The sequence below is a fragment of the Photobacterium proteolyticum genome, assembly GCF_001939735.1.
Lineage (GTDB): Bacteria > Pseudomonadota > Gammaproteobacteria > Enterobacterales > Vibrionaceae > Photobacterium > Photobacterium proteolyticum.
Genome location: NZ_MJIL01000060.1, coordinates 1 through 115,343, shown reverse-complemented (window position 1 = coordinate 115,343; position 115,343 = coordinate 1). Strand labels below are relative to the sequence as shown.

The window sequence follows — 115,343 nt, the reverse complement described above, 5'->3', positions numbered from 1 at the left end:
ACGACGACCTAATGGAAGCTTACATGGAAGGTGAAGAGCCTTCTATCGAAGACCTTAAGCGTTGTATCCGTAAAGGTACTCGTGACCTAGCGTTCTTCCCAACTTTCTGTGGTTCTGCATTCAAAAACAAAGGTATGCAGCTAATTCTTGACGCAGTTGTTGATTACCTACCAGCTCCGACTGAAGTTGATCCTCAGCCGCTAACAGATCCAGAAACTGGTGAGCCAACGGGTGAAGTAGCACTAGTTGACGAAAAAGAGCCTCTACGTGCTCTTGCGTTCAAAATTATGGACGACCGTTTCGGTGCCCTAACATTCATCCGCATCTACTCAGGTGTGATGAACAAAGGTGACACAATCCTTAACAGCGCAACTGGTAAGACTGAGCGTATCGGCCGTATGGTTGAAATGCAGGCTGACGAGCGTAACGAACTAACTTCTGCACAAGCTGGTGACATCATCGCTGTTGTAGGTATGAAGAACGTTCAGACTGGTCACACTCTATGTGATGTTAAGCACGAGTGTACTCTTGAGCCAATGATCTTCCCTGAGCCAGTAATCTCAATCGCAGTTGCTCCTAAGGACAAAGGCGGTTCTGAGAAGATGGGTATCGCTATCGGTAAGATGGTTGCAGAAGATCCATCATTCCAGGTTGAGACTGACGAAGATTCAGGTGAAACTATCCTGAAAGGTATGGGTGAACTTCACCTAGACATCAAAGTTGACATCCTTAAGCGTACTTACGGCGTTGACCTAATCGTTGGTCAGCCACAGGTTGCTTACCGTGAAACTATCACTCAGCCTGTTGAAGATAGCTACACGCACAAGAAGCAGTCTGGTGGTTCTGGTCAGTTCGGTAAGATCGACTACCGTATCAAGCCAGGTGAGCCAAACTCAGGCTTCACGTTCTCTTCAACTGTTGTTGGTGGTAACGTACCTAAAGAATTCTGGCCTGCAATCGAGAAAGGTTTTGCTGGCATGATGGACACTGGTGTTCTAGCTGGTTTCCCTGTTCTTGACGTTGAAGTTGAACTATTCGACGGTGGCTTCCACGCAGTCGATTCATCTGCAGTAGCATTCGAAATCGCAGCGAAAGGTGCATTCCGTCAGTCTATGCCTAAAGCAGGTGCACAGCTTCTTGAGCCAGTGATGCACGTAGACGTGTTCACTCCAGAAGATCACGTTGGTGATGTTATCGGTGACCTTAACCGTCGTCGTGGTATGATCAAAGATCAGATGGCTGGTACTACCGGTGTTCGTATTAAAGCAGACGTTCCTCTATCAGAAATGTTCGGCTACATCGGTACTCTACGTACAATGACTTCTGGTCGTGGTCAGTTCTCTATGGAGTTCTCACACTACGCACCATGTCCTGCGAACGTTGCTGAAGCAGTAATCGCAGAGCAGAAAGAAAAAGACGCTAAGAAGTAATTTTTAAATTACTTTAAGCTATCGATAACCCCAGTTGCCTCGGTAACTGGGGTTATTTTTTATCTGTGCGTAAAGAAAAAACATAGAGGAAATGAACACAAGAACAATATCAATGATGTCTTTGGTGTGACGTCTTAATTACTCTCGCTGCACTCAGTGAGATAACGCATGATGCCGTATTGCTGCAGCCATCTAAGCTGCTCAGGACGCTTTACCAGAAACCTGCCGCTGTAATTGAGCGCATTAGCAAACACCCCTTCTATATTATTGATTATCCTCGGCAATATCAGCATCCAGCGCTCTGTCAGTAAGATATTGTAAGGGCTGCACTTCCCTTCATCATCAATCAGCGACAACACCTTCAATGCATCCAGATAATACTGATACAACTCTTCGGCACTCGGCCTTGTGAGTAGAAAAAGGCAATGCCTGAAAGGCAGAGAGCCTGACTCTATGAGCGGTTCGAGCGGTATATCGGCTTTTACCACCTGCATATGCCGATGCGGCTGGCTGGCCCCGGCAAGCGGGCCGCTATTATAAAAACCCAATACATCCCTAGCATCAAATCCCAGCAACCAGGCTTTAAAATCTGCCAGACATAGCTGAGATATTTGGGGAATAAATGTCTTGGAGCAAATTAGCAAATGAGGTGATAAGACAGGAAACTTATTGAGCAGACACACATGATGCTCTCCGGCTTCTCCGACATACATAGACGGCTCATAGGGCAGAAACGGGTTCGCTTGCGGTGCTTTCGCTATCGGCTTTTTACTGGCATTGGGCGTAACTACATAACCGAGGTAATCGACTCCCTGCTCCGTGATCACTTCAGCTTCTGTTGTTATTGGCATCAAGAGGCTATCAGCGAGTGCTTGCTGGGTCACTTGCTCAGCGACATTCCAAAACATTGACTCTCCTTATCTGAAAACGAAACAGATATAAAAGGCTACATCAAACTGCCTATTTTTCAACCGTATGTATTGCTTAGTTTACACTTCAAATCAGATGTCGGTAGCCCCGAATCCTGTGCTTCTATAGCAGCACGCAATAAAAGTTTGTATGATCAACTTGTTGAATGAGAACAGCTTCCCACCCTATTCCCAAGTTCTACTCCAAAGGGAAGCTGGATAAATCTTTGTTCGGTCACTCAAAGTTTATCAGCTCGGCGCATGTTCGTTCGGTCAAACAAGCATGCTCTCTTCATATTCAACAACTATCTCTGAAAATAAAAAGGCGTTTACCGTCAGGTAAACGCCCTTTTTCTGTACTCAAAAAATGCTAGTCAATGAAGAGCTTAGATTAGTTCAGCAGCCAACAAGAAACAGCCAAACAAAAAGCTCATCCCCAATGCAAGCTGACCACCGCCAGCCTGGTAATACTCGACTGCGTCTTCCTGAACACTTTGCAGCCTACGCACTTTGATAGTCATCGCCATCGGCACAAAAATCGCTAGGAAAACCAGAATAATGCCGGCATATCCCAGTACTGCCAGGAACTGGTCAGCAGCCCAGAGCGCCCCCATCAGAGGCAAGATGAATGTCAGCACATAAGTGACCGCCCTGTTCTGTTTAAAGGCATCAGCATTTTGATCAAATAGCGCCATAGCCACACCCAGAAACGACGTCAGTAGCGCAAGACCAGTAAAGACCGATAGCACCAGCTTGATCATGTTATGCTCAGCGCCCAGTGTCGCAATAAGCTCAGAAACATTTGCAAAAGACGTCATCTGTTCAGCTGACAAGTTACCCATCGCAGCGTACAGCCAGAACAGGTAACTAACCAGCGGTATGCAGGAGCCTCCGATAATCATGTTACGTAGCTGTTTGTGCGTGGCATCTTCGTTGTAAGTCACCAGAGACGGGATAACCACAACGAAACCAAAGCTGGTAAACAGCACCGAACTTGTTTTAATCAGATCAATCTTGCTATCACTGGAGGCTTCCAGAAGGTTTTCAACAGAAATAGTCGGTACCAGTGATACCAATGTCAAACCCAGCATTACCACCATAATGGCAAACAGCACCCGGTTAAGCTTATCTACCGCCGCAGTACCGGCTGCAACAACGATACCGGCAATTAGCGCAAAGGCGATTTGACACTGCATCATCGTCAGCTCAGCGCCCAGACTGCTCATCATTTTCTTAACCAGATCACCGGCACCAATGATGTAAGCCATCAACAGACAAACCAGCAAAGCATATAGAAGGCCGTTTGTAACTACCTGGCCACCCTTGCCCAGCGTTTTGCGGGCAATGGTATTCATTCCCAAACCACCACCGGCTTTAATACTGGCTTCTAAAAGCAGTAAGGCCGCATAAGTCGTTCCAGACCAGATGAAGAGCATCATCAAGGTGCCCCATAACAGTCCGAATTGTGCCAATACCATCGGAATTGCCAGCATTCCCGCACCCAGCGCCGTACCAGCTACGATCAGCGCACTACCCAATAACTTCAAGTTCACAACAATTATCTCTGAAAAATAGATCGACTCTGCCTGAGGATGTCCCTTAAGCAGTACTGATATGCTGTCTGTTTGACGATCTCACGGATGCTTTGCTGTGGTCAGCAGCTAAATAGCATCAAAACATAAACACTTTGGTCAAAGTCGTTATAAAACAGTCTATAAAGAAAGATCGCCCCTAAAGGACAGACAAGAATTATTAGCTAAAAAAGCTAAATCGCGAATAGGTAAAAAAACCGTCGTGCTGAGAGGCAAATGCAGAAGAGCGGACAGAATGGTGGCGAGATGATGCAGCGTTCGACGCTGACAATGAGCAGTTTATGGCTGAATGAGACAGCCCTGCTGTATTAAGTTTCATTTATCGTACTCCAAAAAACGATATTTCCCTGCTAATAAGGATAATAATCCATCAATTATCCTGTTTTTGTTCGGTCAATTAGCAAGTTAAAGTTCTGGCAGATAAATCACAACAACCATATATGAAATCTTTGATTTCATATATGGTTGCATGTTTTTCAATGAGTGAAGCAAGGATGAAATAAGAAATCCCTTCCGGACAAGTGTCACCCGAAAGGGATTTGAAAAAGGTATGTGTAATGGCGTTACTGGGTGCTCGCGTCAGTCGCGACAAGCATTAAGCGGTTGAACGGACCAGGACGGACACTGATATGGCTACCGTCATCAAACTGAATACCATCATAGTAATCAGCGCCCCACTTAACCCGGGTAAACCTTGCATAACGGGCTTTGGTGTACACCGCTTCCAGCGCATTGAGCGCCCCATCGGTTTTTGCCTGAAGCAAAATGGCAGGGCTTAGCAACTTTTCAGCGACAGATTTTACGGCAACAGTCATCATAACCTCCTGTACACCCTCGAACATATTGTTCTTTTACCAAATCCTTACGCAGTTGCAACCTTGCGCGATACCGAGCGGACAAAAAACACCCAAGATAAACCATAATTACTCCGCAGTGGGATCAATGTCTCCATGGATCAAGTCTTCATTAACATTTACGTCAACACCACCACTTGTCACAAAACTGGATACCGCCAGTTGCTGCATGTCCATCGACGCTTTAACTTCTGCCATATTAAACTGTTCATCACCAGGCATCGATGGCACACCCTCGTTGTTGTCTTTACCGTCATAGGACACTGCTCCTTCATAAGGGAACAAGTAAGTCCCATGACCGCCGTGCTTAACGCGAATAGCGCCTTTAATAATCTCCGTGCCATCTAATATTGGCTGCGAAATTGGGGCGAGCTCCAAGTGACGGATTAAAGGTTCGGTTCCTGCTAGTGGCAACCCTTCGGCACTGTTGGGAACAACAGTATCAGACAGGTATTCTACCCCTTCGATACAAGACTCACCCAAGAATTCACCACAGTTTCCTGCCGCTTCAATCAGCAGAATCGGCTGCTCGGCATTCGTAGCCTGTCTGGTCGTAAAGTTTGCTGGGTCCCCTGCGTCAACCGCCGCCTGAATCGCAGCCGTCATTTCCTCAATCACCATACCGTAGATCATCTCTTCAATATCAGCGGCTTTATCACGGTTCTCCTGACTCTCAAGTTTAAAGTCACGTAACGCGTTCAATCCCTCTTCCGGTGAATGCAACGACTCATCATAGACACCGAGAATCCCGGCAACGGCTAGCTGGACATCGGTTTATTTCTTAATCTCACCAATAACCTCCTCACCCAGCAGCATGGAATTCATGACCAGATCTGTTAGATGCATTCCCGGTACAACCAGAGTAACGGTAGAAAAGGCCAGTTCGTCGACGCCCTGCGACAACTCACTCACCATAGTGGAAATTATCCCACCCAGAGAATGACCGATAAGACTAATATCACTGTTATCGATATACGGTGTGCTATTTAGTGCTTTTCTGAGCGCAAGCTGATCAAGAACCGCCTGACGCTGATTATCACGCAAGGTCAGCGGGCTCAACAAGTTCAGGTAAACGGATTTATCCTCGTTCTCTTCAGAGCTAGTGGCTGTAATGTCCATTATGCCGTCTTGATTAATATCAATACCGCGTTCACCATGAAGGGGCTGATCAATTGCTACGACAAAGCGTCCACCGCCTTGAGTGACAATGCTTTTCACCATAGTACCTGCCGACTCTTTCCACCCTGTGATACCGTGGACAAAAATAGATGTCGACAATGACTTAGTCGTACCATTTAGCGTTATAGGATTCCAATCAACCGGTGAATAGATAACCACAGGAATTTCCTGTGTTGAACGAACACCCGGCTTGGGGTTTTGGCCATGGACAAAGTTACCATGACCATCAGGATCGTCAGTCCACCAGCTATAGAGAGGTGGACAGTAGCCAACCGGATCAGCATCAACCTGCTGGTATTTCTCACTACCGCGCTCATAAAGTGAAGATACCTCACAGTTAGACGATCCTGGCATGTCCAAATAATACGGAATAGAAATCGTGGCACTATACGTCCAGTAATCTCTCCCCTTGGCCTTCAATGCCAGATTTTGCAACATTTGGGTCGGGATATTTTCCCGGGCAGCTTCCATGACCGGATAAATGCTTTGGGTTGTAAACTCAGCGCTATAAACAATTTCCCCGGTAACTCCAGCCGCTTTTAACTGACTCTGATTGCGCTGAACCTGTGCCATAGCCTGATCGCTTAATGGGTCATCCAGGGATTCACCCTTGGCAAGCTTTTCATAACCCGGAGAAGGCTTAAGCTCATTGCCCTGAATGTCCCTGATACCATTTGTCAGTGCCAATACATAGGTCGTCGACTCCGGGAATATTGTCATCGGCTTAATCACAATTTCCTGGCTTTCCGACAGGCTTGCAATAAAGTCGTCACCTGCCACCAGCCTTTTTCCGCTGGCAACGTCAAAAAGAATCACATTCTCGGATAAGGTCTCTGGGTCTATCGCGACATTCGAACCGGATAACGGAAGCGTCATCGGGTACCCGGTCGACCAGCCATCCAGGGCACCATACACATTCTCGTAGTCGTGATAATCGACAACACTGCCATCTTGTTCAGCAGGTAGTTCAATCGTCCCGTCACTGTCACCAAGCAGCAAATCATTAGGGTAATACAACTTATCCAAGGTGTAAGGAACAAACTGACGGGAGTCAGTTTCCAGCTCACTATCATCCGAACATCCATTTAACAAGGCGACTATCGGGATTAGGCAAAAATAGCTTTTATTATTCTTCATTTTCATTCCATTCAATTCGTTAGTGTATTTCAGACGCGCCATCACCCTAAAAATACGCCCCAGCCGAAATGTCAAAAGAATGTAAAATTATGCATCTATGAGCATTAAAACACTTAGATATTTTGTTTTTTATTTATTTTTTATATAAAAAGCACTCACCGTAAAAATAACCCCAAAAGCAACTATTCCCCTGCTAAATACCTCATTTAAAAGCCGCCTTTGCCAACCTTTCTCAGAGCGTCTTTTTTTCGTATTTAAAGGGCCAAATCTAATCAGCCATTGCCTTTCATCCGAATTGAACTATTTGCATAATATTTCAAAACTATAACAACCATAAAGATGTAATATTCCTTCACAACATGCCTGTCAAAATCGACCATAACCGCGTAAGTTATTGATTTATAGCCATATACCTCTTTAGAGGTATTCAAGGTCGTAGTTGATTTACGTCATATTTATTCACAATCTGACTTATTACTATTGCCACAGAATTAACGCCTGTTGTTAAGAGGATCTTATGAGCAAAGTCAGATTGGCGATTATCGGTAACGGTATGGTCGGCCATCGCTATATCGAAGAACTAGTCGATAAAGCAGACATGGAAAACTATGACGTAACAGTTTTCTGTGAAGAACCACGAAAAGCCTATGACAGGGTTCACCTGTCTTCGTATTTCTCCCACCACACTGCCGAAGAGCTTTCATTGGTCAAGGAAGGCTTCTACGAGAAACATGGCATCAAGGTTCTTATCGGTGAACGTGCGATCACCATCAACCGCGCTCAAAAAATCATCCACTCCAGCACAGGCCGCGAAGTTCAATACGACAAGCTCATCATGGCCACCGGCTCCTACCCTTGGGTTCCACCAATCAAAGGTAATGAAAGCAAAGACTGCTTCGTATACCGCACCATCGAAGATCTCAAAACCATCGAAGCAACAGCAAAACGCAGCAAGAGCGGTGTCGTCGTCGGCGGAGGCTTGCTTGGCCTTGAAGCCGCAGGCGCTCTTAAAGCTCTCGGCGTAGAAACCCATGTTGTCGAGTTTGCGCCTGTACTAATGGCTGAGCAGCTCGACCCTCAGGGTGGTGAGCAGCTTCGCAAGAAAATTGAAAAGCTCGGCGTGAACGTTCACACCGGCAAAAATACCAAAGAGATTGTTGCGGAAGGCACCAATGGCCGTAACACCATGCACTTTGCAGACGGTACCTCGCTAGAAGTTGACTTCATTGTCTTCTCAACCGGTATTCGCCCTCAGGACAAGCTAGCCATGCAATGCGGGCTGGCAACCGGCCGTCGCGGTGGTATTGCTATCGACGATCAGTGCATCACCTCTGACGAAGATGTCTACGCCATTGGTGAGTGTGCTTCATGGAATGAAAAATTCTACGGCCTGGTCGCACCTGGTTACAAAATGGCCCAGGTTGCTGTCAGTCACCTGATTGGCGAAGAAAACTCATTCGAAGACGCTGACATGAGTGCCAAGCTCAAGCTGCTCGGCGTTAAAGTAGGCAGCATCGGCGATGCTAATGGCCGCACGCCTAACAGCAAGAGCTATGTCTACCTTGATGAAAACGAAGAAGTCTATAAACGCATCATCGTTTCTGAAGATGGCAAAAAACTGCTGGGTGCCGTACTGGTTGGCGATACCTCTGACTACGGCGACCTGCTTCAGCTAATGCTGAACGAAATCGACCTGCCAGAGCACCCTGACACGCTGATCCTGCCGGCCCATGCCGGTGCTGAAAAACCAGCCCTAGGCCCGGACGCACTGCCTGACAGTGCCGTTATCTGTTCTTGCTTTGATGTTACCAAAGGCAAGATTGCACAGGCTGTTGCCGACGGTCACCACACAATGGCCGACATCAAGGCTGTTACCGGTGCCGGTACGGGTTGTGGCGGTTGTATCCCTCTTGTTACCTCTGTGTTGAATGCAGAGCTGGCTAAAACCGGTATCGAAGTAAAAAACGATGTTTGTGAGAACTTCGCTTACTCGCGTCAGGAGCTCTTCCACCTGATCCGCGTTGAAGAAATTAAAACATTCGACGAATTGCTGGAGAAATACGGCAAGGGTTACGGCTGTGAAGTGTGTAAACCTCTGGTTGGCTCGATTCTGGCGTCTTGCTGGGGTGAACACATCCTCAAGCCACAACTAGTTAAACTGCACGACACCAACGACAACTTCCTGGGTAACATCCAGAAAGACGGTACCTACTCGGTCATTCCACGCATGGCTGGCGGTGAAGTTACACCACAGGCGCTGGCAGAACTGGCCAATGTGGCGGCAGAGTACAACCTGTACACCAAAGTAACAGGTGCCCAGCGTATCGGCTTGTTCGGTGCCCAGAAAGATGACTTGCCAGCGATCTGGCGCAAGCTCATCAACGCCGGTTTCGAAACTGGCCAGGCTTACGCAAAAGCACTACGCATGGCGAAAACCTGTGTCGGCTCGACCTGGTGTCGTTACGGCGTGCAAGATTCTGTCGGGCTGGGTTCATATATCGAGAACCGCTACAAAGGCATCCGAACTCCCCACAAGATGAAGTTTGGTGTATCTGGCTGTACCCGTGAATGTGCTGAAGCACAGGGTAAGGATCTGGGCATCATCGCTACAGATGCCGGATGGAACATGTATGTCTGTGGTAACGGTGGCATGAAGCCTCGCCATGCAGACCTTCTGGCTACCGACCTGGATCAGGAAACGCTAATTAAGTACATCGACCGCTTCATGATGTTCTACATCCGCACGGCAGCACCGCTACAGCGCACATCGGTATGGATGGATAACATGGAAGGCGGAGTGGACTACCTGCGTGAAGTGATCATCGACGACAAACTTGGCATCAATACCCAACTGGAAGCCGATGTTACCCGTCTGGTTAACGAGTTCAGCTGTGAGTGGAAAGACACTATCGAAGACGAATCACAACTGACTCGCTTTGCTCACTTCATCAACTCAGAGTTGCGTGACGATAACGTCGTGTTCGTTTCTGAGCGTGACCAGCACCGTCCGGCAACGTTCACCGAGAAACACCCTGAGGCCAAAGGCGACATCCTACACGTGGAACTGGAGAACTAATCATGGCTTTTGAACAAGTTTGCGATATCACCGACATCGCCCCGGGAACTGGTGTTTGTGCACTGATCAATGGACAGCAGGTAGCGGTATTTCGCCCAAGCGATGCAGAGCAGGTTTTTGCCATCAGCAACATGGACCCATTTGCCCGTTCCAATGTGCTATCACGCGGCCTTATCTGTGAACATCAGGGCGAGCTTTGGGTAGCCAGCCCGCTAAAGAAGCAGCGCTTCAACCTGGCCACTGGCGCGTGCATGGAAGATGAGCGCTTCAATATCAAAGCGTTTAAAGCGCGTGTTACCGGCTGCAAGGTAGAAATCGCAGCCTAAGGTAACCATCGCCGAGATTTAATAGCTAAAAGGCTTCTTGATCCGTTCTGGATTTTTTCGGAGAAGAAGGTGGGATGCAGGGAGCCTTTGTCTATTCAATCTTAACTTTTAATTTTTAAACTTTTGATAATAAGGAATATTATGTCTTATAACAAACCTGCTGAATTCGTTCAGACAATGATCGACACTGGCGAAGCAAAAGTTCGCACGTCTACTCGCGACCTTGTTTTACGCGGCACGATGGCTGGCATTATTCTTTCTCTGGCCGTTGTGGTTGCCATTACAACTATCGTGCAAACCGGTGTCGGTATTGTTGGCGCGCTGGTCTTCCCGGTTGGCTTTTGTATCCTCAGCCTGATGGGTTACGATCTGCTGACAGGTGTGTTTGGTCTGGCGCCACTGGCTAAATTTGAAAATCGCAAAGGTATCACCTGGAGCCGTATCCTGCGCTGTTGGGGTTATGTTGGCCTAGGTAACCTTATCGGTTCTCTGCTTGTAGCCTTCCTTGTTGCCCTGACGTTCACAATGAACTTCAGCGTAGAAGCAGGCGCAGTCGGTCAAAAATTCATTGCCGCCGCGACAGCACGTACTGTAGGTTACGCCGAACATGGAATGGATGGCTGGATCACCGTGTTCGTTAAAGGCATTCTTTGTAACTTAATGGTGTGTCTGGGTGTTATTGGTAATATGACAGCTCGCTCTGTCGCAGGCAAAATTGCCGCAATGTGGCTGCCAATCTTTATCTTCTTCGCACTAGTCTTTGAGCATGCAGTAGTAAACATGTTCCTGTTCCCACTAGGCATGATGCTAGGCGCTGATTTCGGTGTGGCAACCTGGTTGAACTGGAACCTTATCCCGACTGTGCTGGGTAACCTGGTTGGTGGTCTGCTATTTACCTGTGTGCCGCTATACCTGACTCACGCAAAAACAGCACCGGCCATTGACGTAGAAAACGATGCAGAGATTCACGCCGAACCTGCATTTGGCGCTAAATAAAAACCGAGTCTGGTCCTGCGCGAAATGTGCAGGACCGCCCTTAACTTTCATCATCTATTGTATTGTTTTGGCTATAAAAAGTAATAACTCCTTAGGATAGTTTGCCGGTTCCTTAGCCCTGAGTTCTACTCTTTATATCCAAATTTGAACTGATAGGCGTTGCTATGACCAATCACACATCGTTAAACAGCGGTTTTGTTTCTCTTGTTGGTGCTGGCCCGGGTGATCCAGACTTGCTCACCGTCAAAGGCCACCGCGTGATCCAGCAAGCTGATGTCGTGGTTTACGACCGCCTGGTATCAACGGAAATTTTGGCGCTAGCGAACGCTGATGCCGAAATGGTTTATGTCGGTAAGAAACTGGACTACCACTGCGTACCCCAAGACCAGATCAACCAGATCCTGGTCGACAAAGCGCAGGCTGGAAAGCGTGTCGTCCGGCTAAAAGGCGGTGACTCTTTTATCTTCGGCCGTGGTGGTGAGGAACTGGAAGAGCTGGCCAAGCACGGCATCAAATACGAAGTTGTACCGGGCATTACAGCAGCGGCAGGGGCAACTGCTTATGCGGGGATCCCTCTAACACATCGAGACCATGCCCAGAGTGTTCAGTTTATTACCGGTCACGTTCAAAAAGATGGCCGTGAAATCGAGTGGACATCACTGGCTCAGTCGAATAACACGCTGGTGTTCTATATGGGGCTCAAGCAAAGTGGTCATATTAGCGACAAGCTGATCACACACGGCTTATCCCCAGACACGCCATGTGCCATTATCGAAAACGGCACCCGCAAAGAACAACGCGTCCTCACCAGTAGTTTGACTAACCTGCCAGTAGTCGCAAAAAGCGCCCAAAGCCCGGCCTTGATTGTTATCGGCAGCGTGACTCAGCTTAGCCATGAGCTGTCTTGGTTTGAGCCAGAAACAACGAATACATAACGATGAACCTCGGCGCATGTATATTGTTGCTAAGCTGTTCATCAACCTATTACACGTTTTCTTAATCTACCTTGGCTCTGCCAGAAGCACTGTACCAGCAGTGCTTCCTTTACGAATAATCAGCTGCCTTTCATCAAATGGCCTGGTTTCTATAAGCCGTGGGACAACTCGATCGTCTTCAACCACCTTCACGTACTGAAGCTGTCCAATACGATAGGTACTTGATTGCGGGATGATCAGCGCTTCATATTCGTCTGTCTGGATGCTCACCCGGGCAAACATCCCTGGATACAGCTGTTGCTCGTTTGTTTGCAGCAACACCTCACGCTCAAACGCTAACTTCACGACCACACTTCTAGAACCCGCATCAGATGCCGGTGTAATCTCTGATATTTGCCCCTCCAGCTCCAGCTCTTGTTCTGGCAACGTAACAGGCCATTGCTGGCCGAGCTGCAACAGGTGGCGCTGACTCGCCGCGATATAGCTTTCCATCATCAAGGTCAGCGGATTATACAGACTCAGCATTGCCACACCCGGAGAGGCAATAGCCCCTTTATGAACTAACTTTTGTGTCACAACACCATCAAACGGAGCGGCAATAATACTGTAACCATAAGTGGCCTGTGCTTCTTCAAGAGATGCTTCCGCCTGTTTAAAGCCGGCTTCGGCACTCTGCAGGGTACTCAATGTTTCATCAAGTTTTGACTGGGCAACCAGATTCTTCCTGAGCAGCGATTTTGTCCGCTCATAGTCCTTCCGGGCTATGTTCAACCGCGCCTGGGCACTAGCCAGTGCTTGCTCAGTCTGACGAACTCGGGCATCAAGATCGAGGTTATCAAGACGGATCAAAATATCTCCCGCTTTAACCTTATCACCAACATCCACCAGCACATCAGCCACCTGTGCCGTCAGACGTGCCGATAATGTTGCCTGCTGATCAGCAACAATGCTACCGGTATAAGTCTGCCACACAGGGAGCTTCTTGGCTTTTACTGTCACAGTCTCGCGCCCGTCCAACGCTTCACCCGGCATAGTTGTGTTTTCAGTGTCCAATTTCGCAACAAAGCCACCAGAAATAGCGAAGAACAGTATCCCCAAGCCAGCAAATGCGACAATTACCAATGATAGTTTTTTTATGCTCATATCTGCGACTCCCTGTGTTGGACCGCTGATGCGGGCGGCCGTGGTTTGGGTGGGGGTTGATAAAGAGTGGCAGGCTCAGAAATATCAACACTGGGCGGTAGACCATGTCCTGGCCGGTTGGCATAGGCAAGATAGTAAACCACCGGGATAACCAGCAAGGTAAATAGCGTTGATGCAGAGATACCGAAAATAATCGCCCATGCCAGACCATTAAAAATAGGATCAAGGGTAATAACAATATTCCCGAGCAGGGTTGTCCCGGCCGTCAGCAAGATTGGCCGCATCCTGACCGCCCCGGCTTTTATCAGGGCCGACTTCAGCGCCGCCCCATCCCGTAAGGATTGGTGAATAAATTCAATCAGTACCAGTGAGTTACGTACTACAATCCCAGCCAGCGCTATCATCCCGATCATCGCTGTTGCGGTAAACAAAGATGGGTTGGGAATACCCTCAATCTCTGTAGTACCAAACTGATTCAGTAACCAGAATCCCGGCATAATCCCAATCACGGTCAGCGGTATCGCCAGCATAATAATACCGGAAACCGCCGGTAATCCGGTTTGCAGCACCATTACGATAAACACCCCGAGCAATGCCGCACCATAAGCGAGGCCAAGATCGCGAAACACATCAAGGGTAATTTTCCACTCCCCCTCACCACTCCATGTCACCGTTATCCCAGGAGGTAGCTGCCAGTAATCATCTCCACCATTATCAAGGTAAGTACGTTCACTCAGTGCCCTTACCTGGCTGCTTTCGGCCCGGCCTCGGAGTTTAGCTTCGCTACTTTGCAGATCTGACGACACATCGGCAACCACCTCAGCCGGTACCCGCCCCGCCGCCTCGGCAAAAACATAAACCACATGACGAAGATTCTTACGCATGATCGGCTGAGGTACTGTCATTTTCTCAAATCGCCCTAGCTCCGATAGCTGCACCAGCGGCTGCCCGGCATCGACAAGTCGTCCCTGTTCAACCTTTTTGGCTATCCCCGGCATGCCCCGAACATAGAGGCTTTCCAATGCCCCCAGCTCATCACGACGGTTTCGAGGCAAACGGATTTCGATCGGCAACGGGCTGATCTCAAACTCATCATGCAGATAACTCACGACCCGGCCACGATTGGCTGCCGCCAGAGTCTGATTAATATCCTGTACCGAGACTCCTGACAGGGCGGCTTTTTCCGTATCGACCACAAAGCGCCAACTTTCAATATTGTCCTGGATTGTTGTATCCGTCTCGACAACAAGCGGTTCACGCTGCAAACGTTCGGCAACGATTTTTGCTCCGGTCTGTAACTCATAGTAAGGCGTATGTGGCTGGCCATAGACTTCGGCCACGATAGTAGCAATCACGGGTGGCCCTGGCGGGGTTTCCACCAGCTGAATATCGGCGTTTAATTTATCGGCAATTGCTGTTAGATCTGCCCGAATCCGGGTAACCAGCTCATGGGACTGCTGCTGACGTAAATTCTTCCCGGCCAGCACAATACGCAGTTCACCCTGATGAGGCATCATCCGCATAAAGTAATGCCTGACCATACCGTTAAAATCCATTGGCGACGCAATACCGGCAAAACCTGATACCGATACCACTTCAGGCACACTCTTCAGGTAATCGGAAAAATCACTGAGGGCATTCGACGTTTGCTCTACGCTGCTGGTCTCGGGCATATTGAGCACGAGCTGAAACTCATTCTTATTGTCATAAGGCAACAACTTCAGCGGAACCACACGCAATGCCGGCAATATAGCCGCAGCAACAAATACAATACCGATCACAGTAAGAAAAAGAATGCTATTGCGTTTACGTGCCAGAATCGGCGTCAACCCCTTGTCATATATCTTGTAAAGTAACGTATTCTCAACCTGGTAATGGCCGGATTCATGGGCGGACGTCAGGATCTTTTTGGCCAGCCATGGGGTAATCAAGAAAGCCACTGCAGTACTGAAGATCACACTGATAGGAACATTGAATGCTAACGGCGCCATATAGGGCCCCATCATTCCGGTGATAAAGAACATCGGGGTGAAAACAATGACAATTGCCACAGTCGACATAAGCAATGCACTACGGATTTCAGCCATCGCCATTACGATAGCCGAAGACTTACTCAGGTCTTTGCGTTTAAGAAACCGCTCAATGTTGTCGATACTGGCAATCGGGTCGTCCACTATCAGGCCGAGGGCCAAAATTAATGCGAACAAAGTTACCCGGTTAATGGTATAACCGAACGCAAGATCCACCGCCAGCGCCGCCCCATAGCTAATTGGAATCGCAATAGCGACCACAAGTGCTGAACGCCAGTTAAGAAAAACACCGACAAACACCACGACTGTCAGAATCGACAGCCCCAGGCTAGAGACCAGGTTGCCCACTTTTTCATTGGCTGTATCACCATAGTTACGAATCACCGACAGGTTGACATGGGGTGGAAACTGGTTACGAACCATATTTTCAAGCATGTCGATTACATCATCGGCAACCCAGACAGCATTGCTGCCTTTCTGCTTGGCTATCGCAAGAAACACTGCGGGATAAGGTTCCGCCCCCTGCAACCCAAACTGACCGGCTGCCGGTCCCCAACTAAACCAGGTCTGATCACTGGCTTCTTCAGGACCATCGGTCACAACGGCAATATCCTGCAAATAAACAGGTTGGCCATTGACGACATTTACCACCGTCTGGGCAACTTCCTCGGCATTCCGAAAAAACTGGCCGCTCTCTAGCTGGTAAACATGCCCCTGTTGATGAATGTTACCCAACTGCTGATGCTGGTTGGTCAGTACAAAGGCCTGCTGGATATCATCAACGGTTGTCATCCGACTAGCCATTGCTGCAGTATCCAGTGAAATCTGGATCACCCTCGGGTTCCCCCCGACGACCGATACCTTATTGGTATTATTCAGCGCCTGAAGCTGATTAACCGCTTGATCGGCAATACGACGCAGCTCGGCATTACCCGTTTGTTCCGGCACCGTACTATATAACGCGGCAACCACAATGGGGACGTCATCGATTTCAATCGGCTTCACCGCCCACTGGGTCACCGATGGTGGAATCAGGTCCAGGTTTGAATATATTTTGTTGTAGAGTTTTATTAAGGCTTCTTCACGCTGCTCTCCGACATAAAAGCGCACAATCACCTGAGCAGCACCTTTCATCGATGTCGAATACACATCCTCGACACCGTCTATCTGAGTCAGCAGCTTTTCGAGAGGCTGGGTAACCTGGTGTTCAACTTGAGCAGGAGAAAGACCCGGTGCCTGAATTAACACATCCGCCATTGGCACGATAATCTGCGGGTCTTCTTCTCTAGGCGTAAGTAGCAGAGCCATCAACCCTGCTGTCAATGCCAGAAAAATCAATATAGGGGGAAAGAAACTATTGAGGAATTTGGCAACAAAGCCTTGATTGACGTTCTCTGTCATGGCGCTCCCCTTCTCTAATTTTTCTAACTCAGTATCTCTTACTCTTGTACTCTTTTATGATCTGCGGCCTGAGGTTACTGCAAGCCGTTTTTACTGTGTTGCCGTTTAGGTTAGTTCACACCGGCAGCATTAACTTTGAGCTCTTCGGCATTTTCTTTTGTATCTGTCCATTTACTGCCCAGCCAGATCCCGCCGACCATGCTAACAACAAAAACAATTACATCAGGATTGGTGCCTGATAACGATGTTACCGCTGGTCCCGGGCAAATACCGGCAATCCCCCAACCAAGACCAAACAGTACCGAACCACTAATCAACCTACCATCAATAGACTTCTTCTTACTCAGGTGAAAATCAGCGGCACAAACGGGAGTCTTCATTTTACGCACAATCAAAATATACGCTGGCATAAACACCATGATTGCTCCTCCCATAACAAACGCCAGACTCGGATCCCAGTTACCAGCAACATCAAGAAAGCCAATAACCTTTGCCGGATCAACCATGCCCGACATCATCATGCCCAGACCAAACAACAAACCAGAAAATAGAGCTACAACGCGAGTTAACATTTTTGCCTCTTAACCATGAAAACGGATAAATACGGTAATGACTGCGGTTACCATGAAAATACAGGTTGCTACGATCGAACGCTTCGACAATCGGCTCATACCGCAGATCCCATGGCCGCTGGTACAACCATTGGCGAGCTTGGTCCCCATCCCCACCAGCAACCCTGCGACAATCAGCCAGGCTGAAGAGGTCACCGGAAGTGATTCCGGTAATACAAACCCCAGCATAGGAGCCACAAAACCAGCTGAAATCATCCCGACAACAAACAGCAACCGCCACGAAAACCCGCCTTTAATCGGTTTTAGCAAACCGGCCACAATACCGCTGATACCGGCAACACGCCCATTAACAATCAGTAGAAGTGTTGCGGATAAGCCCAGCAACATCCCGCCAGCCAACGCACTCCATGGAATTTCGACCATTATTTCCTCTTCTCTATGTCTTTATTTTCAAAACAAATATCTTGCAGTGTCTCAAGTAACTGTTTTGCCTTTTTATCGGCAAGTGAATAAAACACCTGTTGCGACTGCTTACGAAAACTTACCAGCTTATGTGCTTTTAATACGGCAAGGTGCTGAGAAAGCGCAGATTGGCCTAGGCTCGAATGTTGCTGAAGCTCTTTTAGCGCAACTTCACCTTTTGTCAGCTGGCATAGCACCATTAACCTCTCGGGGTGAGCAACTGTCTTTAGCCAGTTGGCTACTTCATTGGCATGACAGTGCATTTTTTCTACATCAATCATCTCAACTCCTATCACCGCGATAACTATATTAGAGATTACTAAACAACTAGATTAAGTCAAGTCTAATTTAGATAAAAATTTATTAGACATCACTAAAATAAGTGCTTATAGTTTTGTCAGTGACATTGACGTTGGCTAAGCCGCTTAAGGAGAAAGGTTATGACATTAGAAAATGCAGTCCGAGTATTTGCCGGTACCATGATCCTCGTATCTGTCGCATTAACGCTTTGGGTTCACCCCTATTTCTATTGGTTTACCCTGTTTATTGGGGTTAACCTGATCCAAAGTGCATTTACCAATGTTTGCCCTGCAGCAAATATGTTGGGCAAACTAGGCTTTAAATGATGGCCGTATGTTGACCACCAAAGCCAAATAATGAAAAAGGGTTTATCGACATGCGTAAGCCCATTTATCTGTTTGATTAGAGTCTTGTGGAGATATCAATGACCAAAATCCTCATCGTCGGTGGCGTAGCTGGCGGCGCATCTGCTGCAGCCCGCGCTCGTCGTCTCAGTGAAGACGCTGAAATCATCATGTTTGAACGCGGTGAATTTGTTTCATTTGCTAACTGTGGCTTGCCATACCACATTGGTGGGGACATCAAAGATCGCAGTAAACTGCTCCTGCAAACGCCTGAAAGTTTCCTCGCCCGATTCAATGTTGATGTTAGGGTGATGAATGAAGTGGTTAGCATCAACCGTGCCGACAAGTCAGTTACTGTCCGCAACACGCTGGATAACAGTGAGTATGTCGAAAGCTACGACTTCCTGCTGCTGAGCCCAGGTGCCGCACCGGTTATTCCGCCTATTCCTGGCCTTGATAACCCGCTGACCCATTCTCTGCGTAATATTCCGGATATGGATAAGATCATTAAGACGATCGAAATGAATAAGCCGGAACACGCAACCGTTGTTGGTGGCGGGTTTATCGGCCTCGAAATGATGGAAGCGTTCCACCAGCTCGGCATCAAAACCACCTTGATCGAGATGGCCGATCAGATCATGACACCCGTTGACAGAGAGATGGCAGGCTTTGCCCACCAAGCAATCCGCGATAAAGGCATCGATCTTCGCTTGGGTGTTGCACTCGAATCAGTCGAGTACATCCCTGGCGGCTCTATAGCCAACGAAGATGCCGGAGAGAGTGCAGAACACCAGCACCTTTGCGGTGAGTTGATACTTAACCTGAATAATGGCGATACCCTAAATACTGATATCTTAATCATGGCTATCGGTGTGCGCCCGGAAACAACACTGGCTACCGAAGCCGGATTACAACTCGGCGAACTTGGCGGTATTTATACCAACGAGCATATGCAGACAAGCGATCCTGCAATTTACGCCGTCGGTGATGCCGTAGAAGAAGCCGATTTCGTGACAGGCAAACAGACTCTTGTGCCACTTGCGGGCCCGGCAAACCGCCAGGGGCGTATGGCTGCCGACAACATGCTTGGTCGCAACGAGTCTTATCACGGCACACAAGGTACCGCGATTTGTAAGATCTTCGATCTTGCCGTTGCTTCAACCGGTAAAAATGAAAAATCACTCAAACGTGAAGGCATCCGCTTTGAGAAAGTTTACGTACATACCGCAAGCCATGCCAGCTACTATCCCGGTGCGGAGATTGTCTCGTTTAAAATGCTGTTTGATCCTGAAACAGGCAAGATCCTCGGCGCCCAGGCAGTGGGCAAAGACGGCGTAGACAAGCGTATCGATGTGATGGCCGTGGCCCAGCGCGCCGGTATGACGGTTGAGCAGCTACAGCACCTGGAGCTTACCTATGCTCCACCTTATGGCAGTGCCAAAGATGTGATTAACCAAGCCGCTTTTGTTGCTAGCAATATCATCAAAGGCGATGCCAAACCGATTCATTTTGATGAAATAGAGACACTTTCTGATAATCAATTGCTGCTCGATGTCCGTAACCCCGGTGAACTGGAAAACGTTGGCTTTATTGAGGGCTCGATAAACATACCGGTCGACAGCCTGCGCCATCGTATGGATGAACTGCCTAAAGACAAGGAAATCATTGTGATTTGTCAGGTGGGACTGCGTGGTAACGTTGCCTATCGTCAGCTCGTCAACAACGGCTATCAGGCACGCAACTTAATTGGCGGCTATCGTACCTATAAGTTTGCGAAGGCGTAAATACAAAAGTATTTGTCTCAAACACCATTGCTGTGCTTCTGTCGTACAGCAATGGTGGCAGGAGCATTATTCATTAATGCAAAAACGTACCCTTTTCACTGGCACTGAATGCCGTCAAATCACCAGCCGGGTTAATAAGGTGAGGCAAGATTTTCGGTAAGTTGAGCTCGATATCTTGATTTTCCACCGGATTGATCATCGCGTGATACCAACCCAGCAAACCCAATACCGCATAGCCGATGGCATCGTCGCTATCTCGGTGCTCAAGAATGGTCTGCAAGAAACGTAAGATCGTTTTATCGTTAGATTTTGTCTGCTCAAGGGCTTCGTTATAGATAACCGATGCCTCGTCTACTAGCCCTTCAAACTCAGTTTCAATTGCAACCTTAAAGGAGCCACCATCAACAGAAATTCTCATATCAATATCACCAGAATAAATCGTGGGATGATAGTAGCTAAAAAGTGGGAAAATGTCGTTCTAGACGTAAGATATTAAATAGAATTCAGCACTTTCTTTGATTTATTCGATGCCCAAGGGCGTAATCTTATCCCTTGGGAATCATGTACAGCCGGTTAGATTCCAGCCAGCGCATAACCGCAAGATTAAAGGTGACTAATTTTTGCGGTGTAACTCGTCTTTGGGCATAGATCAGACTCAATTTCTGGGCTTTTACAGACCACTCAGGGAAAACATGAACTAACTCCCCTTTCTTGATAAGCGCTTCAACCTGGTAAAATGGCAGGCTTGCCACCCCCATTCCCTGCATCGCCAATTCTAAGATTGAGCAGTAAGTATTGGTGCGAAGGCTTCCAGTCACTTCAATATGATAGTTTTGATCGTCATTAATAAGCTGCAGTTGATTCCAGCGTTCATTTTGGCTGTTAAGAATAAAGCTACATTGATGAATCTCTTCGATAGCCTTCAGTGAATTACCCACTGCATAACTCTTACTGCAAACCAGTACATTCCGGATGTAGCCGAGATCTTTAGCAATGACATCATTAGGCAGCTCGTCATAAGCCCTGAAAGCGACATCAAAGTCACCAGACTCAATTTTCTTCTTTATAGGGCCAAAATCGAGAATTAGATTCACCTTTGGGTACTGTTGCCTGAATGATGGGATCACATGATGGCAAAGCGCGCGGCCGAACTCGATAGGGGCCGTCACTTTCAAATCACCCGCCACTTCCTGCGTCATATCAAGCACACGCATTTCAGCTTCGGTGGCCAGCAACTGAATCTGCTTCGCCTTGGCATATAGCTCTTCCCCCACTTCAGTAAGACTGATCGCCCGGGTAGTCCGATGGAACAGCCTGGAATTCAGTGTTTCCTCTAGTCGCTGTACATGACGAGATACCAAACCTTTTGATACATCCAGTACCTCTGCCGCTTTGGTGAAGCTACGTTCCTCGGCAACCGCAAGAAAAGTTTGCACATAGGTTAAGTTCATCAATTAACACCATTTAGTAAACAGTTAAGTCATTTTCTATTGTTTTTCTCCTAATCACAACCACCTAAGATTCAAAACATAAACAGAAAGGAGAAAAACGATGAAAGTTCTCGTAATTGGTGCATCGGGCACAATTGGCCGCGAAGTCGTTGAAGCGCTCGCTATAAAACATGAGATTGTTAAGGCAGGTAAAGGCAGCGGTGATGTGCAGATTGACATTACCTCGCCAGCCTCGATTCGCTCTGCACTCGATTCGATCGGCAAGGTAGATGCAATCATCTGTGCTACCGGTGATGTTGCATTCAATACGTTCGCCAACCTATCTCGCGAAGAATGGGATGTCGGCATTAACAGCCGCCTGATGGGGCAAGTGAATCTGACCCAGATTGGCACCGACTACCTAAACGATGGGGGCAGTATCACACTGACAAGCGGCATTATCGCCGACTACCCGATTGCTTATGGAGCCAGTGCAGCAACGCTTAACGGCGCGATACAGCATTTCGCGAAAGCCGTAGCGAACGAGTTACCTCGCGGTATACGCATTAATGTTGTTAGCCCATCAGTGGTTACCGAATCACTGGGTACCTACGGCGATTATTTCCCTGGATTTCACGCTATCGATGCAAGGGATGTCGCGAAATCCTACATCCGTTCAGCATTAGGCATCGAAACAGGACAAACGTTTAAGGCCTTTGCAGGCAACTAAGTTGTAAGAGGAAAGTAACATGAAAAAAGTACTGTTTATGGCTGCCCTAACGGCTATCTCCATGAATGCTTCAGCAGCTTCGGTCGTTGAAGGCAACCCTACTCTTATCGGTGATTCATTCGGTTTTGTTGAAGGCCCAACATGGGATGCGAAGCACCAGCGTTTCCTGTTTAGCGATATTCCGAACAACAAAACATACGCCTATGACTTGAAAGGCGCATTGAGCGTTTTTGATAATAATTCTGGCTATGCCAATGGCCTTGCCATCGATCCAAATGGGAACCTTTGGGCGGCACGTCATGACAGAAAACTGTCATACCGCCAGGAAAACGGTGAAAAGGTTATTGCTGCAGCAACCTACAGCGGCAGGCCATTAAATAGCCCCAATGACTTAACCATCAATAGTGACGGCAGTGTCTGGTTTACCGATCCACCATTTGGCATTCAAGGATACGGCCCACAAGAAGCAAAAGAAGAACAGCCAGTCAGAGGTGTTTACCGTTATTTAGATGGTGAATTTACGTTAATTTCAGGCGAGTTGAAGCTGCCGAATGGTATTGCCTTTTCTCCTGACGAGTCATTACTGTATGTTGCCGACACATCAGATGGTTGGGTCTATCGATTCGATGTCGACGGCCAGGCAGTAATAAATAAGACTCCGTTTGCCCAGGTTAAGGCGCCTAAGGGAGCAGAGCCGATGGCCGATGGTGTCGAGGTTGACCAAAAAGGTAATGTCTTTATTGCAGGACATGGCGGTGTGGGAGTTTTCGATGCTAACGGCAAACAAATTGACTTCATTGCCATCGATGCCGGCCATATCAGCAATCTCGAAATTGGCGGCAAGCATCAAGACCTGCTAATGGTAACTGCATACAATAAAGTTCTGTTATTCCAAATGAAATAACGAGCATTATTGAACAAGTTGATGGTCATTGACTAATAGTTAATGCCAATAGCCTGAGTGGGAGCCATAGCCTCTGTGGTAATCAGAGCGATCACCTTTTCCTTCGTCAGAGTCACCTGATGAATCTCTATCATCATAGTGTCGATGGCCGTGATGTCTCCAGTTGTAATCTCTGTTGTAGCGCTCTTTATACCAGTCATACCAATACGGACGTTTGAATTTTATCTTTTCCAAATTAAGGACAAATAGACAGTCAAAGAAGATTGGATCACCTACCCCACCACCAAAGTCGGTTAAGTTCACCATTCCGGACAAACGCACTGTTCCACGATACCAGGCAAAATCACCTGATGTTTTAATCACTGCATTTTCATCACTGGAGGCACCAGTAATATGCGTTATCTCTTCACCTTCCGGTGTCACGATTGGTTTGTTTACCGGTTGTACCGTGGTGTTACCGCGAGTCACGATGGTACCGTTAGGAAACTTAAAAAAGGTCGTTCCAACAAGCTGAATCCCTCCATTTGGCCCATCCTCGATGTTAGACAAGCAATCTGTCGCGGTGCCTACAAGATCACCCGTTGCAATTTCTTTCAAATCAACATCAAAGCAAAAGGCAGGATCTGGCTGTTCATCGCCGTCAATATCTGGCACGCTCATTTCGTACATATCCCCCTTTCCGACTAGGTTAAGGGCTAAGCGCTGTTTACTGTCTGCGTCATCATCACCAGAATGATCTTTGTGCTTGTAGTCAGAATGTTCATCCTTGCTGTCATACTCTGTATTATCATCGCCTGTATCGTCATATTCTTTATACGAATCATCTGAAGAATCATCAACATAATCGTCATAATAATTATCATCAGGTTCATCATACGAGTTATACTCATCACCACTATCAGTATCTGTGCTCGCATAGTTATCGCTTTCATACGACGAGTAATCATATGAATCGTATTCATCATAGGATGCGACGGCAAAACCGGAAATGCCTATACATACCGTAAGCACGGATAGTGCTACCTTATTCATTTTCATCACGATTCTCCAAGAACCTTTTTTAGTGATATCTTAGATATTTGCTATAGCCAACAAACAGAACAAAGCACTTCCATAATACTCCTTGCCATCTGCTATTTTCCAGAAACAACCAAGCCTCCTCCAAACATAATATTATGGGAGTAACCTGAACTGCTTTATTCTGGTTAATTGTAGATGGTATTGAATATTTTGATAATGATATCTATTTCCTTTAATTGTTCTCAACATCATGAATAAGTTGAAATTATGTAAACATTGGCAAAATCAACCTATCAAGATCTATTCCCAGTTCTCATAATTAAGAAAACCACACATAATCCGAACTTCGAGAAAACTCGCATAACAGGTTGTTTTATTTACCATCAAGATTGAAAGATGGTATAAACCGGTTAACTAATTATGTTCTACGCCTCTCTATAACATAGGCATACACTCAAATTCTCATTTACAAACTTAAACTAATTAAATGATAAACGATGCATCTAACGAATATAAAAAAAGGCTAATAAACCACAAGAGAGAACTAGCAAAAAGAAAATTCCATCGTAACATTAGTCACCTCAGATTAATGCTAGTAATAATAACGATTACCTTGATCTATATACTTCATAGTCATGACTATATAGTGTTAATTATTCCCTCTATGTTTATTACAGGGCTAGCATTCCTTCTATTAGTTATAAAACACCTGCTTATAGAAAAAAGAATCTCCCAGCTGAAAGCATTAATCGTTATCAATAATAATGGTTTCGCCCGTATTAATGGGCACTGGCGTTCATTGCCAGATAACGGCAAGGATTTCATGAACGAAGAGCATTTATTTACCAGTGACTTGGATATTTTTGGTGACAACTCTCTCTTTCAGCGGATAAATACAGCACATACCGACTTTGGTCGACATGCACTGGCTGCGAAGCTCAGTACTCCAGCCCAACCTCCTTCGAATCTCTACCAAGTCCAGTGCGCTATCTTGGAGCAGGCCGCCAATGTCAAGTTCAGGCAGGGCCAATGAACTAACGCCATAAACCTACCAGGGGCTCACACCTTAAACTGCCCGACAGAATCAGAGTCAATATCTTTGGGGTTTAATCCGTACTCATTACTGCCCGGTTGGCTATCTAGCACGAAGAAATAAAGGAGAATTAGCGCCCCCACCAACGGGATCAGCCCCAGCAACATCCACCAGCCGTTACGCCCGGTATCATGCAGTCGCCGTACACCCACGGCAATACTCGGTATAAGAATGGCCAGCGAATATACTGTACCCAAAGCACCGGCTCCCTCACCCGCCCCGGGGTTCCCCATCGCGTTATCAAGAAAGGCCAGTACAATACTGATAACAACATTGGTCAGGAAAAAGTACCAGTACTCTTTCCTGCGTGCTCTTCCCCTAAAGACGGCATAATTTTTAAGGACATGGAAATACCAGTTCATGACTCAACCTTCATGTGAATAACTATTGAAAGTATATCCACTACCGCCAATCCTGTTTTCTCTGATATTGAACAACCCACAAATCACGCAGTCCTAAACTTAGAGAACACTTATAAAAGGAACCCATTTATGACCATGAAATTGCTTGCTACTGCCGCGTTGATCTGTGTCGCTTACTCGTCACACGCAAGCACTAGACTTGACGAGCATGTCTTCTCTCCAGACCATGGGATCATATGTGATCAAAGAGCAGGGTTCTGCGTCGACCGTTACGGTATTTCCATGGCCTTTACCAAGGAGTTCCTTGGACAGGCTGCACAAGACAAGATGATGAACATGATTAATGATGTGGGTGCGAAGAACTTTGATACCAGCCGGTATTCATTTAGCAACAAAGTCTATTGCGATTCCGACCAGCAAGCGTGTTTTACCGATCGGTACCAAGAGCAGCAGCAAGAAAACTACAGCCAGGTTTTGTTTAAATAGCACTGAACCATTAAAAAAACTGACTCATCGACAGATAACGGTTACGGATGTGTTCGATCAGCAATCGTATCTTCTGGGAGGGTTGGCGGGTATAGGGATAGACAGCATAGATCCCAAGCTTCTTACCGACTTTGTCCGGAAAGAGATCAAGCAACTTACCGTCAATTAAATCATGATACACCAGGCAACGTGGCACATAGGCTATGCCATAGCCACCAAGCGCCGCCTTGCGCAGAGCCGTGGCGTTATCCGTCGAGAAATTCCCTTTTACGTGTAATATGTAGTTCCCTTGCTCGCCGATGAACTGCCATTCTGCCGCTCCCGTTGTCTGATAGGCGTATTGAAGGCAATTGTGATTAACCAAGTCTTCCGGCTCCATCGGCCGTCCTAAGCGACCTATGTAGGACGGTGCGGCGCAAATAACCCATTGCGAATCGAGAATATGCCTGGCAATGAGGCTGGAATCTTCCAAATAACCGGTACGGATCACCAAATCGTAACCGTCTTCCACCAAGTCAACAAAGCGATTGTTCAGCGACATATCGACGGTCATACCGGGATGCAGGGTACAGAACTCCGCCACCGCATCAGCTAACAAGAGGTCTCCGGAGATAGTCGGCACTGACATTTTAACGTGGCCGCTGACTTTTTCACCGTATCCACTGACCGCGTCAACCGCCTCGATCGCCGCCTGCTTCACATTTTTCGCACCTTGGTAAAGTACTTTACCGGCTTCACTAACTGTTAACTTTCGGGTTGTACGGTACAGAAGCTGGACCCCAAGGTCCTCCTCCAGCCTTGCAATTCGCTTGCTAACCACTGAGTTTGTAAGGGAATTTAATTCAGCCACCTTGCTGAATGAACCACACTCCACCACCTGGGCGAAGAGGATCAGATCATCTGTCTTTGCCATCATTCATCAACTTTTGGAATTAATCTTTTTCATTATTTCCCTATATCAAAAAAAAATAAAGGGTTATTGTCACACCACATTAACAAACGCCCTACAATCCATAACAAGACCTGAACTAGGTCAAACACGAAACAGCTGTACGAAGGATGTACTACCATGAACGATACCCTACTTGCGTTACTCGCTTTTTCACCCATAGTGGTCGCTGCGATTTTGCTGGTCGGCCTTAACTGGCCAGCCAAACGCGCTATGCCTGTGGCCTTTTTACTCACTGTCGGCATCGCCATATTCTTCTGGGATATGTCTGCCAACCGGGTTTTCGCTTCCACCCTGCAAGGACTCGCTATTACCGTCGCGGTACTCTGGATCGTCTTCGGTGCCATATTCCTGCTTAACACCCTTAAGCACACCGGGGCAATAGCTACTATCAGAAGTGGCTTTACCGATATATCAACCGATAGACGCGTACAGGCCATCATCATCGCCTGGTGTTTCGGTTCATTTATCGAAGGAGCCTCTGGTTTCGGTACACCTGCTGCTATCGCTGCCCCTCTTTTGGTTGCAATCGGTTTCCCGGCGCTTGCCGCAGTTGTTATGGGTATGATGATACAGTCTACGCCGGTATCCTTCGGTGCCGTCGGTACTCCTATTATCGTGGGTGTTAACAAGGGCCTGGATACACACAATATTACCGAGACCTTAGTCGCCAATGGTTCTAACTGGGATATCTACCTTCAGCAAATCACCACTAACGTCGCTCTAATCCATGCCACTGTCGGTACATTGATGCCAGTCTTGATGGCTGTGATGCTGACCCGCTTCTTTGGTAAGAACAAGAGCTGGAAAGAAGGCCTGGAAATACTGCCGTTCGCCATCTTTGCCGGTCTGGCGTTCACCATCCCTTACGCACTAACAGGCGTGTTCCTTGGTCCTGAGTTCCCATCACTAATCGGCGGCCTGGTTGGTCTGGCTATCGTAGTGACCGCAGCCAAGAAAGGCTTCTTGGTACCGAAAAATCACTGGGATTTTGAAAGTGAAGACAAGTGGCCGACTGAGTGGTTAGGTTCGCTGAAGATGGATCTGACCGAGAGCGAGAAGAAGCCAATGAACATGGCTCTTGCATGGGCCCCATATGTTCTGCTGGCTGTGGTACTGGTTGCCAGCCGTGTAAGTGTTGATTTCAAGAACTTCCTGAAAAGTGTCAGCCTGTCGTTTGGTGACATCCTAGGTGAAGCCGGGATCAGTGCTGCGATTCAGCCACTGTATCTGCCGGGCGGTATCCTGGTGTTCGTTGCCCTGCTTGCTGTACTACTTCAATCTCGCCAAGTATCACCGCTGGTAAAAGCCTTCGGTGAATCAAGCAAGACACTAATCGGTGCAGGCTTTGTACTGATATTCACCATCCCTATGGTACGAATCTTCATCAACTCAGGCGTTAACGCCGCAGACCTTGCAAGTATGCCGGTGACAACAGCAAACTTTGCCTCAGGCCTGGTTGGTGAGTTCTTCCCAGCCCTAAGTGCGACAATCGGTGCCCTGGGTGCCTTCATCGCTGGCTCGAACACAGTATCAAACATGATGTTCAGCCAGTTCCAGTTTGAAGTTGCACAAACGCTGACTATCTCGAGTGCCGCCGTTGTTGCCCTACAGGCAGTCGGTGCTGCAGCAGGTAACATGATTGCTATCCACAACGTGGTCGCCGCATCAGCAACTGTTGGCCTACTTGGCCGCGAGGGTGCGACTTTACGTAAAACAGTTATCCCAACGTTCTACTACCTCATCGTAACAGGTGTGATTGGTCTAACTATCGTCTACGGTTTCCACATTACCGATGCCTTGATGAGCTAACTCTGCAACACAACAAGTACACGGAAAGTCACTAACGACGAGCAACACAGCTATTCCATTCGGCCCCAGTGAACAAGAGTCACTTCCCAGAGCAGTTTTACTGGACCGGATGGAATAGCTTACCTGCCTTCAAGGAGTTCAAGATGCGAATCTACCCTGCCAAGCCGGAAAAAGTCTATTTCTACGCAACTTGCCTGGTCGACATGTTCGATCCGGAAGCCGGTCTTGATGCCATTACGCTGTTAGAGCAGCAGGGGATCGAGGTCATTTTCAAAGAGAAGCAAACTTGCTGCGGCCAGCCAGCCTATAGCTCCGGCTACGACGGTGAAGCCAAGCAAGTCGCCCTCAGCCAGATGGCACTGTTTGAAGAGCAATGGCCGGTTATCGTTCTCTCCGGTTCCTGCGGCGGAATGATGCACCACCACTATCGTCGTCTATTCAAAGAAGATGAGAAACAACAGCAGGTCGATATCTTTTGTGACCGTGTTTTCGAACTCACCGAGTTCCTGGTCAATGTTTGCCGTATCAAGCTTAACGACCGCGGCGAATCAACTTCTGTCGTTATGCACACCTCCTGCGCCGCTCGTCGCGAAATGAATGTCCATGTTACGGCCACCCAGCTACTCAACCAGCTAGAAAATGTCGAGCTTCGTGAACAAGACTACGAAAGCGAGTGCTGCGGCTTTGGCGGTACCTTTGCCGTTCGCCACCCTAATATCAGCCAAGCTATGGTAGAAGATAAAACCCATCACCTGTCGAATACCCAAGCAGACGAACTGGTGAGCGCCGACTGGGGCTGCCTGCTGAATATCAACGGGGCACTGGACTACCAAGGCAAGTCAATGCGCGGCCGCCACCTTGCCAGTTTCCTGCTGGAAAGAACAGGAGGAAAGTAAGCATGAAACATGAAAACGCCCAAGGGCCAGAATTCTTTCACCCGCAAGCCAAAACGGCTTTGGCTGACCAACAGCTACGACAGAATTTCCGCGGTGCGATGGATTACCTCCGGGACAAACGAAAAACGGCTTTTGCTGATACCAATGAAGAACACAATATTCGCGACCTTTCTGAAGCTATCCGCCAGCGCTGTCTGAGTAAACTACCCGATTTGCTGGAACAGCTTGAAACCAACTGCCAGAAGAACGGAATTCAGGTCCACTGGGCAGAAAATGCCGACGAGGCCAATAGCATTATTGCCGATATTGCCCAGTCCCATAACGCCAAAACGATCGTCAAGGGCAAGTCGATGGTCAGCGAGGAAATTGAACTAAATCACGAGATGGAAAAACTCGGCATTGAATGCCTTGAGAGCGATATGGGCGAGTACATTGTCCAGCTTGACGGCGACAAGCCTTCTCACATCATCATGCCGGCGATTCACAAGAACAAACAGGAAGTGAGTGATACCTTCGAGCATAATCTCGATAATTTCACTCCGACCATAGACGTCGATGAGTTGATTCAGACTGGTCGAAGCAGACTACGTCAGAAGTTCCACGACGCCGATATCGGCCTGTCAGGGGTTAACTTTGCTGTCGCCGAAACAGGCACACTGTGTCTGGTAGAAAACGAAGGCAACGGCAGAATGTGTACTACTGTGCCTGACGTCCATATTGCCATAACCGGCATCGAGAAGGTGGTGGAATTCTTGTCTGACGTTCCACCGCTATACAGCGCCCTGACGCGCTCAGCTACCGGCCAGGCTATCTCAACCTATTTCAATATGATCACTTCCCCGCGCCGCGAAGGTGAGCTGGACGGGCCGCAAGAGGTCCATCTCGTCCTGCTCGATAACGGACGTTCACAAGCTTATCGCGACGAGGAAATGCGCAAAACCCTGCAATGTATCCGCTGCGGGGCATGTATGAACCACTGCCCGGTTTATACCCGTATTGGTGGCCACGCCTACGGCACTGTTTATCCGGGGCCTATCGGTAAAATCATCTCACCGCATATGATGGGACTGGATAAAACTAAAGATCTGGTTACAGCTTCGAGCCTGTGTGGTGCCTGTGGCGAGGTGTGCCCGGTAAGGATCCCTATCCCCGATCTCCTGCAGCGACTGCGCCATGAAGCCAAGAATCCACCGAACGAGGGAGCCCAAGCCATTAACGGTCAGGAAGCCGCTGCCAACAAAGCTGAAAAGCTGGCCATGAAGGGATTTGCCTATGCAGCTACTCATCCTTCGCTTTATCACACGGGAACATTGGCAGCAACAAAGCTCAAGGCCCTGATGCCAAGCAAGCTGGGGGCATGGACCCAATGTCGGACCGCACCTAAGCCTGCGGACAAAACCTTGCACCAACTGCTTAAGTCACGCAAGTAAGGAGAGAACAATGAGCACAGCACGACAGTCAATTATGTCTCGCCTTCGTAACGCAGGTGCAATACCCAAAAGCTCTGAGGGGCACACTTATCACCCTTGGGCTGCAACATCGGAAAAAGAGCTCGAGCAGCGATTTATCGACTGCATCACGGCCAGTCACGCCGATGTTATTCGTGCGAATAGCGAACAACTAGAAGAAGTTCTTACCCTGTTAGTAGAAGACAAACAGCTCCACCGCATCGCTCTGGGAACGGGTGGCGAATTTCAGTCTGCAATTGATGAAGCCACAAAGCAGGTGGAACAAGTTCCTTTTGAGCGTGATGTTAGTCAGTGGAAAACTGAACTATTCGAAAATATTGACGCCGGGATCACCCACTGTCTGGCCGGGATTGCCGATACAGGCACGCTGGTTCTATGGCCAGATAGCCAGGAGCCACGCACCCTGTCCTTAGTTCCACCAACACACATCGCGCTTATCAAGCGCTCAACACTGGTAAGCAACTTTGCCGAACTGATGAACAGGCAGGCTTGGCATATCGGCATGCCAACCAATGCCATTTTAGTCTCCGGGCCATCTAAAACAGCAGATATTCAGCAGACACTGGCCTACGGTGCTCACGGACCGAAAGAGCTGATCGTTGTACTGATTGAAGACTGACTAAATTAAGCATATCCAACTAACTATAATGCGCTCTCTCCCTGTCTTGAGCGCATTATTTTTGGGTACAGACACCGTCATTGCCAACTTTATCACTCTCGCTTTATAACTCATTCAAATCCTATACATTTCCCGCCTTTAGAAATAACACCAGCCTGACATGTGCAAAATTCTGCTTTTTACAATGAGGTCATAATTCAACCAGCAAAACACCAGCAAGATACATGAAAGCACTTGTTCTACTGACTGCCATCAGCCTTATTTCCGCGCCCACTTGGGGCGATGAAGAAAATGAAGAACTTGACGAGTCGTCTATCGTCGAGTCGTCTGTCGTTGAGTCGCCGTGGAGCGGTAACGCCAAGCTCGGGTTTATCTTCAGCAAAACCAATGAAACCTCAATGTCGACCAACTCTGGCGCCAGCATTATCTACGACAAGGATGAATGGCAACAGAAGGGCGAGTTTTCCACCTACTACACCAAAGGAAACGAAGACAACGACGGAACCAATAAATACAATCTTAGCTACGGCATGAAACACTTAATTAATGATGCCTGGTTTGTCTACACCAACAGTAAGTACGAGCACGATCTCTATGCGACCTACCGTAAGCAGTTGACTATTGCTACCGGTTTCGGTGCGACCCTCATTGACGAAGAAGATAAGACACTCAACATTGGTGCCGGTCCGGGTTATCGTTTTTCACAACGACAAGATTTCGATCCTGATTTACCCGGCAAGAAAGAAGACGAGGTCATTGCCAACGCCTTCCTTGAGGGAAGTTCAAAGCTCAATGACCGATTCGAACTCGGTGGTGAAGTCCGCGTCGACTATGGTGAAGAGAATACGACAACCAACATCAAAGGCTATCTCAAGAATCAGCTCATGGCGCAGGTGTCATTGCTGCTTGATACCGAATATATCAACAACTCTAACGTTGCGGCCGACAGCAGCAACAGTGAAATTTACAGCACCATCAGTTTGAGCTACGACTTTTAATCAGTTTGACGCTTGGCATAAGCGTCAAACTGACTGAATAGTTAACCGTATACCACCTTCGGTAGCCAAGTTGCCAGAGAAGGCCAGTACGCCAGCATCCCAATCACCAGCAGCTGAATCACGATAAAAGGAATAACGCCCCGGTATATTTGTTGGGTCGAAATAGTATCTGGGGCAACCCCACGTAAATAGAACAGCGAAAAGCCAAACGGCGGGGTCAGAAACGATGTCTGCAAATTCAGGGCAATCATGATCCCCAACCAGACAGGATCCAGATCCATACTCAGCAATATTGGCGCAACAATGGGGATCACCACAAAGGTGATCTCAATGAAATCGAGAAAGAACCCTAGCAGAAACATCACCAACATCACTAGCAAGACAGCACCGAACACCCCACCCGGCAGATCAGTCAAAAACTCCCTTACCAAGTCATCGCCGCCAAACCCTCGGAACACCAGTGAAAAGACCGACGCACCAATCAGGATCATAAAGACCATCGCGGTCACTTCAGTTGTACTGTGCATGACATCACGCAAAATCTGAATACTGAAAGTCCGTTTAACCCAGGCCAGAATAATTGCCCCTACCGAACCGACCGACGCCGCTTCTGTTGGCGTCGCAATGCCCGCCAGAATAGATCCCAATACTAAAATGATCAGCAAAATAGGCGGGAACAACACGGTAAGCACCTGCATCCACAGCTCTTTGCTAACCTTGCGTTCATCAGCTGGAATTGGCGGTACTTTCTCAGGAGCCACCACTGCTATCGCTATCAAATAGATGCAATACAATCCCACCAGAATAAGTCCGGGGATCAATGCCCCCAGAAACAGATCGCCTACCGTAATACTATCCGGAGCAAAGATCCCCTGATCAAGCTGTGCCTGCTGATAGGATGACGAAATAACATCACCAAGCAGCACCAGCACGATTGACGGTGGGATGATCTGACCTAGTGTCCCTGACGCACAAATAGTGCCCGTCGCCACTTCCGCCGAATAACCGCGTCGCATCATGGTCGGCAAGGAAAGCAGCCCCATAGTCACCACGGTAGCCCCGACGATCCCGGTACTGGCGGCCAGCAACATACCGACAAGAGTCACTGATAACCCAAGCCCACCAGCCAAACCACCAAACACCTGCCCCATGGTATCCAGCAGCTCTTCAGCAATTTTCGACTTCTCGAGCATAACCCCCATAAAAATAAACAAGGGTATGGCGATAAGCAGCTCATTGGACAATATGCCCTGGATTCGATTGGGGATCGCTTCTAGAAATACAGGATCAAATGTTTCGGTAAAATAGCCGATGACGGCAAAGATCAATGCCGATCCCGCCAATGAAAAGGCAACCGGGTAACCAGCCAGCAGCACAATGAAGACGAAAATAAACAAGAACAGCGGTAATAATTCAATCATAATCCGTGCTCCTCGACATGTTCATCTAAGGCAGCGACGGCTGATTCATAACCACTGAGTACCAGGATACATTTCAAAGTTTCCGCCAGCCCCTGTAAGATCATCAGCGCTGGCATCAGCAGTATTGATGTCTTGAAGATGTACCGGGCATCGATTCCCCCAGCCTCCTGGGAGCCTTCAAGCATTTGCCATGAAAAGAGGACATACTCCCAGGAGATATAAAAAATGAAACCACAGGTAGGCAGCATCAAAATAAGGAAGCCAAGCAAATCAACCCAGGCTTTTTTTCTGGCCGATGACGGTCGATAGAAGATATCAACCCTGACATGGGCACCTTTTAATAAGGCATAGGCCGCGCCCAGCATAATCACGTAATTATGGAAGTAAGTGATCGACTCTTGTAGAAAAACAGAGCCAATGTTGAAAATGTAGCGCATCACGACCACAACAAAGGTAATAATCACGATGGCGAGAACAAACCATGACACGATACGCCCGGTTAAATCGGTAAAACGATTAATACCCCGAACCATACCAATCAAGAAAGGAGAAGGTGTATCCATACAACACTCACCGAGTTATCTAATTTTCAAGTATTTCAATGCCGGAAGACCAGATGGATTTGTTCGCAAATGGTTCGAAAGCCATCATCTGCAAAGCAAGTCCATCCGGCACTGATATCCGTGTTACTTTCTTACTTAGGATTTCTTGAATTGAGATAGGACTGCTCCGAAATCTCATGCCAGTCAACCGCTTGCTCACGGAAGGTCTTATAAGACTCGTAGACTTTCTTGCTCATCGGATCTTTCTTCGCTTCTTCTGCGACCACCTGCTCAGAAAGGCTCTTCAGCTGCTCCAGTACCTCGGTCGGATACGGACGTAAATCGACCTTATGCTCCTTAATCAAACGTTCCAATGCCGCATTGTTACGGGCCGTGTATTCCGCCAGCATATTGGCATTGGCCACGCGGGTCGCATTCAGCACAATGGACTGCAGATCTTTTGGCAGTTTGTCGAAGGATTTTTTGTTAATTAGCGCTTCCAGTGTTGTACCTGGCTCATGCCAACCCGGGTAGTAATAAAACTTGGCTGCTTTATGCAGGCCGAAAGCCATATCGTTGTATGGGCCAACCCACTCTGTCGCATCAATTGCTCCAGACTGCAGCGCCGGGAAGATCTCACCGCCTGGTAACAAAACCGGGGTTCCGCCCGCACGCTTGAGCACTTCGCCACCCAGACCCGGTATCCGCATTTTCAGACCTTTAAGATCTGCCAGCGAATTAATCTCTTTGTTAAACCAACCGCCCATTTGTACGCCGGTATTTCCGCCTGGCATTGGAATGATGCCAAATGGTGCATAGGCTTCCTGCCACAGTGCCAAACCACCACCACTGTATATCCAACTATTCATTTCCTGTGCAGTCAGGCCAAAAGGAACAGCCGCAAAAAATTGCCCTGCAGGCACCTTTCCTTTCCAGTAATAGCCAGCACCATGGCCCATCTCGGCGGTACCTCTCGATACCGCATCGAATACTTCAAGTGCGCCTACCAGTTCCTTGGCACCGTAAACTTTGACTTGAATTCGACCGTCACTCATTTCGCCAATCAGCTTGGCTAGGTCATTGGCGCCAGTACCCAGTCCCGGAAAATTTTTCGGCCACGTCGTCACCATTTTCCATTTATATTCAGCTTTGGCGGCATTGGCAAAAAAAGGGGTAAAAAGTGCAGCGGCTACGGTGACCGAAATGGCCAGCTTTCTGACGACATCCTTGAAATACATCATCCTCTCCTTCGTATAGTTGTTATTGTTGTTACAAATCAGTAGTCACAACCCTGTTGTTATGATTTTGTTAACCAACTTTTACTATAGATTCATATCGAGGAGGCCGTTATAAATTATTGATAAATTTGAACGCGCTCATAAAACAGCCGTAAACTCGCCGTTGATACACTAGGTATAAATGCGCTTAAAAGAGTTGTAAAGGAAGGTTAATATGAAAAGGAAATCACGAATAAGTTTGATTAATTGACCCTCAGGCCACTCAATAAGTGTAAGACATAAGTTGTATTGCGCAAAGGCAAGCCTAAGTCTAACCTACTAGATAGTCTGGTTAGCAATATCATGCAGAATTCAAGGAAGGGTGCCTGTTATGTCAACTGAATTAACGAGAGAAGCTAAGGTAGTAAGCGAAAATAGTCACGCAATTCACTTCGCCGGTACATGCAAACACTGTGGAAACGCGACACTAATACATATTATTGAGCTAAATCTCCGGTCATGCGCTTTCTGCCACCAATCGACACCTGAAGTACCAAACCACTTTAACCCGGCCGAACTAAGCCATAAACATGAGTTCAAGAAAGAAGATCACGTTAGTAAAGCTTGATCCGCACCACTTTCATCACTTCAATATCGAAACCAGCAACGACTTCAACCGCCGGATAGTAAGTCATATTGACCTTGGCTCCTTTCAGGCTTTTGTATTTTTTCTTTCGCTTAAATTTAAACGGTGCGTCGCAGCCTTCAATCATTAGTGTATGTTGTATCCAATCTCCATCTTCACGCTGAGTATGGGATAGCACTTTAACCCCTTCGGAGTGAACAAGGCTTTCATGATTGTGCAGTAATTTATCAACGGGCGACTTCGTGGTTTATCTCTATAACGCGTAATAGAGAAATGCTAAATGAATTCACAGCCGCAAGCAATGATTCAAGCTCTCGATGGCTATTTGATAATGGCTTTAATACAGTCGCTTATATAGCTTTTAACGTGAATAATAATACGACTAACCTCCATTCAGTATCATTTATAAGACAGAATCACTCAAACCATCGCACTACTATTAATGTGTCCTTAGGTCTTATACCGCGACAGGATTATCCTGACTAAGCGGGTTATTTTGAGTTCGAGTTTCATTGCTGAAAACAACAACAGAGAGCCAATGCTCTCTGTTGTTGTTTATTCTAGAGGACTAGCGTTAGAACGACAGGAAGATGCCTGCTAGCGTTGCGCTCATCAAGTTTGACAGGGTGGCAGCAAATATCGCTTTAAGACCAAGTCGTGCAATGTCCGGACGACGGCTTGGTACTACCCCACCCAATCCACCCATCATCATGGCAATCGATGTCAGATTGGCAAAACCACACAAAGCAAAAGTCACGATCGCCTGAGAGTGGTCGCTCAACTGGTCTTTCACGATCATCAGGTCTGCAAATGCAACAAACTCATTCACTGCGATCTTTTTGCCGATCAGACTTGCTGCTACTGTTGCTTCTGACCAAGGCACACCAATTAACCAGGCAACCGGTGCAAATAAATAACCGAACAGTAATTCCAGACTGAGGTTGTCGATGCCAATCCAACTGCCAACATGACCAAGACCACCGTTAAGCAGCGCGATCAAACTGATAATTGCCAGCAAACTTGCACCGACCGCCATCGCAATTTGCAAGCCGCTCAAGGCACCTTGCGAAGCCGCATCGATAATGTTTACCGGTGCCGTCTCATCGGCCTCGTCAACCTGCGGCTCGTCACTCAAGTTTTCCGTTTGCGGCACCAGAATTTTCGCCATCATCAGACCTGCAGGCGCAGACATGAAACTTGCGGCAATCAGGTAGCTAATTTCAACACCCAGTCCGGCATAACCAACCAAAGTGCCACCAGCCACCGATGCAAGCCCCCCTACCATGACGGCAAAGAGCTCAGAGCGGCTCATTTTGGCAAGGTATGGACGAACAACCAATGGTGCTTCTACGGAGCCAACAAAAATATTGGCCGTTGCCGACATTGATTCGGTACGGCTGGTACCCAGAATGCGTTGCAGACCGCCGCCCAGACAACGGATCACCCAGCCCATGATACCAAGGTAATAGAACACAGAGATGAGTGCAGAAAAGAATACAATGGTCGGCAGCACATTCACCGCAAAAATAAAGCCGATTTTGAACTTGGCCAAATCTCCAAACAAGAACTCAGAGCCAATGCGACCATAGTCAATTACACCGGAGACAGCATTAGAGACAGCGTTCAGTACTTCACGTCCTACAGGGACATACAGAATGAAGCCAGCAAACAAGATTTGGATTGCAAACGCACCACCTACAGCGCGCCAGCTTATCGCACGGCGATTTTCAGAAAAAAGTATAGCAACCGCAAATAGCGAAATAATGCCTAAGATGCCGACCAAATGGTTCACGGTCATTCTCCAATATTAGTGTTTTAGTAAACGATTGCGGCGGCATTGTAGGGATTAAAAAAACTGTGACAAGGATCAAATTGTTAAGCAGTTTTACAGTAAAGAAACACATCTAGAAAAAGTTGCTGGCTTTATCGACAAAGCAAACGAAATCGGCCGATTGGTTCCATATGCGGATACTATTGTCACAGCAGATGACAATCTCCCAACCCTATAGCCACAAATATTGTAAGACTTTCTTCCCTGCTTTTGGATACATCTTCTACACTTTTCACTGCGGCGCTCATTATCAAGCTGCCATCAACTCGTTGGCACAGGTGTATTCTGAGAGGTATTCCATGAACAGCCATAAAATACTAATCCTATTTGTCATTGTGTTTGGACTGGTTGGTTGCGAGCAAGCATCAAAAGGCTTTAGCCTTCCGATCGGCGATCCGGCACAAGGTGAAGAAGTCTTTTTGAGTATGCAGTGCCTGAGCTGCCATGAGATGGAGGGCTACGAACGACCTGAAAGCGGAGAAGACAAGCTGTCGGTAACCCTTGGCGGAAAAGTGGCGACCCTGAAAACCTACGCAGAGCTTGTCACCTCAGTTATCAACCCTTCGCACCAGCTTGCTGAAGGTTATGAGCTATCAGATATCCAGCATGAAGGGGAATCTGTTATGCCTGTCTATAACAGCGTATTAACGGTTGAGCAGCTTATCAACCTCATCACTTTCCTAGAGTCGCGTTATGAGCTAGAGCCATATACACGCACTGAGTACATAATATATCGTTAATAACTCAGAACAGACCGCGATCCCAAACGGCGGGCTCGCCGATACGGGCCCGGACAAAGTCTATGAACACCTTTACCTTGGCCGGTAAATACTTGTGGCGCGGGTAAACAGCATACAAGGGCATCTGCTGATTGAGCTGCCAATCTGGCATCAAGCGGATCAGCCGCCCTTCCCTGAGTTCATTCTTTAGCAGATAAGTCGCCAGATAACCAATGCCGTGCCCAGCCAAGGTTGCATCCCGGATGGCATCGGCCGAGTCGACACGATAGTTACCTTTGACCTTCACCTGCAAATCATCCTGTTCATTGCAGAACCGCCACGTCGTATCTTTACGTTCTCGACTGAAGTAGGTAATACAGTTGTGCTGTTTCAGATCCTCCGGATGGTAAGGTACGCCATGCTTGGCCAGGTAGTCCGGGCTGGCAGCCAGGACAAACTTGCAGTCTGTAAGATGTCTCGCGACAAAGCCTTCCGGCGGTGATGACATGATCCCTATCCACAGATCCAGTTGTTCCGAAATCAGATCGACCCGATGATCAAACAGGCTCATTTCCAGATCTAGCAGGGGATACTGCTCGTGAAACTCGGAAATGTAGGGACCAATATGGTTAAGGGCAAAGGACTGTGCAATACCGACACGAAGTGCGCCATGCAGGGTATCAGTATCTTGTACCAACCCACTTTCTGCCTCATTGATCTCGTCAACAATATTGGCACAGTGAGTAGCAAACTGCCGGCCAGCTTCTGTCAATGCAAAAGAGCGTGTTGTTCGCTGAACCAGTTGTACCCCCAGCCGCTGTTCAAGCTGCTGCACCAACTTGCTGACCTGTGTTCTGGATATATCGAGTATCTGCGCGGCACGGGTAAAACTTTGCTGTTTTGTCAGGGCATTGAATACAACCATCTGCTGGGCTTTTTTTAGCATGTAAACCTTCAAGAACTCGATTCGCGCAACAACCCGCCACGCACAAAAACAAAAGACCTGTCAGTGACAGGCCTTTAGATAAGATGTGTACCACATATCACGTGGTACATTTAAGTATTGTATTCCAGCTTACATCTTAAAGAAAGAAAGCTGCTGCTTTTGCTTCTCGGCAAGCTGGGACAGCTCGTTACTTGCAGAAAATTCCGGCGACATTCTGATTAATGATTTCAGACATATTGGTGACATTACGGTTAATGTCTTGCGTCACCTGGGACTGCTGCTCGGCAGCTGTCGCTACCTGGGTATTCATATCACTGATCTGTACGACTGATTCCGTAATTCCCATCAAAGCCTGGTTAGCTCGACTCGTCAGTTCCTGATTACGCTCAAGCATCTCAAGGCTCATCTGCATACTGTCATTGGCATTGTTAGACTGTGACTGCAGCTCTTCGATAATGGCCTGAATTTCCTGAGTTGAATCTTGGGTACGAGCCGCAAGCATACGTACCTCATCAGCAACTACCGCAAAACCACGACCTGATTCACCAGCACGAGCAGCTTCAATGGCAGCATTCAACGCCAGCAAGTTTGTCTGTTCGGAGATACCGCGGATCACTTCGATCACTTTGCTGATCTGCTCTGACTGCTCCTGCAGGCGTGTAACAACACCAGCGGCATCAGACAAAGTTTGGTTCATCTGTTCACTGGCCGCATTGCTCTGCTCAAAGATCTCCAGCCCTTCACGAGCCAGCTCATCGGTCTGCTTGGCTGTTGAGTCTGCCGCCGTGGCATTGTCGCTTACGTTTTCTGCAGTGCTCGATAGCTCATTAACGGCTGAGGCAACCTGGTCAATTTCATTCAGTTCAGACTGCGCATTCGCTTCAGACTGGGTCATCACGGCAGCAAGTTCAGTCGAGGCTGACGCCACATCCTCACTAATGCGTACAAGGGCATCAACGGTTTTATGGAGCTGCTCTACCGTTGTATTTACGTCGGCACTGAGTCGTGCAACCTCATTGTCACCGTCCTGCTCGGCATGGACACGCAAGTTACCGCTCGCAACTTCGCGCATAACGGCCTGCAGCTTCACAATCGGGTTTACAATCAGCCCCGACAACCACCATGCAACAGCAAAAACGACGACGAAAACAAATAGAATTGCCATTGAAGCCGTCGACATCAACACTTTATTGTTCTCGGCACTCTGCGCCATACTCTTCGACGAAAACCTATTCACGCTTTCTGATAGCTGATTGATCGAACCGACCATCGTATTACCTACCTGACGATATTGTGCAATGAATGCCTCAAATTCTGATTCACTCACTTCACCGCGATCGTGGCGGGTAAGCACATCAACGGCGCGTGTTGAGTAATTAATGTAGTCATTGATAGCACTGCGAACAGTTTGAGACTCAGCTTTAAACTCAGGTACCAGTTCTAGCAACTGCAAGTCACTAGTAACATCCCTAGATGTTGTTTTTAACTCGTCAAGAAACGAACTACGGCGTTTGGCATCATAAATGGAATACACCGCACTAATACGCAATGGGTAAATACGATCATCAATGCTGGCAATCGTATCTTTATAATCAACAAGATTTTCAGTGTTGGTTGAGATTATTTGCTGTTCAGTTTCTAACTTAGTTTTTGTTGTTAGCAAAGACACCAACAGAACAACTACCATTAACATTACAGGCAACAATACCTGATATCTAATTGATATATTTTTTAATGAAAATTGCATTACAGCCTCAAAGACATAAAGATTGAGATATGCATCCGTGCACAAAATAATGGCGGCATTATCACCCTAAAACCCTCAAAAAGATAGAGCCACGTCACAAAAAACAATAAAACCAATGCAACCATGCGCACGCAATTTGATGTTTCCATTAAATAATCGTATGGAAGCGTGGTAAACAAAAACCTCTCGTTATTTCTTAGATATCTACTTAAGCATTTATGACTACCGTCATAGAGTGTTCAAACTTTTGAAACATGATTGTCATATTACTCTCCTAATCTTTGCTTCGTTCATTCAAACCTATTGGCAATAAGGCCAAGCTTTTTAAGGATTAGGAAAATGAAAACACAGGTTATTGGTGCACTAGCCCTAGCAGGTTCAATGGTAGTCAACACTGCGGTAGCAAATGAGACTGTTTCTGTTGTAGGCTCAAGCTCCGTATCACCAATCATGGAAGTACTTGGTGAAACCTATGCAAAATCCAATGATGTCACCATCGAGGTTCAGGGCCCAGGCTCTTCTGCCGGTGTTCGAGCAGCACACGATGGTTCTTCTGACCTAGGCATGAGTTCTCGCAACCTTAAGTCTTCTGAAAAAGCAGACAATATCAAAGAAGTGGTTATTGCCCGTGACGGCATTGCTGTTGTCGTTCATAACAACAACCCAGTCTCTGACCTGTCAAAAGAAGAAGTCTCTAAAATCTACAAAGGTGAGATCACTAACTGGAACCAGGTTGGCGGCGAAAATAAGCCAATCGTCGTTGCTACTCGTGACACAGCCTCAGGCACTCGTGGTGCTTTTGAAGACATCATGAAACTGAAGAAGAAAATTAACGGTATCAAAGTTTCAGCTATTTCTCAGCGTGCGCAGGTTGCCAGCGGCAACGGCCAGCTAAAAACAATCGTAGCTAACAACCCGTTTGCTATCGGTTACATCTCTCTTGGTTCAGTTGACGGCTCGGTTAAGCCACTGGCTATCGACCACCACAAGCCTTCTGTTGAAGCAATCAAATCAGGTGAATACGGCGTACAGCGTCCATTCCTGGTTGTTTATAAAGATGGCCGTCCATCTAAAGCAGCACTGGACTTCCTGACTTGGGTCAAAAGCGCCGATGCTCAGAAAATCGTTGCTGATAAAGGTTTCATCTCTGTTAAGTAACAACTGAACACAACTTTCCCGGTCAGCGTCTTCGTGACGGTGGCCGGTCTTTATTGATTCCTCGGTATTTGAATAAGCCCTTTGCTTAATCAATATCTGGAGTAAACATGATGACCATCGCAAATAATATAGAAAATCCAACTAAAGGATCTTCGCTAAAAGCCAAAGACAAAATCGATTGGCGCGAAATATTCTTTAAGTACTTGTTTTTGGGCAGTGCCGCACTAGGTATTTTATCTCTCATTACTATTGGCTACTTTATCTTCCGTGAAGGTTACGCCGCATTTGAGCACTCAGGCATTACAGGAATCGTGTTAGGTACCGACTGGCTGCCACCGGCTCTTTACGGTATCGCACCGATGATCGTCGCCTCTATCGTATCGACTGCGGGTGCGGTCGTGCTAGGTGTTCCAATTGGTGTTCTTACCGCTATTTTCATTGCCGAGGTTGCACCTAAGCGCCTGGCAGACATAATCCGCCCGATGATTGAACTCCTGGCTGGTATCCCTTCGGTGGTATACGGTTTCTTTGGTCTGGTTATCATCGTGCCGCTCATTCAGGATATCTTCCAGGTGCCTGCAGGTAACACAGTACTGGCCGGTATCATTGTTCTGGCCGTCATGATTCTGCCAACCGTTATTACAGTATCCGAAACCTCGATTCGAGCTGTACCCCGTACATACAAAGAAGGCTCTTTGGCACTGGGGGCATCTCATATGTTTACTATTTTCAAACTCCTCGTGCCTGCCGCTCGTTCAGGCATCATGACCGGTGTCATTCTGGGGGTTGCCCGTGCACTCGGCGAAACCATGGCCATTATCATGGTTATGGGTAACTCGCCAGCTATGCCAGAAGGGTTACTTGACTCAGCGCGTACATTGACAGCCAACATCGCCATCGAAATGTCTTACGCAACCGGTATTCACGCAAGTGCACTATACGCTACAGGTATTGTCTTGCTGGTCTTCATCATGATGCTTAATGCCGCGCTTCTTTATCTAAACCGTGAGCGTGCGAGGTAATCACTATGTCATTACAATCAACCAATGCTGCCAAGCAGCAGTTTAAAGACAAAATCGCACTGGGTGTTATCTGGCTCTCCGCGTCTATCACCGTCGGTTTCCTGTTGTGGGTTGTCTGGTACATCTTAAGTAATGGTCTGTCACACGTAGACTGGACCTTCATTTCCAGTAACTACACCACAATCGGCCAGGAATCGGGTATCTGGCCAATGATTGTCTCCACCCTATACATGGTTGCCGCATCGATTGCCGTTGCCGCACCACTTGGGATCATGACAGCCATCTACCTGACAGAATATGCCAAGGTCGGCAGCAAACTGGTCAAGGTGATCCGCTTCTGTACCGAGTCACTGGCCGGTATCCCGTCGATTATCTACGGCCTGTTTGGTATGACCTTCTTTGTGGTTGTACTTGGCTTTGGTTACTCGATTCTGTCTGGCGCCCTAACCCTAAGTATTTTGATTCTTCCAGTTATTATCCGTACCACGGAAGAAGCATTAATGGCTGTTCCACAAACCTACCGCGAAGGCTCGTACGGTTTGGGAGCATCCAAGATCTACACCATCTGGAGACTTATTCTGCCAAGCGCGATGCCTGGTATCGTAACTTCCATCATCCTCAGCGTTGGTCGTGTCATCGGTGAATCGGCACCGGTATTCATGACAGCAGGTATGGTAGCCCGTATCCCAGAGAGCATGCTTGACTCTGGCCGTACGCTAACCGTTCACCTTTACAAGCTAACGCAGGAACTCTACACCATTCATGAATGGAACCAGGCGTATGCAACCGCCACCATCCTGATTGTGATTGTTCTTGTGATTAACATGCTGACTAAATTGATTGCTAGCCGATTCAACACTGCGACTTACTAATTTTGAGGAAGAGACCATGAATAAATTCAACATCGAAAACCTAGATCTTTACTACGGCGAAAACCAGGCGCTGAAAAAAATCTGCCTGCCAATCCCAAACCGTCAGGTAACGGCGCTAATAGGTCCGTCAGGTTGCGGTAAGTCTACCCTGCTTCGCTGCCTGAACCGTATGAATGACCTTATTGAAGGCGTCAAGATCCATGGTCAGCTGACCATGGATAACGAAGATGTTTACGGCAACATTGATGTTGCACAACTGCGTATCAAGGTGGGGATGGTATTTCAGAAGCCGAACCCGTTCCCGATGAGCATTTATGAAAACGTTGCCTACGGCCTGCGTGCACAGGGAATCACTGACAAGAAGCGCCTTGATGAAGTCGTCGAAAAATCACTACGTGGTGCGGCACTGTGGGATGAAGTCAAAGACCGCCTGAAGTCACACGCTTTTGGCCTCTCTGGTGGACAGCAGCAACGTCTGTGTATTGCCCGCACAATTGCCATGGAGCCAGAAGTAATCCTGATGGATGAGCCGACCTCGGCACTGGATCCAATTGCAACCAAGAAAATCGAAGACCTGATGGAGTCACTGAAAAAAAACTTCACCATTGTCATTGTTACTCACTCAATGCAGCAGGCAAGACGTATCTCTGACCGAACAGCCTTCTTCCTGATGGGAGAGCTGGTAGAGCATGATGAAACCAATGCACTGTTTAACAGCCCGCGAGATGATCGCACCCGTGGCTACGTTAACGGTGACTTCGGCTAAGCGAGCCAACACAACAACACTTCCTCAGCTCGCAGGCTATGTAAGCGAATAATAAAAGCGATGGTACTTGTTGCCCCCTTCTTGTAAGGGGGCTTTTTTTTTGAATAAATTCACAAAAACTGAACAGAGTCATTCCGGTTAATATTTTCAACCTATACCCAAGCTACCTCAAGATGCTCGTTTCAGCGAGAATTACTTGGCTACTAGGCTAGGCGCCGATTAGAAAATCTAGTGGCTCTAAATTAATAATCGGTAACAACGCATAGAAGCCCCTATCTACTTAAAAGAACTGGAACTCGCCCTTTGGGAGTGAGCCAGCGAGTCCATTTCTGTGTCAAATAGCGTTGAAAGGGGCAACCATTCCTACCGTTATTTTCCTTGAACTGAACACGCTGGTCTCACTCTGAATACTGCATCTTGAGGTAGCTTGGGTATATAATATAGAACAATAAAATAGTAAACGATTGCTTGCTTTATTATAGATATTTTATTTGCATGGGCTTGGGTGCCTATTTATCATCAAACTGAAACAATCCCCCAACTCACATCACTCGCACATGTGAACACTATTTTATATTTCATTTCCGTTTGCTCAGCCATATCAATGTTACTTAATTAAATCATCATATTAACTTGTCATTTTTGGAATATTAAACCTGTTGAGCATCAAGGGATCTTTATGTATCATTCTGCACCTGATTTACAGAACAACAGTTTACAAGATGACAAATTGCAGTTGTATCCATAAAGAAAGAGTCAAACGTACTTTTTGGCAACGATTATTTTATAGTTCGATATTTAGATGCAAAGACTTCGGTAAAATATTTAAAATATGAACAAAGACTCAGTATTAATTAAACGGAATATTAAGTCAAATTCTAGAAACATATTAAAAAACACTAGAGAAAAGTTTTTAAAAAAATATAAAACACAAAGTCTAATCAACCAACATGACGAACTTTCATGTGATAATTTTAAAGACACTGACACTTCCCCCATGTAATAGCTTGCTATTAACAGTCGGTACCTGCCAAGGAAAGGCTCACCAGTTTAAGTACTCAAATCGACATCCCCCTAACATCCCCTTCAATATTTTGACAAACTCCCATATGCTCGGCTTCTGTCAGCATATAATCAATAAACGTACGTACCGTGAGCGACAGGTATTTTCGCGAGGGATAAACCAGCCAACCAAAGCTCATGGATGGCTCGATATCTTCAAATAGCCGCACAAGCATTCCTCTCTCAATATAAAAATCTGCCAGTGGTTCGGGTAACAGAATTATACCGCGATCTTGCAAGCATGCTTCGACTACCAGTGGCACACTATTCATAATCAGTTTACCGGAAACTTCAATCTCTTTATCTTTACCGAGGGGCATCTTGTTATATAGATAACCGTTAGGGTAACGGAACCGGATGAAGTCATGATTCACCATATCTTCAGGTGACTTGGGCATACCTTTAGTAGCGATATAGTTTGGCGTTGCATAATAACCAAAGGAAGCTGACAAGAATGGACGAGCAATCAAGGACGAGTCTTCCAGCTTATCACCAATACGTAAGGCAACATCAATATGATTTTCAATTAGATCCGTTTCTATCGAACTGGTAATAATTTCGACCGTTACCTTCGGATATAAATCCATAAACTTAAATATTGCTCGCCCTATATCAATAACCCCAGGCAACGGCAGAACCTGAACTCGCAAATGCCCAGAAAGTTCGTACGTTGGTGCTGTGACCTCCTGAATACACAGCTCAAAATCGCTAATGAGGGCTTTGGTGCGTTCATAAAAGGTTTCACCGGCTTCGGTTAACTGCATTGAGCGGTTGTGACGGTGAAAGAGTTGAACCTGCAGTTCCTCTTCCAGCGCCTTCACTCGCCGGCAGAGGTTTGACTTCGGCAAGTCAAAGATTTCAGCGGCACGGATCAGGCTTCCTGCATCAACAATTTGATGAAATAGCTTAATATCTTCGGTCTTCATTTCTCACCTGTTTGTTCACAGTCTGCAGTTATTGTAAACCCAATTACCGCTGTTATTTGTTGCAAAAAACAGAACTACTCTTTCCAAAATGTTTGGTTTTTCGCAACCCATTCAAAGGTTATAGTTTTCCGCAAGTTATAACAATAGGAAATACCACCATGAAACCGGCATTACTTAGCCTGCTTGCCGTTATGATGTCAGTCGTACTAACTGGATGTGATGAAGCTGAAAGCGCAATCCAGCAATCAGCCGTTGTCCGCCCCGTCAAGCTCATGACAGTTAACGACAGTACTTCTCAACAGATACGTGTCTTCCCCGCTAAAATCGCAGCCAGCCAACAAGCTGACCTGGCCGCTGTTGATTTCAAACGAAAAGCAGAACTCTATAAGCGCAAGCTGATTTCAAAGGCAGAATTTGACACCGCCAAGGCCACGTTGAAGTCTGCCAAGGCCTCGCTATATTCTGCTCGTGACCAGCTAGCCTATACACGATTGGAAGCACCATTTTCCGGTACCGTTGCCAAGGTTAATCTGGACAACCACCAAATGATCCAGGCGACCCAAATTGTGTTGACGCTACAGGGAAATAAACAGATAGATGTAAAGATCCAGGTTCCTGAGTCACTGTTGCTGACGCTTAAAGATGTTTCATTCGACGATGCATTCCAGCCAACTGTCCGTTTCCATGCTCCTAAGACTCTGGCACTGGAAAAAGGCTTTACGCCTACCCTAACATCGTCTGGCCAGCAAGGAACCTACCCAGTGCAATACAAAGAGCACGCCAGCACGGTTAGCCCGGGCAGCCAGACCTACGAGGTCGTATTTAGTCTGACACCACCAGAGAACCTGAACATTTTGCCAGGAATGAGCGCCGAGCTACTGCTTGATATGTCATCGATAAACACTTCCGGACAGGTCATCACCGTACTTCCGTTAACTGCGATCGTTCGCAGCGACGATACTGGTGAAACCAATGTATGGCGCTACCAGTCTGGAAACAAAACACTTGAACCTGTCGAGGTTACTCTCGGACAAGTACAAGCAAACGGAATTGAAATCCTGTCTGGTCTGAAGTTAGGTGACCAGGTGGTTGCCGTTGGTGCTGCTGCTGTGAAATCCAACATGGAAGTTAAACCTCTTCGCTGGGAACGAGGCGTTTAATTGATGAATGTTGCACACTACAGTATTAGAAACAAAGTCATAAGCTGGATGTTCGTTCTGCTGATGTTAATTGGCGGAGCCGTTTCCTTTACCGGCCTCGGTCAGCTGGAGTTTCCGGAGTTCACCATCAAAAATGCGCTGGTGATCACTCCTTACCCGGGAGCCTCGCCAGAGCAAGTCGAAGAAGAAGTCACGCTACCGCTGGAAGATGCTATCCAGCAAATGCCACAAATCAAACATATCACCTCAATCAACAATGCTGGTCTTTCACAGATCGAAGTCGAGATGAAAGATGAATACGACGCCAGTGCTCTGCCTCAAGTGTGGGATGAACTACGTCGAAAAGTAAACGATGCTGTTGCCGATCTACCTCCGGGGACTCTGCAACCACAGATCATTGATGATTTCTCAGATGTTTTTGGCATCTTGATGAATATTCGTGGTGAAGGGTACAGCTACAGGGAACTGGAGAACTACGCCAACTATCTGCGTCGAGAACTGGTACTGATTGACGGTGTAAAAAAAGTTTCCGTTGTCGGTGCGCCAGAGGAGCAAATCGTTGTCGAGATCAGCCAGCAGAAACTTTCTGCACTTGGCCTTGACCAGAACTACATCTACAGCCAGATCCAAAACCAGAACGTAGTTTCCAATGCCGGTAAAATCCGTATTGGTGACGGACGCATTCGTATCCACCCGACCGGTGAGTTCGATGATGTCAGTGAAATGAACCGTCTGCTGGTCAGCCCGCCAGGGAGTGCCGATCTGGTTTACCTGGGTGATATTGCCACGGTATACAAAACAACAACCGAAACCCCTACCCTGCTTTATCACAACATGGGGCAGGATGCGCTTTCATTGGGCGTTTCGTTTACTACTGGTGTCAACGTTGTCGATGTATCGAAAGCCGTATCGGCCAAGATCACCGAGCTTGAATCACAACTTCCGCTGGGTATGGTGCTCGATACCGTCTACGACCAGGGTGCAGTAGTTGAGTTCTCTGTTACCGGCTTTTTGATTAACCTGGCCGAGTCAGTTGCTATCGTTATCGTTGTATTACTGGTCTTTATGGGCTTGCGCTCAGGCCTGCTAATGGGTGTGGTATTACTGCTGACTATTCTGGGTACCTTCATCATGATGAACGTTCTCGGTATACAGCTGCAAATCATCTCGCTGGGTGCGTTGATTATCGCTCTCGGCATGCTGGTCGATAATGCGATTGTCGTGACCGAAGGGATCCTGATTGGTATCCAGCGAGGACAGACACGCTTCGAGGCTGCAGGTCAAGTAGTCAAGCAAACCCAGTGGCCGTTACTCGGGGCGACGATCATCGCCATTATTGCCTTTGCCCCTATTGGCTTGTCTCAGGATGCGACGGGTGAATTCTGTGCTTCACTGTTTCAGGTATTGCTGATCTCCCTGTTTATCAGCTGGATCACGGCTATCACCATCACTCCCTTTTTCTGTCACCTTCTGTTTAAGGACGGTGAAACCAGTGATGAACCACAAGAGCTGTATCGCGGTTGGTTCTTTAACCTCTACCGTGGCCTGCTAACGGCGGCAATGCGATTCCGTGTCATTACGCTGGCACTTGTTGTGGCGATGCTGGTTGCGGCGGTTATCGGTATGGGTCATGTGAAGAATGTATTCTTCCCGCCATCAAACACACCGATCTTCTTTGTTGATATCTGGCTGCCGGAAGGCACAGATATTCGAGGCACAGAAAAGTTTGTTTCAACTGTTGAACAAGAAATTCTGGGCTACGAGAAAGAAAACAAGGTTGGACTGGTCAACCTTACATCGGTTATCGGCCAGGGTGCCCAGCGTTTTGTTTTGCCTTATGTTCCGGAGAAAGGCTACGATGCCTACGCCCAGCTCATTATTGAAATGGATAGCCTGGAAACACAGAGTGCAAATATGCCTCAGCTGACCGCTCACCTGCGTGAAAGCTACCCAGAAGCCGAGTTCAGGGTGAAACTGCTGGAAAACGGTCCGTCACCGGCGGCTAAAATTGAAGCGCGTTTCTATGGTGAAGACCCTCAGATACTGCGACAGCTTGCCCATCAGGCTGAGCAAATCTTTCTTACCGAGCCAACTGCAGAGAATATCCGCCATAGCTGGCGTAACCAAGTGACGGTTGTTCGCCCTCAGTTGAACCTGGCCCAGTCTCGCGAGGTCGGTATCAGCAAGCAGGACCTGGATACCGCCTTGTTGATCAACTTCAGCGGCAAATCTATCGGTACCTACCGAGAACAGTCGCACCTGATGCCGATCATGGCACGAGCGCCGGAGCAAGAGCGTCTTGATGCTAACAGCTTGCTTAAACTGCAGGTCTGGAGTGGCGAAAACAGTACATTTGTTCCTGTCACGCAGCTGGTTTCTTCTTTCGACACCGAATGGGAAAACCCTATCATCATGCGCCGAGACCGAAAACGTATGCTTACTGTTTTTGCTGATCCTGTACTTGGCAGTGGTGAAACAGCTGATTCAGTCCACCGCAAGATACGCGACAAAGTCGAGGCCATTGAGCTTCCTGATGGGTATTCGTTTGAGTGGGGTGGCGAGTACGAAACCTCGCGCGATGCGCAGGCAAGTATCTTCAGTTCACTGCCACTAGGCTATCTGGCTATGTTCCTGATCACCGTTGTCCTGTTCAACTCGGTCAGACAACCTCTGGTGATCTGGTTCAATGTGCCGCTTGCGATTATTGGTATTGCCTCAGGGCTGCTATTACTGGATGCGCCACTCAGCTTCATGGCGATCCTCGGTATGCTCAGCCTTAGCGGTATGATCATCAAAAACGGCATTGTTCTGGTCGACCAAATTAACGCCGAGATCAAATCCGGCAAGTCCCCATACGACGCCGTCTTTGACTCTTCCGTAAGTCGTGTAAGACCGGTAGGTATGGCGGCGATCACCACTATGCTCGGTATGATCCCGCTGCTATTTGACCCTTTCTTTGTGGCAATGGCAGTCACGATCATCTTTGGTCTCGGCTTTGCTACGGTACTGACACTAATCGTCTTGCCAGTTAGCTATACGCTGATTTTCCGTATTCCGACGAAAACCAAACAACCAAGCCAGATTCAGGAGACACCAGTTACTGCCTAAGTAAAGTACGCAATAAAGAGTACTAACTTGTGTGTTCTCTTAACACACACTATTGATACTCGCTATGTTGAACGTTGCCCATAACCCTTACTGATTAATGTAAGTGTTGTGGGCTTTTTTCATCCAATTATTTGACCTACCGCTGACAATATTCCTAAAACGCATTCTATTATAAAAACACTGTTTTCAAAGTGGTCAATATTGACTACTTTTAACGTGTTATAGCGACTAATAATTTCGCAGGGAAATTAAGGTGGAGTTATGCAAAAAGGCAACGAATTCACTCATGCTACATCATGGGTTCGCCTACTCACCAATCAGAAAAACCAGCCAAGGCTAGTCGGTATCCTGCAATCATCCTTATCCCTTGCCAGGCACCTGGTCGGCTGCTGTCAGCTCCATGAGCTTATGTCCTTTTACAAAGCCAGTGATGTAAATCGGCAGCTCATGGCCGACACCATCGCGGCTTCAGGTTGCGATACACTCATCTGCGATCGCCAGCATTATAATGCCCTAATCTACATATTGAGCCTTCGTCAGCAGCCCATGACGGTTATCCTTAATCAGGAAAATTACAAGCCGGACTGGTGTTGGCAGTTCCCCCAGCACCAGTTTTTATGCCAGCAAGACATAATCTGATACTGAATGCCACATTTCGGCAATTTCGGCAGCTGGTGTGATTTACTATTTTATCAATCAGTTAGCAAGAGTGAGCCGTAACATGCGCATACTGATGGTCATTCTGCTGCTCATCACTTCTGTCGTTATGGCAGAGCAACACGATGAACAAGCAGAACAGCTGGCATTGCTCGATAAAGAAATTAGTGCACTCTATCAAGAGTCCCTGACTAAAACCGGATCGGCCAGAAATGTGGTCGAAATGCAGCTCCTCAACAAAAATGATGAACTGCGTGGTGTGATCAAAGGCCTGATTGACAGCCGTACTGATGCAACCGTCCCTATGCTGCTCAAACATGTCAACCAACAAGTCACTTTTATCGCCCAGGCATCAGACTTTCTGGCAGAAAAAATAACAGCAGAGGAAGCGAAGCTCGACGAAGCGACTCAGGAAGAAAAGTTATCCGTACAAAAAGGCCTTGATGATGCCCGCCGCTTCTATACACGGTTGCTGGGTGAACAGTGGGTAAACTATAAATGGCTAGAGCTCCTTGGGGCACCTGATCCCAAAAGCGCCGGCGCCCTCGTTGAAGATATCAGTCACCGACTGGAATTTATGTCGGCCTCACTGGCTTTTAACAGCCAACAGGAGTCATTGCTGTTCAAGCAATTGAAAACGGCCTCTGAAGGCGAAAAACCCTCTGTTCAGCTAGAACACCTTTTAACTCAGCGCAATGTCGCCAGCGATATCGACAACCTGAAGTTTCTCGTCGACCTGGCCAATTCAATGGAGATAGATACCACCCGGTACACCCAGCAGATCTTCGAGGTAACAGGAAACCTGACTGACGACTTGCTAAAACCCAAAGTTCTCTTTTCCCTTTTTTCCAGTTGGGTAAAAAATATCGGCCAGTGGCTAGTCGACAATACTCCTCAGGTGTTGTTCAAGCTTGTTATTTTTGCCTTTATTATTTTTATTTTCAGGATCTTAAAAAATCTGACACGACGAATGGTCACCCGGGCAGTATCCTCACCTAACTTGCGTATGTCCCAGTTAATGCAGGACTTCTTTATCTCGATGAGCGGCAAGGGTGTCTTCATCATCGGCCTGTTAATCGCCCTGTCGCAAATTGGCCTCAACCTCACCCCCATACTGACTGGTTTCGGTGTTGCCGGCGTTATCGTTGGCTTTGCCCTTCAGGATACCCTGTCTAACTTCGCCTCGGGCATGATGTTGTTAATCTACCGCCCTTTTGATGTCGGAGATTTTGTCGAGGCTGGCGGCGTCTCAGGCAAAGTCAGCCACATGAGCCTGGTCAGTACCACTATCAAGACCTTTGACAACCAGATAATGATTGTCCCCAACAGCAAAATTTGGGGAGATACGATTAAAAATGTCACCCACGAGCGCGTACGGCGTGTCGATATGGTATTTGGAATTGGTTATAGTGACAGTGTCGAACACGCAGAACATGTACTAAACGATATCGTTGATGCCCACCCTGCAGTTCTTAAGACTCCTGAAAAAACAATCAAGCTTCACACTCTCAACACTTCATCGATCGACTTTATTGTTCGCCCCTGGGTGAAAACAGAAGACTACTGGGACGTGTATTGGGACATTACCCGAGAGGTAAAAATACGCTTTGACAAAGAAGGTTTGTCCATCCCTTTCCCGCAGCAAGATGTACATCTACATATAGTCAATAAAAAGCAGGACGAATAAACACCCACCACTTATTCACCATCTGGATGATTATTGCAAAATGGAGAGTTATCCTCCTATTTCAAAGGGTAAAAATGACATCCGCCTAACAGAAAACAGGGTTACATTTGGCAAAGTATTATCGATTATTAATTTAGAACCACTAGATCTTCAAATCGGTGCCTAGCCTATAAGCCAAGTAATTCTCGCTGAAACGAGCATCTTGAGGTAGTTTGGGTATAGTTATAAATCTATGGGTACTCACAATTCCAGTGTTCTTTCTAGCCGATACATGTTGCGATGTGTTCACGAAATTGAACTCTTGGTTTATAGTCGAGTCATATCAATAAGAAACGTCGTACAATTGATAATGTAAGCGATTAAACTAATATTCAGGAAGCTTATGTTCGAATGCACGCAGTATAAAAATTAAACTCCGGGAACCATATTATGAGAAAGCGTTTTCTAGCCATTTTAGCCTTACCCGCTATTCTTGCGGCCTGTGCGGCCAACAATAGCAGCAACACACATGTTATCGCCGAATCGGATTTGGCCACCCATAACTGGGTATTAACCAAGGTCGATAACAAAGCGATCGATTTACCGGAGCCATTTAAAGCACCAAACCTTGAGCTGGGCACTGATCTGGCGGCCAACGGCCACTCGGGCTGTAATCGCTACTTCGGCCAGGCAGAGCTGAAGGACGGGAAGCTGCGTGTCGAAAAAATGGGAATGACCATGATGGCCTGCCCGGAACCCGCAATGAAAATGGAACGCATCATGAGCAGCACCCTGACGGAGTGGAGTGATGCCAGCATTACCGGCAATGAACTGACATTGACTAATGCCGACCACACGCTGACATTCAAGCGTACAGAAACACAATAACCCCTGATCTGTCATCAAAGGCAGTCCTCATTAAAGCTGCATTAGTTAGCAGCAAAAAAGAGCGCAAAAGCGCTCTTTTTATTTAGCTATCGCCTACAAACTCCTGTTCTATGAACAACGTTTGTTTATACCGCTTTCGCCTGCCACTGTTCACGCAGTGATTTAGCCGCTGTCACCAAGTTACGTAGCGCAGCCTCTGTTTCTTCCCAATTTCGGGTTTTTAGACCACAGTCCGGATTAATCCACAGTCTTTCTGCAGGAATGAGCATTTCAGCTTTTTCAACCAGCTGGGTAATGTGCTCTACCTCAGGGATATTCGGTGAATGGATATCATACACGCCTGGGCCAATCTCATTCGGGTAGTCAAACTCCTCAAAAGCCTTCAGTAGTTCCATATCAGAACGAGAGGTTTCAATCGTGATCACATCCGCATCCAACGCAGCCACAGACTCGATAATATCGTTGAATTCGCTATAGCACATATGGGTATGGATCTGCGTTTGTGGTTCGGCACTGGCGGCAGATATCTTGAACGCATTCACCGCCCAATCCAGATATGCCTGCCATTGCGAGGCTTTCAGCGGCAATCCCTCTCGAATCGCCGGCTCATCAATCTGAATCACCTTAATGCCTGCAGCCTGCAAATCAGCGACTTCGTCACGCAGTGCCAACGCTATCTGATTCGCCACCTCTTCGCGCGTCAGATCTTCGCGCGGGAAGGTCCAGCCCAGAATAGTCACCGGCCCGGTTAACATGCCTTTCACCAACTTGTTTGTCAGCGACTGGGCATAACACGTCCAGCCTACGGTCATCGGCTTGGTACGGTAGATATCAGACACAATAACTGCCGGTTTAACACAGCGGGAACCGTAGCTTTGTACCCAACCAAAGCGCGTAACAGCGAAACCTTCCAGCAGCTCGGCAAAATACTCCACCATGTCATTACGCTCGGCTTCACCGTGCACCAGCACATCAAGATCAAGCTTTTGTTGGCGCTCGATGGCATCGGCAATATGCCCTTTCAGCGCAGTATTGTATTCGGCTTCCGTTAGCCGCCCGGCTTTAAAGTCACGTCGCTGGGTACGGACCTCATTCGTCTGTGGGAACGAGCCAATCGTTGTGGTTGGTAATAATGGTAAGTTAAGTGCCGTTCGTTGTTGCCTGGCCCTCTCTGCATAAGGCGCCTTTCTCTCAGCCAGTGCCGGCGTAATTGCCGCAGTACGCTGACGCACTTCTGCATTGTTTACCAGCTCACTGGTTACCCGAGCCTTAATTGGCGCACTGTATTGGAGACATTCCTGTTGGGCCAGTTCGCTACCATCAAGTGCCTGAGCCAGCAATGTCACCTCGCGACACTTCTGTTTGGCAAATGACAGCCACTGACGAACCTCGGGGTTAAGTTCCGTTTCCAGGTCAAGGTCAATCGGGCTATGCAGTAGAGAACAAGAGCTTGCTAGCCACAGTCGAGAACCTAGCTGTTCTTTAACCGGCTGCAAGACAGACAGCAACTGCGCCAAATCAGCTCGCCATACATTACGTCCGTTAATTACCCCCGCTGACAGTACCCAATCCTGTGGCAGCGCCGCCACAACTTCACTTAGCTGCTCCGGTGACGCAGACAAATCAATGTGCAAACCGTCGACATTAAGCTCGACAATTTTATCCAGGTGGTGAGTAATATTGTCAAAATATGTGGTCAGCAACAGCTTAGTACTGCCGTTTAACACCTGATAGGCCAGTTTAAATGAGTCAGCCCACTCTTTCGGCAACTCTAGTGCTAGCACCGGCTCGTCAATCTGGACCCACTCTACGCCAAGCCCTGCCAGCTTACCGAGGATTTTCTGATAAGCTGTCAGCAGACGAGGCAGTAGTGACAGACGGTCGAATCCTGACTCCTTTTCTTTACCCAGCCATAGATAAGATACAGGACCAAGCAACACAGGCTTGACGTCATGGCCGGCCTTCTTGGCCTCCGCCACTTCTTCGAATAGCTGCTGCCAGCTGACATTAAACTGATCGTCGGCACTGAACTCCGGCACGATGTAGTGATAGTTGGTGTTAAACCACTTCGTCATGTCTGACGCTGCACAGGCACAGCCTGTCGGCGCTTTACCGCGAGCAACCCGGAACAGAGTATCGAGATCGGGGAAGCCATTATTGTGTCGCTTAGGAATATGGCCCAGCAGCATACTGGTACTCAGTACATGGTCATACCAGGCAAAATCCCCAACCGAGACATAATCGATACCGGCACCAACCTGATCACCCCAGTGACGATGACGCAGCAGGCTACCTACCTCTTTAAGCTCTTTCTGGTCGATTTCACCTCGCCAGTATTTTTCCTGGGCAAACTTGAGTTCACGTTGGCTCCCTACCCGTGGGTAGCCAAGAATGTGGGTGGTTGTTTTATTTTGGGTTGTCATGTTGCAGTCTCTCTGTGCTGGTAACTGTCGATGACTAAACAATGACTTAACCCCGACACATGAACAATTTCTTATAATTCACAGTGATTATGAAAAATATTAATAATCACCAAGGCTCATACAACAAATCCATTTGGACGTCTAGATGTTTACACATCTCTTTTTTACAGGTACATTGCTCTTATCAGCTCATCGGACGGCGACAGGAAACTCGCTGAATTTCAAAGGATAACGAGAGCGATGAGTCATCTGCGACAAGGACGGTAAAGGAAGCTATGATCGAAATTAAACACTTAAGAACATTATCAGTCCTAAGGGATACTGGCTCGCTGACTGCAACAGCCAACACCCTCTGCCTGACCCAGTCCGCTCTCTCTCACCAACTAAAAGATCTCGAGCAGCGGCTCGGTGGTCAGCTATTTCTGAGAAAAACCCGGCCGGTAAAGTTCACTGCCGAAGGGGAGATCTTGCTCAAACTCGCTGACGACCTGATCCCCCGTATCGCCAAAGCCGAACATGAGCTTGCCAGCCTGAAGGAAGACGCCAACGGCCGCTTGCACATGGCCATTGAATGCCACTCCTGCTTTCAATGGTTGATGCCAGCGTTGAAGGAATACCAAATCCACTGGCCTAGTGTGACATTGGATTTCTCGTCAGGTTTCGGGTTCGAGCCTCTACCAGCGTTAAGCGCAGGCGAACTCGACTTGGTGATCACCTCAGACATTCAGGCCCGCAGTGAAGTCCACTTCGAACCACTGTTTGATTTTGAAATGCGTCTGGTGGTTTCCCCGCAGTCACCACTGGCCAGCAAAGACTATATCTCACCACAAGATCTCGCCGATCAGACTATGCTCAGCTACCCAGTTCAAAAAGGGCGCCTGGATGTGGTGAAGCATTTCTTGCAACCGGCAGATATCGAGCCGCAGAACTGGAAACAAGCTGACAATACCTTGATGCTGGTACAGATGGTATCTGCTGGGTTGGGGGTTGCTGCACTGCCTAACTGGGCCATTTATGATTTTGCCCGTCAGGGGCTGGTCGTAAGCAAACCGCTAGGGGAAGGACTATGGCGACGGCTATTTGCAGCCATTCGTGCGTCTGAGCGGGAAAGGCATTACCTGCAGGCGTTTTTTGCAACCGCCAAGCAGCAATGCCAAACCCATCTTGAGGGAATTAAAAGCGCCTAAAGCGTTAAGTAGTTTACCGACATTTATTTAAACTGGTTTGAGATGGGATCGTAGTGATAACCCAGCGCTTCCATCTTCTCATTCAATTCATCGTTATCCAGCTCATAACGACTTACCAGCTCCTCGATAGTCGAGCATTCAAGCCGTAGCCGTTCATTTACAATGCCAAGAACGATATTGCCATCCATATTCAGTAGATTGCTAATTTCCATACTCACCCCTTAGCTCAACAGCAACGGTAACAGTGCCTGTACCTAAACATAAGCATAGTCATTCTCCGTTAGCCTGCTAACAAAAGCCCTTCCAAACGGAAGGGCTTATACAAAAAATGAGCAATATTGTGATGTAGCTTAAAACAACACCAGTTGCATGCTGCCAGATGCCACCAGCAGAGACGAGGCGACAAACAACTGCCAGCGATTAACCGTCTTGGTCAGTAGAATATGCCCCCCCCAAACCAATAGTGCCAACACTAATAAGACCAATGCCCCTACAACATCAGCAGTCATAACCTGTAGCGCTGACTCCTCAATACCAGTCAATAGCCATAGCATCATCAAAACGCTAATGATCGCGCTGACAAATCCGGTGAAAGGTAAAATACGGTGAAAAGCCTGCAGGCGAGTTCTTGCCAGAGTCAGCAACAGATGGGCTAACGAGCTGCCAAACAATGCCACTGCCATCAGGCTCAGGCCAATTTGAGGCAGGCTCATTGTCGGCAGAAGCAATAACCAGCTCAGTGCTGCCAGTATGTCGGCCGCGTAAAGAACCTTAAGCGGCCCCGCGTCACGGGTTTTTCCCGTCTTGACCTTAAAGGTAAAAAGGCCCAGCACTAACAAAGGTAATAGAGCAACCGGGTGGCTAATGACCGCAACAAGCCACCCCACCAAAATTACAGGCAACGTTTTATGTACCCTGCCTCGTTGACCCGGACAGATTTCCCCCTTGGTTAACACCAACGTCAAAATCAATTGTGCCCCCAGCAGTGCGGGGATCAGAAACGTCAAATAACCTGTAGTCATGCTTTAACTTGTATCAATAAAAATAGGCAAGGATCATATCAAGTTCACCGTTTGATTGCACAATGAAGTACCACGGTAAAAGAACTCATGGGTGAACTATTCAACCAAGAACAGTTAACCTATTAATAAATTCATCTAGTCACATTAGAAATACCAATCAATATACTGGATCAAGGTCACGGTTTGTTTACTCAACATGTAGAATAATTACCCACTAATCACGGACAGTTTGTGTTGACTTTGCGCTGGGTCATTTTTTATGCAATTAAATCCCAAATAGGTAATCAGACACATATCAGACAGGGCTAAAATGACTAACCCGAGTAAAGGAATGCAGGATAATCAAGAGCAGCTGTTTAAAACACTTAAACTGTATATCCCTGATTTATGGAGTGCAAAAGCGCATAGTGCCAGCTTTCAGAATACTCGAAGCGGCTATCTTCGTGACCGTATATCGATGCTCGCCATCGTCTGGGGAATCTTAATAATTCTCTGGGTTCCTTTCGATCTCATCTTCCTGTCCGACTCGCAAGGGATAGAAATTGCCATTTCCCGCGTAGCCCTTGCTGCATATTTATTTACCATAGCAAAATATAACAACCGGCAAACGTCGTTGAAAAAAGCCCAATGGTGTATGACTTTGATGGTAGCTGGGCTGAACTTGTTCTACCTGTATTCAATGCAGGTACTCGACTTTCCCAATGGCAACAGCGGCATTGAATATGGTTATACCCTACTTCCTATCCTGCATGTCGCCATATTGACCATTCTTCCAGTCACCATAAAAGAAAGCCTCGGGCTGCTTTTTATTACTGCTGTTACTCAGCTTTTTGTTGAGTTTCAGGCTGATAGACTACTTACCCCCGAAAACCTTGCTGACTATTGGCTGCAAAATGTCCTGGCGATGATGGTGATCTGGTCACAGCTGTCAAAGCTATATATGCTGATGCGCCTATATCGCCAAGCCACTTTGGATCCATTAACCGGCATTTATAACCGTCGTATGCTCCTGCAACTGGCAAACAAGTCAATTTCCCACTGCGAGATTAAAGGGCAGCCATTTTCGGTATTGATTTTCGATATCGACAAATTTAAGCGAATTAACGACACCTGGGGACATGGTGCGGGCGATAAAGTCTTACGGGGATTTGCTAACTTCATGCAAAGCAAGATCCGCAAAACCGATCTATTTGGCCGCTATGGCGGGGAAGAATTCATCCTCTTCCTTCCTCGCTGTAATTCAGACATGGCCGAAAAAATCGCAGAACGCATGCTTCGCTACATCCGCCAGCTAGACCTGCCAATCGGCTATGGCGAAACCAAACTTAAAATCACCACTTGTATAGGTATTTCTACCTATTCCAGTGGCGATACGCTCTCTTCTATGATCGAACGAGCAGATCGTGCTCTTTATGAGTGCAAAGACTCCGGCCGTGACTGTAGCCGCTTTCATCCGGTTGGTTTTCGATATCAAGGAAATGAGCGCCGTAAGGCAATTGCCTAATTTTCACGCACACCTTCCTTCGAAAAAGAGCCGACAGGCTCTTTTTTTGGTTGCTTTTCATGCAAACAATCCTTCTATAGCGCGAACGAATGCTCGTTCGCTCATTTATGTGTATTAGATCAAATAATACCCACAGCAAAAGTGGCATATTTATTCCTATGAGATAGGGAATCAAACAGTTCCTAAGTAACTGACCAAAACAATAAGCGAAAACGAACATGACTAGTTGGTTTGAAACAGACGTTGTTATTATCGGCGGTGGCGCAACCGGCACAGGCATCATGCGTGATTGTGCGTTACGAGGAATGGCATGTATTCTGGTTGAAAGGGATGACCTTGCTTCAGGTACGACCGGACGTAACCACGGCCTACTACACTCGGGCGCTCGTTATGCCGTCACGGATCAGGAATCTGCCGAAGAGTGTATTCAAGAAAACCGAATCCTCAAAAAAATTGCCCGCCACTGTGTGGAAGATACGCAGGGGCTGTTTATTTCACTGCCGGACGATGATCTCGATTTTCAGAAAACTTTTCTGTCGTCCTGCCAGAAAGCAGACATTGATGTCGAACAGCTAACACCGCAAGAGGCACTACGACTAGAGCCTAACTGTAACCCAGATTTGATTGGTGCCGTCAAGGTACCTGACGGTACGCTTGATCCGTTTCGCCTTGCCGCTTCCAACGTACTTGATGCTGTCGAGCATGGTGCCCGCCTGTTCAATCACACAATTGTGACAGGCCTGATCCGAGACGGCCATACTGTCAAAGGCGTTAACTGCCTGAACTCGAAAACAGGCGAACATTTTGAGATTTATGCCAAACAGGTTGTCAATGCTGCGGGGATCTGGGGTCAACAGATCTGTGAGTATGGGGATCTCAATATCAAGATGTTCCCTGCCAAAGGATCCCTGCTTATCCTCGACTACCGGATCAACAACCTTGTCATCAACCGCTGCCGCAAACCGTCGGACGCCGACATTCTGGTACCCGGTGATACGATTTCTCTGATCGGAACCACCTCAGAGCGCATTGATTACGACAAGATCGACGACTTGCATGTCACCAGCAAAGAGATCGATGTGTTGCTTGAAGAAGGGGCTAAGCTTGCACCTATCATGGCCAACACCCGCGTTCTTCGAGCCTATGCCGGTGTCCGCCCTCTAGTTGCCGTCGATGGTGATACCAGCGGCCGTAATATCAGCCGCGGCATTGTATTGCTCGATCATGCAGAACGAGATGGCATGGACGGTTTCGTTACCATCACTGGCGGCAAACTGATGACCTACCGCATGATGGCTGAATGGACGACCGATCTGGTTGCCAAGAAACTGGGCAACTCACAGCCATGTATTACCCATGAAAAACCACTACCCGGCTCGGAACAAGCAACCGAGAAAACCAAGAAAACGGCCAGCCTTGCCAAACCTGTCTATCAGTCCGCCTACTACCGTCATGGTGAGCGGGCCGAGAAGTTCCTCAAGGGCGACAAGAAGAGCCAGGCGGTGATCTGCGAATGCGAGATGGTTACTTGTGGTGAAGTGGAGTACGCCATCAAAGAGCTCGATGTCCATAACCTGGTTGATTTACGTCGCCGTACCCGCGTTGGTATGGGACCATGCCAAGGAGAGCTCTGCTCTTACCGTGCCGCTGGCTTATTCTCGGAATACGGCAAAACATCAGGGACCGAAGCGAGCCACCTACTGGGCGAGTTCCTTGAAGAACGCTGGAAAGGCATCAAGCCGGTATTCTGGGGTGATGCAATGCGCGAAGGCGAGTTTACCTACTGGATCTACGAAGGCTTATTTGGTGTCAGTGACCTCCCTGAACAACAAGCGGAAACAGATATACCAACAGACACCACAACAAAACCAACAAGCGAAGCAGCAGACGAGGTCGAGCAATGAAATTTGATAGCGTAATTATTGGTGGCGGTGTTGCTGGCCTAAGTTGTGCGATCCGCTGTGCCGAGGCCGGGTTAAAAACAGCCGTTATTGCTGCTGGCCAAAGTGCCCTTCACTTTTCGTCAGGCTCTATTGACGTACTGAGCCGCCTGCCAGACGGTCAGCCAGTCGCCAACCCATTCAGCGCCTTTGACGAACTGAAAAGCCAAAGCCCGGAGCACCCCTACAGCAAGCTGGGCGAAAAAGCGACACGTGACGCTCTGGACTGGTACCAGGCGATGATGGAAAAATGCGGCGTCTACCTGACAGCTCAGGAAGATGAAGCCAACCATTTGCGCGTCACACCTATGGGCACTTTCCGCTCTACTTGGTTATCTCAGCAAACCGTCCATCAATTCCCCCTAAAAGATGTCGCGAAGGGGCTGAACAGTGTTGCTCTTGTTACCATTGATGGTTTCCGTGATTTCCAGCCTAAACTTTCGGCCGACAATCTGGCGAAGCTACCGCAGTTTAAAGATGTCACCATCACGACGGCTGCCGTCGATCTACCTGACTTCGAGACGATGCAACGTAACCCGTGTGAATTTCGCTCCATCGATCTCTCCCGGGTGCTACGTGACGAAACCAAGCTTTGTGCTTTTGCCAAGTCATTAATCCAACACGTCGGCAAAGCCGATCTTGTAATTCTGCCGTCCATTTTTGGCAATGGCGACGGGGCGGCGACTATTAAGCTGCTTGAAGGGCTGACTGGCTTTAAGATCTGTGAGATCCCAACCATGCCACCTTCTCTGCTGGGTATTCGTCTGGAAGAAGCCATGAAGTCTCACTTCAAAGCGCTAGGCGGCTTGATCCTTGCCGGTGACGAAGTAAAGCGCGGTGAATTCGAAGACGGCGAGCTAAAACGTATTTATACCAAGCACCATCATGACATGCCGCTCGTTGCGGACAATTACCTCATTGCCAGCGGTAGCTTCTTCAGTCGTGGTATGAGTGCACAAAGACATGCTATCGAAGAACCTATCTTCGGTCTGGATATGACTGATCTGCCACATCGCGATCACTGGTATCAACCCGAGTTCTTTGCCAAGCAGAGTCATCCGTTCCTCAAGATGGGTGTCACCTGCAATTCTCAGCTACAGCCATCTATCAACAACCAGAGCATCAGCAATCTGTACTGCGCAGGCGCCCTGCTTGCCCATTATGATCCGGTCTTCGAAGGCTGCGGCAGCGGTGTCGCCATCAGCACCGGCTATCATGTTGCCGAGAAAATGATTAAAGCGCAGCACCAAACAACAGAACACGCACAACAAGAAAGGACTATCGCATGAGCCTTCCAAAAAAAGACACCAGCTTTGATCAATGTATCAAGTGCACTGTATGTACCGTCTACTGCCCTGTCGCAAAGGCCAACCCGCAGTATCCGGGACCGAAGCAATGTGGCCCGGATGGCGAGCGTCTGCGAATCAAGAGTCCTGAGTTTTATGATGAAACCCTGAAGCTGTGTACCAACTGCAAGCGCTGTGAAACGGCCTGTCCGTCCGGCGTCAAGATTGGCGACATGATTGCCGTCGCCCGAGACGAGCATGCCAAAATGCCGCTCAACATCAAGACTATCCGTGACTTTGTACTCAGCCATACCGATCTGATGGGAACAGCAGCAACCCCGTTTGCACCGGTTGTTAATGCCATCACCGGCATGAAGCCGGTGAAAAAGATCATGCATAAAACCATCGGCGTGCACGATCACAAAAGCCTGCCGAAGTACTCCCACGGCACATTCCGTCGCTGGTACAAGCAAAACTGCACCAGCCAGGCTCTGTATCCCAAGCAGGTACATTACTTCCATGGCTGCTACGTAAACTATAACCACCCTCAGCTTGGTAAAGACTTCGTCAAAGTCATGAACGCCATGAGCATCGGGGTCCAGCTGCTCGACAAAGAAAAATGCTGCGGCGTTCCGCTCATCGCCAACGGCTTCTTTGATAAAGCCAAGAAAAACGCCAAACTGAACGTCAAGAACTTTACCGATGCCATCGAAAAGTATGATGCGCCTATCATCTCGACATCTTCGACCTGTTCTTTCACCCTGCGCGAAGAATACCCGGAAGTACTCAAGGTTGATAACAGCCAGGTGGCCGACAGAATCGAGTTCGTCACCCGTTTTCTGCTCAGAAGCTTTATGAATGGCAATATGCCGAAAATGAAGCCGGTCAATAAGAAAGTGGTGTATCACACGCCGTGTCACCTCGAACGCACCGGGGGTAGCCTGTATACCATTGAGCTACTCAAGATGATCCCAGGCCTGGAATTGGTGGTGCTGGACAGCCAGTGTTGCGGCCTGGCTGGAACTTACGGCTTCAAAACCGAGAACTATGACACTTCAATGGCGATCGGTAGCAAGCTGTTCAAGCAAATTCGTCAGGAGAATGCTGATTTCGCCATTACAGACTGTGAAACCTGTAAATGGCAAATCGAAGAAAATACCGACCTTGAAACCATCCATCCCGTCTCAGTCTTGGCGATGGCTCTAGCCTGATCCTAAGAGGGCCTAACCGGCCCTCACCTCTTTTTATTACAAAATTCTTGATAGAGATCCTATAGTTATTCTTGTGCTAGAAGAAAAGCTGGCAATAGTGCCTGATATTCTGGACGGAATATTTCTCTGGCAACCAGATCTTAAAACAATGCGAAATGACACGCAGGGAAGCATCAGGAATCTCATCCTTTAGCTGAAGTATGCAGTAGCTAGCGCTGGTAGCCCCAAATGGCTACAGCCGATAGCGGCCCTATGAAGCTCATCGTGTAGAAACGGTGCTAACTATCATTAAGGGGGTAAACCATGCGCATACTGTCTGTTCAGACAATCAAGGCAAAGCTATACCTGATCAGTTTTATTCTTGTCGCTTCAATGCTCGCCTTCGGCCTGTTCGAAATGGTCTCTTTCAAGAAAATTGATGACTTACAGTTTGCTGCTCAGGAAACCGCACACAGTAAAGCTGATTTACTGAAACTGCGCCGCCATGAAAAAGACTTCCTGGCCCGACTGGATGCCAAATATATAGAACAGTTTAATGCCGACCAGATTGCCCTTTCTGATCGGATAATCCAAATAAAAACAATTCTAAGCCAATACAGCTCTCAGCATGAGAACAGCTTCGACTATGTGCTGGAAGTCCTCGACCAGTATTCAACCCAGTTTAATGAAATTACCGATCAGAGTGTCCTGATAGGCCTGACAATGGAAGAGGGCCTGCGAGGCAATATCAACAATGCGGCTAACGACGCCGAAGAAAAGATACTGGCTACTGGCAACGAGCAGCTCTACCGTATGCTACTGACGCTCAGGCGCAACGAGAAAGACTTCATCATCACTAAGAATACCGACCACCTCGGTTACTTCAACAACAACATCGACACCCTGCAGCAAGCCATCAAGGAAAAGTCGTACAGTCGCGCCGAGCAGAGAGGACTGAGGCGAAGCCTGATAATGTACCAGATGATGTTCGAAGAACTGGTTGATGGCTACACCACCATTGGCCTTAGCCATGCCGAAGGCTTATATGGTGAACTGAGAAAGAAAGTACATGTTGTCGAAGCTGAAATCGACCGCCTAGAGTTGGCACTTATCGACGATATCAATCATCAGCAATATCAGGAAAAACTCACGCTAGCTATCAGCGGTGCAGCAATCACCCTATTCATGACCATAGTTTTGCTGACATTCAGCCGCAAGATCACCCGGCGTCTGGCCACGGTCAACCGCATGATGAGAGACATCGCCGAAGGCAATGGTGACTTAACGGTCAGAATGAATGATAGCGGCAAGGATGAGCTGGCAGAGCTCAGCCACTCTTTCGACAGATTTACCTCCAAACTGCAGACCATCGTCACTGGAATCGCCGACATCTCACAGCAGCTCTCTCATGCCGCCTCAGAGTCAACGTCGGCTTCCGATAACAGCCTGGAAAATGCTGAGCAGCAACAGGCTGAATCTTCCAGCGTTGCTGCGGCAATCAACCAGCTGCTGGCAACCAGCAATGAGATCGCCAGCAATATCAATGATGCTGCCGAGTCCGCTGAAAAAGTGAAGCTTGAGGCTCATAGCAGCTTACAAACCAGCCAGCAGGCCGCAGAAAGTATCCAAACACTGGCTTCGGATATTGCCGAATCACAAACACTGATCGAACGGCTTGAGACGGAGAGCAACAACATCAACAAAGTGATTGCCGTGATCCGTGATATTACCGAACAAACCAACCTGCTCGCCCTCAATGCCGCCATCGAGGCAGCGCGAGCCGGCGAGCATGGCCGAGGCTTTGCTGTCGTTGCCGATGAAGTTCGCCAGCTGGCACAGCGTACCCATAGTTCGACCCAGGAAATTGAGCACACCATCGAACGATTGCACACAGGTGTTGAAGAGAGTGTCGCGATTATGCAAAAAAGCCGGTCACAAACGGAAATGACGGTTACCCAGACCAACCAGGCAACGGATTCTGTCAATCGCATCGCGGCCGCTATTACCGATATCTCGGACAAAAACCTGCAAATTGCCTCTGCCTCGGAGCAACAGGCCATGGTATCTGCCGAAATCGACAAGAATATTACCCGAATATCAGAACTGGCGATGAGTACTGCATCAGCCGTCGGCCAGTCATCCCAGGCCAGCCAGGATGTTTCTAAGATGGCCAGACAGCTCGGGGAAGTCGTCGGTCAGTTTAAGTATTAAATACTAGGCCGCAGGCTGGATATCTTTTACTGCGGCTTTTTCTTTTACAGCCACTTTTTCTTTGTTCATCAATCGAAGACACAGCAGATAAACCATACCGTAGAGCACCATCCCGCCTAACAACACGCCCTGCCACGCCCCATACTGCCAGCAAGCAATCAGGTAAAACCCTCCGAGGCTACCACCGGCATAATAATGGACAAGGTACAATGCTGTGGCTGTTGCCTTGGCCGTTGTCGCTTTCTGGCTCACCCAGGCATAAGCCAGCGAGTGGGTAAAAAAAGCGCCGGAGCTTATCAACATCAGGCCAATCATCATTGCAGGGATGGTCTCTATCGCGGCCACCCACATACCAATGACACTCACTGTTGTTCCTATAATCATCCCGGTGGTCGGGTTATAGAACTGGCTCCACCTACCACTGAACTTTGCACTCAGGGTACCGGTGAGATAACACAGGAAAATCATTGAAGCCCAACTCACTGGCACCGAGTAGGGTTCGGCAACCAGACGAAAACCCATCACCGTATACAGGTTCACAAAGAGAGCAAAGTTCACTCCACCTATCAGCATCGCATACCACAGAACTGGCTTTCTCAAGTGCTGTATCACACTCTGGGTATGCTGTCTTAACTGGCCTTTTCTGGCGACAAAGTGTTGCTGTGGCGGCAGTAGTTTCCACACAAGCAAGGCAATAACAAGACTGAATAACGCCATACTGATCACCGCCGTTTGCCAGCCCCAATAATCAGAGATAAATCCCCCCGCCAGACGACCGACAATGCCTCCCAATGAATTGGCACTGATATAGCCACCGACGGCAACCATCAAGGCCTGTGGCGTAAACTCTTCAGCCATATAGGCAACCGCCACTGCAGCAAAGCCAGCAAGCGCCGCCCCCATACCGGCTCGGGCAAGGCTAAGCATCAATAAGCTCTCGGCACCCAGCATCAACAAGCCGACAACAGGCAACAAAAACAAACTGATAAGCATCACACGACGACGGCCTATCACTTCAGAACCTACCGCCCAGGGCACTAGCATCACAGCCAGTGACAATGTTCCTGCCGCCAGCAACCAATTGACTTCTGTTGCCGTGGCCGAAAACTCGTTGGCCATCAACGGTAGCATTGGCTGAAACAGATAAAGATTACAAAAAACCAAAAAGGAGCCCAAGGCGAGAGCAAAGCTGGCACGTTTATAAGCAGGGGTTTTTAAATCAATCATTATCGAGGGCCATACCGTTGAAATCTAATAAAACGGTAGCAATTCATCCCCAATAATGAAAATATATTAAAAATATAGGGATGATAGTTTTTGTTTATAGCCAATGGATGTTCGTCAACTCACCTACTTTGTCAAACTGGCCGAAACGGGTAATTTCACCCGGGCAGCCGAGCAGCTGCATATCGCCCAACCGGCACTAAGCATTGCCATCAAAAAGCTCGAAAGCCAACTTGAGCTGCCACTTTTCCACCGCAATGATCGCAAGGTCATGCTCACCCATGAAGGTAGCATTCTGCTTGAACACGCCCGGCTCATTCTCCAGCAAATGGAAGATGCCAACATCGCAATGGCAGAGTTAAGGGGACTGGAAAAAGGGGAAGTTCGGCTTGGGTTGCCAAGTATGCTCGGATCGTATTTCTTTCCAGAGATCCTGATGGGCTTTAAAAGCCAATATCCAAATTTAAAGCTAACCATTGTCGAAGCTGGCACCCAGTCCATCCGGAAAATGCTGTTAAATGGCGAACTGGATCTTGGTATTATCCACAACGCCGATGTCCCCGACAGCCTTGCCACCGAGCACCTTATCAACTCACAAATGGTTGCTGTGGTTGGCGAGGGAAACCCGTTGGCCCAGCAAAAAACGATCAGCTTCAGTGATTTTTTCCAACACGAACTCGTGATGTTCAAGCAAGGCTATTTCCACCGAGAATTCATTGATGATGTATGTCATCACCACCAATTTACACCTCAAATCGCCTTCGAAACTAACCTGCTGCCAATGATTTTAAAAATAGTCCGTAATGATTTTGCTATTACGGCACTTCTGGAAATGGTGACACAGCATGAGCAAGGATTGTCGGCCATTACCTTTCAGCAGCCTGTATACCTTGATATTGCGATTGCATGGCGAAAAAACGGATATTTGTCTGTTGCAGACCGCGCCTTTATGGAGTTTGTTAAACAACACTGCCAATAATAATCACCACTAGCCAATTACATATTCAATCCGTTCATACTATATAGGCAACAATTCTTATAATGGCGCTATATTGCTATTTTATTAGAATTTCCTTCAAAACTATCAGTTAACTCTTTTGTTACAGCTTTTTTCATATTAGTTTTCAAGCCAGTAGCACAACAAAAATACGCCGCTTAAAATACTGCATCAGATCATAAATACCGCCGTTATATATCGAGTAAATGCTACTAATTAGGTAAATTACCCATAAATAATGTGTAAGAAAGTATTTTTATATACACACATTTTCTTTTAATTGGTTTTATTTTGTAGTTTAAGAGGACACTTCCATGTTGGAGCTTATAATTGGTCTTCTGGTTGCTGCGGGTGTAGGTCGATACATCTTCAAAGGATATACAGCAACTGGAGTGCTATTAACTGGCGGTATTATTTTACTTGCCATCACTGCTGCGTTAGGTAAGAACGTGCTGCCTACTGGCGTCACGTCAACAGGCAACGCTGTCACTGATGTATTTGAGTATATTAAGTACCTGCTAATGTACCGCGCAGGCGGACTTGGCATGATGATCATGATGCTATGTGGCTTTGCAGCCTACATGACCAAGATCGGTGCCAACGACATGGTCGTGAAAATGGCGTCCAAACCACTACAATTTATCAAATCCCCTTACATTCTGATGGTCGCCACCTACTTCGTTGCCTGCCTGATGTCCCTTGCCGTTTCATCTGCAACCGGTCTGGGTGTATTGCTAATGGCAACCTTGTTCCCGCTGATGGTTAATATGGGCATCAGTCGCGGCGCTGCAGCTGCAATCTGTGCGTCACCGGCAGCTATCATTCTGTCTCCGACCTCTGGTGATGTTGTTGTCGCTGCTGAAGCAGCAGGTATGGAGCTGATCGACTTTGCCTTCAAGACAACGCTGCCAATTTCTATTGTCGCTATTATCGCCATGGCCGCTGCTCACTTCTTCTGGCAGCGCTACCTGGATGACAAAGAAGGTGTTGTTCACGAAAAACTGGACGTTAGCGAACTGACTGTTGATGCGCCAAAATTCTTCTGCATTTTGCCTTTCACGCCGATCATCGGTGTATTGCTGTTCAGCGGTAAGCTGTTCCCGGAACTACACATCGTCACTATTCTGGTGATCTGTATGTTCCTTGCTGCGGTAATCGAACTGATCCGCCACCGTAACTCAAAAATGGTATTTGAAGGCCTGGATGCTGCGTATAAAGGAATGGCAGATGCCTTCTCAGGCGTAGTTATGCTCTTGATTGCAGCTGGTGTTTTCGCGCAAGGTTTGAAATCTGTCGGTTTCATCGACAACCTGCTTCACCTTGCTGAAATCGCGGGTGCCGGCGGTATCTTCCTGATGATCCTATTGGTTGGTATCACAGCAATTGCAGCTGTCACTACCGGTTCAGGTAACGCGCCGTTCTACGCATTCGTTGAGCTTATTCCTAGCCTTGCGGCCAAAATGGGCATCAACCCGGCATACCTGGTTATTCCAATGCTTCAGGCATCTAACCTTGGCCGTACCATTTCTCCGGTATCTGGTGTTGTTGTTGCCTGTTCGGGCATGGCGAAGCTGTCTCCGTTCGAAGTGGTTAAACGTACTTCTGTTCCGGTCTTTGTTGGTATTATCGTGGTAATCATTGCCACCCAAGTTATGGTACCGGCGGCGTAAGCCATCCTATAAACCTGAAAAAGCCCATAACTCATGTGGGCTTTTCTTTATAAATAAACACATAATCACGAAAATCATCTAACTAATACACTCTGCCCCCACTAGAAATCCCTACCACCACCAGTTTCCAGTTCATCTTTTTTATAAAATCACCCTCCTCGGAACTTTATATTGTATTTATCTTAATTACAGCCACCAAAACTGCAACGTGTGGCATACCTAAGGAATAATAAGAAGATCTAAGCGATATTAAGCCCAATGCTCTGAATTGTGATAAAACACCTTAAATTCAATTATGTACATAAGTGATATCCCATCTACATTTTATTTTAAGCGGAGTTATACCGTACTTTTTGTAATGGCACTGTTGTCATTACTAACGCTGTTTTATGACTTGTGGAGCCAGTGATTAAGCTTCAGCCGTCGAGCCGTGACTTTTGATGTAGAGAGGGAATAGTTATGCGAAAGAATACCCATGTTACTGACAATGAAATTGTGCTGGCTCCCAACGCCCAACTTGTTACGACAACCGACTTGAAAGGCATCATTACCTATGCAAACGACGAATTCGTTGACATTTGCGGTTATTCTGCAGATGAACTCGTTGGTCAGCACCACAATATCATCCGGCACCCTGACATGCCTCGTCAAGCCTTCGCCGACTTATGGAAGCACCTAAAGGCCGAACAGCCATGGCGGGGAATCGTCAAAAATTGCTGTAAAGACGGTAGCTATTACTGGGTAGATGCGTACGTCACCCCACTGTATGAGAACAACCAAGTCTGCGGTTACCAGTCGGTCAGACGCAAGCCAGGCAGTGAAATGATTAATAGAGCTAATAAAATCTACCAACATCTTAATCAGAAAAAGAATCCTTATTCGTTCCAGCTGTCCACCACACAAAAAATGGTTCTGTGCTTTCTGGCTACTGTGCTGACTATTACCAGCGCGCACCTCTTTATTCCGGGGTATGCTGAATTCTCGGCCCTGGTTCCTCTCGCCGTCGCTTTCTTTCTGTTTCGCAACGAATTGCTGAAAACTCCCTCATATTTAAAGCAATTGACTGACCAATACGACAGCCTGACGCGTATTATCTATAGTGGCGACTCGAAAGAGTCTATCGCTGACTTTCATCTCCAGCTAGGCGATGCACGACTGAAAACGGTTCTGGGACGTGTCGATGATGCCTCTATAGCACTGGGAGATGTTGCAGACACTCTCCAGCAGGCCTCCACATCGACCAAAGCTTCCATCACCGAACAGGATCAGGAAACACAAATGATAGCTTCGGCCATCACCGAACTTTCAACAGTGTCGAATGAAATTGCCCAAAATACCCAGCTTACAGCAGACAAAGTTGCCACGGCCCAACTGCAATGTGTCAAAACCACCGAAGCACTCAATTTAACCCAGCAAGCTATCTATGAATTGGAGCAGGAAACAGAAAATACTGCTGAAACAGCCAAGTCTCTGGTCAAAGTCTCCGATCAAATAGAAACCATGATGGTAGAAATACAGGGCATTGCCGAACAAACAAACTTACTGGCACTTAATGCCGCTATCGAAGCCGCCCGAGCGGGAGAGCAAGGGCGCGGGTTTGCTGTCGTTGCCGATGAGGTACGTGCTCTATCGCAACGAACACATGGTGCCACAGAAAAAATCCAGCATGGTATTAGCGACATAAACTCAACCTTGAACCAATGGCAGTCACGGACAACCGTCAGTATTGAGAAGACCAAAGAATGTGTCGATAACACAGATACAACAGCCCAAAGTATTAGAGAGGTTGTGGCTATGGTTGATGAAATGGCAGAAATATCGACTCAGATTGCCACAGCAGCCGAAGAGCAAGGAATGGTCTCAGCTGAAATCAGTAACAATGTTAACCAAATCTCATATTCTTCGACAAAAAACCTGGAACAAGTAGAAAAGATGGAAAAGTCATCCATTTTGATGCGTGAAAAGGTTACCATGCTTAAAGGACTTGGAAAGTCCTTCGGCTAATCAAACACTTACCTCATTATGCCGGGCGGATTTTGAGCTCTGTTCGATTATGCTTGCATTTTGTTGCTTAACAATTTGAACTGTATCATAATTTGCTCGTCTATAACTTCAATCATGATGCATTACTTACAGTACTGAAAACCAATATGGCAAACCCGCTCGACGATAATATCACTTATATCAGTCTTCAAAACCTAAAGGTTTCGCTCACTGATATGTCGGTCACAAATAGTAATGATGGTGCCCAGACTCAACTGCGCATCAAAGAGGTCGAATTACTCAAATATCTTTGTCAGCGATACCCGAATGTAGCGCTTCGTACTGACATTGCGGAAAACGTGTGGGCGAACACCTATGCGTCAGAGTTTACGATTAACCAAACGGTTAACAGTTTACGCTCGAAGTTATTCAATCAAGGCAAGGCCCTGATCATTACCGTACCCAAACGAGGCTACAAGCTAGGTGTTAAGCCAGAGTTTCATACCTGTGCCCCACCCACTCCTGAGCTTAGCGCTCCGGCACCAGAGGTCAAAAAGAAGACCAAGCCTGACACTACATCTAAAGCTTCATCTCAAAAAGTGAAATCAACAGCTATTAAGCTAAGCAAGCCCGTATTTGCTTTAGTCAGCATTCTCACTAGTTTATTGGTTGTCCTCGGTATTGGACTTATTCAGCAAGATGACTTTGAAGCAATGCGTATTAACGAAACATATATACTATTTAGTCCGACCGATAATGAACTCAAACTAATAAATGAAACGCTGCAATCAACTCACTATGACTATATCGACAAGGTCAGTGCCACAATATACGGGTGTAAAGAGGACAAGCAATGCATAAATATCACCCCTTAATTAAGCTATTGATAAATATTGCAGTTATTAGTCTGGTGCTCTTGTTTCTCAAAGGGAAATTCACACCAGTCTTCTATAAGATCAATGGGTTTTGGCAGGCCGAATCTGTAAATGGCGAAGCGTTTTACATGGAGTTTGATGGTAACACCTTGAATATCTACGGCCAGGATGAGCGAGCCAAGAAATTCAATGTTCGCTATGACGCTCAATACCAGAAAGACAGCAATGGTCGAATAGTATTAATTCAAATATCTGCTGACTCAGACAGTAAGTCATTGAAAGAAAAGCTAGATAAAAGCACAAAAGTTTTCAGTTCTATGCGTTTTAAAAAGGTAGGCGAGAATGTCGTCACCAGTTTTTATAATGGCGAAAACCTCATGCTATATAAATTGAAACGTATTGAGTGACGCTAATTGCATCGGTGATGTGTATAGCCATACCGACCGTTTTTTTCACCGATGCATTAATTGAATTAGCAGAATTAACCTGATTTGATCATATATGGACACTTCCTATTGGCAAGTAGTGAATTGAATAAATCAGGTGCTGGACTGCACATTTTAGTCATTATCAAATGGACCATTGAATCGTTCTAAGCGGCTATTTTCTGCCTTTTTTCATCAAATACATTGCGTGGTCTGCATTGGCTAACGCGGCCTTAAGTCCATCATCCAATTGAGCAATACCATATGAAAATTGCACATTAACCTCCGTTGCAGACTGCATTAAAAACTGAATAGTCGCTTCCTGCTTGTCGGCACCGCAGATAAGGATAAACTCATCGCCTCCAACTCTAAACCGTTCAATGACTTCAGGTACTGACTTCAATAACCCTGCGAAAGTTACAATCAGACTATCACCGGCTTCATGCCCCTTCGTGTCATTAACCCCTTTTAAGCCATCCAAATCCATATAGATCAAAACACGCCCGCTGTTATTAGAATCGAACTGGTTGAGCTTCCTGCGATTACATAAACCCGTTAGTTCATCGTAATAGCTGTGCGTAATGTAGTACCGAATGATCCTATGTAGCCCATATGCTGCTGAACAAAGCCCAAATATATAAATCATATCGATAACAACCATTGCACTTGAGCCACTCACACCAAAATAGGCGCCCGACTTTTCAAGTTCAAGGGCGACACCTAGCAGACTCGAGCAAATCAGAAATAACATCCCTAAAAGTAACCACAAAGACTTCGCTAGAAACTCACTGGCTACAAACAACACGAACACAAATACACCGCAGGTAATCAGCTCCAGCAACGTTTCATATCGTTGGTGTTCATTTACTTCAGTAAGGACACTGACAGACATGAAGATCAATGCCACCACCATCAACACACGTAACACCAACCACTCCTTGGTTTATTTTCCCCCACTTAGTTTAGCTGTGAAACGACTTGGTTACATAGTCTTTCCTGCGATCCCCTTATCAATTAAGAGTATCGGACAGCAAGATATCAAAGCACTGCGTTGCGTCAGATCTAGATGACTAGAGCAGCGTACTGCTACAGCAAACCAGATTAGGAACTTATCTGCTGAATATGGCGTGATTTTCCATGTAGGGATAGAAATTTGAAACAGCTGGCCAATTCTCTCGTGTTTGGAAGATACAGATAAAGAGTTATCATTATTTTTTGCGCCGATTACTACAGCTTTGTTATAAGGCCGATACTACATGAGTAACGCCTGAGTAGCTTGCATATAGCTAGCCTTCTTTGCAAAGACCCTATACTCTGGCTGACGATCATAACTAACACGCACAACAGATTTTGCGGTTTTAAGTAATACATGAATTCTACGTCTATGTTGCATATAATCGACGGCATCAAGTTTAAGTGCTTTTACAACTTCATCTAATAACACTATTGGCTCAATTTTTTCACCCACCTTCACCATTAATCCGTCTTGCATAGTGGATTCGACAGTACCCCATGGGCAAGAAATCTGGCTATCAGCATAATTAGTTCCTAGCTCTTTCTCATAAACATATATTGTCCGACGATTAGTAGGAAGATAGAGTTGATAAGCAATCTCTTGTCTTTCATCATCAAAAACTACCCTACGAACAATACCCCTGACCATAAATAGTTGCTTTAGCCAAGCGGGTTGCTCTGGATGGCAATCAAAGAAATATACTTTACTGTCATAAGCATACTTTGGTGATGATGTCTCTTCGTCAATAGAAGCTAAGTTACGAGTGTTGAATTGCGGACGTTTGATCATATTGCTCTTCTTGTTATGTTTTTAATAGCATTTAATGCGATAGTATTTGAAATTCAGTTAACATGTTTCAGAGGGCTAGGACTCTAACCTGACAAATTGTAATAAATAACTAAGCATAATTTATATCAAATTCTCGTAACAGACTTGATAATGTATACCTTAGTAAGGTTCTATCAAGGTTGAACAGTATCCGTACAAGGATATCTCAGTTTAGATTGGCCAAATGCTGGAAGTTTCTCTCAATCGGTATAACAATATATTCTACTAACCCAGATCATACCTCTTCCAAATACTCTAAAAATATGAAGAAGATTAACGAAACAAATTCGCCTACCTCACCACCCGCGACCAATCGCCATACACATGCCTGCACCGAATAATTCAGTATGAAAGCATATGATATGTAAGGTTTAAATAGGTTACCCGTCATCTGCGCATAGTAAAACTGTCAACTCTTCTGCTTTTCTTTAAGCCGCAAACCAATCACCCCTTGAGAATATCGCGTATCAAAGGCTGTCATGATCCGCGCTAAAATGGTTCATGATTGGTGACAGTTCTCTGGCAAACAAGCCACAAAATCCATCAGATTCCGACTAAGATTAACCCACATCATTTTTATGCCCTCTTGGTGAGTCAAACCCAGAGAATATCAGGGCTAGCCAGTCATTTACCAAGCGGCTATAATTCCCGCCTTCTAAGATTGAGGCCAATGTATGCACACTGATGTAACACCAATAAATAGCTATCCCAAATACTGGGCGGAATGCTACGGCACTGCGCCGTTCCTGCCGACAAACCGTGCGGAAATGGACGCACTTGGCTGGGATAGCTGCGACATTATTATCGTTACCGGTGATGCCTACGTTGACCACCCAAGCTTCGGTATGGCGGTAATTGGCCGATTGCTAGAATCGCAAGGCTTCCGGGTCGGCATCATCGCCCAGCCTGAGTGGAACAACAAAGACGCCTTCATGTCGATGGGCAAACCGAATCTGTTTTTCGGCATTACAGCCGGTAACATGGATTCGATGATCAACCGCTATACGGCTGACCGCAAGCTGCGTCATGATGATGCCTACACACCGAACAACGAAGGCGGCAAGCGACCTGATCGCGCCGTGTTGGTCTATTCTCAGCGCTGCCGTGAAGCCTACAAAGAAACACCGATTGTACTCGGTGGTATCGAAGCCAGCCTACGCAGACTGTCTCACTACGACTACTGGTCTGACAAAGTACGTCGCTCTGTTCTGTTTGATGCCAAAGGTGACATTCTTCTTTTCGGTAATGCCGAGCGTGCCTTGGTTGAAGTGGCACACCGTCTGGCGGACGGCGAGGATATTGCAACACTGACCAACATAGCCGGTACGGCAGTGATCATGAAAGAACTGCCGGAAGGCTATAAAGAGATCGATTCCAGCCGCATTGAAAAACCGGGTAAGGCCATGGCAATGCCCAACCCTTATGCGACTGAAGAGAACTGCGAAACCAACAAAGCTGAGAAAAAGGCAGAAGTTGAAGCCAAGCCGGTTCACATTCAGCCGTCTCGCCATGACTCCAACAGCACGGCTATTCGTCTGCCGTCTTTTGAAAAGCTGCGCAACGACCGTATTCTCTATGCGCACGCCAGCCGTGTTATGCACCTGGAAACTAACCCTTACTCATCGCGAGCTCTGATCCAGAAACACGCTGATCGCGAACTATGGGTGAACAAGCCGCCTATTCCGCTGACCACGGAAGAGATGGACTTTGTCTTTGGCTTGCCTTATGCGCGCGTGCCTCACCCTTCCTATGGCAAGGCTAAAATTCCAGCCTATGACATGATCAAAACCAGTGTGAATATCATGCGCGGTTGCTTTGGCGGCTGTTCTTTCTGTTCGATCACCGAGCACGAAGGACGTATCATCCAAAACCGCTCACAAGAATCGATCATCAGCGAACTGGAAGATATCCGCGACAAGGTTCCGGGCTTTACCGGCACTATTTCGGATCTGGGTGGACCAACAGCCAACATGTACCGCCTGGGTTGTTCGGATCCACGCGCCGAGGCCAACTGTCGCCGTCCTTCTTGTATCTTCCCGGAGATCTGCAAGAAGCTGGATACCGACCACAAGCACACTATCGATCTATACCGCAAAGCACGTAATGTTGACGGTATCAAGAAGATCATGATTGCTTCAGGCGTTCGCTATGACTTGGCTATCGAATCACCGGAATATATCCGCGAACTGGTGACCCACCACGTTGGCGGTTACCTGAAGATAGCGCCTGAGCATACCGAAAAAGGCACACTGGATCTGATGATGAAGCCGGGCATGGGCACCTATGACCGATTTAAGGAACTGTTTGAGAAATACAGCAAAGAAGCAGGCAAGAAGCAGTACCTGATCCCGTACTTCATTTCGGCGCACCCGGGTTCGACCGACGAAGACATGCTGAATCTGGCTCTGTGGCTTAAGAAGAATGATTTCCAGTGTGATCAGGTTCAGAACTTCTACCCGTCTCCGATGTGTAACGCAACGGCGATGTACCACTCGGAAACTAACCCGCTCAAGCGTGTTAAGTATAAAAAGCGCGAAGATTTATTTGTCGCCAAAGGCGATCGCCAGCGTCGTCTGCACAAGGCTCTGTTGCGCTACCATGATCCACTGAACTGGCCACTGATCCGAGAGGCGCTTGTCTCGATGGGCAAAAAGTACCTGATTGGCGATAGACCAAACTGCCTTGTACCAGAAGAAGGCAGCGAGGCAGAGATGACGCCGGCACAACGTCGAGGTTCTGGCCGTCACGGTGCAAAACGCTTTGCAACCAAGCACCCAAATCAGCCTGATATCCGCAAGGATGGCAAACGTAAGCCGGGTAGCCGCTCTAACGGCAATAACAAAGGCAACCAGAGCCAGCAAGGTAACCGAGGTAAACCAAACGGTAAACCTTCAGGGCAGTCTGCTGGAAACCGTAATGGTAACAGTAACGGGAACAACTCGGGCCGCCCTAACCGCAACGGTAAGCCGACTTCCGGTCAACGTCAGGGGCAAGGTCAGAGCCAAAACGGCAAGCCGAACCGTAGCCGAGCCAAGGCGCGCTAACAGTTACGACTGCTTTCGCGACCTCTCATACAATAAAGCCCGCACATAGCGGGCTTTATTTTTGCTATTTGTTAATAAGCTAATAGCCTAACAAGTTTTTGAAATTTAAGCTTTAATACTTAGTTTCGAATGGCTTCTGTCACAGCGAAGTGAGAGGCCAGGTGCCTTTCTTACCGTCAATAACTCCGCCTATCGAAATAACTCGATCGCCATAAAAAAAGCAACGGCGCAGCCTATAACGACACCGAGCCCTATCAACATTTTCTTTTGGGCATTTTCATCTAAATATTTGGTTGCCAGAAATGCCAGTAACAGCAGGACAAAGATAACGGCGATTTTCAACATACACTCACCTTCGAAACCAGACTAACCACATATACCCACACTGTACCACAGTTAAAGTGCGGGTTTTGCTAGTTAAATCAATAGACTTATACCAATCTCACTAGATTTCGAACATCTGATAATCTTTCAACGCCGGCACCACGCGATGCAGCTCTTTCTCTTCCTCGGCCAGCCCTTTGATTGAGTCGCAAAGATCATTGGCTTTGTTTGCAACCTCACCCGAGCGAGAGCGCACTTTCTCTTCAATACTTGCCTTTAGTTCGGCAAATTGTTGTTGCAGCTCAGAGAAGTTCAGCTCACCGTTTTTCATTTCCTGCGACAATGCGGAAAACAGCCCGGACAACGACTCCATGCTGACATGTTTCATGGCCTGCTCAAATTCCTGCTTCCAGTCAGCATCGACGGTACTAAAGATATCGGCAGGCATAACGAACTCACCATCCTGATAGAATTTCTGTTGCGCCTTTTGGCTGTAGTCATCAATCAAGGACTCAACCTTGGCAAAAGATTCTTTCGAATCAAAGCGCGCAGAGACTTCATTCAAAATATCGGAAGCAATACCCACACCGTCATCGGCAATATCTGCCATTTGCGGCAAGTATTCCTTTACCCCATGACTATAGGCATCTACGGCTTTTTGCTGGATAGCATCCAGCTCCAGACGCTCACCGTTGATGTATACCTGATTGTTCTCGTCAATCATCATCTTAGGCTGACCGCCTTGATACACCGACACCTGTTCGCCAGCAATATGGATATCATTCTGCACATCAACAGGACAGCTCTGAGCAAAGGCCGCCGCAGGGGCAAGGAAAAGGCATGTCGCCAAGATTTTCTTCATCATCATATTCAACAGTTTTTCTTTAACTGACACATAACTGGCTTTACTGTCACATTTTTCTCCCTCGGCTACAAGTGCCAGAGACTGTAAGAGAAACAAGCCCTAACAATATGACCGTATCAGCTCATCATGCTTGAGTTTTTACTCATATATAGGCACTCTGTGAACTATCATTCATCTGGTCAGAATTATTGTGGAAAAAGTTGCTATTTTCGTCGATGTGCAAAACATCTACTACACAGTCAAAGACACCTATGGTTGTAACTTTGACTACAACGCATTTTGGGCAGAAGCCACACAGGGCCGGGAGGTCGTTGCCGCTTACGCCTATGCCATTCACCGAGGTGACGAAAAACAGCGTCAGTTTCAAAATATTCTGAGAGGCATTGGCTTTGAAGTAAAACTCAAACCGTTTATCCAGCGTAGCGACGGGTCGGCCAAAGGTGACTGGGATGTAGGGATCACCCTCGACGTCATTGAACATGCAGCCGAAGTGGATCGGGTTATCCTGCTATCCGGTGACGGCGACTTTGACCTGCTCGTCGACAAGGTACAATCCAAATATAATGTGGATGTTGAGATCTACGGCGTACCGGCACTAACGGCAAGCTCACTGATCAATACGGCGAATTTTTTCCGAGAAATTGAAGATACCCTACTTCTCGGACGAAAATAAACTCGATCGCATGTAACAGAAAACGGGAAGCCATTGGGGCTTCCCGTTTAAGCATTAGTCGCTTATTTTTCTGTGGCTGCTCATTTCATCAGCGCGCCTACAGCCTTCTGCTCGCAAGCAATCCTTTTTTGGGCGCTTAACCTGCGAAGATCCTTCACCGCACCGTAAACCATTTTCAACGGTACAATCACAAAATAGATTGAAGCTAAAACAACCATCACCGGATCAGCATACACTGCATATTGGGAGTAATCGGTGTATTCCATAAAGGTGGCAATAACAAATCCAATCATTACAGCGCCGCTAATCACTGTATCCATTGCCCACTGTTTTACTTCTGCTTCCACCAACGCAGAATTGGCCTGCTTGCCTTTTCTTGCCATTACCCAGATAGTTGCCAGGCAGCCAACAATGTTTATCACTCCGAAGAGCAGAGCCAACCCTGTATCAACTTCACGCCCGCCGTTAAAAATGGCAACCACTGCCGTGCTAAAAGAAATGCAGCACATCACGGTGATCACAACGCCCTTAAAGGCAATCACCAACGATTCAACTTTTGCTTTATCCCAGGATGCGCCATCAGGCTGGCGAATATACACAGCTGCAACCAGCGACACCAGTGTCAAGGCCAGACTAATAAACGAATAGGCGCCGTCAAAAACGATGACCAAAGAGCCCATCCACAAGCCAAGACCGATCCCCATCACGGCAAACAGAAACGAGGAGAAAGTCGAAAACTGAAGCAGCCGACGTTCAAGCTGCACATTACAAGTCATAGTTACCTCTATTAACCGACGTATTTCTCGTCAGGTATTCCTAATTATTGCGGTGTATAACTATCTTATCGTGATAGTTTTGCTTGTTATAATCACCAAGCGACGAAATAATTGACGCTGGAGATGTTATCAATAGACCAGCAGCTCATTCCCTACCTTAACGAGGCTCAGTCGTGAAAATCAGCCAAATCGAAATATTCCTGCAAATATGCCAGTGCGGCTCAATTGCCGAGGCTGCAAGAAAACTAAACAAAAGCCGGACAACAGTCAGTGCCGCGCTGAGCACATTCGAAGATGACCTGGGCGTCCAGCTCCTGAAACGATCGGGAAACAAGGTTCAGCCGACTGACATTGGCGAAGCCATTAATAACGATTGTGAACGGCTTCTGATGATTGCCAGTGATATTCAGAACAGATGCAGCCAACACCTTGACGGTGTTGAATCGGCTTTACGCATAGCCAGAGACGATACTTTGCCTGAATTGCTTTGGCGTCAACTGGTGCAGCAAATGAGCGAGCGCTTTCCGAACACGAGTATATCGATTTATGTTGCGCCACCACCTGAGCTAGAACAAATGGTGCAGCAAAATATCATTGATGTTGCTTACAGCCTGCTGCCCGGCGACCACAGAGTCTCCCGTGTGAATCACCATGAACTTGGACAGGTTCGCATGATGTCAGTGGCGCGCAAAGCGCACCCCTTAAGTCGACTACGTAAAGTCAGCAGCTCTGATCTGGAAAGATATACCGAGATCGCGCTTGCCTATGTTGATGACGAAAGTCTGAAAGCGGCAACACCACGCTCCAGTAATTTCATCGCCCTTCCCTTTTATGAACATCTTCGTGACGCCGTTCTGGACGGCGCAGGCTGGTCTTACGTACCGGCCCTGTTAATCAATGATCATCTACGAGAAGGAACGATTACCGTACTCAAACATAGCAAAGCAATGAACTGGCAGCCTTATGGCGAAATAGTTGATAGTAATACACAGCGTGGTGCCGTCATATCCTGGCTATCCGATCAGCTTGAAACCTATTTACTGGAGGCCAATCGCTAGACACCTCATCCAATGGAAAGCCTGACTATACCTACCGTTATTTTTCTTGAACTGAACACGCTGGCCACACTTTAAATCCTGCATCTTGATGGTGTTTGGGTATATTGGCTAGCTTTTCCATTTTTGAGCCATTAATCAGCCAGTTCCGTTTCTATACTCTGTCCAATACATCCCATCCTAAGAGGATTACAACGATGATCAAAAAGCTGGTGGCTGAGTTTATTGGAACATTCTGGTTGGTATTGGGCGGCTGTGGCAGCGCAGTATTAGCCGCCGCTTTCCCTGATGTGGGTATCGGCTTGCTGGGTGTGTCGTTCGCCTTTGGTTTAACCGTCGTCACCATGGCCTATGCCATTGGCCATATTTCAGGTTGCCACCTCAACCCGGCAGTCACCATCGGCCTGTGGTCAGGAGGACGCTTTCCCGCCAATGAAGTTGGCCCGTATATTGTCTTCCAAGTGCTCGGTGCCATCTTTGCCGCCTTTGTGCTGTACATCATTGCCAGTGGGCAAGCCGGTTTCGACCTTGCTGGCGGGCTTGCCTCAAACGGATATGGCGACCACTCTCCCGGCGGTTACACCATGCTGTCAGGTTTTATTACCGAGTTCGTCATGACCTTTATGTTCCTCATTGTGATCCTTGGTGTGACCCACAAACTGGCCACACCTTCAATGGCCGGACTGGCTATCGGGTTAGCGCTGGTACTGATCCATTTAATCAGCATTCCGGTCACCAATACTTCTGTTAACCCTGCCCGAAGTACTGGGCCTGCCATTATGGTCGGTGACTGGGCCATCGCACAGCTATGGCTCTTCTGGGTAGCTCCAATTCTGGGCGCCATCGCCGCCGGAGTAGTCTATCGCTGGCTGTGCCCTGACGATTAGCAGCGACGGCATAAGGTCAGTGACAGAAATAAAAAGCACCAAAAAGAAAGCGAGAACCCTGGTTCTCGCTTTCTGATTTTTACACCGGTAATCGAAGCTTATCGGAGGTTATTTACAACCCGAAGCAGCACCTGAACCGGATGCTTCATCTTGATATGTTCGAATCGCTTTACCTGGCTTCGGCAGGAATACCCCGTCGCCATACACCTGTCGGTATCCAGTTGTTCAAGATTCGGCTGCCAGCTCAGATTGTACACACCACGGGACATTTCAAGTTTGTCCTTTTCGTGACCGAACGTACCAGCCATACCACAGCAGCCAACAGAAACAGGCATCAAATTGGCACCAAAACGGGCAAAGATCTCAGCCCATTCCTTCTCGGCATTAGGCATTTTGGTCTTCTCGGTACAATGGGCAAACAAATACCATATGTCATCTTCACGCAGAGGATGGGACGGCAGCTCTGGCAGTAACGGCAGTAACCACTCATGAGCCGTCTGAACATGGAACTCTCCCCGCTTGTCACCCAATATTTCTTCATACTCGTCCCGGTAACAAAGCACCAGCGCCGGATCGACGCCCACCAGCGGAATGCCCAAGCTCGACAGTTGATTGAGAAAATCAGCGGTATTACGTGCCGTCTTGGCAAACTGACGCAAGAAGCCTTTAATATGCTGCGCCTTGCCGTTGGGTTTAAACGGCACCAGCATCGGCTTCTTGCCGAGTTTTTCAATCAGGTAGACAAAATCTTGAACCACATCGGCATCGTAAAAGCTGGTAAACGGATCCTGAACAATCAGCACATAATCCTGACGCTCTTGTTCCGACAATGCCTGTAGCCACTGCAGGTCAAAACGCGTGGCATGATGACCATCCAGCCCTTCCTTCAAGGTCGGCACTGATAACGCCGGCATATCCACATAGCCGATCGTTTTCTCAGTAAGCGTTTTCGACCACGACGGACGCATCACAGCATTAAAGGTCACTGGCGCTTTTGCCATCAAGGGCAAATAGCTTTCTACATAGGCCACCAGGTAATCCTTCACCGGGCGCTGATAGCGGCTGTAATAGATATTCATAAAGCGAGAGCGGAAACTCGGCACATCGACCTTGATCGGACACTGGCTCGCACACGCCTTACAGGCCAGACAGCCATTCATGGCTTCCATTACCTCGTGGGAGAAGTCATAGTCACTCTTGCCCGAGCCGAAGGTATTTCTAAACCGGTCGATGATCTGTTTCACTGTCGGAGACTGGCTCATCAGCTCCGCTTCCAGCTTCATCGGATCAATGCCCTTCTCTGACAGTTGACGTAACCATTCGCGTACCAAGCCAGCACGGCCTTTAGGCGAATGACGGCGATCAGCCGTTATCTTCATTGATGGGCACATCGGCGAGCTTGTATCATAGTTAAAACACAAGCCATTACCGTTACATTCCATTGCCTGCTTGAAGCTATCGCGCACCTTCACCGGGATCTGTCGATCATAGAAGCCACGCTTCACTCCGTCGACTTTCACCAGCTCGGCATTGCTATCAAGCGGAGTACAAATCTTGCCGGGGTTCATCCGGTTATCCGGATCGAACGCCGCCTTGATACGTCTCAGTTCGGTAAACAGCTCATCACCGAAAAATGCCGGTCCGTATTCCGATCGGAACCCCTTACCATGCTCACCCCACATCAGGCCACCATATTTTGCTACCAGTGCAACAACCTGATCCGAGATTTCCTTCATCAGCCGTTCTTGTTCCGGATCGCACATATCCAGTGCAGGACGGACGTGAAGCACCCCAGCATCCACGTGACCGAACATACCGTAATCCAGCTGCTTCTCGTCAAGCAACTGACGGAACTCAACAATAAAATCAGCAAGGTTTTCCGGCGGCACGCAAGTATCTTCAGCAAAGGCAACCGGCTTCTTACTGCCTTTTGCCGCACCCAACAGGCCAACCGCTTTCTTGCGCATACCATAAATTTTCTGGATGCTGGCAAGATCATCACACACCTGATAGCCAATCACCCCGCTTTGTTCTGCCGCGATCAAGGAATCGAGCTGTACGCACAAGGCTGCGACCTGGCGTTGATTTTCTTCCGGATCATTGCTGGCAAACTCAACCATGTTGATGCCCAGCAGCTCTTTGCCGGGAACATCTGTCAGCAAATCGCTAACGGTGTGCCATACAATATCCTGCTTGGCCAGATTCAGTACCCGCGAATCAACCGTTTCGACAGACAAAGCTTGTGCTTCCACCATCATCGGAGCATTTCGCAAGGCCGAATCAAAACTATCGTATTTAATATTCACCAAGGTCCGGGATTTCGGGATTGGCGTAATATTAAGCTTCGCCTCGGCAATAAAGGCCAGTGAGCCTTCAGCACCACATAACAGGCGGGTAATATCAAATTCCGTCAGCGCGTCATCAAAAACGTTCTGTAAGTCGTAACCGGTCAGGAAGCGATTCAATGGTGGAAATTTATCAACAATTTGCTGTCGCTTGTCACGGCATACCTGGGACGATATCAGCATCGCTTTATTGGCAAGCTCATCTCCCTCTGATGCCGTATATATCTGCTCCTGAGTCAGCGGTTCGGTTTCCAGTACAGAGCCATCCACCAGAACGGCTTTCAGAGACAGGACATGATCAGAGGTCTTACCGTATTTCAGCGATCCCTGACCAGATGCGTCGGTATTGATCATTCCGCCGATAGTGGCACGGTTACTGGTTGATAAATCCGGCGAAAAGAAATAACCGTAAGGACGTAGGGCGTCATTAAGCTGATCTTTTACTACCCCGGTTTGTACTCGCACCCAACCCTGCTCAGGGTTTACCTCAATGATCTGATTCATATGGCGAGAGAGATCAACGACGATCCCCGGTGTTAGTGACTGGCCGTTGGTTCCAGTGCCGCCCCCACGGGCAGAAAAGGTGACGTGCTTAAATTTCGGGTTCTGGCCGACCCGGCCAATCAAGATAAGATCATCTGTGGTGCGGGGTAAAACGACAGCTTGTGGCAGCTGCTGATACACACTGTTATCAGTGGCTACAGCCAGTCGGCTGGCATAATTTTGTTCGATATCACCGGCAAAACCGGCTTTTTCCAACTCGTCCAGATATGACAGTACGACATCGTCGATACTATTCTGATGTGTTAATACAGGTAACATTGCTCTCCTTGTCCAGTATGGCTGCCGTATCCTACGACTACTGGCCTCTCTTATATCGTTTGCATTCACTTTACCTCACTACGAATATGAAACAAAGTGTGACGGAGCGCAACAACATAAAACGCTGCTCAAGGGCAGAATTTTATTTCAATCTTTTTACCAAAGCCGACGAGCCAGCAATAAGCCAAATAGCGGCAAGCGTCCAGCCAGCTCCCCGAATGGCCAGAACAATCAAGCTCACCGAGGAAAGCGACGCCAGAAACTCAATACCGCCACCTATCACTCCTACCCCGGCGAACATAATAGCCATGAGCAAAAAGCGCCCCGGCAGCGAAAGCGAAAACGGCTTATCCGGCAATGCTTCAACACTGAGCACGATACCCAGCAATAGCGCAAAAATATAGGTATGAAGAGGTGCCAGACTAAGTCCGGCCACAATCCCGACGACGAAGGACATCGATAACCAAAACCATCGGTTTACAATGGCCTGTTGAAGTGAATAACTAGAAGCGGAATGCCAGACAATCAAAGCCGAGACGAAAATCACCCCGAGCAGGATACTGGCGAGGGTATCACTGACAAAGTGCACGCCGTACCAGACTCTGGCAACAGCCTGCCCGACGATAAGTATCAGGAAAAACGGTAACGACAACCATTTTACAACCGTGCCGACACGCTTGCTCAGCGCATACCAGCACATGCCCCACAACAAGGTAGCCATCAAAGTGTGGCCGCTAGGGAAACCAAACCCGTAGGCATTTATTTGCTGTAGTTCGGGCATGATGTCCGACGGACGGGGTGACGCTAACCCGAGCTTAATCGCACCGCTGGTAAAGATGGCCAGTAGCAGCACAACGGCTAATTGAAGCAAGCCAGTCGGACCATAAAAGCCAATAGTAGCGATAACCAACAATGCAAGAAACCATGGTTCACCCGGTAAGTTCACAACAGCAATAATGTGTGAAAATACTCTTTGGCCGGCATCAGGCCAAGACTTGACCCACTGCTGAAGCTGCTCAACCCAGTCAAGCTCTATCCGGTGCAGTGAATTGACCTTGCGACTAAGATCAGAATACATTTCTATTTCGCTCGGCGGGGTTTTCTCCATCCATTCAGTCAACAAGCTCGCACTTATTTTAAAGCGATGTTTCTCCGGTTCAACCAAATAAGGGTCGACGAGATAGACGCGTTTGACTTCAGTGGCATAATGGTTGGCAAACCAAGAGGCAACCATGGAGTAGCCAGTATTGTCTTGAAATGATGAAACCAAAATGGGTGACTCTGCAACGCAGCCAAAAATAGCGGCTCGACGACGGTACTCCAGTAAGTCTCCCACTTTGACCCGAATACCGGTTTCTTCCAGTGCTTCTCGCGCTGCTGCCTGCCTCGGGGTATCCCCCTTATCGATGTACCCACCGGGCAGGGACATCTTTTTGGTGATCACTTCAGTTAACATGACCATTTTATTATCATGCCGGATAACACAAACGGCACCGACAATATCAGCGGGCATAGCACCGAGAACATCTGACTCATTTGCTATAGAAGCCGTTGCCGCTGTCGGCAACGCGACACAAACTAGAAAAAGACCAAAACAGAGGCGATTTACGATTCTTAGCAGAGCAAACACAGCAGACCTTACAGCACGGAAATATTGATCACATCATACCAGCAGTGCAATATGTAAACCATTGACAGAATTATGAATGCGCTCAGCGTATAAACCAGACCATGACGCCTATCGTACTCGCACCGGACTACTATCTTCACAACTTCCGTCTGCTCATCGACTCGGTCAATCGGCAGTACAGCGATCTGCTTAGCGACGATGAAGCTGCATGGATAGCAATATTTCAACATCTGCCTGAAAAGGCACAGATGCTGTGTATCCGTCTGCTATCAAGAAAAGGCCTGTTCTTTCGCTGTGACAAGCTTAGCTATGAAGAGATTGGTGATATTCATCTGGCAGCCGAAGAGCTTCACAATGTCGGCTTTGTCGAAAGCAACAATTCTGACTGGCCGCTAGAAGAAATCACTAGCCTGTTTACCAAACCAGAGTTGCTGAAGCTGTTTCCAGCTCTGGCTCCTTGCAAGTCATATCGCAAGCCGGAGCTTGTCGAAGAGTTGCTTAAACATGCTCCGGCGCTGGATGAATTCAAACAAGACATCATACAGATCTGCCACCAGCAGCATCTTGACACTTTTCTACTGTTATTCTTTGGCAACCGCTATCAGGATCTAAGTCAGTTTGTGCTCTCGGATCTCGGTTTGCACCAGTTCGAAAGCTACACTGTCGACAAGGAAAGCCGCCTCTTTAGCGATCGCCGCCAGATCCAGCAATGGCTTGAGTTATCCTCACTCAACGATCACTACTGGCAGGCGAAAGAAAACAAAGATCGCGCAGAAATCGTCGCTCTCTCAGAGAAGATCCCATCGGCTTATACGTGGCCTCCCCTTGAGCGAAAACGCCAGCAGCTCATCAATCATATCGCCCGCGATTTAGAACGCTTTGAGATGCCCGAACATGCACTCGGACTATTCAGAGAAAGCCAGCTCCCACCATCAAGAGAACGTCAGGTACGCATTCTGGACAAGCTTCAGCAGTTCGAACCAGCACTTGAACTCGCATTGGCTATCAAACAGTCACCGCACAATGAAGACGAGGCTGAGGTTGCCGAACGGCTGGAAAAGAAATTAAGCCGTACTCTAAAGCGAACTTACCAACCAGCAGCCAAGCCCGTATTTAATGAAAGCCACCTTACGCTGGCTAATAATGGCCAACGTGTCGAACTTTCCGTGGCGGCCCACTATGCAAGCCAAGGTTGGTCGGTACATTATCTGGAAAATAGCTTGCTGTGCGGCTTATTCGGGTTAGCATTCTGGGATATTATCTTCACGCCTGTTAAAGGGGCATTTCTAAACCCCTACCAACGCTCACCCCGCGACATGTTCCACCCGGAGTTCTATCAACAGCGTGAGGCATTAATCAACCTGCGCCTGACAGACATCAGCGAAAATCGCTGGCAGACGTGGACAGAGATCTACCGAAATAAACGAGGGATAAGCAACGACTGGGTAAACTGGTCGATATTAACGGAAGACATCGTGCTCCAGGCCACCAGCGCCATCCCGAGCTCTACATTATGCGAGCTGTTTAAGCGACTGCTGTTCGACCCGCGAAACAACCGTTCTGGCTTGCCTGATCTTATCATGTTCAAAGCCAGTGAGTATCAGTGGGTCGAAGTAAAAGGCCCCGGCGACAAGCTGCAAAATAACCAAATCCGTTGGCTGAAAAAGTTCGCCGAGCTCGGCTGCCCGGCTTCTGTCGATTATGTAACTTGGAAGTAAGGCTGCAATATCCAGTCAATTGGCTGGAGCGATTAAATTAGGCCAAAAGAATCCACTGTTTTCCCGTTCTGACCTTGAGCAATTCTGAATCCTAGGTCTAAGATTTAATAATCAAAAATCATTATTCAGGCCATTCTTATTTATACAAAGGCCAATTAAATTCGTTGTCAGGCTCTGCAGATCGAGTTAGTGGCAAATCAGATAACCATTGCTGTTGGTATTTGATCATGAAAAACACTAAAAAGATAAATAAAATCCGCTACGGCCACAAAACCGGATCCATTACGGCATTTATCGATGTTGAGGATCTCCATGAACTTGATCCCTTTGTATTGTGGGATCATTTTGAAGCCAAAGAAATTATCCGAACAACCGGGCTCGATTACCACGGTCACTCGGGGGTTGATGCAATAAGTTACCCTGTCACGGGAAGACTTCGTCATCTCGATTCATCGGGCAACCATGTCACACTCAATAGTGGTGATATTCATGTGATGACCTCGGGAAACGGGATTATTCACAAAGATACCATGACACCTCAAGACGGCCGGGTGGAGTCTTTCAGCCTGTGGACAGCATTGCCTGCGGGCCACAAAGAGATGGTCGACGCCTCAAGTACCAATGTTTCATCCCACCACATTCCACTGGTCGAGGAAGTCGATTCTGCGACCAAGGTGCTTATCGGCAACTACAAAGGCTCGGTAAGTCCTATAAAGTACAGTATTCCCGTTACCTACCTCGATATCATTATCGCACCCTATGGTGTCTGGCACTTCCAGCCAGATAAAAGTCAAACAACAGGGTTCGTTTACATTCGCTCCGGACGAGCCTATATCGGCGGTAACCAGCTACATCCTCACCAAATGGGCACCTTGACACCATCTTCCCTGCCGCTGGAGATCCGAACCGGCAGTATCGGGACCCGGCTCTTTGTGTCTCTGGGTGAGCCTTTGCACCAGCCGTTAATTTCATCGGGCTGCTCAGTACATTCCTCTGCCGTCAATATGTCGCTGGGTACAGAAAACATTAAGCGACTGATGGCCGCAAAAAGAATGAGTGGTCTGTAAAAGCGTTTAATTTGTAATTGTTACTCTTGCCAATATAACCTTTGGAACGATGACTGTGGGTAGCGGATTTATTCCAATGTTGTATCACAACCAGTTGGCAGCCACTCTTAACAGGCCGTCGTTGATCGCAAGGCAGTTTTGCTTAGGCTACCTTGCCATTGCCCTGTTCTTTTCTTCCTATATCCTGGCTGATACCAACACGCAGAGTAACAGCGGCTATTCGCCGCATGAAGTTAAGGCCCTCTACCTATACCACTTTGCCAATTTTGTTCGATGGCCCGAGCCGCTCCCGGAGCGTATTCGCTACTGCAGCCTGGGCAGCGATACCGCAACGCTCACACTCAAACAGGTTCTCTTTCGGAAAACCCCACCAAATCGCTCAGCGACTGTCACCTCAATTACCAATTTCAACCAAGCCGGCGACAGCTGTGAAGTGCTGTATATCCCGCAGGACACGCTAAAGCAATATAAGACGATTCCACAATTGACCGGCGTACTGACGGTCAGTGACGGCCTGCGTTTCCTTCAGCGCGGTGGCATGATAGAGCTTCGCGCAACCAAAAACCGAATAAAGCCAGCAATAGCGATAGACAATGTGACAAAAGGGCAACTGACGATCAGCTCTCGTTTGCTACGGATTGCCCTGCCCCCTTCCGGACAAAAAGGGGGGCAACCATGAGTAGACTTATCGATCGCCTCTCCCTGAGCCAGCGCTTATCGATACCGGTAATGGGCTTTATCGTCCTGGCTTTCATCAGCTTGCAATTCATCACTTATCAAACCTTTTTGAAAATCGAGAAAGACAATCTGCTCAGCCAAACGCAAGTACTTGCTAACGGTGTAGGAATGAACCTGACTGCTGCGGTTTTGTTTAATGACCACCTTGATGGCACTGAAATTATGTCGGCTTTCAGTGCCGCACCGCTCGTCGCCAGAGTCCGGCTTGAACATCCTGATCACAGCCTGTTTGTTCAATACATCAACCCAGATATCGAATTTATTCCTCCGACAACAGAAGAAAAACATGATGTGACGAGACAAAGCTACCACTTTGGACCTGAAATGCTCTATCTGACCGTTCCCGTTATGCTCGACAACGAGCCAATTGCCCATATGCATATCGGCGTGTCATTGAAAACGCTTCAGGAAATGCGAACTACCCATTTCCAAGTCAGTTTCATGTTGCTGCTCGCCATTATTGCCCTGACTGCCTACATCATCAATCGCGTTCAGTCATGGGTCATTCACCCTATCTCCCAACTGAATCTTGCTGTTAATCGTATTATCAAAGACGAAAGCCCGAGTCCTATCACTCCGCAAACACAAACCTATGATGAAGTTGGCGAGCTAGTGAGTTGTTTTAACAGCATGCAGAAAAAGCTAAACGAGCGTGATGCAGAAATTCGCGCCACCTTAAGTCAGCTGAGTGAAGAGAAAGCCTTTGCCGATGATGTCATCGCCACAGTGCAGCATGCTTTGCTTGTCGTAAACCAAACAGGCATCATCACCCTGGCGAATGATGCCACCTTATCTGTACTCGACCTTCCTGCTGTTAAAGCAAAAGGGCTTAGCCTGACTGATATATTGCATACCGAACACCCCCACCTATTCGGCAGTCGACTAGAAGCCGCTCTTAACGGTCAGCAGCAATTCGACCACGAAATCATGAAAGGTGGTGCGACATCATCTGGACAACCACGCACCTACCAGATAGTCAGCCGGCCTTTAGAACACCGCAAACAAACGCTTTTTGCCATTGAAGATGTCACCAAAAGGCAGCAGGCAGAGCAACAGCAGAAAATGGCAGCTCAGGTTTTTGAGAGCAGCCAGGACGCGATCATGCTGCTAAGCGATTCGGGTATCATAAACATGGTCAACCCGGCATTCAGCCGCTTCCTGGGTTATCATCCAGACGAGGCAATTGGCAGGCATTTCCATATCATGTTCGATCTGGGGAAGGACAGCAAAATCGAACTTGCTATCCGCCAGGCGCTAAAAAAGACCAACCACTGGCACGGAGAAATGAGTCCGGTTTGCAAAGACGGCTCTTTTATCCCTATGTTTCTCCGCATTAACAGGATTCAAGTCAGCCATAGCGATGAGTTTCAAACCGTGGTGATCGCCTCGGATCTTCGCTCAATGAAAAAAATGCGGCGACTCGAACACCTAGCCACCCATGACCCGCTTACTAACCTGGCCAACCGAAGCAAACTGCATCAGGAACTGGTACAGGTGCTCAGTAAGCAAAAATCAAAAAACTCTGTATTTGCAGTGCTATTTATTGACTTGGATGACTTTAAAACAGTCAATGACACTTATGGTCACAGTGCTGGTGATAAAGTCCTCAAGATCATCGCAGAGCGATTACTCAGAACAGTTCGAAAAAGTGATATGGTTGCCCGCCTTGCTGGTGATGAGTTTGTTACCATTATCAACCCGGTGGCCAGTCGGAATGATATATCCTTCACGTGCGAACGTATTTTAGCCAGAATCATAGAGCCAATTAGTCTGGGCAAGAAAACACAGCTCAACATCGGTGCCAGTATAGGTTGTTACTATGTTTATCCTGATGAGTCTCAGAAAGTAGACGATATTTTACGGCGGGCGGACAAAGCCATGTATGGTGCCAAACTGTCAGGCAAGGGACGGATCATCGAATTTAATCAGTTCAGGAAGAACTATGACTAATAAATGGCAACTGCATCACCAGTGAGCAATATACAACAGTGCCACTTCTACTTAAGCGGCACTGCATTATGTTCATCTAGCTACGCTTGGCACACTTGAATGTCCCGTTAGACTGGAACCAAAGCGCCTGAGACTTTTTACGGCCGATCAAAATCGGGCCATCGTCAAAGAACAAGAAGTTCTTCCAGTTACGCTTGAAGACTCCCCACTTGGTCTCAATGACGTTGTACTTTTCGTAGCAGAAAAAGACAGTGGTATTATCTTCCCAGTTAATGAATTCCATCACTTCTGGCGGAAGGTCAATGTCATCACTATCCCAGGCATGCTGCCAGTCAATCGCTTCAGACCAGATTTTCTGATCATGTGCCCAGTCGTCTTTTTCAAAATGATCGGCATCCGGGCTCTGGCTGCTAATATGCTCGCGCCAAATTTGAGCTGATCGAGCCTGAGTGAAAGGTTTAATTTGCTCTAAATCTGTTGCCTCGACAGGCATAGAGGCGTGGGTAAAGATCCACTTGCGGGAATAGCTATCTAACTCTACGTAGTTCATTCGTCGACCTAACTAAACATTGACGGGGCAATGTACCTTAGTCGATCATTTTGTTCCAGTATTGAAATGGGTTTCAGACTAAATTTGATTGCTGCAGAATGGCTATCAGAGGAACCGGAAGCAATGTACTACACCGCCCATCAACCGGCTCCTTTACCGTGTTAACTATTTGTTGGCATCCCACAAATTGCTGACCCAGCCTCCTATCTGCGCATCATAGTGGCAACCATTAAAGTTTTTTTCCACTATTGGTGATTCTTGACTACGCTGTTCCAGTAACTGAGAGATATGACAAGCCATCGGGTCTCCCCGCTCCACCAATCGCTTTCTTGTTGCCACTTCTTTGATGATCTGTAATCGATATGCCGAATTCATTTTTTTCATCACACCTAACCTCTCTCAGTTAAACCCAACTAAAAATAGGAGTGAGTCTGTAAATCGTCAAATTTCCGACATCAAACGGTCACAATTTACAGCTATGGCGATGTATAAAAAAAACAATAAATTCAAAAAGTTACCATTTTCTCTTTGTAATGGTTCGTGGCTAACATTGGACTGCTCACAGTAAGTCTTTAATAATTATTGAATTATATTGAAAGAAAAGTTTCATCTTTTTTATTAATTGTTAACCGGTCAGGGCACCCTATACAGATAGCAGGTCGCTCAATATTCAATACAAAGCTTTATATACCCAACTTACTTTCACTAAGTAAGGCCAACAATAATCACTTCGTGTAATATTCATTAACGCCGTTTCGTTACCGTTTATGCCAGCCATTGCTGCACCTAATATAAGAACTCATAACTATGTATAACCTTGCTACCAGCCTTGAACGCAATGCTACCTTCCGGGGCAGTAACACTGCGCTCATTTTTCACGATGAGACAATCAGCTACCGTCAACTCAACACCATGGTCAACCAGGTCGCCAACCAGTTGGTAAAACTTGGTATCAAGCCTGATGACAAAGTGGCTATTTCTTGTCCGAACACACCGGCGTTTGTCATCGGCTACTACGCGATTCAAAAAGTAGGAGCTATCACTGTTCCGTTAAACGTAATGCTAAAAGGACCTGAAGTAGCCTACCACCTCGATGATTCAGACGCCGTGGCAGTCATTAGCTTTCAGGGCAACAATGCAATGCCTTGCGGTGAGTATTGCTATGAAGGCTACAGCCAAACCGATAGCTGCCTGCACTATATTCTGATTGAATCAGAGGGTGAGGATATAGCCCTTCCCGAGGATGCCCACCGCTTCAGTCAGTGGCTGCAATCAACGGAAACAGCATTCGATGCGGTGTACCGTACTGCTGAGGATACCTGTGTTATTCTGTACACCTCAGGCACAACCGGACGAGCTAAAGGTGCCGAGCTGAGCCAGAGTAACATGCTATGCAATGCTCAGGCCTGCCAGGCGCTGACAAACCAGAAAGGAACCGACGTCAGCATTGCTATTCTGCCGCTGTTCCACACCTTTGGTCAGTCTCTGATCATGAACACCTCGATTCTGACGGCCAGCGCCCTGGTGCTGATCCCCCGCTTTGTCCCGAAAACCGTACTGCAGCAAATGCACAAGCACAAAGTGACTCACTTAGCCGGTGTCCCGACCATGTTTATCGGTTTGCTGGCTTTTGCCGAGAAGCATGGCGGTGACTACCTGAAAGAGATTGCCGACAACCTGAAAGTAGCGATTTCCGGCGGGGCGTCAATGCCGGTAGAAATACTCAAGCAATTCGAGGCCAAGCTGAATGTGCCGGTTATCGAAGGCTATGGCTTATCCGAGTCATCACCGGTTGCGGCTTTCAACCACCTTGAATATAAACGCAAACCGGGCAGTATCGGCCAACCGCTGCCGGGAGTGACCATGAAGGTCGTTGACAGTGACGGCAATGACGTTGCCCAAGGTAAAGAGGGTGAACTGCTGATCCGCGGCCATAACGTCATGAAGGGCTACTACAGAAAACCAGAGGAAACTGCCAAAACTATCGTCAACGGCTGGTTGCATACCGGCGATATCGTCCGTTTCGACGAAGACGGTTATGTCTTTGTCGTCGATCGACTAAAAGAGGTGATTATCAGGGGCGGTTACAACATCTACCCTCGCGATATCGAAGAAACCTTTATGACCCACCCAGACGTTCACTTGGTGGCCGTCATTGGTGTTCCCCATAAAACCTATGGTGAAGAAGTCAAAGCGTTTATCGTACCCAAAGAAAATTCCACAACCAACAGCAAGGCGTTTGTTGCCTGGGGGCGTGAACGCCTGGCAGACTTCAAATATCCACGGCAAGTGGAAGTCGTCAGCGAGCTGCCAATGACAGCGACAGGCAAAATCCTCAAGCGATTACTGAAATAAATCCTCTTTTCATTGATGTACAGCAGGCTATTACAGGCCTGCTTTTCTGACCGTCTTTACTATCCTACCTGCCGCTCCTTTGCGTAATCCTACAGCCCCTGCTAACGTTTTTAGATATAGTGCAAAATAGTATCAATCTATTGGAGGTCGGGTGAAAGGACAGTCTTTATTGATTATGTTATGGCTAGGCATCCTACTGTACTCATCGTCTCTTTTTGCTATTCCGTCGCAAACATTCCACCAATGCACCAAGGCTCTGACCTACGATTTGTTTTTCAGTGGCCATAAGATTGGGCAACTTTCACGAACCTTGAACTGGCAAGGCGACAAGGTCACTATTCGCTCATACAGCAAAGTGAATGTTCTGGTCACCAAAAGCAAATTCAGGCAGAACAGCGTCGTCTACTGGTCAGATAAACAAGGCTCGTTTCTTACCCAGTCTTTTACCCGCAACATTACCGGGCTAATGTCGGGCAACACGTCCGCAACCTTTAGCCTCGACGGGCTTAACTCTTCAGTACGCAGGAATGGCAAGACTCGACGTTTCAGCAGCGCGGACATTCCGATACGGGATGGTGATGCGGTCGGTACCCAGATCAGACTCAACCTGATTAATGGAAAAAAGAAATTTGATTTCAAGCTACAAGATACCGAGGACGTTGATCATTACTATTTTGAAGTGAAGCGCCAAGAGAAAATTGACACCCGATATGGCCGGCTGAATACCTTCAGGGTCGAACAGGTACGTAAGAGCGATCGCAAACTCGTGATGTGGTTTGCACCTGATATCGACTATCAACTGGTAAAGGCAACCTACAAGCGTAAGCTCCTCGATCTGAAAGCAACGATCGTGCGCAGTAATATCCAATGCCCCAAGACTACACCACTGAAGACTGCTGACAGTGAAATAACACTGTCGCGCCAGTAATTACTTCATGGTGACCTTACCACCGATGATTTTATATGCCGGCGCTCCCCGTACCAATGTATCTCTGGCAAAGACTCCCTGACAGTTCGGGCAAATGCAGGGCTGTTGGGTGTAATCCTTACTGATCCGCTCTTTAAAGCACTTTACCAGGGCTCCCTTGCCGCCTTTGCGATATTTGAACAACTGGGTTTTACAACCGACACAAAACACATCAACGGTTTTGGTCGGCCCTTTCTTATTGGGTTTTGCCATAACTTCACTAAAGTTGTGATTAAGTGGGGTGACGAACATCCGCAATCAGCTGATCAATCAGCATCAAGTGCTCATCGAGCACGCCAGCCAGATTGCCATATTTAGGTTGCTGACGATCATTTTCAAACGGATGATGCCACCCCTGAGTTGTTTCGACAAATGTTTTGGCAAACTGCTCTGAAATGGACAGGCAACCGGCCAGAACAGTATCAACATAGGTCTGCATAATCGGTTGGACTTCACAAGGCGGCTGGGGATTCGCCCTGATATAAGCCCAGATAGGTTCATTGATAACCATCTTTTGGTTTTCAACAGCATGGCTTGCGGCAACATCGGCAGGATCCAGCTCGATACGGCGATAACCCTTCTCTCTGCGGTCAAATTCTACCAGAGAGTTCTCACCAATTTTCACCAGTACGCCATTGCAATGCCCTTTCCCGAGCATAGCAACCAATGGCGATATCTTGTAGCTGCCGTCAACTTTACCCCAGTGGCGCTGCAAACCGTTCACCGTTGCTGGTACCGCCTTCCCGGTCTGGCTGGTTAACAAACGTGAGTGATGGTTAATTAAACTGCCATAACCGAATATATACATGCCAACTCCTTTAAAACGCCTAGATTGGCAGACCAAAAAACAATGAAAAGTCCTGCCATTCTTGCTGCAGCTGCTCCAGATTACCAGTGCTAAAACGAACAGCAGTTCCCGGCATCGCTTGCGCCAGTCTGGGCACATCCACGCGAGCGATACATCCCAATTTAGGGTACCCGCCCAGTGTCTGGCGATCATTGAGCAATACTATGGGCTGGCCATTCGGCGGGATCTGAATCGCTCCATAGGCAATCGCTTCAGAGATAATGCCACCGATGTCTCCAGCTACTACCGGTCCTTCGAGCCTGCACCCCATCCTATCTGTCTGTTGAGTTACTGTATATATGCTCTGATAAAACTGCTGCTTTGATTCGGCAGAAAAACGGTTGCACTGATACGACTCTATGACCCGTAAGTAAATTGGAGCAGAATAGTCAGGAATATATCGACTCGGTGCCAATCGAGGCTCAAAACTGTCGGTATCTACTGTGCTTTCGACAGGTAGCGAATCTTCTTTATGCAGCGCTCTGCCAGCCTGTATACCTCCCATTTCATTGCGCACCACCGTCGAGACGCTACCAAAGACGGCTGGGACCTTAAAGCCACCTTTTACAGCAAGATATGCACGCACGCCGGAACGCGAACAGGCAAACTTTATAACCTGCCCATCTCTTACCAGAAAACTCCGCCACAGTGTAATCGGCTCACCATCCAGGGTGGCTCCCATATCGGCTCCGGTCAGGGCACAAATCATATCTCCTTGGGCTTTGATGCATGCCTGCCCAAGTGTAATTTCGAGCTGAGAGCAGTCCATGGCATTGCCGACAAGGTAGTTAGCCCAGCAATAGGCATGCAAGTCGGCGGCTCCGCCCTGACTTAATCCTTGTTCGCCCACACCCAGCCGCCCAACATCCTGAAGCAGCGTTAACATACCGGGATGGATTACTTCCAATGAGGCCAAATGCTTCCTCCTTGCTGTAAAAACTGCTCTCTTCCTATCGACTCGAATCTGACCCTATCTCCGACTTCAAAAGGCGACATCGGGTCTTGTAGAGGCGAATACAGCGGCGTTGGGCAATTACCGATGATCTGCCAGCCCCCGGGGGAGTCAGCCGGATATACAGCAGTTTGTTCATTGGCAATGCCAACACTGCCCGCAGGGATCTTCTGGCGCGGTTCGGCATGACGCGGCGTGGCGATCTGGTCATCAACCGATGCCAAGAAAGCAAAACCCGGCGCAAAACCAATCGCACAAACGGTATAGGTACGTTCGATATGGTAAGCAATAACTTGTTCGGAGGTTATCCCGTGCAACTCGGCAAGCGAAACCAGATCCGGACCAACCTCATGATCATAATAAACCGGTAATGTGATCAACTTGCCAGAAGGAGCATCAGACAGCACCTGAGTCAGCTGCGGTGCATAATGGGTAATCGCTTTGTAAAGCGCACTATAGGTAACCAAGCGGGGATGGTACTGAACAAACAGCGACGTATAGGACGGAATCACTTCAATTAAGGCTTTCGGAAAAGTGTCCTTGAGGTATTTCGCCAGCAGTCCGATACGCTGAGTCAGCTGCGTATCAATCTGCTCCCCCAAATACACAATCAGGCTGGTTTCCGACACAGGCTCGATGCGTATCATGGGTTCAGTACCTTGTGCAAGGCTGCTATTGTCGCAATGGACTCATCATTGTCACCGTGAACACACACGGAATCGGCATGAAATGTCAGTGTCTTACCCGATACCGTTGTAACCCTGCCCTCTGCCAGCTCTATCACCTGCTGCTTGATCTTGGTGGCATCGTGATAAACCGCCTCCGGATTCGAGCGCGGTACCAAACTTCCCGTATCGTCGTAGGCTCGATCGGCAAACGCCTCTAATAACAACTCGACGTCATAACGTTCGGCTATCTTCTGATAGTGTGTATTGTCAGGTCGAGCCAGAACCATCAACTTAAGCTTGATAGACCGGTGCTGATTAAGGCCAGAGACGGCTTCAACGATGGCTTCGAAAATACCATCATTCACCATCATATCGTTATACAGCGCGCCATGAGGCTTGATATAAGAAATATGGGTATTGTGAAGCTGGCAAATCGCCTCCAATGCACCGGCCTGGTAGGCGACCAGCCGGGTGACAGCATCGAGGGCATGAGGGATGCTACGACGACCAAAGCCAATCTTGTCGTCATATCCAGGGTGAGCACCAATTTCAACCTGACGGGCAATCGCCCATTTGACAGTTTGTGCCATCACATCCGGATCGGAGGCATGGAACCCACAGGCAATATTTGCCTGATCGATCCAGGGCATAACCGCATGGTCATTACCCATATGCCAGGCACCAAAACTCTCTCCCATATCACAGTTCAATTTCATCGCGTATCCTTGCCTATGAAATAGTTACAGTCTTCTGATTAATTTAACCTTATACATAAAACTAACTGTGATCAATGAGGTTGGATTCTCAGACACAACGAAAAAAGGCTTACCTTTCGGTAAGCCTTTAAGGAGATGGTGCCCCGGGCCGGACTTGAACCGGCACAACGCGAACGTCGAGGGATTTTAAATCCCTTGTGTCTACCAATTCCACCACCAGGGCACGCAATTCTTGATTGCGATGCTCCTAACCAATGTGCTTTTTAAAAAAGCGGTTAGACACCATCTTGATACTGACTTGGTCAATATCACAAAATTTGGAGCGACACACGAGGTTCCCGATCTTCGAGGAGCTAGGCGTGACCTCAACCTTGGCAAGGTTGTGCTCTACCCGCTTAACCTACATGTTTCACTACATTCACCACCGATAGGCAATGAATAATTAAATTGGAGCGACACACGAGGTTCGAACTCGTGACCTCAACCTTGGCAAGGTTGCGCTCTACCAGCTGAGCTAGTGTCGCAAATGGAGGCGCGTCCCGGAGTCGAACCGAGGTCCACGGATTTGCAATCCGCTGCATAGCCACTCTGCCAACGCGCCAAACTGTCTTTCGACTTACCGCTTAACAAGTCTCCCCGTTGCGGTATGGGGTGCATTCTACGGATTGCTCCCAATGAGTCAATAGCAAAATGTCATAATCCAGATCGCTTGCTTGAATTGTGCGCAATTGCTCTATTTTAACAAGCTTTCCGCCTGATTTTTGGCCTTTATTGTGTTCTGAGTTTTACTCTACATATAATCATTAGTCATGATAACCAACAGCAAAACAACTTTTTAAATTAAGCATTACAGTTTAGTTCGCTATTTTCTCTTGTTCAGCCTTAATTTTGCGACAACGAAACTTCACTCAACAACTTTGCTCTTCTGAATCACATCACAAAAAAGCCACTCTGGAATCGAGTGGCCTTATACCCAACCTACCTCAAAAGAATATAGATTACGGGTTCACCAGCTCAACGGCTTCTCTTACCAGTCTGCCGATTTCGTCCCAGTTTCCAGCTTCAATCAATGCCGGTGCGACCATCCAGGTACCACCGCAGCAGTGAACGCGATCAATCGCTAGGTAATCCTTCACATTTGCCTTCCCTATCCCGCCAGTCGGCATAAAGGCAACATCGACATATGGCGCAAGCAGTGACTTGATCATATTGATCCCGCCGGATGCCTCAGCAGGAAAGAACTTCAGGAACGTCAGACCTAACTCTAGTGCTTGCTCAACTTGGCTGGGGTTGTTCACCCCCGGTACCATAGCAATGTCTTGTTCCTGGCAATAACGTACTGTATTTGGGTTCAATCCGGGAGCGACGATAAACTCAGCACCCGCAGCTTTGGCGCGATCAACTTGAGCGGCGTTTAATACTGTCCCTGCCCCGATACACATTGACGGATAAGCTTCACGCATCAAGCGAATAGCTTCCTCTGCCTCCGCGGTGCGAAAGGTAACCTCAGCAACAGGCAGGCCGTTTTCCACCAGCGTTTTAGCCAACGGTACCGCTTGCTCAACATTATTAATTTGAATCACCGGAATGACTTTGAATCCTTTTAACTTTTCAATCAGCTGTTGAGACATTAAACCTTGTTCCTTTTATCTACATTAATTCTTTCATTGCTTCAGACGGAATGATTGCCCCCGGATATTGAATGACAATAGATGCCAGACAGTGACCAAGCTCAGCAGCGGCAGTCTCTGAGCTACCGCTCAAACGCCCAGCCAGATACCCTGCAGCAAAAGAGTCATCGGCGGCACAGGTATCCACCACGTTTTCAACCCTGTTTGCAGCCACATACACGGTATCTGAATAGCGACTCTGCAACCCAGACACGATTTTGCATGGCTCGCAGCCTCGCTTAATAACAGCTTCAGGGCAGCCGAAGTCCTGACACCGCTTCACAATATCACTTTTGCCCCACACCGCATATTCATCATGCTCGGTAAGCAAAGCAATGTCAGCAAAGGGCAAAGCCTGCGAATACCAGTACTGGGCTTGTTTCGACGTCCAAAGCTGAGGGCGAAAATTATTATCAAACAATATCATACCGCCATTGGCTTTATGTTTCTCTAACAAGGTGATTAATACCGCTTTCGCTTCTTCAGCCAGAATTGCCAAGCTAACACCGCTAATATACAGAGCATCAAAGCGATGGTTATCGATAGCCTGTTCGAGTGGCGACCACAGCTCCGAAAAGTAGAACTTCGCAGCACTGTCATTACGCCAGTAATGAAAATGACGTTCACCATTAGGTTCTGTCTCGACAAGATAAATACCGGGCAGCTTGTTCTCAAGCTTTTTCACCATATGAGTCTCAATGCCTTCAGCTTGCCAGGCCCCTAGCATATCCTGACTGATATTATCGGTCCCCAGCGCCGTTGCGTAGCTTACCGTTACCCCCCGTGATGCGCCCAGCCGAGACAAATACAGCGCCGTATTAAGCGTATCGCCACCAAATGTTCGCTGCAGCGGCAGACCACTCAACTCAATCATGCATTCACCAAAAAAAGCAATTCTCACGCCGCCATCCTCTTCTCTGCAGGCTTTATGTAAAGCCTAATGGATGATGGACACCTTACAGCATCACAAAGGTCTGCATTTTGCTAAGTTTTAGATAATTATGTTGAGAATGCTAAATTAGCTTTATCCAGCAAGATGTTGCGTCCTTACACGCTCGTCTCATCCCTCGTACAGCTCTAACGGCAAGCCATCCGGATCGTTAAAAAAAGTGTATTTCTTGCCGGTATATTCATCCACCCGGATAGGCTCAACATCGACCTGGTAACTCTTTAAATACTCGGCGCAATCCTCAACAGAGCCGACAACAAAGGCTAAATGCCTCAACCCACAGGCTTCGGGAAAGCTTGGTCTTGGTGGTGGGGAAGGAAATGAAAACAGCTCAACCTGGCTTCCATCGGGTAACTGCAGATCCAGTTTATAAGATTCACGATGTGCCCGGTAATTCTCTTCTATTACAGACAAACCCAGTACATCGACATAAAAGTGTTTTGATACTGCGTAATCAGAACAGATGATAGCCGCGTGGTGTATCCCTTTTAACATGAATAATGCTCTCTATGAGGCTGCTGAAATATGTAACAATCCCTCAGAGCCCTTTCGAAAGACTCTATTATCATATTCTTAACTATGAGTTTCTAGCCCCAAAAGTGGATCTGAAACGGTTCCTTTAATATGAATACCAAGGTTCCTGACGGCCATTACAGGTCTCATCAGGAACATCTATCTAAAGAATCAAGCCGCTGGAACCCTGGTCAAACTCCCGACCCGTTTCATAGCTAATTTATAGAGTTCTCTGGCTCTTTTGGCTTCACTTTCACTTGGGCGCGTATCATTCTGATAGACCCAATGACAGGATTCAATGACACCTCTAACCTCTTTCAGGCCTAAGAAAGAAGGCGTCGACAGCGCAGTAAGCTCAAGTATCAAAAAGCACAGCTTATAGTGAAACGGCACCATCTGAAACGCCCTGTAAGCATCTTCAATGGCCTGCGTGGCCAAGTTGTTATTACGCTTATCAAAAGCCTGCTCAACCAACTTACCCCCTTCACTCAACCGATGGTTAATTTCAGAATGACAGGCTTCCAGCAACTTTACCTGACTTTGGATCAAGGCCGCATCATCAGCATTACCACATAAGTCTCTGGCAACCTGCATCGTCTTTTCATATTTATCCGGCATACCACAAAAGCCGTATAAGCGGGCGATATTCAGTACCGTGTAGTAGTCATCGATGGGCTTATCATGAATGTTAATTTTGCTAACGATGGTAAAGCAGTCTTCAATTTCACCATGCAGACAGGCAAGTATCGCTACGCCGACCAAGGCCCCCATCTCACTTTCATAGCGCTCTTTGTCCGTATCACCACTCACTTTATGGTCAAAGATGTTATGTCTGGCCTCTTTAACCAACTCCGCACTTTCAACGTTATCCTCTGCATAGATACTGGCAAGCATGAGAGACACTGCAACATTGAGATTAATCCCGTAGCTAAAACGGCTGGTCCCCATCACCTTGCTGGTATAACGCTGATAGCCGATTGCTGCCTTTTCATGTTGTTGCAAGGAAGCGTATAAGTTGGCAATGATCAACTCACGTAGCGGATTGGCCGAATTCACCTTGTGTAAGATATTAAATTGCTCCAAGGCTTCTGGTACCCGGTCTGAGGCCATTAAACATCCCGCCAGATGCTTTCTCGCCAGGGGTTGCTTGGGGTACTTATCGAGGATTTCCTGGAAAACAGCTTCTGCTTCCTTTAGTTCGCCAAGCTCTTTTAGCGCCTGCCCAAAACCGACCCTCGGCCATAAATGATCAGTATGCTTACAGGCTTCTTCATAAAACTGTTTGGCTTCTAGATGGCGTTCTGAACGAAGTAAACAATCACCGTTTATTCTATCTATATACCCTGAATAAGCCGGGAAATTCTTTTTATAACGCTGACAAAGCCCAATTGCGGTTTGAAACTCTTTGTTATCAACGGCCATTAGCAAAGGAAATAAAGCTGACTTTCTTTCAAAGACCATCTCTATTCGCTCGATAAACACAGCACCACAAAATGGCTTAATTAAATAATCATCCGGCTCTAATTCAATAAAATGAGAAACGACCTGCTCTGTGTTATCACCCGTCACACATATAAAAACGCCGTCACTGGGTAAAAGCTTACGCTGTTTTACCTCATCGAAAATAAGCCCGCCGTCAATATGATGACGCATATTGTAATCACTGATGACAATATCATAACTATGACTGGCTAATAGACGGATGGCTTTGAGGCTATCTGTTGTGCTATCGATATTATCATTGGTAATACCTGCACTATTTAGCATTGACCTTAACAATGAAATTGCCGTGCTAGAGTCATCTATCAGCAGAAATCTTTTACCTGTTATCACATTGTAGCCCTCCATAGCCTAACAATAACTGTAAAAATGCCTCTTTAACGATAGGGATTCTTATAGTCTTACCTCAATAATAGTAAAGGGTTAACAATATGAACATTGTTGAATCAACTTTATGATCTAGCACATGTTTCAATAAAGAAACACTTTGCTGTAAAGAATACTAACCACGTAGTAATACGCACAGAGTCCCATATAATGGGCGACTTATTCTTATAAGTAATTTTATATTATCAATTAATCACCAAGAGGAATTAAATAAGCCACCGGCCCGTCAATACCCATTAAGTGTAAAAAAGATGAGCGCTCGCTCATCTTTTTTAAATAATATACGGACTATTATCACAGTTCTTAAATTAAAACTTAAATGAAGTTTATAAATTCAGCGAGCTTGTTTTCGGATAGAATAAAAAGCAATACTGCCAAATAATAAAAATAACAGTATTGGCCCTCCCCATAATAAATAAGTGCTTGGTGATAACTTTGGTTTATACAAAACAAAGTCTCCAAACCGACTCGTCATGTATTTGATGACTTCTTGATCAGATTTGCCCTCATCGACCATCTGGTAAACCTTTAAACGAAGATCCTTAGCAACTGGTGAGTTTGACTCAATCAAATTTTGATTCTGGCACTGTGGGCAGCGCAATCCCTTTGATAAGGCTATAGCTCTATTTTGGTCGACAATTGAACGAAACTGGAAAGTTTCTACCGACTCGACAAGCTCTGTATCTGCAGCCACAAACACTTGCGCTGTTTGTGCATAAACCACCAGCGAACCAGTAAGCCCAGCAATACTAAAGAACATCGCCAGTAACACTCGTTTTAAAGCCCCCGCAGACTTAACCATTTTTCCCCTCCTCAATCTGCTTGAGCACAGGGACAAACTCCTGCTCCCATATTTTTCGGTTAAGCGCGCCGACATAGCGATGACGGATCACACCATAACGATCAACCAAATAGCTTTCAGGCGTACCATAGACCCCCAGGTCGATCGCCAGGCTTCCTTTAGGATCGAAAATCACGGCCTGATATGGATTGCCTGACAAAGACAACTCTTTCAATGCGGCATGGCGATCATCACGATAATTAAGGCCAATAACGCTCATTTTATCCTTCTGAGCCAGCTCCAGTAAAAATGGATGTTCTGACTTGCAGATACCACACCAGGAGGCCCAAACATTCAGCAGCCGAACCTGTCCTGTCAGTGAGGCTTGCGTCAGAGTAAATTGTTCATTATCAAGTGAAGAAAGGCTAAATTCAGGCATTGACCTACCCTGCAATGGCGACGCCGTGGTGGTATTGTCAACGCGCATCGCAAAGGCAATGATAGCCCCACCCAGCAGCACGAGGAGCAAAGGAATAAAGCGGGATATTTTCATTTTTCTCTCCGTCACTGTTTCCACATCACAATCGTGGACAGTGATAATGCCTTGCTTTCACGCGGGTGCATGGCTTTCAGCCGAAGCCTTGCCAACACAGCCAATGTACCACCCAGCATCATTAAGATACTTCCTATCCAGAGCCAGCGGACGAAGGGCTTGTACTGGATCCTCACTGCATAATCTGTCCGGTTCAGTTTCTCACCCAGGGTGATGTAAATATCGCCCTGCCAATACCATTTGATCCCCGGTTCGCTCATATTCATGGTACGAACGGTATAATGACGACGCTGCGGCTTAATCAAGGCTTCAAATTTTCCGTCCTTGCTAACCTCAATATTGGCCTGCTCAGCAGTATAGTTTGGACCGATGAGCAGCTCTGTTTCACGATAGGAAAACTGGTAACCACTTAGACTTAATACGTCACCCGGTCCCATCTTATTGCTCGTTTCTACGGCATAATGGCTGACCAGCGCCGCTCCGACAATCGTCACAGCAACGCCGCAATGCGCTATCACCATGGCAACCAACCTTAACGGTGCATGCCCCAACTGTCGCTCGCGAAGCGCTCTATGCCTGAGGTAGAAAGCCTGTATTGCCGTCATTGAAATCCAAATCGCGGTAATGAATGACAAACAGACAACCAGATTAATCCCGCGCTCGAACCAGACAGACAATGCCACGCCAAGCACAATAGAGACAGACATCGGTGCCAGTGTTCGGGTAATAAGATCATCGGTCGACACGCGATGCCAGCGGATCAATACGCCGAACCCCATAAAGATGAAAAACAAGAAGCTAAGCGGTACAAACAAGGCGTTAAAGTAGGGTGCACCAACTGAGATATTGCCTAAGTCCAACGCCTGGAAAACCATCGGGTAAAAGGTGCCAAGCAGAATTGTCAGCGTCGCAACGGCCAGCAAGCTGTTACCGGCCAAAAACGTCGCTTCTTTTGACAAGAAGCCGAACGTTACCGGACGGCTATGTCGTTCGGCATTCAGTGCAAACAATACGAGCGAGATAATAAGCAGTACCCCGAGTATAGCCAGCAGGGTGATCCCGCGAGTTGGATCCACGGCAAAAGCATGGACCGAGGTCAGTACGCCGGAACGTACGATAAAGGTGCCAAGCAAACTCAAAGAGAAAGTGAAAATCGCCAGGAGCAGCGTCCAGTTACTCAGCGCCTTCCGGTATTCGGTGATGATCAGCGAGTGCATCAGGGCGGTTCCTGTCAGCCAAGGCATCAAGGAAGCATTTTCAACCGGATCCCAGAACCACCAGCCGCCCCAGCCCAGTTCGTAATAGGCCCACCAGGAACCTAATGCGATACCACCGGTCAGAAAGACCCATGAGGCAACTGTCCATGGTCGGCTCCAGCGCGCCCACGGGATCCCTTTATTCTTGGTGGTTAATGCTGCAATGGCAAAAGCAAAGCTAACAGCAAACCCAACGTAGCCCAGATATAACATCGGCGGGTGGAAGATGAGACCGATATCCTGCAACATCGGATTCAAGTCCCGCCCTTCTATCGGTGCGGGTAGCAATCGCAGAAACGGGTTCGATACAAGAAGCAAGAACAGGCTGAAAACCGCCGTCAGAATAGCCAATGTCACTAATACTCTGGCAATAAATGCTTCGTCTCGCCGGCGTGAACAATAGGCAACCGCTGCTGCCCAGCCTGAGAGCGAAAATAACCAAAACAAGAATGAGCCTTCATGGCCACCCCATACCGCAGCTATTTTGAAAAACAACGGCAGTTGGCTGTTAGAGTGATGGGCAATGTAGGCCACGGAAAAGTCATCGGCAGCAAAACTGTATCCCAGCAGGATGATAGCGACCGAAATAAAAATAAAAGCGCCATAACTTAATGGCCATGCATAGCGAGTAAGGTATGAATCCTTTTTGATCAAACCGACAACTGGAACAGTTCCTCCCAGAAGCGCGAAAGCAAATCCCAATATTAATGCATAATGTCCAACTTCAGGGATCATTGAATTTCCTTAAAACTTTGTCCTGTCACCATCTTGATGTAACCCGAAAATCTCGGCCTTGCCCTCGATCAATGAACCAGGTCTATTCACAATATCTTTATCGCTACAAGAAACAATCTGATGATAAACAGTCACTTCTTATGCAATCAATTAAGTAAACATTTTTAGCAACTGAAACAAATCGTCACAGCAAACGCTGTGACGATAATTTATTTACTTACCTAACTGCCATTACAGCGTTGTCATTTGTCCTGCATACAAAATGAAGGTACGTAGCATAAGCACACCCACCAGGCTAAGCGTGGTGACAAGCATAATGTAAGCTTTGTTATGCCTAACGACTGACGGACTGACTGCGTTAAGTGCCAGCGGTGCCAGCATTCCTGCACCAATAACACCATACCAGAACCATGTAGCCCAGAACCCACCGCCAATTGCCGCAGCTGCCGCTGCCTGGCTCTGCCCACCGCCAAAATAAAGGCCAGTAAAGAAAGCAACCAAAACAAACAGCTCAAACAATACCACCGGGCGTTCAAACTTGTGGATCCAGCCTACACTTGCACTGTGTGCCGACTCTTTGAACACCAGCACACCGAACATCAGACAAGCTGCTGCACCGGAAGACAAGCTAGAGAACAGGAACAATATCGGCAGAATTGGATTGTTCAGTAGCGGGAACGTCTGTAGTGCCGACAACAAGAAACCAGTGTAAGCAGCCAGCAACACCGCAAGGAAGCCAAGAAATAGCTCCACACTGTTTTCAAAACGCTCAATGAAAGCCAGCACCTTGTCAACGATAGGCAAACGGCCGTTCAACAGCTTCCCGATATCATATTTGAATATCACACCAATCCAGGCAAACAGCACAATCATGTAGACCTGGAACAGGATGACCCCCATCGACATCACTGACGTCGTGTTATAGAAGATCATGATCTTCCAGAACATCAACGGCTTGGTCAGGTGGAAAATCAAAATGGTCAAACCGGCAATAATACCGAACGGTGCCAGGATGGCCGTGGCCTTAATGATCCCGTTGGTACTTGGATGGCCCTGGATCACTTTACGTTTAAGATAGATAGAAATCATCACGGCCCCGGCAGACATACCTGCCAAGAACAAATAGACCGCAATGATCCAATCCCAAACTAGTGAATCAAAATAAAAGGCATCGGCAAATGTAGTACTCATCCTTTTATCTCCCCTTTTCCGTGTGGCACTTTATACAGCTTCGGCTGCGTTCCCAGTTCTACCTTTGAGCGGTACACAGGTTTTTGCTTGATCAGCTGAGACACCTTGCTATTTGGATCATTCAAGTCACCGAATGTCAGTGCCTTAGTCGGGCATGACTCCACACAAGCTGGCTCTTTGCCTTCTTTCAGGTTGGTCTTGCGGCAAAAATCACACTTGTCGGCTGATTTGGTTTCAGGATTAAAGAAACGGACCTGATAAGGGCACGCTGCCAGGCAATAGCCACAGCCCACACACTTGTCACCATCAACATCAACAATCCCGGTTTCAGGATCCTTGAACGCCGCGCCTGTCGGGCACACGTGCACACAAGGTGCGTTATCACAATGCTGACAAGAGATACGGGTAAACTGATAGTCAACATTCGGGTATTCACCCTGAGGTTCGCTTCTGACGATTTGCAATCGAGAAACACCTTCCGGCACCTTATTCACTTCGCGACATGCTTCGGTACAGGCCGTACAACCGATACACAGAGTTTCATCGTGTACCATGCCGTAACGCTTTGGCCCATCTTCCATTGTCGCAGCCAGAGTCTGGCGGCCCAACAAGTTACTGCCACTCACACCAGTGGTAAAAATAACAGCCCCGGCACCGGCTAAAAAATTTCGTCTTGAACACGTCATACCATCATCTCCTACTTCTCTTTTTTCTGGTCTGAGTGACAGTCGACGCACATCTTGATCTTCGACTTTCTTTCAATACCTTTCATCGGATCTTTTTCCGGGTGAATGGTATGGCATGACGCACAGGAAAGATCGAGCGCGTGAACATCGTGTGTCCAGTTCACTTCGCGTAAGTCTTTCGGTTCGTGGCAGTTCACGCAGGTTTCATTTTGCTTTGCAATCCATGCCGGATCGGCCGCTGGTTTCTCAGTGCCTGCAACAGTCTGAGCTGCGGCGAACTTGGTCACCATTGGCGCACCGTCACGGTGATTCTTACCCACTTTGCTGTGACAATCTGTACATGTCATATCACGGTTAGTCTGAGCATGGATTACATCGCCATGCGCCCCTTTTAGCGTGTCTCTTTCATCTTTATGGCATTGCGTACAGGCGTAATCGCGATCCCGGATAAATTCGACAACATGTTGGCCTGACTCTTGTGTAATTACCGAAGGTTTCGCTGTTGTGGCTCCCTCAGCCTTCGAGTCTGCGGCAACATTCATTGAGAAACCAAAAATACAGATGGCTACAAAGAATGTAATCACCGTATTCATGGCTACTTTATAATTGCCCATTTTTCACCTTTTTATCTTCCCGAATTACCAGCCCATTCCAGAAGGCGGCAATTGGCGCTTATATTTATTTTGCACATCATAGAGCTGCAATAGTTGTTTTAACAAAAACTTAAAACGATACTTAATTGCAATTGAAATCAATTCTTATTTACTTAAAATATTAGCCACAACGCTTAACACGTATATTTAATAATGTTTTTAAATATGAAAAATTGAGTCAGGTAGCAAATACCCCTTAAGTAGCATCATAAATGCCCTTTTCATGATTAAGATCAATATTGAAAACAGCAATAAGTAATTGATTTAATGGAATTAAAAATAAAAACCGCAGCCACATAACCACGATTAATGTAAATACCCCTTTGGGGTTATTTGGGTGGTAATTCTATCGAGGTTCAGTTTTTGACATCTTCCCTTTGATCCAAAACAACAAAGCCACCACTTATATTAACAAGGCTTCATTTTTTGATATTATTTATTAGAACTCCAATTCTTAGTTACTGATTTAGCTGCACTCACAACGCTTAGCTTGTTAATAATTAGAATACTGGAGTGACAAATCGTGAGAATTAAATGGACGCGAAATACTGCCGCAGTCGCAGCTTTGTTGTCTGCGTTATGTTTATCTGCCAATGCCAACGCAGCTGAAGATAGCGGCAAAACAAGAATTGAACCTCGCAACGAACATTTTGCGAAGTCTCATGCCGATCAATTTAAAACCTGGGAAGCGACCAAAGAAAGCGAAGAAATTGATGATGCGCTTGCTGGCGATCCTAATATGGTTGTTCTGTGGGCCGGTTACGGTTTTTCCAAAGACTACAACAAAGCCCGCGGCCACTTCTATGCTGTTACCGATGTGCGCCAGACCCTACGTACTGGCGGCCCAAAGGACGAAAAAACAGGTCCGATGCCAATGGCATGCTGGAGCTGTAAAAGCCCTGACGTGGCCCGTGTAATCGACGAGCGTGGCGAAGACGGCTACTTTGAGGGCAAGTGGGCCCGCCTAGGTGCTGAAATCAACAACGCAATCGGCTGTTCTGACTGCCACAACACCGGCAGCAAAGAATTTGCCGAAGGTAAGCCGGCGCTGACCCTGACACGCCCTTATGTTAACCGTGCTATGGAAGCGATTGATATGAAGTTCGAGGATCAGTCTCGCTTCGATCAGCAAGCCCAGGTATGTGGCCAGTGTCATGTTGAGTATTACTTCACCGGTCCGACTAAAGGCGTTAAGTTCCCATGGGATAAAGGTACTGGCGTTGATGAAATGGAAGCTTACTACGACGAGATCGGCTTTAAAGACTGGACTCACGGCGTATCTAAAGCACCAATGCTTAAGGCCCAGCACCCTGGCTATGAAACCTGGCGTGAAGGCATCCATGGCAAGAACAACGTAACCTGTATCGACTGCCATATGCCTAAAGTCCAGAACGAAGACGGCAAAGTGTTCACCGATCATAAAGTCGGCAACCCATTTGACCGCTTTGAAGATACTTGTGCGCAGTGTCATACCCAAGATAAAGAAACACTTGAAGACGTTGTTGCTACCCGCAAAGCAAGCGTTCAGGAAATGAAGCTACGTGCCGAGAAGCAGATTGTTGCAGCTCACTTCGAAGCGAAAGCTGCATGGGATGCAGGTGCTACCGAAGAGGAAATGAAGCCAATCTTGATGGATATCCGTCATGCACAATGGCGCTGGGACTACGCGATTGCATCTCACGGTGTTCACATGCACGCACCTGACGTTGCACTACGTGTTCTGGGTACTGCGCTTGATAAAGCAACTGATGCCCGTACCAAGGTTGTTCGTTTGCTAGCAACAAAAGGTATCACGGAAGAAATTCAGATCCCTGATATTTCTACCAAGGAAAAGGCACAACAGGCACTTGGCATGGATATGGACAAGATGAATGCAGATAAAGCTGAATTCCTGAAAACTATCGTTCCAGAGTGGGACAAGCAAGCCAAGGTTCGCGAAGCCTCTTACTAAGGTCAGCCTTATTTAATTAGGTAAACCAAAAAACACAGCCCCCTCTCTAATAGAGGGGGCTTTTTGCATTTCACCCTTCATTACCCCACCCTAGCCCTCCCCTTGAAAAGTGGAGGGTGTAGTGGTCAACAGATTCCGGACATTGTTTTAAGCTGATTTTCGGCATTAACTGGCGACAGCCCATCATTGGCTTGGTGC

General features: G+C 47.4%; 98 protein-coding genes, 3 tRNA genes and 1 pseudogene (1 of these 102 running past the window's edge). 48 read left to right on the top strand and 54 right to left on the bottom strand.

The genetic code is table 11. From position 1 onward, the window contains the following. Positions 1–1,430: the 3' portion of an elongation factor G gene (gene fusA / locus BIT28_RS09825; RefSeq protein WP_075763385.1), read on the top strand. Its footprint begins 658 nt before the window's first position; only the last 1,430 of its 2,088 coding nucleotides appear in the window; its start codon lies off the left edge, out of view; it ends in the stop codon at positions 1,428–1,430. 134 nt (positions 1,431–1,564) lie between these two features. Here the strand turns inward: fusA and BIT28_RS09820 are convergent, their stop codons facing one another. From BIT28_RS09820 to BIT28_RS09800, 5 genes are all read right to left on the bottom strand, one after another. Then, a complete protein-coding gene (locus BIT28_RS09820) occupies positions 1,565–2,338 on the bottom strand; it encodes a DUF4922 domain-containing protein (protein ID WP_075763384.1) in 774 nt (257 codons plus the stop codon). A 386-nt stretch (positions 2,339–2,724) separates the two neighbouring features. Next, positions 2,725–3,891, bottom strand: coding sequence for an amino acid permease (locus tag BIT28_RS09815; RefSeq protein WP_075763383.1), 1,167 nt, complete (start codon positions 3,889–3,891; stop codon positions 2,725–2,727). Between the two features lie 602 nt (positions 3,892–4,493). Continuing rightward, complete coding sequence (locus tag BIT28_RS09810; RefSeq protein WP_245823675.1) at positions 4,494–4,748, bottom strand: hypothetical protein; 255 nt, start codon at positions 4,746–4,748, stop codon at positions 4,494–4,496. Between the two features lie 105 nt (positions 4,749–4,853). Then, the gene (locus tag BIT28_RS09805) at positions 4,854–5,486 is read right to left on the bottom strand and encodes a hypothetical protein (protein WP_075763382.1); all 633 of its coding nucleotides are present in this window, start codon (positions 5,484–5,486) and stop codon (positions 4,854–4,856) included. A 72-nt stretch (positions 5,487–5,558) separates the two neighbouring features. Beyond that, positions 5,559–7,100, bottom strand: a complete 1,542-nt coding sequence (locus BIT28_RS09800) for an alpha/beta fold hydrolase (RefSeq protein WP_075763381.1) — start codon at positions 7,098–7,100, stop codon at positions 5,559–5,561. Positions 7,101–7,617: 517 nt separating this feature from the next. Here BIT28_RS09800 and nirB point away from each other — a divergent pair. From nirB to cobA, 4 genes are all read left to right on the top strand, one after another. After that, the gene (gene nirB, locus BIT28_RS09795; protein ID WP_075763380.1) at positions 7,618–10,176 is read left to right on the top strand and encodes a nitrite reductase large subunit NirB; all 2,559 of its coding nucleotides are present in this window, start codon (positions 7,618–7,620) and stop codon (positions 10,174–10,176) included. A 2-nt stretch (positions 10,177–10,178) separates the two neighbouring features. Continuing rightward, positions 10,179–10,502, top strand: a complete 324-nt coding sequence (gene nirD / locus BIT28_RS09790) for a nitrite reductase small subunit NirD (RefSeq protein WP_075763379.1) — start codon at positions 10,179–10,181, stop codon at positions 10,500–10,502. Between the two features lie 141 nt (positions 10,503–10,643). Beyond that, entirely contained in the window at positions 10,644–11,498 is an 855-nt protein-coding gene (locus tag BIT28_RS09785; protein ID WP_075763378.1) for a formate/nitrite transporter family protein, read from the top strand. A 164-nt stretch (positions 11,499–11,662) separates the two neighbouring features. Then, a complete protein-coding gene (cobA, locus tag BIT28_RS09780) occupies positions 11,663–12,433 on the top strand; it encodes a uroporphyrinogen-III C-methyltransferase (protein ID WP_075763377.1) in 771 nt (256 codons plus the stop codon). 66 nt (positions 12,434–12,499) lie between these two features. Here the strand turns inward: cobA and BIT28_RS09775 are convergent, their stop codons facing one another. From BIT28_RS09775 to BIT28_RS09755, 5 genes are all read right to left on the bottom strand, one after another. Then, a complete protein-coding gene (locus tag BIT28_RS09775; RefSeq protein WP_075763376.1) occupies positions 12,500–13,576 on the bottom strand; it encodes an efflux RND transporter periplasmic adaptor subunit in 1,077 nt (358 codons plus the stop codon). Beyond that, positions 13,573–17,007 (bottom strand): efflux RND transporter permease subunit, encoded by a 3,435-nt coding sequence (locus tag BIT28_RS09770; RefSeq protein ID WP_083651777.1) that lies wholly within the window; start codon positions 17,005–17,007, stop codon positions 13,573–13,575. The genes BIT28_RS09775 and BIT28_RS09770 overlap by 4 nt, the downstream gene beginning before the upstream one ends. A gap of 110 nt (positions 17,008–17,117) precedes the next feature. Beyond that, positions 17,118–17,579 (bottom strand): YeeE/YedE family protein, encoded by a 462-nt coding sequence (locus BIT28_RS09765; RefSeq protein ID WP_075763375.1) that lies wholly within the window; start codon positions 17,577–17,579, stop codon positions 17,118–17,120. Between the two features lie 9 nt (positions 17,580–17,588). Continuing rightward, positions 17,589–18,005: a YeeE/YedE family protein gene (locus BIT28_RS09760; RefSeq protein WP_089153672.1), complete on the bottom strand. Its 417-nt coding sequence runs from the start codon at positions 18,003–18,005 to the stop codon at positions 17,589–17,591. Next, positions 18,002–18,322, bottom strand: coding sequence for an ArsR/SmtB family transcription factor (locus tag BIT28_RS09755; protein ID WP_075763373.1), 321 nt, complete (start codon positions 18,320–18,322; stop codon positions 18,002–18,004). The genes BIT28_RS09760 and BIT28_RS09755 overlap by 4 nt, the downstream gene beginning before the upstream one ends. 159 nt (positions 18,323–18,481) lie before the next feature. Here BIT28_RS09755 and BIT28_RS09750 point away from each other — a divergent pair, with 159 nt between their 5' ends. After that, positions 18,482–18,667 carry a YgaP family membrane protein gene (locus tag BIT28_RS09750; RefSeq protein WP_075763372.1) on the top strand — a complete coding sequence of 62 codons (186 nt, stop codon included), beginning with the start codon at positions 18,482–18,484 and terminating at the stop codon, positions 18,665–18,667. Between the two features lie 98 nt (positions 18,668–18,765). Beyond that, a complete protein-coding gene (locus BIT28_RS09745; RefSeq protein ID WP_075763371.1) occupies positions 18,766–20,469 on the top strand; it encodes an FAD-dependent oxidoreductase in 1,704 nt (567 codons plus the stop codon). A 73-nt stretch (positions 20,470–20,542) separates the two neighbouring features. On the opposite strand, the gene BIT28_RS09740 is transcribed toward BIT28_RS09745, so the two are convergent. Then, positions 20,543–20,887, bottom strand: a complete 345-nt coding sequence (locus BIT28_RS09740; protein WP_075763370.1) for a hypothetical protein — start codon at positions 20,885–20,887, stop codon at positions 20,543–20,545. A gap of 127 nt (positions 20,888–21,014) precedes the next feature. Continuing rightward, entirely contained in the window at positions 21,015–21,920 is a 906-nt protein-coding gene (locus BIT28_RS09735) for a LysR family transcriptional regulator (protein WP_075763369.1), read from the bottom strand. A gap of 100 nt (positions 21,921–22,020) precedes the next feature. Between BIT28_RS09735 and BIT28_RS09730 the strand changes: the two genes are divergently transcribed. Beyond that, on the top strand, positions 22,021–22,629 hold the full coding sequence (locus BIT28_RS09730; RefSeq protein WP_075763368.1) for a short chain dehydrogenase: 609 nt from the start codon (positions 22,021–22,023) through the stop codon (positions 22,627–22,629). 19 nt (positions 22,630–22,648) lie between these two features. Further along, positions 22,649–23,533, top strand: coding sequence for an SMP-30/gluconolactonase/LRE family protein (locus tag BIT28_RS09725; protein WP_075763367.1), 885 nt, complete (start codon positions 22,649–22,651; stop codon positions 23,531–23,533). Between the two features lie 39 nt (positions 23,534–23,572). Here the strand turns inward: BIT28_RS09725 and BIT28_RS09720 are convergent, their stop codons facing one another. Next, a complete protein-coding gene (locus tag BIT28_RS09720; protein ID WP_075763366.1) occupies positions 23,573–24,571 on the bottom strand; it encodes a hypothetical protein in 999 nt (332 codons plus the stop codon). Between the two features lie 628 nt (positions 24,572–25,199). On the opposite strand from BIT28_RS09720, the gene BIT28_RS09715 reads away from it, so the two are divergent. Further along, the gene (locus BIT28_RS09715) at positions 25,200–25,586 is read left to right on the top strand and encodes a hypothetical protein (RefSeq protein WP_139310452.1); all 387 of its coding nucleotides are present in this window, start codon (positions 25,200–25,202) and stop codon (positions 25,584–25,586) included. Between the two features lie 26 nt (positions 25,587–25,612). On the opposite strand, the gene BIT28_RS09710 is transcribed toward BIT28_RS09715, so the two are convergent. Continuing rightward, positions 25,613–26,008 (bottom strand): DUF805 domain-containing protein, encoded by a 396-nt coding sequence (locus tag BIT28_RS09710; RefSeq protein ID WP_075763364.1) that lies wholly within the window; start codon positions 26,006–26,008, stop codon positions 25,613–25,615. Positions 26,009–26,137: 129 nt separating this feature from the next. On the opposite strand from BIT28_RS09710, the gene BIT28_RS09705 reads away from it, so the two are divergent. Next, positions 26,138–26,494: a YcgJ family protein gene (locus BIT28_RS09705; RefSeq protein ID WP_245823674.1), complete on the top strand. Its 357-nt coding sequence runs from the start codon at positions 26,138–26,140 to the stop codon at positions 26,492–26,494. A gap of 10 nt (positions 26,495–26,504) precedes the next feature. Here BIT28_RS09705 and BIT28_RS09700 read toward each other — a convergent pair whose 3' ends face one another. Further along, complete coding sequence (locus tag BIT28_RS09700; protein ID WP_075763466.1) at positions 26,505–27,407, bottom strand: LysR family transcriptional regulator; 903 nt, start codon at positions 27,405–27,407, stop codon at positions 26,505–26,507. Positions 27,408–27,563: 156 nt separating this feature from the next. Between BIT28_RS09700 and BIT28_RS09695 the strand changes: the two genes are divergently transcribed. From BIT28_RS09695 to BIT28_RS09675, 5 genes are all read left to right on the top strand, one after another. Further along, positions 27,564–29,255 carry an L-lactate permease gene (locus BIT28_RS09695; RefSeq protein ID WP_075763363.1) on the top strand — a complete coding sequence of 564 codons (1,692 nt, stop codon included), beginning with the start codon at positions 27,564–27,566 and terminating at the stop codon, positions 29,253–29,255. Positions 29,256–29,398: 143 nt separating this feature from the next. Beyond that, complete coding sequence (locus BIT28_RS09690) at positions 29,399–30,151, top strand: (Fe-S)-binding protein (RefSeq protein WP_075763362.1); 753 nt, start codon at positions 29,399–29,401, stop codon at positions 30,149–30,151. Positions 30,152–30,153: 2 nt separating this feature from the next. Next, a complete protein-coding gene (locus BIT28_RS09685; protein ID WP_075763361.1) occupies positions 30,154–31,581 on the top strand; it encodes a LutB/LldF family L-lactate oxidation iron-sulfur protein in 1,428 nt (475 codons plus the stop codon). Between the two features lie 10 nt (positions 31,582–31,591). Further along, complete coding sequence (locus BIT28_RS09680; RefSeq protein ID WP_075763360.1) at positions 31,592–32,239, top strand: LutC/YkgG family protein; 648 nt, start codon at positions 31,592–31,594, stop codon at positions 32,237–32,239. Positions 32,240–32,463: 224 nt separating this feature from the next. Continuing rightward, entirely contained in the window at positions 32,464–33,237 is a 774-nt protein-coding gene (locus tag BIT28_RS09675; protein ID WP_083651776.1) for a DUF481 domain-containing protein, read from the top strand. A gap of 41 nt (positions 33,238–33,278) precedes the next feature. Here BIT28_RS09675 and BIT28_RS09670 read toward each other — a convergent pair whose 3' ends face one another. The 5 genes from BIT28_RS09670 to BIT28_RS09650 form a co-directional block, all read right to left on the bottom strand. Then, positions 33,279–34,658, bottom strand: coding sequence for a TRAP transporter large permease (locus BIT28_RS09670; RefSeq protein ID WP_075763359.1), 1,380 nt, complete (start codon positions 34,656–34,658; stop codon positions 33,279–33,281). Then, positions 34,655–35,221, bottom strand: a complete 567-nt coding sequence (locus tag BIT28_RS09665) for a TRAP transporter small permease subunit (RefSeq protein ID WP_075763358.1) — start codon at positions 35,219–35,221, stop codon at positions 34,655–34,657. Before BIT28_RS09665 ends, BIT28_RS09670 begins: the two co-directional genes overlap by 4 nt. A gap of 131 nt (positions 35,222–35,352) precedes the next feature. Beyond that, a complete protein-coding gene (locus BIT28_RS09660; protein ID WP_083651775.1) occupies positions 35,353–36,438 on the bottom strand; it encodes a TRAP transporter substrate-binding protein in 1,086 nt (361 codons plus the stop codon). A 593-nt stretch (positions 36,439–37,031) separates the two neighbouring features. Further along, positions 37,032–37,283, bottom strand: coding sequence for a hypothetical protein (locus tag BIT28_RS09655; RefSeq protein WP_075763357.1), 252 nt, complete (start codon positions 37,281–37,283; stop codon positions 37,032–37,034). Between the two features lie 354 nt (positions 37,284–37,637). Next, entirely contained in the window at positions 37,638–38,855 is a 1,218-nt protein-coding gene (locus tag BIT28_RS09650; RefSeq protein ID WP_083651782.1) for a NupC/NupG family nucleoside CNT transporter, read from the bottom strand. Between the two features lie 338 nt (positions 38,856–39,193). Here BIT28_RS09650 and BIT28_RS09645 point away from each other — a divergent pair, with 338 nt between their 5' ends. Further along, positions 39,194–39,634 (top strand): c-type cytochrome, encoded by a 441-nt coding sequence (locus tag BIT28_RS09645; protein ID WP_075763356.1) that lies wholly within the window; start codon positions 39,194–39,196, stop codon positions 39,632–39,634. A 4-nt stretch (positions 39,635–39,638) separates the two neighbouring features. Here BIT28_RS09645 and BIT28_RS09640 read toward each other — a convergent pair whose 3' ends face one another. After that, positions 39,639–40,559, bottom strand: a complete 921-nt coding sequence (locus BIT28_RS09640; RefSeq protein WP_075763355.1) for a LysR family transcriptional regulator — start codon at positions 40,557–40,559, stop codon at positions 39,639–39,641. A 129-nt stretch (positions 40,560–40,688) separates the two neighbouring features. Further along, positions 40,689–42,306, bottom strand: a pseudogene (locus tag BIT28_RS09635) (methyl-accepting chemotaxis protein). Positions 42,307–42,645: 339 nt separating this feature from the next. Between BIT28_RS09635 and BIT28_RS09630 the strand changes: the two are divergent. The 4 genes from BIT28_RS09630 to pstB all read left to right on the top strand — a co-directional run bounded on the left by BIT28_RS09630 (position 42,646) and on the right by pstB (position 46,124). After that, positions 42,646–43,464: a phosphate ABC transporter substrate-binding protein gene (locus tag BIT28_RS09630; protein WP_075763354.1), complete on the top strand. Its 819-nt coding sequence runs from the start codon at positions 42,646–42,648 to the stop codon at positions 43,462–43,464. A 110-nt stretch (positions 43,465–43,574) separates the two neighbouring features. Beyond that, on the top strand, positions 43,575–44,486 hold the full coding sequence (pstC, locus tag BIT28_RS09625; RefSeq protein ID WP_075763462.1) for a phosphate ABC transporter permease subunit PstC: 912 nt from the start codon (positions 43,575–43,577) through the stop codon (positions 44,484–44,486). 5 nt (positions 44,487–44,491) lie between these two features. Continuing rightward, positions 44,492–45,358, top strand: coding sequence for a phosphate ABC transporter permease PstA (gene pstA, locus BIT28_RS09620; RefSeq protein WP_075763353.1), 867 nt, complete (start codon positions 44,492–44,494; stop codon positions 45,356–45,358). Between the two features lie 16 nt (positions 45,359–45,374). Beyond that, positions 45,375–46,124, top strand: coding sequence for a phosphate ABC transporter ATP-binding protein PstB (gene pstB, locus BIT28_RS09615; protein WP_075763352.1), 750 nt, complete (start codon positions 45,375–45,377; stop codon positions 46,122–46,124). A gap of 1,058 nt (positions 46,125–47,182) precedes the next feature. On the opposite strand, the gene BIT28_RS09610 is transcribed toward pstB, so the two are convergent. Further along, a complete protein-coding gene (locus BIT28_RS09610; protein ID WP_075763351.1) occupies positions 47,183–48,112 on the bottom strand; it encodes a LysR family transcriptional regulator in 930 nt (309 codons plus the stop codon). A gap of 158 nt (positions 48,113–48,270) precedes the next feature. On the opposite strand from BIT28_RS09610, the gene BIT28_RS09605 reads away from it, so the two are divergent. The 5 genes from BIT28_RS09605 to BIT28_RS09585 all read left to right on the top strand — a co-directional run bounded on the left by BIT28_RS09605 (position 48,271) and on the right by BIT28_RS09585 (position 55,591). Beyond that, the gene (locus tag BIT28_RS09605; RefSeq protein ID WP_075763350.1) at positions 48,271–49,272 is read left to right on the top strand and encodes an efflux RND transporter periplasmic adaptor subunit; all 1,002 of its coding nucleotides are present in this window, start codon (positions 48,271–48,273) and stop codon (positions 49,270–49,272) included. 3 nt (positions 49,273–49,275) lie between these two features. Beyond that, positions 49,276–52,380, top strand: coding sequence for an efflux RND transporter permease subunit (locus tag BIT28_RS09600; protein ID WP_075763349.1), 3,105 nt, complete (start codon positions 49,276–49,278; stop codon positions 52,378–52,380). Positions 52,381–52,641: 261 nt separating this feature from the next. Then, on the top strand, positions 52,642–53,019 hold the full coding sequence (locus BIT28_RS09595) for a hypothetical protein (protein WP_075763348.1): 378 nt from the start codon (positions 52,642–52,644) through the stop codon (positions 53,017–53,019). Positions 53,020–53,101: 82 nt separating this feature from the next. Beyond that, positions 53,102–54,724, top strand: coding sequence for a mechanosensitive ion channel family protein (locus BIT28_RS09590; RefSeq protein WP_075763347.1), 1,623 nt, complete (start codon positions 53,102–53,104; stop codon positions 54,722–54,724). A 429-nt stretch (positions 54,725–55,153) separates the two neighbouring features. After that, on the top strand, positions 55,154–55,591 hold the full coding sequence (locus BIT28_RS09585; protein ID WP_075763346.1) for an META domain-containing protein: 438 nt from the start codon (positions 55,154–55,156) through the stop codon (positions 55,589–55,591). A gap of 125 nt (positions 55,592–55,716) precedes the next feature. Here BIT28_RS09585 and metE read toward each other — a convergent pair whose 3' ends face one another. Next, entirely contained in the window at positions 55,717–58,014 is a 2,298-nt protein-coding gene (metE, locus tag BIT28_RS09580; protein ID WP_075763345.1) for a 5-methyltetrahydropteroyltriglutamate--homocysteine S-methyltransferase, read from the bottom strand. Between the two features lie 275 nt (positions 58,015–58,289). Here metE and metR point away from each other — a divergent pair, with 275 nt between their 5' ends. After that, positions 58,290–59,201, top strand: a complete 912-nt coding sequence (gene metR, locus BIT28_RS09575; RefSeq protein WP_075763344.1) for an HTH-type transcriptional regulator MetR — start codon at positions 58,290–58,292, stop codon at positions 59,199–59,201. Between the two features lie 23 nt (positions 59,202–59,224). Here the strand turns inward: metR and BIT28_RS09570 are convergent, their stop codons facing one another. Together BIT28_RS09570 and BIT28_RS09565 are read right to left on the bottom strand one after the other, a co-directional pair. Next, positions 59,225–59,413 (bottom strand): DUF4250 domain-containing protein, encoded by a 189-nt coding sequence (locus BIT28_RS09570; protein ID WP_075763343.1) that lies wholly within the window; start codon positions 59,411–59,413, stop codon positions 59,225–59,227. Positions 59,414–59,551: 138 nt separating this feature from the next. Next, positions 59,552–60,223, bottom strand: a complete 672-nt coding sequence (locus BIT28_RS09565) for a hypothetical protein (protein WP_075763342.1) — start codon at positions 60,221–60,223, stop codon at positions 59,552–59,554. A gap of 310 nt (positions 60,224–60,533) precedes the next feature. On the opposite strand from BIT28_RS09565, the gene BIT28_RS09560 reads away from it, so the two are divergent. The 5 genes from BIT28_RS09560 (at position 60,534) to BIT28_RS09540 (ending at position 68,354) form a co-directional block, all read left to right on the top strand. Further along, complete coding sequence (locus BIT28_RS09560) at positions 60,534–61,727, top strand: GGDEF domain-containing protein (protein ID WP_075763341.1); 1,194 nt, start codon at positions 60,534–60,536, stop codon at positions 61,725–61,727. Between the two features lie 218 nt (positions 61,728–61,945). Then, complete coding sequence (gene glpA, locus BIT28_RS09555; RefSeq protein ID WP_075763340.1) at positions 61,946–63,631, top strand: anaerobic glycerol-3-phosphate dehydrogenase subunit A; 1,686 nt, start codon at positions 61,946–61,948, stop codon at positions 63,629–63,631. Then, a complete protein-coding gene (gene glpB / locus BIT28_RS09550) occupies positions 63,628–64,956 on the top strand; it encodes a glycerol-3-phosphate dehydrogenase subunit GlpB (protein WP_075763339.1) in 1,329 nt (442 codons plus the stop codon). Before glpA ends, glpB begins: the two co-directional genes overlap by 4 nt. Continuing rightward, a complete protein-coding gene (gene glpC, locus BIT28_RS09545) occupies positions 64,953–66,164 on the top strand; it encodes an anaerobic glycerol-3-phosphate dehydrogenase subunit GlpC (protein WP_075763338.1) in 1,212 nt (403 codons plus the stop codon). Before glpB ends, glpC begins: the two co-directional genes overlap by 4 nt. 303 nt (positions 66,165–66,467) lie before the next feature. Continuing rightward, complete coding sequence (locus tag BIT28_RS09540; RefSeq protein ID WP_075763337.1) at positions 66,468–68,354, top strand: methyl-accepting chemotaxis protein; 1,887 nt, start codon at positions 66,468–66,470, stop codon at positions 68,352–68,354. Positions 68,355–68,357: 3 nt separating this feature from the next. Here the strand turns inward: BIT28_RS09540 and BIT28_RS09535 are convergent, their stop codons facing one another. Next, complete coding sequence (locus tag BIT28_RS09535; protein ID WP_075763336.1) at positions 68,358–69,581, bottom strand: MFS transporter; 1,224 nt, start codon at positions 69,579–69,581, stop codon at positions 68,358–68,360. A gap of 103 nt (positions 69,582–69,684) precedes the next feature. On the opposite strand from BIT28_RS09535, the gene BIT28_RS09530 reads away from it, so the two are divergent. The 5 genes from BIT28_RS09530 to BIT28_RS09510 all read left to right on the top strand — a co-directional run bounded on the left by BIT28_RS09530 (position 69,685) and on the right by BIT28_RS09510 (position 75,510). Beyond that, entirely contained in the window at positions 69,685–70,557 is an 873-nt protein-coding gene (locus BIT28_RS09530) for a LysR family transcriptional regulator (RefSeq protein ID WP_075763335.1), read from the top strand. A 332-nt stretch (positions 70,558–70,889) separates the two neighbouring features. After that, positions 70,890–72,245: an anaerobic C4-dicarboxylate transporter DcuC gene (dcuC, locus tag BIT28_RS09525; RefSeq protein WP_075763334.1), complete on the top strand. Its 1,356-nt coding sequence runs from the start codon at positions 70,890–70,892 to the stop codon at positions 72,243–72,245. A gap of 459 nt (positions 72,246–72,704) precedes the next feature. Continuing rightward, positions 72,705–74,249 carry a methyl-accepting chemotaxis protein gene (locus BIT28_RS09520; RefSeq protein ID WP_075763333.1) on the top strand — a complete coding sequence of 515 codons (1,545 nt, stop codon included), beginning with the start codon at positions 72,705–72,707 and terminating at the stop codon, positions 74,247–74,249. Positions 74,250–74,464: 215 nt separating this feature from the next. Continuing rightward, positions 74,465–75,103, top strand: coding sequence for a winged helix-turn-helix domain-containing protein (locus BIT28_RS09515; RefSeq protein WP_175577512.1), 639 nt, complete (start codon positions 74,465–74,467; stop codon positions 75,101–75,103). After that, complete coding sequence (locus BIT28_RS09510; RefSeq protein WP_075763331.1) at positions 75,082–75,510, top strand: hypothetical protein; 429 nt, start codon at positions 75,082–75,084, stop codon at positions 75,508–75,510. Before BIT28_RS09515 ends, BIT28_RS09510 begins: the two co-directional genes overlap by 22 nt. Positions 75,511–75,703: 193 nt before the next feature. Here the strand turns inward: BIT28_RS09510 and BIT28_RS09505 are convergent, their stop codons facing one another. Both BIT28_RS09505 and BIT28_RS09500 read right to left on the bottom strand, forming a co-directional pair. Continuing rightward, on the bottom strand, positions 75,704–76,456 hold the full coding sequence (locus tag BIT28_RS09505; RefSeq protein WP_075763330.1) for a GGDEF domain-containing protein: 753 nt from the start codon (positions 76,454–76,456) through the stop codon (positions 75,704–75,706). A gap of 324 nt (positions 76,457–76,780) precedes the next feature. Further along, positions 76,781–77,332 carry a hypothetical protein gene (locus tag BIT28_RS09500; protein ID WP_075763329.1) on the bottom strand — a complete coding sequence of 184 codons (552 nt, stop codon included), beginning with the start codon at positions 77,330–77,332 and terminating at the stop codon, positions 76,781–76,783. 713 nt (positions 77,333–78,045) lie between these two features. Between BIT28_RS09500 and BIT28_RS09495 the strand changes: the two genes are divergently transcribed. Beyond that, complete coding sequence (locus BIT28_RS09495) at positions 78,046–80,415, top strand: YgiQ family radical SAM protein (RefSeq protein WP_075763328.1); 2,370 nt, start codon at positions 78,046–78,048, stop codon at positions 80,413–80,415. A 189-nt stretch (positions 80,416–80,604) separates the two neighbouring features. Here the strand turns inward: BIT28_RS09495 and BIT28_RS29500 are convergent, their stop codons facing one another. Both BIT28_RS29500 and BIT28_RS09490 read right to left on the bottom strand, forming a co-directional pair. Then, entirely contained in the window at positions 80,605–80,760 is a 156-nt protein-coding gene (locus tag BIT28_RS29500) for a hypothetical protein (protein WP_175577511.1), read from the bottom strand. A 100-nt stretch (positions 80,761–80,860) separates the two neighbouring features. Further along, positions 80,861–81,634 carry a YggN family protein gene (locus BIT28_RS09490; protein ID WP_245823673.1) on the bottom strand — a complete coding sequence of 258 codons (774 nt, stop codon included), beginning with the start codon at positions 81,632–81,634 and terminating at the stop codon, positions 80,861–80,863. Positions 81,635–81,794: 160 nt separating this feature from the next. On the opposite strand from BIT28_RS09490, the gene BIT28_RS09485 reads away from it, so the two are divergent. Continuing rightward, positions 81,795–82,277, top strand: a complete 483-nt coding sequence (locus BIT28_RS09485) for a LabA-like NYN domain-containing protein (RefSeq protein WP_075763327.1) — start codon at positions 81,795–81,797, stop codon at positions 82,275–82,277. An 80-nt stretch (positions 82,278–82,357) separates the two neighbouring features. Here BIT28_RS09485 and BIT28_RS09480 read toward each other — a convergent pair whose 3' ends face one another. Continuing rightward, a complete protein-coding gene (locus BIT28_RS09480; protein WP_075763326.1) occupies positions 82,358–83,053 on the bottom strand; it encodes a cation efflux transmembrane domain-containing protein in 696 nt (231 codons plus the stop codon). 173 nt (positions 83,054–83,226) lie between these two features. Here BIT28_RS09480 and BIT28_RS09475 point away from each other — a divergent pair, with 173 nt between their 5' ends. Both BIT28_RS09475 and aqpZ read left to right on the top strand, forming a co-directional pair. Further along, positions 83,227–84,111: a LysR family transcriptional regulator gene (locus tag BIT28_RS09475; protein WP_075763325.1), complete on the top strand. Its 885-nt coding sequence runs from the start codon at positions 83,227–83,229 to the stop codon at positions 84,109–84,111. A 194-nt stretch (positions 84,112–84,305) separates the two neighbouring features. Beyond that, on the top strand, positions 84,306–84,995 hold the full coding sequence (aqpZ, locus tag BIT28_RS09470) for an aquaporin Z (protein ID WP_075763324.1): 690 nt from the start codon (positions 84,306–84,308) through the stop codon (positions 84,993–84,995). A 98-nt stretch (positions 84,996–85,093) separates the two neighbouring features. Here aqpZ and ydiJ read toward each other — a convergent pair whose 3' ends face one another. Both ydiJ and BIT28_RS09460 read right to left on the bottom strand, forming a co-directional pair. After that, positions 85,094–88,162: a D-2-hydroxyglutarate dehydrogenase YdiJ gene (gene ydiJ, locus BIT28_RS09465; RefSeq protein WP_075763323.1), complete on the bottom strand. Its 3,069-nt coding sequence runs from the start codon at positions 88,160–88,162 to the stop codon at positions 85,094–85,096. Between the two features lie 142 nt (positions 88,163–88,304). Beyond that, entirely contained in the window at positions 88,305–89,792 is a 1,488-nt protein-coding gene (locus BIT28_RS09460; protein WP_075763322.1) for a bifunctional NUDIX hydrolase/phosphatase PAP2 family protein, read from the bottom strand. 101 nt (positions 89,793–89,893) lie between these two features. Between BIT28_RS09460 and BIT28_RS09455 the strand changes: the two genes are divergently transcribed. The 4 genes from BIT28_RS09455 to BIT28_RS09440 all read left to right on the top strand — a co-directional run bounded on the left by BIT28_RS09455 (position 89,894) and on the right by BIT28_RS09440 (position 95,265). Then, positions 89,894–91,510, top strand: a complete 1,617-nt coding sequence (locus tag BIT28_RS09455; protein WP_075763321.1) for a VRR-NUC domain-containing protein — start codon at positions 89,894–89,896, stop codon at positions 91,508–91,510. 227 nt (positions 91,511–91,737) lie between these two features. Further along, on the top strand, positions 91,738–92,577 hold the full coding sequence (locus BIT28_RS09450; protein WP_245823672.1) for a pirin family protein: 840 nt from the start codon (positions 91,738–91,740) through the stop codon (positions 92,575–92,577). A 76-nt stretch (positions 92,578–92,653) separates the two neighbouring features. After that, on the top strand, positions 92,654–93,256 hold the full coding sequence (locus BIT28_RS09445; protein ID WP_175577510.1) for a YfiR family protein: 603 nt from the start codon (positions 92,654–92,656) through the stop codon (positions 93,254–93,256). Continuing rightward, the gene (locus tag BIT28_RS09440; protein ID WP_075763319.1) at positions 93,253–95,265 is read left to right on the top strand and encodes a diguanylate cyclase domain-containing protein; all 2,013 of its coding nucleotides are present in this window, start codon (positions 93,253–93,255) and stop codon (positions 95,263–95,265) included. Before BIT28_RS09445 ends, BIT28_RS09440 begins: the two co-directional genes overlap by 4 nt. Positions 95,266–95,341: 76 nt before the next feature. On the opposite strand, the gene BIT28_RS09435 is transcribed toward BIT28_RS09440, so the two are convergent. After that, positions 95,342–95,815 carry a DUF2947 domain-containing protein gene (locus BIT28_RS09435; protein WP_075763318.1) on the bottom strand — a complete coding sequence of 158 codons (474 nt, stop codon included), beginning with the start codon at positions 95,813–95,815 and terminating at the stop codon, positions 95,342–95,344. Between the two features lie 165 nt (positions 95,816–95,980). Beyond that, on the bottom strand, positions 95,981–96,199 hold the full coding sequence (locus BIT28_RS09430) for a hypothetical protein (protein WP_075763317.1): 219 nt from the start codon (positions 96,197–96,199) through the stop codon (positions 95,981–95,983). Between the two features lie 423 nt (positions 96,200–96,622). Between BIT28_RS09430 and BIT28_RS09425 the strand changes: the two genes are divergently transcribed. Continuing rightward, a complete protein-coding gene (locus tag BIT28_RS09425; protein ID WP_075763316.1) occupies positions 96,623–98,170 on the top strand; it encodes a long-chain-fatty-acid--CoA ligase in 1,548 nt (515 codons plus the stop codon). Between the two features lie 151 nt (positions 98,171–98,321). Then, positions 98,322–99,098: a DUF3108 domain-containing protein gene (locus tag BIT28_RS09420; protein WP_245823671.1), complete on the top strand. Its 777-nt coding sequence runs from the start codon at positions 98,322–98,324 to the stop codon at positions 99,096–99,098. Here the strand turns inward: BIT28_RS09420 and BIT28_RS09415 are convergent, their stop codons facing one another. The 18 genes from BIT28_RS09415 to nrfB all read right to left on the bottom strand — a co-directional run bounded on the left by BIT28_RS09415 (position 99,099) and on the right by nrfB (position 113,155). Then, entirely contained in the window at positions 99,099–99,350 is a 252-nt protein-coding gene (locus tag BIT28_RS09415) for a hypothetical protein (RefSeq protein WP_075763458.1), read from the bottom strand. Positions 99,351–99,369: 19 nt separating this feature from the next. After that, on the bottom strand, positions 99,370–99,945 hold the full coding sequence (locus tag BIT28_RS09410) for a gamma-glutamylcyclotransferase family protein (RefSeq protein WP_075763315.1): 576 nt from the start codon (positions 99,943–99,945) through the stop codon (positions 99,370–99,372). A gap of 19 nt (positions 99,946–99,964) precedes the next feature. Continuing rightward, positions 99,965–100,900, bottom strand: coding sequence for a 5-oxoprolinase subunit C family protein (locus tag BIT28_RS09405; RefSeq protein ID WP_075763314.1), 936 nt, complete (start codon positions 100,898–100,900; stop codon positions 99,965–99,967). Continuing rightward, the gene (pxpB, locus tag BIT28_RS09400) at positions 100,882–101,583 is read right to left on the bottom strand and encodes a 5-oxoprolinase subunit PxpB (protein ID WP_075763313.1); all 702 of its coding nucleotides are present in this window, start codon (positions 101,581–101,583) and stop codon (positions 100,882–100,884) included. Before pxpB ends, BIT28_RS09405 begins: the two co-directional genes overlap by 19 nt. Further along, the gene (locus BIT28_RS09395) at positions 101,580–102,320 is read right to left on the bottom strand and encodes a 5-oxoprolinase subunit PxpA (protein ID WP_075763312.1); all 741 of its coding nucleotides are present in this window, start codon (positions 102,318–102,320) and stop codon (positions 101,580–101,582) included. The genes pxpB and BIT28_RS09395 overlap by 4 nt, the downstream gene beginning before the upstream one ends. 136 nt (positions 102,321–102,456) lie before the next feature. Further along, a tRNA-Leu gene (locus BIT28_RS09390) sits at positions 102,457–102,543 on the bottom strand. A 225-nt stretch (positions 102,544–102,768) separates the two neighbouring features. Then, positions 102,769–102,844: transfer RNA gene (locus BIT28_RS09385), tRNA-Gly, on the bottom strand. A gap of 3 nt (positions 102,845–102,847) precedes the next feature. Continuing rightward, positions 102,848–102,921: transfer RNA gene (locus BIT28_RS09380), tRNA-Cys, on the bottom strand. Between the two features lie 397 nt (positions 102,922–103,318). Beyond that, positions 103,319–103,951, bottom strand: coding sequence for a bifunctional 4-hydroxy-2-oxoglutarate aldolase/2-dehydro-3-deoxy-phosphogluconate aldolase (locus BIT28_RS09375; protein WP_075763311.1), 633 nt, complete (start codon positions 103,949–103,951; stop codon positions 103,319–103,321). A gap of 19 nt (positions 103,952–103,970) precedes the next feature. Next, positions 103,971–104,891 carry a sugar kinase gene (locus tag BIT28_RS09370; RefSeq protein ID WP_075763310.1) on the bottom strand — a complete coding sequence of 307 codons (921 nt, stop codon included), beginning with the start codon at positions 104,889–104,891 and terminating at the stop codon, positions 103,971–103,973. Between the two features lie 159 nt (positions 104,892–105,050). Further along, positions 105,051–105,434 carry an SMU1112c/YaeR family gloxylase I-like metalloprotein gene (gene gloA2, locus BIT28_RS09365; protein ID WP_075763309.1) on the bottom strand — a complete coding sequence of 128 codons (384 nt, stop codon included), beginning with the start codon at positions 105,432–105,434 and terminating at the stop codon, positions 105,051–105,053. A 189-nt stretch (positions 105,435–105,623) separates the two neighbouring features. Continuing rightward, the gene (locus BIT28_RS09360; protein WP_089153673.1) at positions 105,624–107,285 is read right to left on the bottom strand and encodes a tetratricopeptide repeat-containing response regulator; all 1,662 of its coding nucleotides are present in this window, start codon (positions 107,283–107,285) and stop codon (positions 105,624–105,626) included. 388 nt (positions 107,286–107,673) lie between these two features. Next, the gene (gene nrfF / locus BIT28_RS09355; RefSeq protein ID WP_245823676.1) at positions 107,674–108,099 is read right to left on the bottom strand and encodes a heme lyase NrfEFG subunit NrfF; all 426 of its coding nucleotides are present in this window, start codon (positions 108,097–108,099) and stop codon (positions 107,674–107,676) included. Between the two features lie 34 nt (positions 108,100–108,133). Continuing rightward, entirely contained in the window at positions 108,134–108,673 is a 540-nt protein-coding gene (locus BIT28_RS09350; protein WP_075763306.1) for a DsbE family thiol:disulfide interchange protein, read from the bottom strand. Positions 108,674–108,684: 11 nt separating this feature from the next. After that, the gene (locus BIT28_RS09345; RefSeq protein WP_075763305.1) at positions 108,685–110,664 is read right to left on the bottom strand and encodes a heme lyase CcmF/NrfE family subunit; all 1,980 of its coding nucleotides are present in this window, start codon (positions 110,662–110,664) and stop codon (positions 108,685–108,687) included. A 231-nt stretch (positions 110,665–110,895) separates the two neighbouring features. Continuing rightward, the gene (gene nrfD / locus BIT28_RS09340) at positions 110,896–111,855 is read right to left on the bottom strand and encodes a cytochrome c nitrite reductase subunit NrfD (RefSeq protein WP_075763304.1); all 960 of its coding nucleotides are present in this window, start codon (positions 111,853–111,855) and stop codon (positions 110,896–110,898) included. Continuing rightward, on the bottom strand, positions 111,852–112,541 hold the full coding sequence (gene nrfC / locus BIT28_RS09335) for a cytochrome c nitrite reductase Fe-S protein (protein ID WP_075763303.1): 690 nt from the start codon (positions 112,539–112,541) through the stop codon (positions 111,852–111,854). Before nrfC ends, nrfD begins: the two co-directional genes overlap by 4 nt. An 11-nt stretch (positions 112,542–112,552) precedes the next feature. Next, positions 112,553–113,155, bottom strand: a complete 603-nt coding sequence (gene nrfB, locus BIT28_RS09330; RefSeq protein WP_075763302.1) for a cytochrome c nitrite reductase pentaheme subunit — start codon at positions 113,153–113,155, stop codon at positions 112,553–112,555. 562 nt (positions 113,156–113,717) lie between these two features. On the opposite strand from nrfB, the gene nrfA reads away from it, so the two are divergent. After that, entirely contained in the window at positions 113,718–115,145 is a 1,428-nt protein-coding gene (gene nrfA, locus BIT28_RS09325; RefSeq protein WP_075763301.1) for an ammonia-forming nitrite reductase cytochrome c552 subunit, read from the top strand. Positions 115,146–115,343: the final 198 nt, after the last annotated feature.

Bases quoted from the DNA above. Each gene is read 5' to 3' on its own strand.
- BIT28_RS09820 (WP_075763384.1), bottom strand. From the start codon at position 2,338: ATGTTTTGGAATGTCGCTGAGCAAGTGACCCAGCAAGCACTCGCTGAT.
- BIT28_RS09810 (WP_245823675.1), bottom strand. From the start codon at position 4,748: ATGATGACTGTTGCCGTAAAATCTGTCGCTGAAAAGTTGCTAAGCCCT.
- BIT28_RS09800 (WP_075763381.1), bottom strand. From the start codon at position 7,100: ATGAAGAATAATAAAAGCTATTTTTGCCTAATCCCGATAGTCGCCTTG.
- nirB (WP_075763380.1), top strand. From the start codon at position 7,618: ATGAGCAAAGTCAGATTGGCGATTATCGGTAACGGTATGGTCGGCCAT.
- nirD (WP_075763379.1), top strand. From the start codon at position 10,179: ATGGCTTTTGAACAAGTTTGCGATATCACCGACATCGCCCCGGGAACT.
- BIT28_RS09785 (WP_075763378.1), top strand. From the start codon at position 10,644: ATGTCTTATAACAAACCTGCTGAATTCGTTCAGACAATGATCGACACT.
- cobA (WP_075763377.1), top strand. From the start codon at position 11,663: ATGACCAATCACACATCGTTAAACAGCGGTTTTGTTTCTCTTGTTGGT.
- BIT28_RS09775 (WP_075763376.1), bottom strand. From the start codon at position 13,576: ATGAGCATAAAAAAACTATCATTGGTAATTGTCGCATTTGCTGGCTTG.
- BIT28_RS09770 (WP_083651777.1), bottom strand. From the start codon at position 17,007: ATGACAGAGAACGTCAATCAAGGCTTTGTTGCCAAATTCCTCAATAGT.
- BIT28_RS09765 (WP_075763375.1), bottom strand. From the start codon at position 17,579: ATGTTAACTCGCGTTGTAGCTCTATTTTCTGGTTTGTTGTTTGGTCTG.
- BIT28_RS09755 (WP_075763373.1), bottom strand. From the start codon at position 18,322: ATGATTGATGTAGAAAAAATGCACTGTCATGCCAATGAAGTAGCCAAC.
- BIT28_RS09750 (WP_075763372.1), top strand. From the start codon at position 18,482: ATGACATTAGAAAATGCAGTCCGAGTATTTGCCGGTACCATGATCCTC.
- BIT28_RS09745 (WP_075763371.1), top strand. From the start codon at position 18,766: ATGACCAAAATCCTCATCGTCGGTGGCGTAGCTGGCGGCGCATCTGCT.
- BIT28_RS09740 (WP_075763370.1), bottom strand. From the start codon at position 20,887: ATGAGAATTTCTGTTGATGGTGGCTCCTTTAAGGTTGCAATTGAAACT.
- BIT28_RS09735 (WP_075763369.1), bottom strand. From the start codon at position 21,920: ATGAACTTAACCTATGTGCAAACTTTTCTTGCGGTTGCCGAGGAACGT.
- BIT28_RS09730 (WP_075763368.1), top strand. From the start codon at position 22,021: ATGAAAGTTCTCGTAATTGGTGCATCGGGCACAATTGGCCGCGAAGTC.
- BIT28_RS09725 (WP_075763367.1), top strand. From the start codon at position 22,649: ATGAAAAAAGTACTGTTTATGGCTGCCCTAACGGCTATCTCCATGAAT.
- BIT28_RS09720 (WP_075763366.1), bottom strand. From the start codon at position 24,571: ATGAAAATGAATAAGGTAGCACTATCCGTGCTTACGGTATGTATAGGC.
- BIT28_RS09710 (WP_075763364.1), bottom strand. From the start codon at position 26,008: ATGAACTGGTATTTCCATGTCCTTAAAAATTATGCCGTCTTTAGGGGA.
- BIT28_RS09705 (WP_245823674.1), top strand. From the start codon at position 26,138: ATGACCATGAAATTGCTTGCTACTGCCGCGTTGATCTGTGTCGCTTAC.
- BIT28_RS09700 (WP_075763466.1), bottom strand. From the start codon at position 27,407: ATGGCAAAGACAGATGATCTGATCCTCTTCGCCCAGGTGGTGGAGTGT.
- BIT28_RS09695 (WP_075763363.1), top strand. From the start codon at position 27,564: ATGAACGATACCCTACTTGCGTTACTCGCTTTTTCACCCATAGTGGTC.
- BIT28_RS09690 (WP_075763362.1), top strand. From the start codon at position 29,399: ATGCGAATCTACCCTGCCAAGCCGGAAAAAGTCTATTTCTACGCAACT.
- BIT28_RS09685 (WP_075763361.1), top strand. From the start codon at position 30,154: ATGAAACATGAAAACGCCCAAGGGCCAGAATTCTTTCACCCGCAAGCC.
- BIT28_RS09680 (WP_075763360.1), top strand. From the start codon at position 31,592: ATGAGCACAGCACGACAGTCAATTATGTCTCGCCTTCGTAACGCAGGT.
- BIT28_RS09675 (WP_083651776.1), top strand. From the start codon at position 32,464: ATGAAAGCACTTGTTCTACTGACTGCCATCAGCCTTATTTCCGCGCCC.
- BIT28_RS09670 (WP_075763359.1), bottom strand. From the start codon at position 34,658: ATGATTGAATTATTACCGCTGTTCTTGTTTATTTTCGTCTTCATTGTG.
- BIT28_RS09665 (WP_075763358.1), bottom strand. From the start codon at position 35,221: ATGGATACACCTTCTCCTTTCTTGATTGGTATGGTTCGGGGTATTAAT.
- BIT28_RS09660 (WP_083651775.1), bottom strand. From the start codon at position 36,438: ATGTATTTCAAGGATGTCGTCAGAAAGCTGGCCATTTCGGTCACCGTA.
- BIT28_RS09645 (WP_075763356.1), top strand. From the start codon at position 39,194: ATGAACAGCCATAAAATACTAATCCTATTTGTCATTGTGTTTGGACTG.
- BIT28_RS09640 (WP_075763355.1), bottom strand. From the start codon at position 40,559: ATGCTAAAAAAAGCCCAGCAGATGGTTGTATTCAATGCCCTGACAAAA.
- BIT28_RS09630 (WP_075763354.1), top strand. From the start codon at position 42,646: ATGAAAACACAGGTTATTGGTGCACTAGCCCTAGCAGGTTCAATGGTA.
- pstC (WP_075763462.1), top strand. From the start codon at position 43,575: ATGACCATCGCAAATAATATAGAAAATCCAACTAAAGGATCTTCGCTA.
- pstA (WP_075763353.1), top strand. From the start codon at position 44,492: ATGTCATTACAATCAACCAATGCTGCCAAGCAGCAGTTTAAAGACAAA.
- pstB (WP_075763352.1), top strand. From the start codon at position 45,375: ATGAATAAATTCAACATCGAAAACCTAGATCTTTACTACGGCGAAAAC.
- BIT28_RS09610 (WP_075763351.1), bottom strand. From the start codon at position 48,112: ATGAAGACCGAAGATATTAAGCTATTTCATCAAATTGTTGATGCAGGA.
- BIT28_RS09605 (WP_075763350.1), top strand. From the start codon at position 48,271: ATGAAACCGGCATTACTTAGCCTGCTTGCCGTTATGATGTCAGTCGTA.
- BIT28_RS09600 (WP_075763349.1), top strand. From the start codon at position 49,276: ATGAATGTTGCACACTACAGTATTAGAAACAAAGTCATAAGCTGGATG.
- BIT28_RS09595 (WP_075763348.1), top strand. From the start codon at position 52,642: ATGCAAAAAGGCAACGAATTCACTCATGCTACATCATGGGTTCGCCTA.
- BIT28_RS09590 (WP_075763347.1), top strand. From the start codon at position 53,102: ATGCGCATACTGATGGTCATTCTGCTGCTCATCACTTCTGTCGTTATG.
- BIT28_RS09585 (WP_075763346.1), top strand. From the start codon at position 55,154: ATGAGAAAGCGTTTTCTAGCCATTTTAGCCTTACCCGCTATTCTTGCG.
- metE (WP_075763345.1), bottom strand. From the start codon at position 58,014: ATGACAACCCAAAATAAAACAACCACCCACATTCTTGGCTACCCACGG.
- metR (WP_075763344.1), top strand. From the start codon at position 58,290: ATGATCGAAATTAAACACTTAAGAACATTATCAGTCCTAAGGGATACT.
- BIT28_RS09570 (WP_075763343.1), bottom strand. From the start codon at position 59,413: ATGGAAATTAGCAATCTACTGAATATGGATGGCAATATCGTTCTTGGC.
- BIT28_RS09565 (WP_075763342.1), bottom strand. From the start codon at position 60,223: ATGACTACAGGTTATTTGACGTTTCTGATCCCCGCACTGCTGGGGGCA.
- BIT28_RS09560 (WP_075763341.1), top strand. From the start codon at position 60,534: ATGACTAACCCGAGTAAAGGAATGCAGGATAATCAAGAGCAGCTGTTT.
- glpA (WP_075763340.1), top strand. From the start codon at position 61,946: ATGACTAGTTGGTTTGAAACAGACGTTGTTATTATCGGCGGTGGCGCA.
- glpB (WP_075763339.1), top strand. From the start codon at position 63,628: ATGAAATTTGATAGCGTAATTATTGGTGGCGGTGTTGCTGGCCTAAGT.
- glpC (WP_075763338.1), top strand. From the start codon at position 64,953: ATGAGCCTTCCAAAAAAAGACACCAGCTTTGATCAATGTATCAAGTGC.
- BIT28_RS09540 (WP_075763337.1), top strand. From the start codon at position 66,468: ATGCGCATACTGTCTGTTCAGACAATCAAGGCAAAGCTATACCTGATC.
- BIT28_RS09535 (WP_075763336.1), bottom strand. From the start codon at position 69,581: ATGATTGATTTAAAAACCCCTGCTTATAAACGTGCCAGCTTTGCTCTC.
- BIT28_RS09530 (WP_075763335.1), top strand. From the start codon at position 69,685: ATGGATGTTCGTCAACTCACCTACTTTGTCAAACTGGCCGAAACGGGT.
- dcuC (WP_075763334.1), top strand. From the start codon at position 70,890: ATGTTGGAGCTTATAATTGGTCTTCTGGTTGCTGCGGGTGTAGGTCGA.
- BIT28_RS09520 (WP_075763333.1), top strand. From the start codon at position 72,705: ATGCGAAAGAATACCCATGTTACTGACAATGAAATTGTGCTGGCTCCC.
- BIT28_RS09515 (WP_175577512.1), top strand. From the start codon at position 74,465: ATGTCGGTCACAAATAGTAATGATGGTGCCCAGACTCAACTGCGCATC.
- BIT28_RS09510 (WP_075763331.1), top strand. From the start codon at position 75,082: ATGCATAAATATCACCCCTTAATTAAGCTATTGATAAATATTGCAGTT.
- BIT28_RS09500 (WP_075763329.1), bottom strand. From the start codon at position 77,332: ATGATCAAACGTCCGCAATTCAACACTCGTAACTTAGCTTCTATTGAC.
- BIT28_RS09495 (WP_075763328.1), top strand. From the start codon at position 78,046: ATGCACACTGATGTAACACCAATAAATAGCTATCCCAAATACTGGGCG.
- BIT28_RS29500 (WP_175577511.1), bottom strand. From the start codon at position 80,760: ATGTTGAAAATCGCCGTTATCTTTGTCCTGCTGTTACTGGCATTTCTG.
- BIT28_RS09480 (WP_075763326.1), bottom strand. From the start codon at position 83,053: ATGACTTGTAATGTGCAGCTTGAACGTCGGCTGCTTCAGTTTTCGACT.
- aqpZ (WP_075763324.1), top strand. From the start codon at position 84,306: ATGATCAAAAAGCTGGTGGCTGAGTTTATTGGAACATTCTGGTTGGTA.
- ydiJ (WP_075763323.1), bottom strand. From the start codon at position 88,162: ATGTTACCTGTATTAACACATCAGAATAGTATCGACGATGTCGTACTG.
- BIT28_RS09455 (WP_075763321.1), top strand. From the start codon at position 89,894: ATGACGCCTATCGTACTCGCACCGGACTACTATCTTCACAACTTCCGT.
- BIT28_RS09450 (WP_245823672.1), top strand. From the start codon at position 91,738: ATGAAAAACACTAAAAAGATAAATAAAATCCGCTACGGCCACAAAACC.
- BIT28_RS09445 (WP_175577510.1), top strand. From the start codon at position 92,654: ATGTTGTATCACAACCAGTTGGCAGCCACTCTTAACAGGCCGTCGTTG.
- BIT28_RS09440 (WP_075763319.1), top strand. From the start codon at position 93,253: ATGAGTAGACTTATCGATCGCCTCTCCCTGAGCCAGCGCTTATCGATA.
- BIT28_RS09435 (WP_075763318.1), bottom strand. From the start codon at position 95,815: ATGAACTACGTAGAGTTAGATAGCTATTCCCGCAAGTGGATCTTTACC.
- BIT28_RS09430 (WP_075763317.1), bottom strand. From the start codon at position 96,199: ATGAAAAAAATGAATTCGGCATATCGATTACAGATCATCAAAGAAGTG.
- BIT28_RS09425 (WP_075763316.1), top strand. From the start codon at position 96,623: ATGTATAACCTTGCTACCAGCCTTGAACGCAATGCTACCTTCCGGGGC.
- BIT28_RS09415 (WP_075763458.1), bottom strand. From the start codon at position 99,350: ATGGCAAAACCCAATAAGAAAGGGCCGACCAAAACCGTTGATGTGTTT.
- BIT28_RS09410 (WP_075763315.1), bottom strand. From the start codon at position 99,945: ATGTATATATTCGGTTATGGCAGTTTAATTAACCATCACTCACGTTTG.
- pxpB (WP_075763313.1), bottom strand. From the start codon at position 101,583: ATGATACGCATCGAGCCTGTGTCGGAAACCAGCCTGATTGTGTATTTG.
- BIT28_RS09395 (WP_075763312.1), bottom strand. From the start codon at position 102,320: ATGAAATTGAACTGTGATATGGGAGAGAGTTTTGGTGCCTGGCATATG.
- BIT28_RS09375 (WP_075763311.1), bottom strand. From the start codon at position 103,951: ATGTCTCAACAGCTGATTGAAAAGTTAAAAGGATTCAAAGTCATTCCG.
- gloA2 (WP_075763309.1), bottom strand. From the start codon at position 105,434: ATGTTAAAAGGGATACACCACGCGGCTATCATCTGTTCTGATTACGCA.
- nrfF (WP_245823676.1), bottom strand. From the start codon at position 108,099: ATGTTCTTTAGTATTGCTGGGCTTACTGGTTCGCTGGTGGTTTATGCA.
- BIT28_RS09350 (WP_075763306.1), bottom strand. From the start codon at position 108,673: ATGAAAATATCCCGCTTTATTCCTTTGCTCCTCGTGCTGCTGGGTGGG.
- BIT28_RS09345 (WP_075763305.1), bottom strand. From the start codon at position 110,664: ATGATCCCTGAAGTTGGACATTATGCATTAATATTGGGATTTGCTTTC.
- nrfD (WP_075763304.1), bottom strand. From the start codon at position 111,855: ATGAGTACTACATTTGCCGATGCCTTTTATTTTGATTCACTAGTTTGG.
- nrfC (WP_075763303.1), bottom strand. From the start codon at position 112,541: ATGACGTGTTCAAGACGAAATTTTTTAGCCGGTGCCGGGGCTGTTATT.
- nrfB (WP_075763302.1), bottom strand. From the start codon at position 113,155: ATGGGCAATTATAAAGTAGCCATGAATACGGTGATTACATTCTTTGTA.